Genomic DNA, 115,343 nt, shown 5'->3' with positions numbered 1-115,343 from the left:
AAAATCGCCAGGCTGCACAGACACTTTGAGATACATGACTTCGCTCAAACTATCCTCCGGTCACCGGCGGGAAAAACGCCACCTCATCGCCCTCATCAAACGTCGCCATGTCATCAACCAGTTCATGGTTAATCGCGGCACGTACCACACCGCTGCCATCAAACAGTTTCTGCCAGGTCGCGCCACGGCCAGATAACCATGACTTAAGCGCGATGATGGTCTCCACCTCTTCTGGCAACACGACATCCTCAGATGAGTAATTCACAACCTCTTTGATGCGGGCGAAATATAAAATGGTGATCTTCATGGGTTGTTCTTTCCGGCCTCGTCTAATTCATCCAGCATGTCCAGCGGCTCCAGGCCGGCGGTCTGCGCCAATTCCACTTTTTCAATCTGGGCAAAACGCCTGGATATTTTCTGGCTGCTGATATGCACGTCCTGCGCGTTTTCATGCGCCTGGCGGATATTATCGGCCAGTTTCTTCATGCGGGTATCGAAACGGTCAAAATCTTTACTCAGTTTGCCCAGTTCGTCTTTAATAATATGCACTTGCTTGCGCATCTCAACATCTTTGAGCACGGCGCGAGCCGTATTGAGCACGGCCATCAAAGTCGTCGGCGACACCAGCCATACGCGCTTTTGCATGGCGTAATCCACCACATCGCCATGGTAGGCATGAATCTCGGCAAACACCGCTTCGGCGGGAATAAACATCACGGCACCATCTGACGTTTCGTTGGCGATGATGTATTTGCTGCTGATATCGTCGATATGTTTCTTGATATCGGCCTTAAACAATTTAGAAGCCTGCGCCTGCACCAGTTCGCCAAGACTGCTATCGATCATGCGGTGGTAATTTTCAAGCGGAAACTTGCTATCCACGGCGACGGTGCCGGTGGGTTCAGGCAGGAACAAGGCACAATCGACGCGCGCGCCATTGCTGAGCGTATGCTGCATGGCAAAACTGTTTACTGGTAACACATTGCGCACCAGGCCTTCCAGTTGCACCTCACCATAGGCACCACGACTGCGTTTGTCGCCTAGCAACTCCTGCAAGCTCACCATATTGACACTAAGGCCATCGATTTTCTTTTGCGCCTCATCAATGGTGGCCAGGCGCTCCATCACGCTAACAAAAGTCTCGTTGGTCTTTTTAAAGCCCTCTTCCAGGCGAATAGACACCTTGCCACTCATTTCTTCCAGGCGGCCATCGACCACTTTGGTCAGCGCTTCAATGCTTTGGGTCAGGCTTTGAGTGGTGGTTTGCAAAGCAGTTTTCAGCAGGTTCTGCTGCAACATGCCCTGTTCGGACAAGCCGTTACGCAAACTCAAGCTGAGTTGCTCACTGCTCTGGCTTAAATGGTCGCGCTGCGCCACTTGCAAGGCTTGCATGGCTTCACGCGTCGCCGTCAGTTCTTGCGACAATTGCGCGCGCAAACGGTCTTGCTGATCTGCATTCAGGCTTTGCAAGCGATCGGCCAATTGATTCAGTGACTGATGCATCTCGCTCATCATCAAGCGATGTTTTTCTTCAAGCTGCTGGGAAAGTAATTGCGCCAGTGCCTGTTGTGCAGTGTGTTGCTGTGTGCGCCACTGCCAGACCAGCATGGCAATCACCAGCAGCAAGAGGAGTAACTGAATAATTTGTAGCGTCATGGCGGCATTATAGCCGATGACCGTGTACGCCACATCGGCTCGCAGCAAATTCGGCTGCGAGGATGCGGGTGTATTGAAGCAACAATTAAGCTAAAACATTAATGTTCATGCGCATGTAAACCAGGCGCGCCGTGGGCTTTAGCCAGCCATTGCATTTCCGAAGGATTGTGCTCCATATCGCCCAGGTCGGCATAATCCACATGCTGGTAATTGCTGAGTGCCGTCAGTGACGTACCTGGCGCGATTTCTACGGCCTGCTCAGACTTGGCAGCTGGTTGCAGCGATTGCAACTGGATGCTCACCGTGTGCTGCGGGTAGGTATAAGCGATTTTATAAGGTAATTTTAATGCCGGAATCCACCATACTTCGCTGCGGATGCCATCGCCTAAAGTACCCACATATTTCTCTACCGGGTAGCCATATTGCGTGGCAGACGCTGCGTCTACTTTCTGCAAGCTGGCCAGTTCGCTATCTGTCACCAACTGTGATTTCAGTTGCCAGAACTGTTCATCGGTTTTGATGGACAACAGTTTCAAATCGACATCGGCATAATCAATGGCGCGGCGCTCGTCATGCATCAAATACACATAATTCATTTGCCCGGCTGGTTTTTTCAACCACAGGCTGCTGTGATGTGCGGGCTCACCGTTTTGATACAGATTGCGTATCTCCACCTGATTGGTGTCACGCATCAGCCACCATTGCACATGTTTGGCCTCTTCTGCCTTGCACGGCGAGGCGCACTGCACCGTTTCATAACGCGCATTCACCACGTCATCTGCCATGGCAACAGCACTCATGAATAACAGTGCCAGACATCCAGCGGATTTTTTCAATATCATGTTTTTCCATTCCAACCAAAGGGATCAGGGCAGCTTCAAGCTGCCCTGCCATTACTCACTATTTACCAGCGTACTGCAATTTAGAAGCCAAACGCATCTTTCATCACTTGGTAGATATAGCTCTGCTCTTGCACACCGTGTACCAGGTAGGCTTTAGGGCCAATGGCGTAAATCGCTACCTCTTCACCGGCGTGGGTTTCTGAGCTCAGTGGTACCAATGCTTCCTGATGGAAATCAGGATCTTCAGTGTCCACACCAGACATATCCACGACACGACCTGCAGCGATAGACTCGTTATACACAGCATCGCCTGGAGAGTTAACGTGGTAGCCTGGGCCGTTGGCAAAACTCACAGTAGTGTAAGGCTTGCCATCTGCTGCCAGCGTTGGTGTGGTTTTGCCTGGCTCAACCACTTTACCCAAAATCGGGTTACCACGTTTTGGATAACCGCCAATGGTCAAAGTGTGGCTGTGGTCAGCCGTCACAATGATCAGGGTGTCGTTCAGGTTCACCTTGGACGCTGCTTCACGCACCGCATCAGACAATGCCACCGCATCCTTGAATGTACGATAGGCGTTACCGGCATGCGAAGCATGGTCGATACGACCGCCTTCTACCATCAGGAAATAACCGTTCTGGTTTTTCTTCAGGATATCGATCGCTTTACCCGTCATGTCAGCCAGTGATGGTTCGCCAGCGATGTCATTCGGGCGGTCTTGCTCATACTCCATATGGGATGGATTGAACAGGCCCAGCACTTTGTTCGTGGTCACTGGATTCAAAGCATTAAATGCAGTCTGGTTTTCGATATACACGCCACCAAACTTGCTCACGTACTCTTGTGTCAGGTTACGGCCATCAGTACGGCGGCCTTTGGTGCCTTCGATATCGGTAATGCTGTTAGGCAGGAAGTAGCTACGGCCACCACCAAACACCACGTCAATGCCATCACCGATTTTGCCGTTGCCAAAGTTATCAATCAGTTGCGCAGCGATGTCTTTCACACCATTGCTGGCAGCCGCGGCAGACAGGTTTGCATTCGCTTCCCAGTCACGGTTAGAGATATGCGCGTAAGTGGCTGCTGGTGTGGCGTGTGTGATGCGTGCAGTTGAAACCACACCAGTGGATTTGCCAGCCTGCTCTGCTTGCTCAAGCAATGTCGTCACTTTGTTAGCGTTCAATACTGTTGGGCTAGGCTCATTACGCGCCACAGACTGGTTAAGTGACAAAATACCATCGTTGGTTTTTACACCAGAAATCATGGCCGTCATGGTTGGTGCAGAGTCAGCCGTTTGCTGGTTGGTAGAATATGTTTTAGACAAGGCAACATATGGGAACTCTTCAAAAGACAGCTTATGACGTTCGCCATCAATGCCTTTCAGTTGACCTTCAAAAATACGCGCGCCAGTCACGGTAGAGATACCCATACCGTCACCCACGAACAAAATCACGTTTTTCGCTTTTTTGGCATTTGGTACCAGCTTCTTGCTGTCATTCAGGCTGGCAGCGCCATCGTTCAGCCAGAACTGGGCATCCTCAGCCATCGCCGCGTTAGAAAGCAGTTGTGAGCCCAGCAGCATGGCGACCATGGCCGTGCGTTTCAAGTTAAACAGTTGCATGTTGATTCCTTTATCAGCTTTTAATATTGTATGTTATGAATAACGACGACGCATCACCGCCGCAATGATGCCCAGGCCAGCCAGCATCAAGGCATTGGTATCCGCCTCAGGTACAGATGAAACGGCTTGCAGACTGACGTTATCAACGCCCAGTTGCAATGAACTCTGGTTGGCTACGGTGGCAAAGCGCAACACATAGCTGCCACCAGCAGCCAGGCTGGAAGACAAGTCAAACTGGTAGTTGATATAGTTATTGACTGCCAGGCTGCCGTTAGCACCGCCCACATACAGGGTTTGCAAGATATCTGCGCTATCGGTCGAGAACGGGTCACTGCCAGCCTTTAGCAAGTCCACACGCACATGCTGGTTAGGATGATCGGTCGCATCCACGCTGTAATCCAGGCCAGCGGCATCAATCTCAGTCGTCGCATTCTGGTTATTGACAAACATCTGGAACGACAAGGTCGCCTGACTCACGGCAGCCGTAGTGAAAGATTGGTACAACACATTGCCAGCCAGGCCGTAGTTATCCAGCAAGCCATAATAGCTGCCCTGATAAGCCCCTGCAGTGGCATTGCCTGTCACTTCTGACACATTGCCTGATTGTGACAATACGCTGCCGAAAAAGCCTTGCTCGGCCACTTGCCAGCCAGAAATGTCGTAGCTATCTACGCCCTGCACTTCGAAACCACCGTTTTGAATCAATTCGGCAGCTTGTGCCTGAGTCAGCATGGCTGTGCCCAGCAAACCTGCCATTAGCCAAGATTTAAGTTTCATTCTGAATTCCTCTCTTAAGTACACTTACGATGTCGCTCACTGTTTTTAAACACAGGGCCTGCGCACTGTGTCGCTTTGAGCATTCTTGAGAAACTGTATGTCAGAAAGTTTTCACTGGCATGAAGCTTATATGACGGGCCTGACTACGCCGATTGAGAGTGACCGGAAATAAAAAAGAAAAAACCCCGCATTGGCGGGGCTATAAAGAGACTTTAAACTTGAAAAACACAACACAATGACATAAAGGCATCCTGGATGCTGACAATCAATCAAACAAACATCTAAAACAAATTCAGATTTAAGTAGATGATGATCGCTGCGTCTTTGTGATGTTGCTAGAATACTGACGACGGCTCATGGTCACAATGACCCATTCGGGTCATCTGACATAAAGATCAAGCGAAGCACAAGCAAAGAATAATAAGGGAGCGATATGTTAAAACTCAAATTGATGCTGGGCTTTTGGCTGGCCAGCCTGACCCGCAAGCTAAAGAATAACTTTTACCTCTATCTGGCCCTGTTATTCAGTGTGATGATCTTGCTCGATGCGGCTGTATTTCACGTCGGCCAGAATATGCGCGACAAAGCGTTTGACCTCATGGTCAAAAACCGTATCCTCAAACCGGCAGCTGATCAGAGCATTGTCATTATTGATATCAATGAAGCCAGCCTGGACGCCATGGCCAAGGAATATGGCCGCTGGCCGTGGCCGCGCCAGGTGATCGGCGAACTGGTGGAAAATATCCAGCAGCAACAACCGAAAGCCATCGTCTTTGATATTGTGTTTTCGGATGCCGACGTCTACAACCCGGACAGTGACAGCTACTTTAATGATGTGATTAGCGAATGCCAGCACTGCTTCTTTCCATTGCTGCGCCTGGACGCCAGCCAGGATAGCCAGAGCCAGCTGAAGTATGCGCAAATTCCTGGGCTGGTCGCAGCAACCGATGCGGACAAACAAGCCACGTTTGCCGCAATTCCACCTTATTTCAAAGGTGCCTGGAAGCCAGGTCGCCTGGGCACGCATAATGTGTACCCGGATAACGATGGCGTGGTGCGCCAATACCGCATGCGCCACCAGGATAGAGGCTGGACCTTACCCGCGCTGCCACTGGTGGTTGCCAATGCCCAAGGGGAGATCAGCAATAATACGCCGGACGAAATGCTGCTTAACTGGCGTGGCAAACCGTTCACTTATGCCTACGTAAGCTTTAGCGACGTTTACCGCGACCTCACCAGTGCACAACCCAAGCGAGGCAAGGATGAGTTCAAGGATAAGATTGTCATCATTGGCTCCACCGCCCCCGCCCTGTTTGATATCAAACCCACCGCCATGGACAAGCAGTTTCCAGGTGTTGAAATCCTCGCCACGGCGCTGGATAACAGCCTGCACCAGGATTACCTCAAGGTCTGGCGCGGCAAGCTGCCTTATATCCTGCTGAGCTTTTTACTGGTGTGGCTGACGACGCTGGCGTTTTACTTCAAGATTGACCGCGACCGCTTTAACGGCGTGTTTACTGGTAGCCAGATTGGTTTGCTGGTGTTGTCTTACCTGGCGATCAACCTGTTTCATACCTATTTGGACCTGGCCGCGCCTATCTTCTGGGCCGTGGCTTATTTCGGTGTCGCCAAAATCTATGCGCTGGCCACCGACCGTGCACTGCAACGCTGGCTGGCATTTGGCCTGACCTCCAGCAGCAACGAGCTGGAAGTGCTGCTGATGCCGATTGCCATCGAAAGCCAGGAAACACTGGGCGATGCGGCTATGAAACGCATTCGTCGCGAAATTGAGCAAGCCTGCCGTGCGCCGACGCAGATCGATATCCTCACCGGCACGCAAAGCGGTATCTGGGGCCTGTTTGGCGATATGGTGATGGTCAGCTGGCAATATGCGCCGGAAGCAACTTACCGCGAGGCGGCACAACAAGATGCACAGCAACTATCGGCACAATTACAAGCATTAATTAATCAACTGAGTCTACCTGGCCAGCCCGTCGTGCGTTATGGGTCGCATCAGGGCAAGATTGCCAACAACGCATCACAACTGGCTGCACAGTGGCGCATCTTGTTTGCACAAGCCATGATACAGCTGGAGATGGCCGCTTTAAGTCATTCGGACTTATCTAGCGATCAAAGCACTACACATAACAACAATCAGGAGAACAAGGCATGATCAAAAAAAGCTTATTCTGGCTACTGACGGCATTCGCATGCAGTCAGGCAGTCGCAGCGGAGACCGGGGTCGCCCTCAAAGCAGACCAGTTACGGGCAGATACCTTTAGCGACGCCAAGGTCGTCGGCNNAAACCGGCTGGGTACGCTTGCTCACGGTTAAACGCAACAGCGCGGGCGGCAATAATGTCGCAGGCGTGGTCGGCGTGGCTACCGGCCGCAGTGGCACCGGAAAAGTCGTATCGACCACCGGGATCCGCGGCCTGAGTGCCGAAGACCTGAAAACGGCATCATTCAACGAAGCTGAAACCAAGAAGCTGGAAAGCTACACGGTGAACGCAGAAGACGCCAAGCAATTTGCCAGCAACGGCGGCCTCAGCAGCCATCAATATCCATACTTTACGGGAGGCGCGCAATGAACAAGACCTTAACACAAGCGATGGCACTTGCATTATGTAGCAGCCTGGCATGGGGCACCGCTTCTGCGCTAGACCTTAAAGGCGTACTCAAAGACGCCGTGAATGAGCAACTAGGCACCACCAACAAAACTGAAGCAGCCGCCACGACCACGTCACAAAGCACTCCGTCAGCGCAGGACAAGCTGGCCAATATCAACTGGAAAAATCCTAGCCGCGAAGACGAAATTGCAGTGGGCCGCAATGTCACCGGCACCATTCTCGGCGCTGCGCCCCTGGTCAATGACGCACAGTTACAGCAATATGTGAACAAAGTGGGGCGCTGGGTAGCCAGCCAGTCCGAGCGCGCAGACTTGCCCTGGCATTTTGGTGTCATTGAAAGCACAGATGTCAACGCGTTTGCCGCGCCAGGCGGCTATGTGCTGATTACCAAAGGTTTGTATCAACGCTTAAGCAGTGAAGCGCAACTGGCCGGTGTCCTGGGGCATGAGATCGCCCATGTGGTGCAAAAACACCACCTGAAAGTGATGCAGAAACAGGCCTTGCTGGATGCGGGCACCTCATTCTTAAAAGAGAAAATCAGCAAAAACAAACTGACCCAGCGCGCAGTCTCCACCGGCGCAGAAATCAGCGCCCGCAACCTGGATAAAAGCGCCGAATTTGAAGCGGACAGCATGGGCACAGTACTGGCTGCACGCGCCGGTTACGAAGCCTATGGCCTGGCAGAGGTGCTGCAGGACATGGAAACCATCAATACCAATGATGGCAGTGTCGCCCTGCTGTTCCAGACCCATCCACACCCGGACGACCGGCTGGCACAACTAAGCCAGGTCAGCGGCGACCAGATGGACAACATCAGCGGTGGCAAGACGCTTGAAAACCGCTTGTATAAGCTGAAATAAACACGGCTACAAATGAATAAGGCTCGCCATGGCGAGCCTTATTTTTTGATCAATCACAGCTGATTTTTATACCCAGTCGCGCGCCCTGCACTCACTCTTGATATAGGCATAATACACAGGTGCCGCCACGATGCCGGGCAAACCAAACGTTGCCTCCATCAGCAACATAGCCAGTAGTAACTCCCAGGCATAGGCGCGAATCTGGCCACCGACAATACGCGCATTGAGGAAGTATTCCAGCTTGTGGATCACAATCAAAAACGCCAGCGAGCCCATGGCCACCATAAATGAATGACTGGTGCTGACAATCACAATCACGGTATTGGAAATCAGGTTACCGATCACGGGCAACAAACCGACCAGGAAAGTGATGGCAATCATGGTTTTGGTAAACGGTAAATGGACACCACACAACGGCAAAATCACTGCGAGGTAAATCCCGGTTAGTGTCGCATTCACGGCAGAAATTTTCACCTGTGCAAATACAATATTCTTGAATGCCTGCGCAAACAAGGTGATGCGCTGCAACAGGCTTTGCGCAAACGGTTTATGATTGACCTTGGTTTGCACGTCATGCAGGGCGATCATCGCACCGATGACCATGCCGATGAGGATATGTGCCAAATGATGCCCGGCCTCCTTGCCCAGCAGTTGCCAGTCAGCTGAATGCGCACGCAACCAATCGATGACTGTTTGTTGCAGCGTAATAGCATCATCAGGCAGGCGTTCATTCAGCCACGGCGGTAACACCTTGCGTGAGTCTTCAATAATTTTGGCCAATTGGTCAAACAGCACCGCCAGGCCACCTGCATCACTGCGAATCAAGGTGACGATGCCCATGCCCAATGCGACCAGCAAGCCAATCACCAGCGTGGCAATCAGCACCACAGCCAGCCATTTAGCGTATTTTCCCGGCAATTTTCGTGCAATTAACGGCGAAATGACGTGAATTAACTCAAATACCAACAGACCAACGAGTAATGCTGGCAGCAACTGCACTTGCAACACCAGCCACATCAACACCGCCATCAAGATGTAGGTCGCAATATCAAATCGTTGGGTTTGGGTCACTACAGGCTCCGGTCAATGAGGTTCTGGTAGAAATAAGATTGGTTAAAATTTGGCTTGTATTTGCCTGGCAGCATCCAGCGGTAACTTAAGCAGAAAATGAACGGCTTCATCAAACTTCTTGTCCAGAATCTCGCCATGGCACTTTTGCACTTCACGCGTCAACTCATCCACACGCTTGTAGCTGGTAGATATCTTGAGGTGCACCATTTCCACAAAAGGCATGCTGCCTGCCTGGTCCATCGCCTGTTTGGCAGTGCCGCCATAAGCACGCACCAGACCGCCGGTGCCCAGGTTAATACCGCCATAATAGCGCACGACCGCCACACAGCAATTGACATAATTCTGGCCATCCAGCATTTGCATGATGGGCTTACCCGCAGTGCCAGCAGGCTCACCTGCATCAGAAAAGCGCGCCACGATGCCTTCTGCCGTTTTCATCCTGAACGCATATGCCAGGTGCCCGGCCGTTTGATGATCACTGGCAAACTGGCGCAAAAACAAAGCAAGCTCGCGCTCATCTTCACAACGCTTGGCGCGGGCAATAAAACGGGATTTATTAATGGTGTGATCGGCCTGGCCGAGCTGGCTAAAGGTTTGCATGGCAAGTACTTCAGGAAAGTCCCACTATTCTACCATTGGCATCCACGCTGATGCGCGCACTGGCAGGCTGTTTAGGCAAGCCCGGCATGGTCATGATGTCACCACAAATCGCCACCACAAAACCAGCACCGCGCGACAAACGCAACTCGCGCACATGCAGGACATGATGTTGCGGCACATTGCGCAGCTTGGCATCGCAGGACAAGGAATACTGTGTTTTAGCGATACACACAGGCAGCCCCTGGCTGGCATCCTTGATATGTTCCAATTGCTGCTGGGCCAACTCACTATAAGTGACACCGCTGGCACCATACATTTTCTGCGCAATAGTGGTCAGTTTTTCCGCTAGCGAAAGATCATCTGCATACAGCAAGTGCGGCGTGGCAGCCTGTTGCACCTGTGCAGCCACCGCATGCGCCAGATCCAGCGCGCCTGCGCCGCCTTGCGCCCAATGCCAACACACATGCAGACTGGCACCCAGCGCCTCAACGGCAGCTTGTACCAAAGCGACTTCTGCGGCAGTATCGGCCGTAAAATGATTCAGCGCCACCAGCACCGGCAAGCCAAAATGCTGGCGCAAGTTGCTAATATGCTTTTCCAGATTGGCAACACCAATAGCCAACGCTGACAAGTTTTCGGTATTCAAATCAGCGACCTCCACGCCGCCGTTATATTTCAAGGCACGCACAGTGGCCACAATCACCGCCACATCCGGCCGCAAGCCAGACTGGCGGCATTTGATATCCATGAATTTTTCCGCGCCCAGGTCAGCGCCAAAGCCGGCCTCGGTCACCACGTAATCGGCCAGGCGTAAAGCGGTTTTCGTCGCTACCAGTGAGTTACAACCATGCGCAATATTGGCAAACGGGCCACCATGCAACAACGCAGGCGAACCTTCCAGCGTTTGCACCAGGTTAGGCTGAAAAGCATCTTTGAGTAAGGCCGTCATCGCCCCTTCGGCTTGCAAATCACTGGCCAGAATTGGGGTTCCTTGCTGATTTGACCCCACTTGCACCCTGCCCAGCCTGCGCGTTAAATCCGCCAAGTCGGTCGCCAGGCAGAAAATAGCCATCACTTCACTGGCGACCGTAATATCAAAGCCGGTATGCACGGTACTTTCCAGCGTGATTCGGCGCAAGGCGCGGTCGTTCATGTCCATGCAACGGCGCCAAGTCACCTGATCGAAACCCAATGCATTGCCATGGTAAATATGATTATCAATCAGCGCTGCCAGCAGATTATTGGCGGCACTGATGGCGTGAAAGTCGCCGGTAAAATGCAGATTGATATTCTCCATCGGCACCACCTGCGCATACCCGCCGCCGGTCGCCCCGCCCTTCATGCCAAACACCGGCCCTAGCGAAGGCTCGCGCAAACAGGCCAGCGCGTGATAACCGGCCTGATTCAAGGCATCGGTGAGGCCAACGGTCGTGGTGGTTTTACCCTCTCCGGCAGGCGTCGGATTGATCGCCGTCACCAGGATCAGCTTGGCTTTGGCTGGCTGCGCATGTAAGCGGTTCACCGTGGCTTGCGTCAGTTTGGCCATATACTGGCCATATGCATGCAAATCGTCTGCCGACAATCCTAACTTGCCAGCCACCGCCACAATCGGTTCCAGCGTCGCAGCCTGGGCGATGTCGATATCACTTAACATGCAGGGTTCCTGACTTCATTCACTTATCAAAGCTGATGATCAACGCCATGGTTAACGCTTGGTCTTGCTACCCCCAAGAATCGAGCCCAGTACACCGCGGATAATCGCCCGGCCCAATTGCGAGCCGATCGCGCGCGCAGCTGATTTGGCAGCAGACTCCAGCACCGAGTCCGAGCGACTGGTTTTTCCACCTAAAATGCCACCGAGGTCAAAACCAGAGCCCTCTTCCTCTTTTTGCGTTTGTGCCTGCGTGGCTGATGCTGCCTGATCTGCACGTTGTTTGAGAATTTCGTAAGCCGATTCGCGATCGACCAGCTTATCGTATACGCCAGCGACCAGCGATTGCGCCATCACCTGCTTGCGCTCCGCGTCCGTGGCCGGGCCGACACGGCTTTCTGGTGGACAGACAAACACACGTTCAACCGGGGTCGGCGCGCCTTTTTCATCAAGGAAAGAAACCAGCGCCTCGCCCACCCCCAACTCGGTAATCGCAGTCGCCACGTTTAATTTGGGATTAGCGCGGAAGGTTTGCGCCGCTACTTGCACGGCTTTCTGGTCGCGCGGCGTAAACGCACGCAGCGCGTGCTGCACGCGGTTACCTAATTGGCCCAACACGACATCTGGAATATCCAACGGGTTTTGCGACACAAAATACACCCCAACACCTTTGGAACGCACCAGACGCACCACTTGCTCAATTTTTTGCATCAGGATAGCGGGCGCGTCGTTAAATAACAGGTGCGCCTCATCAAAGAAAAATACCAGTTTTGGTTTTTCCATATCGCCGACTTCAGGCAATTTTTCAAATAACTCCGACAATATCCACAGCAACAATGTCGCATATACGCGTGGCGAATTCAGCAATTTATCCGCTGCCAGGATATTGATAAACCCTAATCCTTTGGCATCGGTTTGCATCATATCTTCCAGATTCAAGGCCGGCTCACCAAACAGTACATCACCGCCCTCGGTTTCCAGTTGCAGCAACGCGCGCTGGATGGCGCCGACGCTGGCCGTGGAAATATTGCCGTATTGCGTCTGGTAAGTGGCCGAATTTTCAGCACAATGCTGCGCCATTGCACGCAGGTCTTTCATATCAAGCAACAGCATGCCATTGTCATCGGCGATCTTGAAAATCGCATTCAGCACACCACCCTGCACATCATTCAGGTTGAGCATGCGGGCCAATAACAGCGGGCCCATTTCACTTAAGGTGGTGCGTACCGGATGGCCTTTTTCACCGAACATATCCCAGAACATTGCCGGATAGGCTTTATTGGTATAGTCAGTCAGCCCTAATTGCTGCACCCTGGCCTCGACTTTGGCATTGCCACCGCCGACCTGGCTCATGCCAGACAAGTCACCTTTGACGTCTGCCATGAATACCGGCACACCGATGCGTGAAAACTGCTCAGCCAGGCTTTGCAAGGTCACCGTTTTACCAGTACCGGTTGCACCGGCAATCAGGCCATGACGGTTAGCCATTTTTGGCAGCATGACGCTGTCGACGTCATTATTTTTTGCGATGAGCATAGGTTGCACCATGGAATGTACTCTTAACAATGAAAGTTAAGTTGAGTATAGGGGATGGCTCTAAAAAGGGGAAGATTGTTGTTTTGCGGAAGCGCGAAATCGTTTAAAAAAACCTTTAGCCACAGAGGACACAGAGTGCACAGAGAAAAGCTATTGGTGCGCTACAGCGGTAGACATTTTCTCCGTGTCCTCTGTGGCTAAAAAATGTCTTTATAATAAATACTAAAAATCCCCTCGACGGGCTTTTTCCATCAGTTCGATCAAGGCATCTTCAAGCTGCTGTGCCGAGGCTTGTGCGCGGGCAGTCGGCTGTTTGATATTTTTCAAATCATGCGTGGGCCGGTCCAGGCCAAGATATAGTTGGCGTTTGCCGCTGGCGTCGGGTTTTTCGTAAATAGCCAGGCGGCAAGGTGCAAACACCAGAAACTCAGGATGGTCGAGAATAATCTCTGTGCCCATACTTAAATTACAAAAAGTGCGTACCTCTTTCACACCTTGCGGATCCTGGCCACGCAGCTTCATATGCTCACCAATCGGGAAATTGGCCGGATTGACGAAATTCATGCCTTCCGAAATGGATTTCAGGCTATCGATTAAATCCTGATAAGTCACACCGGCCTTGACTGGCACTTCATAAATCGCGTTATCCAGGTCTACATCCGGCATGCCATGACCAATGACACGCATATGCGCCGGTGCGGCACAGGCTGGCAAGCTCATGATCAAACCCAGGCAACACAATACCTTCAATATGGATAAACGCATGACAAACCTCTTAATGTCTCACACAGATAAAGGCATTACAGCATGTCACCATGCACATCGGTGTGACTGCGATCACAGGTCCTGATGAAATGCACGTTGCACGGTGCGCTTGTCATATTGCGGCGACAACATGGTAATGAAATTCAACATGTAATCACGCAGGAAAGCATCACGGCGCACGCCCAGATAAGTCGTGCTATTCGGGAACAGATGGCTGCAATCCAGGCTCTTGAGTGGCGCGTCACGCGTTTCTTCATATGCCATATTGGCGATCAGGCCAATGCCCAGGCCCAGATTGACGTACGTTTTAATCACGTCGGCATCAATCGCAGTAAACACGACATTCGGCTGCAAGCCAGCGTCGTGAAACACCTTAGACACCAACGTGCCGCCCGTGAAGGCAAAGTCATAGGTAATTAAAGGATAATCGGCCAGGTCTTTTAGCGTCAGCACCGCTTTAGCCAGCAGCGGATGCTGTGGCGGCACGACCAGGCAACGGTTCCACTCATAGCAGGACAAGCAGGACAAACGCTCATCGTTACTAATATTTTCTGTCGCAATGCCGACATCCGCTTCACCGGAAGCAACCAGCTCGGTCACTTGCGCCGGGTTACCCTGGTGGATGGTCAATTTCACATTGGGATATTGCGCAATAAACTGCTTGACCGCAGACGGCAAGCGGTAACGCGCCTGGGTGTGGGTGGTGGCAATCGTCAATTCACCGCTATCTTCACGGCTATATTCATCGCCGACCCGCTTGATATTTTGCATATCCAGCATGACACGCGCTGACAACTCAACGATTTTACGGCCTGGCTCGGTGACGCCGATCAGGCGTTTGCCATTGCGCTGAAAAATCTGCAAGCCCAGCTCTTCTTCTAACAGCTGAATCTGCTTGCTGACACCAGGCTGTGAGGTGTGCAATACTTCAGATGCCGCAGAAATGTTTAATTGCTGCCGCACAACTTCATGCACATAGCGCAACTGGTGGAATTTCATCACCCGACCTCATATAACCAAATGCTATATCATAGAACATCTGATTATTAAATCAATCATTAAAAACTTGATACTATTCCGCGGTTTATAGTTTTACAAGATACTCCTCATGGAATTCGGATACATACTGGCAGGTTTTGTGGTTGGCTTTTTGGTTGGACTCACCGGTGTAGGTGGCGGCTCGTTAATGACGCCTATCCTGCTATTGATTTACAACATCAAACCGGCTGTGGCCGTGGGCACAGATTTACTTTACGCCTCCATCACCAAGTCCGTTGGCATTTTTGCCCATGGCAAACTTGGCAACATTGACTGGGTAATCGTAAAACGTCTGGCCACGGGCAGCGTCCCCGCCTCCATGCTGACCTTATGGGCCCTGCATAGTATGGATCTGCAATCAGGCAATGTCGTGTCTACCATCAAATTCTGGCTAGGCGTGGCCCTGATTGTGACGTCAGTCGCCGTGCTATTGCGCAACAAGCTGATGTCTCTGGTCGCAAAAGAGGAGTGGATTCCAACACGCTACGTGCCAGGTGCGACCGTCGTACTGGGCACAGTGCTAGGCGCACTGGTCACGCTGACTTCGGTGGGTGCTGGCGCGCTGGGTGTCACCGCGCTGATTCTGCTTTATCCTAAAGAAAAAATCACCACCATTGTAGGGAGTGATATTGCGCATGCCGTGCCGCTGACCCTGGTCGCTGGCCTGGGTCATGCCTCTTTGGGTACCATAGACTATCACTTGCTGGGCACTTTGCTGATAGGCTCCATTCCTGGCATCTATCTCGGCAGCCACTTGAGTTCACGCGTGGCAGAGCACTGGGTACGCATTGCGCTGGCTATGATATTGATTTTTGTAGGCTTTAAGCTGATTTTCCATTAAAATATTGCCTCTTCGCTTTTTGCGAACAAAGTGACTCAAGCATGTACAAATACGACCCTATAGATCAACAAATTGTCAACGAACGCGTCGCCCAATACCGCGACCAAACGCGCCGCTATCTGGCTGGCGAGTTAACGGATGAAGAATATCGCCCGCTGCGCTTGCAAAACGGCCTGTATATTCAGCGCCATGCGCCCATGTTGCGTATTGCCGTGCCTTACGGCCTGATATCGAGCAAGCAATTGCGCAAACTTGGTGATATTACCAAGCAGTATGACCGTGGCTACGGCCACTTCAGTACGCGTCAGAACCTGCAATTAAACTGGCCTAAACTGGAAGACACGCCAGACATTCTGGCCGAGCTGGCGACGGTTGAAATGCACGCCATTCAAACCTCTGGCAACTGCATCCGCAACATCACCACTGACCAGTTTGCGGGTATTGCGCCGGACGAAATTATTGATCCACGTGCCGTGGCCGAGATCATGCGCCAATGGAGCACCTTCCACCCTGAATTCGCATTGCTGCCACGCAAATTTAAAATTGCGGTGTCAGGCACAGAAAAAGACCGCGCAATTGTGCAAGCGCACGATATCGGCCTGGAGTTCTACAAAGACGATCAAGGCCAGATGGCGATTAAAGTCTGGGTAGGCGGCGGTTTGGGTCGTACACCGATTCTGGGCACCGTGATTCGCGAGCATCTGGAATGGCAACACGTGCTGTCCTACTGCGAAGCCGTGATTCGCGTCTATAACATTCATGGCCGTCGTGACAATGCGTACAAAGCGCGTATCAAGATTTTGGTCAAAGCCCTGGGCATTGAAGAGTTCAAGCGCCAGGTAGAAGAAGAATGGGCACACTTTAAAGATGGCCCATTGACCATCACGCAAAACGAACTGGATCGCGTTGCCAAGTATTTTGAACCGATGCCATACAAGGACTTGCCTGCGCACGATGCTTCTTTCGACGCGGCAGTGGCCAGCAACCCGGCCTTTGCAGCATGGGTAAAACGTTGCGTACAACCGCACCGCGTGCCTGGTTACCGTGCTGTCACGCTGTCGCTTAAACCACACGGCAAAGCGCCTGGTGATATCACCAGCGAGCAAATGCATGTGGTCGCAGACCTGGCAGACGCCTACAGCTTTGGCGAATTGCGTTCCTCGCACGAGCAAAATCTGATTCTGGCCGATGTGCAATTGTCTGACCTGTTTGCTGTATGGCAAAAAGCCCATGCAGCCGGTTTGGCAACGCCTAACATTGGTTTGTTGACAGATATTATCTGCTGCCCGGGCGGCGACTTCTGCAGCCTGGCCAACGCCAAGTCGATCCCGATTGCCGAAGCGATTCAAATGCAATTCGACAACCTGGATTACCTGCATGAAATCGGTGACCTTGAACTCAATATTTCAGGCTGCATGAACGCTTGCGGCCATCATCACGTCGGCCATATTGGTATTCTTGGCGTCGATAAGGATGGCTCCGAGTGGTATCAGGTCACCGTCGGCGGTAAACAAGGTAATGACGCCAGCATCGGCAGCGTGATTGGCCCTTCATTCTCGGCAGAAGAAATGCCGGGCGTGGTACAGCGCCTGATTGAGGTCTATGTACGCGAACGCCAGGATGAAGAGCGTTTTATTGATACCGTGCGTCGCTTGGGCGTCGCGCCATTCAAAGCCCATGTCTACGCTGAAAAGGAAACTGCATAATGAGTCAACTGATTCAATTGGCCGCCAATGGCCAAGCCAGCATCGTAGCCGATACATGGACCCGCGTGGTGCCGCCTGCAGCCGGTGAAGAGTCTGTGCGTAAACAAGCCGGTAAAGTGGTGCTGTTCAAACTGACAGGCGAGCAAACCTACACTGCTGAGCAAATTGCCAACACCGAAATCCCTGCCACCGGCAAGATTCTGGTACCACTGACCATCTGGCAGGCACGCAAAGCAGAGTTGCAATCGCGCCTGGCAACTGGCGAACTGGGCATTATCCTGGCGACCAATGAAACCGCTGAAGCTTTGCAGGCAGAATTTGCCGACCTCAACAGCCTGCCCCTGATTGCAGTGTTTGTAGAGCGTTTTGCCGATGGCCGTATTTTTACCCTGGGCAACTGGCTGCGTACCCGCTTCGGCTTTAAAAATGAACTGCGCGCGATTGGTGACGTATTACGTGACCAATTGTTTTTCCACAAACGCGCCGGTTTCAACAGCTTCCTGATCCGTGCCGACCGCTCAGCGGAAGATGCGCTGGCCAGCCTGAATGACTTTAGCCAGCCTTACCAAGGCGGTGTGGCAGATGTGCCGGTATGGCGCAGGATCAGCCGCGCATGAGTTTCGGCGTCAGCATGCTCAAACCGGCCGCCAACAACCCGGCCATCCGTCCACAGCTGACAGATGCGCTGATTGCCAGCGTCCACACCAAGCGTGCGCAAGCATTGGCTTTGCTGCAATCTGCAGCGGCCGAATTTCCTGCGATCACCTTTGCCAACAGCTATGGTGCTGAAGACATGGTCTTGACTGACCTGATCAGCAAGGAAAACCTGCCCATAGAGATATTCTCACTGGACACCGGCCGCCTGCCTGCTGAAACCTATACGCTGATGGGCGAGGTTGAGCAAACCTACGTGATCAAACCGCTGGTGTTTTTTCCAAAACACGAAGCCGTTGAAAATTATGTGCGTACGCAAGGCATCAATGCCTTCTACGAAAGCATAGACCTGCGCAAGGCCTGCTGCCATATGCGCAAAGTGGAGCCATTGCAACGTGCGCTAGCGAATAAGCAGGCCTGGATTACCGGCATGCGTGCTGAACAGGCGGCGACGCGTGCCAGTTTGCCTGTACGCGAGTTTGACGCAGGCAACAAACTGGAAAAATTCAATCCGCTGAGTGACTGGACAGAAAAAGAAGTCTGGGCCTACATTCGCCTGTTTGAAGTCCCTTATAACGCCCTGCATGAGCAATTTTACCCAAGCATTGGTTGTGCGCCGTGTACGCGCGCCGTCGCCATGGGTGAAGATATCCGTGCTGGACGCTGGTGGTGGGAAAATCCCGACAGCAAAGAGTGCGGATTGCACGTTAAGAAATAGTGATCCGTCGATAAACGCGGATGAACGCCGATCAAAAGAAAAATATTTCTTTTGTGCCTCAGGCCATTTAGTGCTGTAAAAATGACCAAGGCCTCATCGGCATCAATCTGTGTTTATCGGCGGTTTAAAAATTTGATTGGTTTTTTAAAGATGACAATGAAACAACCTTTATCTCATCTCGACTGGCTGGAAGCAGAAGCCATTCATATTCTGCGTGAAGTTGCAGGCCAGTGCGCCAACCCGGTATTGCTGTTTTCCGGCGGTAAAGATTCGCTGTGCATTTTGCGCCTGGCTGAAAAAGCATTCCGTCCTGGCCGCTTTCCGTTCCCGTTGTTGCATATCGACACCGGGCACAACTACCAGGAGGTGGTTAACTTCCGTGACCAGCGCGCGGCAGAATTAGGCGAGCGCCTGATTGTGCGTTCAGTGGAAGACTCCATGAAACGCGGTACCGTGGTACTGAAATCAGCAGATGAGCCACGTAATAAACACCAGTCGGTGACCTTGCTCGAAGCGATTGAAGAGTTCGGTTTTGACTGCTGCATTGGCGGCGCCCGCAGGGATGAAGAAAAAGCCCGCGCCAAAGAACGTATCATGAGTTTCCGTGATGAATTCGGCCAATGGGATCCGAAAAACCAGCGTCCGGAACTGTGGAACCTGTATAACGCCCGCGTGCACAAGGGTGAAAACATCCGCGCCTTCCCGATCTCTAACTGGACCGAGATGGACGTTTGGCAATATATCGAACGTGAAAAGCTGGAATTACCTAGCATTTACTTTGCACACCAGCGCGATATCGTCATGCGTCATGGCGCCATTTTCCCAATTAATGTGCCGCTATCTAATGGCGACTTCATTAATCAGCCTAAAGCCGGTGAAGAAGTGATCAATATGCAAGTGCGCTTCCGCACGGTGGGCGATATCACCTGCACGGCGCCAGTGATTTCAGATGCTGATGACGTCAGCAAAATTGTACTGGAAACAGCGACCACCACCATTACCGAGCGCGGCGCAACCCGTCTGGATGACCAGACGTCAGATGCATCGATGGAACAGCGCAAAAAAGAAGGTTACTTTTAATTTCTGCCACAGAGTGACCTGCGTGTTCTCTGTGGCTTAATAAAGACATGACAATCATGACGACACACAACGATTCATTACTCCGTTTTATGACCTGCGGCTCTGTCGATGATGGCAAAAGCACGCTGATCGGCCGTCTGCTATACGACACCAAAACCATTCTGGCAGACACGCTGAACAATATTGAACGCACTTCACAAAAGCGCGGCATGGAAGCGGTCGACCTGTCCCTGCTGACAGATGGCCTGCAAGCCGAGCGTGAGCAAGGCATCACCATCGACGTTGCTTATCGCTATTTCAGTACCGGCACGCGTAAATACATCATTGCCGATGCGCCTGGTCATGAACAATATACACGCAACATGGTGACTGCTGCGTCTACGGCTAATCTGGCGATTATCCTGATTGATGCGCGTAAAGGCGTGCTGACGCAAACACGTCGCCACAGCTACCTGGCGCACCTGGTGGGTATTCCACATATCGTCGTAGCGGTGAACAAAATGGACCTGGTAAATTACGATCAGGCCGTCTATGAAAAAATCAAGGCAGACTATATTGCTTTTGCCACCGAAATTGGCCTGGCACAAGCGCGCGATATCAAGTTCATGCCGATGTCTGCCCTCAATGGCGACATGCTGGTAGACCGTTTGGACAATATGAACTGGTACCAGGGTGAGACTTTGATCGACATTCTCGAAGCGGCGCCAGCGGCACATAGCGAACAGAACGAAGCCTTCCGTTTCCCGGTGCAGTTTGTCTGCCGTCCGCATGATTCCGCCAATCCTGAACTACATGACTTCCGTGGTTTTATGGGCCGCGTGGAATCTGGCGCGATTACCGTCGGTGATGCCGTGACTGTGTTGCCAAACGGTTACCAATCAAAAGTAAAAGCCATTCAACTGGGTAATGAGCAACTGCAAAGTGCACAAACTGAGCAAAGCATCACCCTGTTGCTGGAAGACGAAATTGACACCTCACGCGGCGACATGATCGTTAAAACCAGCGAAACAACAGAAGCTGTCAAACAAATTGAAGCACATGTATGCTGGCTGTCTGAAACACCGCTATCCCCTGCCCGTACTTACATCGTGCGTCATACCACACGTGAATCTAAAGCCAAAATTGGCAGTATTCAATACAAGGTGGATGTGAACACATTGGAGCAGCAAACTGCGACAGACCTCAAAATGAATGATATCGCCCGTGTCAGCTTTAAACTGGCACAGCCACTGATGGTCGACAGCTACGACAAAAACCGCGCCACGGGTGCCTTTATTATTATTGACGAAAGCAGCAACAACACCGTTGGCGCTGGCATGATTGTCTAATCCACCACTGTCTGATCCACCACCAGGGTGAGGAAAGACAAGCCAACACATCGTCAAGTTGGCTAAATTGCAATAAAATATCGTTTTGGCTGACATAGCCGGCAAAGGATTTAAAACATGACTTATGTAGTAACCGAAAATTGTATTCAGTGCAAATATACCGACTGCGTAGATGTTTGCCCGGTAGATTGCTTTGTTGAAGGCCCGAACTTCCTGGCGATTAACCCGGATGAATGCATTGACTGCACCCTGTGCGTCGCTGAGTGCCCGGCAGAAGCCATTTTCTCTGAAGATGACGTGCCTGCAGACCAGCAGCACTTTATTGAACTCAATGCGCGCCTCTCTACCGTTTGGCCAACAATTACGGCACGTAAAGAGCCGCTGCCAGATGCAGATGCCATGAATGGTAAAGCAGGCAAAACAGCACAGTTGATTGAATAAGCCGTTAGCATTCAAGCCAAACAGGTAAAAGCCGCTCATTGAGCGGCTTTTTGTTTGATTGCCTGGCCCCGCCAGACAATTACCGTCAATGAGGGTTACCTTAAGCAGAAACCAATGGCCGTTGGCTGGAATTGATGCCCGCCCCCCGTGTAATACGCGGTACCACTGGCGTAGCCAATCAGGGCGCGATCTGAACTGGTCAACTGCACGACGTAACCACACTTGGTCATGCCGGTGGTTTCTAAACGCCAGGTGCCAGACTCATTGCTTGATGTGAGAACAACGGGTATTTTAGTTAACACTCCACCCGGATTACCAAGAATCGCAATCGAAACGCTCCCCAGAAAATCGTCTGCCGCGCTATAGCTACCCGTAATGGCATCACCGACTTTAATATCAGAACAAGGCCCTTGATCCATGGTAATGCTGGCGGTCGGGGCGGCGTTATCCACCCGAACCTTAATCGTATTCGATAAATAAGTGGTCGCCGGATTTAAAGGATCCACGACTTCCATCTGCAGCCAGCGGTAAGGGCTGGCATCGCCTGCCGTGTGCAAAACGCCTAGAATATCCAGATTGACAAAGGTTTGTAGCGGCGCAACCAAGTCCTCCTGGTACTCAATATAGCCATCTGCCAGCGGTGCTTGCGTGACGGGTGCCGGGAAGGTCCAGGTACCACCACTTAACTGCTCCAACGCCAGTTTGAATGCGTTAGCAACCGGTTTAAAGGTAATACCATCCGTGCTGTAGTTCAAGCGGTACTTGAGCTTGGCTACCCCACTACTCGCATCTGGGGCATTCCCGATATGGCCGCTAATCCAGAGACTGTTGCCAAACGGTGCATCGCTGAATGCGGCGTTGGTCAATGTCCCCGTCGTCGGATGAATGTCGGCAATACTTTGCCCACAAACCGCCGTAATCATCGGGGCCGGCTTCCAGCTTTGGTCAATCATGCCCGGTGTTAACATGACGGTGGTGTTTTCAGTATTGCCCCACACAGGCTTATAGTCTGGTGTATTGGCGGGTGGCGGTGAGCTCCAGGAAAGGATCGCGCGCATTTTGGCGTAAACGGGCCCCTGCTTGCAGGGTTTTTTATATTGACTCAAATCGACAGGTAGAAACACCGCATAGTTAAAGCCATCTTTCGGCAAGCTATTGATATCATGCACCTGCACCGAAGTGAGGCCCATGTCTTGCCAGCCCGCGCCAAAATCGAGGTAAAAACGCACATACTCCTGGCTGCCCTTGGTACACAAGTTGCCTGAATAGCCCTGTGATTTCTTGACTTTTAACACGCCAACCAAATGGTCCAGCGTTGCTCTGGGTTGCAGGCCAATACAATTAAGCTCTTCAAAATCGATATTGCCATCGGTATTAGCAATGCTCTCTACGACTTTAGACCAATCAAACTTCAACGGACCAAACGAGTGTTTTACCTGCGCCTGCAAAGCACTGAGTTGGGCAGGCTGCGCCATCAATGTTTGCACTAAAGGATAAGCCAACCGATGTGGGGCTAACTGCGCCTCTTGATAGCTTTGCTCCAGGGCAACATAATTGACAGGCAATACGGCGGTGGGAATTTTCAGATCCAGATCGATCAATTCACTCACGTCTTTCAAGATTGCACTATCAATCACATCTTTAAGCAGCAGGCTTTGCACAGGCTGGGCCAGGATATGTGCATTCACCACATTGCCCCACACTGGTGTGTAATGTGGGGTATTGGCAGGCGGCGCAACCCCCCAGGACAAAATGGCGCGTGCCAGGAGCTGATTTGCTTTTTTGCATGAATAGCGCTTGATATCCACCGGCATCTCTACCGCATACTCCAAGCGACCTTCATGCTTCACATCATGGACATTTAAGCTGGTCAGCCCCTGATCAACCCAGGTGGACCCATCGTCAAATGATAAATAAAACCTGATATATTCTTGTGAGCCTGCCGAACACAAACTGCCTGAGTAACCACTGTCCTGGTTGATATAAACAATGGCTTTGAGTAGGTTAAATTGCGGCTGCAATCCCAGACAACCCAGATTCTCATAGTGGGTATTGCCTTGTATTTTTTGCACCGCTTTGGGAAAGCCAGCGCCCGGCAAATGACCAAAGTAATTAGCATTGCCTACAATCAGGGTTTGAAAATGACTCCGCAATTTGCTTAGTTCAGCGGAAACGACTTGGCGTTTAAATGGTTGATTTTGCATGGTGCTTTATCCTCAGTCAGGTTGTCATTGAATACATTTGAAGCATTCAAATTACGCAACTGAACGAAAGAAGACCATACTGCAATTGCATACATTTTCTAAGAAAATAGATGCAATTAAAATGATTTAATGCTTTTTTGACGATACTTCCAGCCAACCATTTTCCTCAGCAGTTTTAAGTGCTGCATAGCGTGAGTTGACGTTCATCAGTGCCATGGCGCGCTGAAACTCGGTGCGCACGGTGGCCGGTGACTTGTTTAAATGGACGGCCAACACCTTGGATTCTGTGGTTTTAAATTTCTGGCAGGCTTTCATTAAATCAGATAGCGCCGGTGTCAATGGATTGTCATACATAATCAGGCTCTCTCAATCAGGTTAAAGTAATATATCCACACTCAAAATATGATGCTGATAAATACAATAACATAATATTATTAACTTTTATTAACATTTAAAAGTCAATGGGCATAAAGAGCGTGCTCGCACAATGCGCGCGATCATCGCCAGAGAAATTTAAACACTGGATTACCGACGAGAATACGCCAGAACAAGCGCGTGAATCAGTTGATGCAGGAACCTGGGCAAAACCGCCCAAGTTACGCTAGGAGTTTTTTAACCGGACCGTAGCTACGCCTATGTTCCGGCGTGATGCCATGTTGCGCCAATCGCGCCAGATGCAAGGCCGTGGGATAACCCTTATGTTGCGCAAAACCGTATTGTGGATACTGGGCATCCAGCACCAGCAAGGAAGCATCCCTGGCCGTTTTAGCGAGGATAGAGGCGGCAGAAATTTCAGCGACTTTACTATCGCCTTTGACAATCGCTTCACAAGGTAACTCAAATTTCGGGCTGCGATTACCGTCAACCTGAATGAGTGTTGCATGCACCCCGAACTGCGCCACCATCGCCTGATAGGCGCGCTGCATGGCCAGCAGGCTGGCTTGCAGAATATTGATCTCATCAATTTCCTGCGCACTGACGCTGGCAATGCCCCAGGCCAGTGCATGTGCCTTAATCTCAATCGCCAACGCATCACGCTTGGCTTCAGACAGTTTTTTTGAATCTGCCAGGCCAGCAATCGGCCGTTCCGGGTTGAGGATCACCGCCGCCGCATACACCGCACCGGCCAACGGCCCCCTACCAGCTTCATCAATGCCACACAATCGTTGCATCAGCATCAAGCCTGTAAAAATTGTTTGACGACAGCGGCAGCTTTCTGCGCACTGTTTTGTTTGAGTTGTGCATGAATATGGCGGTATTTTTCCTGCAACACAGCGAGACCGGTTTTATCTGCCAGTAAATTGTAGAGTGTCTGTGCGACACCTTCTGGCGTCGCTTCTTTTTGCAACAACTCAGGTACGATAAATTCGCCAGCTAAAATATTGGGCAGGCCAACATAAGGCTGCAAGCGCATGCGTTTAAGCAACTGCCAGCTCATATTAGACATTTTGTAGGTGATCACCATGGGCTTTTTCAGCAAAGCCGCTTCCAGCGTGGCCGTGCCTGAGGCCACTAACACGGCATCTGCCGCGGTCATCGCATCATGCGCATGGCCAAACATAATTTGCAGGTCTATGGCAGTATCAGGTTTTTGCGTTAATAGCTGGTGCCAGGCACTAGTAAAAATGTCACGCGTTTCGCGCGTCACCAGCGGCACCAGAAACTGAACCTGCTGCCCGTTCTCACGCATTAAGCGATCAAACACAATGGCGGTTTCCAGCAATAACTCAGCATGAAAATTCACCTCAGACTGGCGACTGCCTGGCAACATGGCAATCACCACGTGATTTTTCTTCAATTTGAGCTTTTCCCTGGCCTGGCCAACATCTGGCTCCATGGGCAAAGCATCCGCCAAAGGGTGGCCGATATACGTCACAGGCACACCAACCTGCTGATACAGCGCAGGCTCAAACGGGAACAGCGCCAGCATGTGTGAAACAGCGCGTTTGATTTTATGGATGCGGTTTTGGCGCCAGGCCCAGATCGAAGGGCTGACGTAATGGATGGTCGCGATGCCTTTGGCTTTGAGCTTACGCTCTAACCAGAAATTGAAGTCCGGCGCATCAATGCCAATAAACACATCCGGCCGCTCTTTCAGGATATGCTTGTACAACTGCTTGCGCAGCTTTAACAAGCCCCACAGATGCCTGAGCACCTCGAGATAACCACGTACTGACAGGCGTTCTATCGGAAATAATGATTTGGCACCCAGGCCCATCATTTTAGGACCAGCAATGCCAAAAATCTCAACCTCAGGATGCAGTGATTTCAGCTCCTGAATGAGGTGATAGCCCAGCAAGTCTCCGGAGGCCTCTCCCGCCACCATTGCAATCTTAGCCATAGTTTCTTTGAATTAACGTACAATGCCGCGCGTTGTTTGCGCGAGAAATCGAGTCATGAGGCCGATTTCAGGGCAGGATTTTTCCATCTCAGCCAATGCAATCTTGGCCTCTTCAAATGACAGTCCCTGACGGTATAGCACCTTATAGGCGCGTTTGATTTGCTGAATGCTCTCAGCACTGAAGCCACGACGTTTGAGGCCTTCTGCATTGATACCATGCGGCGCGGCATCATAACCAGCGGCAGTCACGTAAGGCGGAATGTCTTTAAACACCACAGAACCAACCGCAGTAATAATATGTTCGCCGATCTGGCAGAACTGGTGAATCAGCGTGAAGCCACCCAATATCGCGTGATCGTAAATGGTCACGTGCCCGGCCAGCGATGAGTTATTGGCCAAAATAGTATGGTTACCGACGATACAATCATGGGCGATGTGCACATAGGCCATAATCCAGTTATGGCTGCCAACTTTGGTGGTGCCTTTGTCCTGCACCGTGCCACGGTTAAAGGTACAAAACTCACGGATGGTATTGTGGTCGCCGATTTCCAGCAAGGTTGGCTCGTCTTTGAATTTCTTATCCTGAGGCTTCGCGCCTAGTGAAGAAAACTGGAAAATTTCATTATGTTTGCCGATGGTGGTTGGCCCTTCAATCACCACATGCCCGGCAATCTTGGTGCCTGCATCAATGCGGACACCCGCACCAATCGTGGTATAGGGACCCACCTCTACTGAGCTATCCAGCTCAGCTTTAGGGTCAATCAATGCGGTAGGATGAATCAGGCTTTGCATGTTTACGTGTATGGCCCGCCTTTAAGGGCAGGCGCATCTATGGTTATTTTTCAATGGCTTTCAGGATACACATCATATTGGCTTCAGCGACCACTTCGTCACCAACCTTGGCAACGGCGCTATATTTCCAAATACCTTTTAAGATACGATCAATTTTGACGTTCAAAATAATCTGATCTCCAGGGGAAACCGGTTTTTTAAAGCGAGCACTATCAATACCAGCAAAATAGTACACAGAATCACTGGTAGGCTTGGTGCCCATTGTTTTAAAAGAGAGTAAAGCAGCGGCTTGTGCCATGGCTTCAACAATCAACACGCCTGGCATCACTGGGTGATATGGGAAATGACCAGGGAAATATGGTTCGTTGACCGAAACGTTTTTAACAGCAGTAATCTCTTTACCCAGCTCCATCGACAATACACGGTCAACCAGCACAAATGGATAGCGGTGCGGCAGGTGTTCCAAAATCTCATGAATATCCATGCTATTCATTGTGTTTTCAGCCATAAATTCTCTCAATCTTCCGAATGTTTTTGTATGTTGCTTATTGCTTGCTCAAGCTGCTTGAGCTTGAGGTTGTGTTGTTCCAAATGGCGGATGTTTGCGGCCGTCCGTAGCCAGTCTTCATGCTTCTGAAATGGCATCAGCGCCGTATAAGTGCCGGCCTGCTGTATCGAGCGCATAATCATGGAGCCGGGTGAGATAGTCACACCATCAACGATGTGCAAATGACCCAGTATCATGGCCGCCCCGCCAATTTTGCAATATGCGCCGATCACGGCACTACCCGCAATACCAACGCAGCCCGCAATCACAGTATGCGCGCCAATACGAACATTATGGGCGACCTGTATCAAATTGTCCAACTTCACACCGTCTTCGATCACCGTATCATCCAGTGCACCACGATCCACCGTCGTATTAGCACCGATATCGACATGATCGCCGATGACCACGCGACCAATTTGCGGTATTTTAACCCATTGGCCCTGCTCTTCCGCATAACCAAAACCATCATTACCAATGACGCAGCCGGAAAACAAATGGCAATGGCTGCCAATAACAGTGCCATGTTTGACAACAACACGTGGCTCGAGCACGGTATGTGCACCAATGGTGACATCATCTTCAATCACGCAACCGGCGCCAATGCGCACATCACGCCCTAACTTCACGCGATCGCCGATGCTCGCCATGGCATCTACCGTCAACTCTGACGGCAAATGGGTATCAAAACCAATCGCAGCGCTGGCATGCACATGATTCACATACTGCCGCGGAGGATTCATCAATGCGGATAGCTTGGCAAAGTATGCATACGGATTATCAGTGAGGATACATGGCAACATCGTCAAGTGACGATGCTCTGGCCGCAGGATCACCGCCGCTGCTTGCGTGGCCTGCAATGATTGCGTGTATTTGGTGTCATTAAAAAACGCAATCGCACCAGACTGCGCTTGCGCCAGAGAGGCCAGGCGAGACACCTTTAACGTTGCTGCATCGGTATGCGTGCCGATATCAACCTGTCCACCCAGAGACGCAACAATCTCTTGTAATGTAAAGTGTTGCGCCATAGTGAAGTACTACCCTTGAGAATAACTTGAGAACGATGATCGCTGGTTATTTTTTACCCAGCAATTTAAGGACTTTATCTGTAATATCGATGCGTTTGCTGGCATATGCCACGCCGCTGTAAGCGACCAGGTCATAGCCTTCGCTTTCGGAAACCGTTTGCACCGCCTTGTTAATACGTTCCTGCAATAAAGCCAGCTCTTCATTTTTGCGCAGGTTAATATCCTCACGCAATTCACGCTGCTTGCTCTGAAATTCAAGACGCAGGTTATTTAACTGTCGCTCTTTTTGACGACGGTCAGACTCAACGATATTGGCCCGGTCATGATCCAACTGGGATTCCAGGTCGCGAATTTGCTTTTGCAACTTGTCCAGCTCCAGTGAGCGCGGGCTAAACTCTTTTTCCAGCTTTTTGCCAGTTTCAGCTGTTTGCGGCGCTTCCTGCAACAGTTTATCTACCTGTACATAACCAACCTTGAAATCAGCAGCCATCGCCTGGCCGCAGCACAGCAAGAGGCCCAGCAACCCTACCAGAATCCTTCTCATGCGATCACTCCCTTCCGAGCCTGCCTTGTCACAACCTGATGCTGTTCAAACATTAGAATTGCTGACCGAACTGGAATTGCAACATTTGTGTGTCATCACCACTCTTATCGTTCAACGGTTTGGCCAGTACCAGCTTCAATGGTCCGAATGGAGACACCCAGGTCACGCCCACACCGGTCGAGAATCTCAAGTATTCAGAATTAATTGAATCATCTTTACCATAAACACCACCGCCATCGACAAATGCACTCAGCCTGAACTGGTTGGATTGCGACACAAATGGCACCGGCATAAACAACTCAACGTTACCAACGAAGCGCTTGGTACCACCCACGGCAAAGTCTGAACCTGTGCTTGGGTTGATTTGACGCGGACCCAAGGAGGAGTTCAGGAAGCCGCGTACGCTGTTCACGCCGCCGGCATAGAAGTTCTTGAAGAACGGATAGTTCTTGCCACCATAACTGTCAGCATAACCCGCTTCACCGTTCAGCATCAGCGTGAAGTCTTTACCTAAGTCTTTGTACCAACTATGTTGATAGCTGACTTTGTAATATTGCAAATCCAACCCTGGAATAGACACATCTCCGGACAGACGTTGCAAAACACCACGACGCGGGAACAGGATATTGTCACGCGAGTCATACGTCCAGCCTGCGTTAAACACGATGGAGTTACTGCTACAACCATTGTTATTACCGCAGAAGTTCAGGTATTGAATTGGGCTGCTGGCAGACAGCTCAACATCGGTAAAGTCCAGCGTTAAGCCCGCACTGATAAAGTCCATTTCGGACATTGGCATACCAAAACGTACACCAACCCCGTAAGACTGGCTGTTATAGGTACCCACATTCAATGTACTGGAGTTTCTGCGGCTGGTATCGACGTCACGGCGATAAATATCGAAGCCACGGCTGATACCATCTGGCGTGTAATAAGGGTCAGTATAAGACAGTGAATAAACCGTATTGTAGCTGCTGGTATTCACTTGCAAGGCCACGCGATTACCCGTGCCCAGGAAGTTAGGCTGGTTAATGTTAAAACCAAGCACCACGCCATCACTACTCGATAAACCGGCACCAAACTGCACGCTACCAGTGGCTTTTTCGGCCACGGTCACATTCATGTCCACCTGATCATTGATGCCTGGAACGCCCGGCGTTTCCAGCTCAACCGTATCAAAGAAGTTCAAGCGCTGAATACGCTCTTTAGAACGTTTGATCTTATCGCCAGCATACCAGGCCGACTCCAATTGACGCATTTCGCGGCGGACCACGGCATCTCGTGTACGCGTATTACCTTGCACGTTAATCCGTCTGACATAGACTTTACGGCCTGGGTCAACGAAGAAAGTAAATGCAACCGTATGCTCCAGCTTGTTGATTTCAGGCACTGCGTTCACGTTAGCAAAGGCGTAACCCTCTTCACCCAGCTTGTCATTCATGTTTTTGCTGGCATCTGTCACCTTCTGGCGACTAAACACTTCGCCATCCTGGATATTGATCAGCTTGCGCAAGTCCTCTTCCGGCAGCAACATATCGCCAGCCAATTTGGTTTTGCTGATATTGTATTTTTCACCTTCTGTGAGGTTTATATTGATATACACATCACGTTTATCAGGCGAGATTGACACTTGTGTCGAATCAATCGAAAACTCCAGATAGCCCTGATTCATATAAAACGAGCGTAAAGCTTCCAGGTCAGCCGTCAGTTTTTGCTTGGAATACTGGTCATCTTTATTCCACCAGCTCATCCAGTTCGGTGTGGTCAGCAAAAAGTTGGCGCGCAAATCTTCTGTTTTAAACAAATGGTTACCGACAATATTGATGTCACGGATCTTGGCGGCCGGACCTTCGGTAATTTCAAAGCGAATCGCCACACGGTTACGCTCTAACGGACTTGCCGTTGCTTTTACTTCCGCGCTGTATTTACCTTGTGACAGGTATTGGCGCTTGATTTCCTGCTCGGCTCTGTCAAGTTGGGATTTATCGAAAATCTGGCCTTCTGCGATACCGATTTGCTTCAGGCCGTCCTTGATTTTGTCTGTCTGGAAGGATTTATTACCACTAAAGTCAATTTGCGTGACAGAAGGACGCTCCTGCACGGTCACGACCAGCACATCGCCTTCATTTTCGATACGCACATCTTTAAAAAAACCAGTCGCATACAGGGATTTAATCGCCTGCGCGGCTTTTTCGTCACTCATGACATCGCCTACCTGCATGGGTAGGTAATTAAATACGGTCCCGGGTTCGGTGCGCTGCAGGCCTTCGACACGGATATCGGTAATCACAAAAGGCTCTGCGGCATACGCGCTGACGTGCATCACCCCCGCCAATAAACACAACCACAATTTGGAACTGGATTTTATTCTCATTAACTATGCTTTCAACCTATCAGGTAACGATTGATGTCATTAAAAAATGCAATCACCATCAATGCCCCTAAAATACCTAAACCCAGACGCTGCCCAATCGCCAACACCTTGTCAGGTAATGGTTCTCCTCGTATCAATTCCGCCATATGATACAACAAATGACCGCCATCCAATACTGGAATCGGTAGCAGATTCATGACGGCAATACTGATACTCAGTAAAGCAATAAATCCTATATAGGGCTTGAGCCCCATCCCGGCCGACTCGCCCGCGGCATCGGCGATGCTCACCGGCCCGCTAATGGCTTTGAGTGACGCCTGACCAGTGACCATTTTGCCCAGCATTTTCAAGGTAAATGCGATGGTTTCCTGCATTTTGTCCAGTGCGCGCATGGCTGCTTGTGAGGCACTGTACTGGCGAATCACCTGATAAGGCGTCAAATCAACGGCATCCATATTGACGGCAGCCCCCAGACGGCCGATTTTTTGCCCGCCTTGCTGTATAGCCTCGGGTAATAACTTCACCTGCAACAGGCTATCCCCACGCTGATACTCGACCTTCAACGGCTGCGCCGGGCTGGCGCGTACCAGTTTTACAAATTGTTGCCAGTCTGCAATCGGTTTCTGATTGACTTTGAGGATACGATCACCAGCTTGCAAGCCACTTTGCTCGGCAACTGAGTCTGCCATAATGTCGCCAATCACCGCTGGCACCACTGGCATTAATACTGCTAGCCCGGCTTTTTGCATCACGTCACCATCCGGCTCGCCAGCGAGCTGGTTCAGCGGCAATACCTGCTGATGCACTTCACCTTGTGGCGTTCTGGTGACTACCGCCACCGGTTTATGCACCATCCAGCTTTCCAGCAACTGCCATTGTGCCTCCTGCCAGGTGGCGACTGGCTTACCATCCAGCGCGACGATGAGGTCGCCTTGGCGCAATTTGGCAACTGCCGCTAATGAGCCCTGCTCTACCGGGCCAATATAGGGTTTGAGTCCAATTTCCCCCTGGGCAATCAAGCCCCAATAGCAGACAAATGCCAGCAAAAGGTTGGCTAACGGGCCAGCAAATACGATCCACATTTTCGCGGCGATCGACTGCTTGTCAAACGCTTGCGACCAGTCAGTGCCAGGCACATGTTCCACATCCGTCTCGCGACTATCCAGCATTTTGACGTAGCCGCCCAGTGGAATCCACGACAATACCCACTCGGTGGCTTGCGCATGTGCCTGATATTTGAAGATAGGCTTGCCAAAGCCAATAGAAAATTTAAGCACTCGCACGCCACAGCTGCGTGCTGCCAGGTAATGGCCAAACTCATGAATGGTGACTAACACACCAATGGCAACGATAAACGCCCAGATGGAGGTCATACGCTGACGGCCTTGCGCACTGGGGCAGTAGTCATATTGGCAATCGCTTGTGTCACAAACGCTCTGGCTTCTGCATCAATGGCCAGCAATTGCTCAATCGATTGCACCTGCTCAGCAGGCAATTGCTGCAAAGTCATTTCCAGCAAACGTGGAATGTCCAGATATTGAATCTGCTCACGCAAGAAGGCAGCCACCGCCACTTCGTTGGCCGCGTTGAGGATAGCGGGCGCCGTGCCGCCTGCGGCCAATGCGTCATAGGCTAATCGCAGACATGGAAAACGCTGGGTATCAGGCGCCTCAAACTCCAGCTTGGCCACTTCTATCAAACTCAGCGGTTTCACACCGGAGGCAATGCGCTCAGGATATGCCAGACCATAGGCAATCGGCGTACGCATATCAGGGTTACCCAATTGCGCCAGAATGCTGCCATCGACATAAGACACCATGGAGTGAATCACACTTTGCGGATGCACCACGACTTCGATCTGCTCGGGACGCGCATCAAACAGCCAGTGCGCCTCAATCACTTCCAGCCCTTTGTTCATCAGCGTAGATGAATCTACGGTGATTTTTGCCCCCATCACCCAATTCGGATGTTTAAGCGCCAAGGCAGGTGTCACGCCCTGCAGTTGCGCCTGCGTGTAGCCACGGAAAGGGCCACCGGATGCCGTAAGGATAATCCGGTTAACGCCGACATCACGCAAGTCGCTGTAAGCTTGCCTTGGCATGACCTGAAAGATGGCATTATGCTCGCTATCAATCGGCAACAAGGTGGCTTGCCCTTGTTTGACCGCATCCATAAACAATTGGCCAGCCATCACCAGGGTTTCTTTATTCGCCAGCAAAATCTTTTTGCCCGCTTTCGCCGCGGCTAGCGCAGGCAACAAGCCTGCGGCACCAACAATCGCCGCCATCACAATGCCCACCTCGGCATGTGCAGCCACTGCTGTCAGGCCTTCTACCCCGGCCAACACTTCTATGTTGAGCTGCTCGGCCTGCACTCGTTGCTGTAACAAACGGGCAGCTTCGGAATCCTGCATCACGGCATAACGCGGCTGATATTGCGCACATTGCTGCAGCATGGCCTCCACATTGCTATGGGCCGTAAGCGCAAACACGCCATAGCGGCCAGGATGTTGTGAAATCACATCCAGTGTCTGCTGACCGATGGTACCGGTGCTGCCGAGTATGGTGACGTATTGCAAAATAACCTCTTAAAACGAATAAGACTGTTGCCAGTAATGAAACCAGAACAGCAGGCACATGCCAATAGGCAACGCCGGAATCACGCCATCGACGCGATCAAGCAAGCCACCATGTCCGGGCAAGAATTGGCCACTATCCTTAAGATTGGCGCGACGTTTAAAAAAGGATTCAAACAGGTCGCCATAAATACCGGCGATGGTCACCACCCACAACCCTGGCAACACCCACCAGGTCGCAACGGCACCGGTGATTTTCAAGCCAGCGGCATAGGCAGCCACAGCCAGCAATGCGCCAGCCACACCCTCCCAGGTCTTGCCGGGGCTAATGGCAGGTGCCAATTTGTGTCGCCCGAACTGCTTACCGGCAAAATAAGCCGCACTGTCTGCGAGCCAGATGGTGGAAATAATCACCAGCAACACATAGGGATTCACTTCCTTGGCGGTGACCAAGGCCATCCACAATGACATCATCAAACCCCAGCCCAACAACAGGTTGAGCGCTTTGTGTTTGAAAAAGTCATTAAAAAACAGCGCAACAGGCACGACCAATAGCCAAAACACACTGGCCGCAACAAACACTTGCAACGCGCGATAAAAAAACCAGTGAAAGCCAAATTGGTGTAATAAATATAGCAACCCTACGCCAGTCACAGCAGACACAACCAGGAAAACACGCGTTTGTGCCACACTGAGTTGCAAGAAGCCCGCCCATTCACGCAAGCAAACCAGCGTCAGCGCCAGCATCACCGCTGCCCATCCCATGAGTGGCAAGCAAAACAGCGCTGGCAAAAACAAGCCCAGCAATACAATTGCGGTAATGATTCTGGTTTTTAACATAGTTTATTAAGGGGTACCGCTATCGGAAGTCAGCTGTTCACTGGTGCGGCCAAAACGTCTTTCGCGTTGATGGTACGAAGTCAATGCAGCCTCAAATGCCGCATCGTCAAAGTCCGGCCACAAGGTAGGGGTAAAATACAGTTCGGTATAAGCCAGTTGCCACAGCAGAAAGTTACTGATGCGAGTTTCGCCGCCGGTACGGATAAACAAATCAGGTTCAGGGGCATAAGGCATGGATAAATAAGGCGCCAGGTCTGCTTCGCTGATGGCAGTCACGTTACCCTTGTCAGCCAGCAACTGATTCACCGCATGCACCACATCCCAACGGCCGCCGTAGTTGACGGCAATCGTCAGTGTCAGACCGGTATTGCTGGCCGTTTGCTGCTCAGCCTCCAGCATTTTTTGCTGCAGAGCATGATTAAACGGGCTGCGGTCGCCAATGAGCTTTAAAATCACATTGGCCTCATGCAATTTCCTGACTTCCCTATCCAGCGCCTCCAGAAACAGGCTCATCAAAAAAGTCACTTCATCCGGCGGTCGACGCCAGTTTTCACTACTGAAAGCAAACAGGGTCAGGTATTTGATATCGAGACGGACACAGGCTTTCACCAGCGCACGTACAGACTCCAGGCCACGCTGATGACCAGCCACGCGGGGTAAAAAACGCTTTTTTGCCCAACGTCCGTTGCCATCCATAATCACCGCAACATGTTGCGGCACTTCCTGAATAGGCGGAACTTGCTTGGTAGAACTGGAAAATAAACCCAAATCGATCCCTGATTCCCTGATCGCGGTTAAACCGCCATCAAATCTGTTTCTTTTTGCTGCAAAATTTTGTCGACTTCGGCCACGGCCTTGTCGGTCATTTTCTGAACTTCGTCTTGTGCACGACGCTCATCATCTTCAGAAATCGCTTTATCCTTGATCAACTTTTTCAAGGCATCGTTAGCATCGCGACGCACGTTACGGATCGCCACCTTTGCACCCTCACCTTCGGAGCGCACAATTTTGGTCAAATCACGGCGGCGCTCTTCAGTCAGTATTGGCATAGGCACGCGGATCAAATCACCATTGGTGGCTGGGTTCAAACCCAGGTCACAGTCACGGATTGCTTTCTCAACTTTGGCAATCATGTTTTTTTCGTAAGGCTGCACGTTCAGTGTACGCGCATCGCCCAGATTGATGTTGGCCACCTGGCTAACGGTCACCATAGAGCCGTAATATTCCACCATCACGTGATCCAGCAAACCGGTATGGGCACGGCCTGTACGGATTTTCGCCAGATCGGTTTTCAATGCTTCCAGTGATCTATGCATTTTCTGCTCAGCAGATTTTTTAATTTCTTCAACCATCGTTACTCTCCAATCTTCATGCCAGGCTTAAGCCATGACACGCGTTCCTTCATTTTCGCCCAAAATCACGCGTTTCAATGCACCTTCTTTAAAGATGCTGAACACCGCAATCGGCATTTTCTGGTCACGGCACAGCGTAAATGCCGTGGCATCCATGACTTTTAAGTTCTTGTTGATCGCCTCATCATAAGAGACGATATCATAGCGTGTCGCCGTCGGGTCTTTTTTCGGGTCCGCCGTGTAAATACCGTCTACCTTGGTCGCTTTCAATACGATTTCCGCATCAATTTCTACACCGCGCAAAGCTGCCGCAGTATCGGTAGTAAAAAACGGGTTACCGGTGCCGGCACCAAAAATCACCACTTTACCCTCTTCCAGGTAACGAATCGCTTTGCCACGGATATAAGGCTCAGCCACGGCTTCAATATTCAACGCACTTTGTACGCGCGCAGCCACACCAGCGTGCTTCATGGCATCTTGCAAAGCCATGGCGTTCATCACCGTGGCCAGCATGCCCATGTAATCGGCAGTTGCCCTGTCCATACCTTCAGCTGCGGGGGCCACACCACGGAAAATATTGCCGCCACCGATGACGATGCCTACTTGCACGCCCATGCTGACGACTTCTTTGACTTGCGCCACGATGGCCGTCACTGTTTCGCGATTAATGCCATAGGCATCATCACCCATCAGCGCCTCACCAGACAACTTGAGCAATATGCGCTTGAAAGCAGGTTGTGCCATGATTATTTTCCCAAACTCAAAATGTGCTTATTTAATCACAAAACGCGCTTTCTTTGGCGTCTTGCGCCCGTTTTGGGCATAAAAAAAGTGGAATCCTGGGATTCCACTTTTTGGGATACCGCTTTAAAAAGTCAATTAGACTTTAGCAGCAGCAGCCACTTCAGCAGCGTAATCAACCACTGCTTTTTCAATGCCTTCACCGACCACGTACATGCTGAACGAAGCCACGCTTGCACCTTTGGATTTCAGCAATTGCTCGATGCTCAGTTTGTCATCCTTAACAAAAGCCTGGCTCAACAAAGTCACTTCTTTCAGGAACTTCTGCACAGTACCTTCAGCGATTTTTTCCAGCATAGCTTCTGGCTTGCCTGCTTCTTTGGCTTTTTCAATCGCAACACGGCGCTCAGCGTCGATCAGCGCAGCATCCACACCAGTGGCATCCAGTGATTTTGGTTTAGCTGCAGCAATGTGCATAGCGATATCTTTACCTAATGCTTCATCGCCACCAACCAGGTCCAGCAACACACCGATTTTGCTACCGTGTACATAGCTAAACAACTGGCCTTGTGCTGGCGTGCGAACAAAACGGCGTGGCGTGATGTTTTCGCCGATTTTACCAACCAGTTGAGCGCGAACAGCTTCAGCAGTCTCGCCACGCAGTGGCAGTGCACCTACGGCTTCAATATCAGCCGGGTTATTTTCGTTCACAGTTTGTGCCAGATCGCCTACAAACTTCAGGAATTCTTCGTTCTTGGCACAGAAGTCAGTTTCAGAGTTGACTTCAATCAATGTACCCAGTTTGCCATCAGCAGAAATGCTGATGCCTACAGTACCTTCAGCTGCAACGCGACCAGCAGCTTTGCTGGCTTTGTTACCAAAACGCACACGCAGAATTTCTTCTGCACGGGCCATGTCGCCTTCAGCTTCGGTCAACGCTTTTTTACAGTCCATCATCGGGGCATCGGTGCGCTCACGTAAGTCTTTCACCATGCTTGCGGTAATTTCAGCCATTTATTGCTCCTTTTATTCAACGACTCTGTTATTCAACGACGCGCTTGTTTACGCACAAGGCCGTCGCAGTCAATATTCTTTTCAGTGTATCAAGACTGTGTGACAGACAGATTGCGACATCACACACTCAACACCAATAAACTCAGCACAATAGAAAAAGGGGCGATGCGCCCCCCTTTTCAAGCCATCCGAAATTACTCGGCAACAGCCTCAGCTGCTGGTGCAGTTTCTTCCTGAGCAGCTTTTACGATTTCAGAAATCGCGTTTGCGCGACCTTCCAATACCGCATCTGCCATGCCACGTGCATACAAACGAATCGCACGTGAGGAGTCATCGTTACCAGGGATCACGTAAGTGATGCCGTCTGGAGAGTTGTTAGTATCCACGATACCGATCACTGGAATACCCAGTTTGCGTGCTTCAGTAATCGCGCCGCTTTCATGACCAACGTCGATCACGAAAATCGCATCTGGCAAGCCGCCCATTTCCTGGATACCGCCGATAGAACGCTCCAGCTTTTCGATTTCGCGCTTGATGCCCAAGGCTTCTTTTTTACCGAACTTGTCGATGCTGCCGTCTTGGATCATGGCTTCGAAGTCGTTCAGGCGCTTGATAGACTGTTTTACTGTTTTGAAGTTAGTCAGCATACCACCCAACCAGCGGTGGTTAACGTAAGCACAACCAGCGCGCTGCGCTTCTTCTTTGACGATGTCACGGGCTTGACGCTTGGTGCCCACGAACAGAATACGACCCTTGTTTGCTGCCAGTGTGCGCACGTATTTTTGTGCTTCTTCAAACAGTGGCAGTGTTTTTTCCAGGTTTACGATATGAATTTTGTTACGATCACCGAAGATGAACTCAGCCATTTTCGGGTTCCAGTAACGAGTTTGGTGGCCAAAGTGAACACCGGCCTCCAGCATTTGACGCATAGTCACAGACATGATTTTAGTCTTTCCATTCAAAGGGTTATTCATTAACATGCAATCAAAAACACCCGATTAAAGGCACCCAATGTGATTGCATGCAAGTTAATTGACATGAAAGTCAATCCAAAATTATAGCGCTTAAATCAATTGCTTTCAAGCACTTAACTGTTTTATCAGCATCGCTGGCGTCCCCGTCAGGACTCGAACCTGAAACTAGCCCTTAGGAGGGGCTGGTGATATCCTGTTTCACCACGAGGACCGCGGCGCTATTTTAAACGCAAGCGACCAAAACGCCTACCCTGAAAACAACAAAATCAGACTTGCCGACGCAGCAGGCTTGTGAGTAACATGCGGTTTTCAGTCTCTTTAAGCTGCCGACAATGCACAGTTCAGTCATCAACCGTTATGCCGCCGCCATCCGTGATGCCATTCTGGCCCACGAAGCCGATATTGAATGCCTGGACCGCGAGATTGGCGATGGCGACCATTACATCAATATGAAGCGTGGCTGTGAAGCGATTGCTGGCCTGGCAGATGAACTCAACACCCTAAGCGCCGCTGATGCGCTGAACAAGATCGGCATGAAGTTACTCAGCACCATTGGTGGCGCCTCCGGTCCCTTATTTGCCAGCTTTTTTATGAGCATGAGCAAATCACTTAAATCCAGTGACACCATCACCACATTACAAATCGCACTGGCGTTTGAAGCAGGCGTGCAGGCGATTATGCAACGCGGCAAGGCTCAAGCCGGTGAAAAAACCATGCTGGATGTCTTGATCCCGGTGGCCACCACATTCAAGCAACTGGCAGAACAAGGCCAGTCTGACAAAGACATCGCCGCAGCCTTGAAGCCCATCGCCAGCGACGGCCTGGAATCTACCCGCAACATGCTGGCGACGAAAGGCCGCGCCTCAGGCTTGGGCGAGCGAGTGATCGGTCATCTGGATGCTGGCGCGAAAAGTTGTCAGGTGATGATAGATACCATCTGTGACCTTGTGCTATCGGGACAATAAAACAAGGCAGTCACAAGCAAACCATTACCAGCCGGGCGTTACGCCATCCGCTTACAAAAAAACAGGGGCATCGATATGAAAAAGTTCGCCAACAACGTTGATCACATGCTGATTGAAAGCCTGACTGGCTTTGCCACTGCGCATAGCGATCTGGTCGAAGTGCAATTCGACCCCACTTTCGTCAGCCGCAAACACAAATCAGATAACAAAGTTGCCATCATTTCTGGCGGCGGCGCTGGCCACGAACCACTACATGCAGGCTATGTGGGCAAAGGGATGCTGGATGCGGCTTGCCCCGGCCAGGTATTCACCTCCCCTACACCTGACCAGATGCTGGCAGCCGCAGAAGCGGTGCATGCCGACAAAGGCGTGCTGTTTATAGTTAAAAACTATGCCGGTGATGTGATGAATTTTGAAATGGCGACTGAAATGTTGTCGTTTGAACATGCAACAGTGCTCACTTCAGATGATTGCGCCGTCGTCAACAGCACGTATACCACTGGCCGCCGCGGCGTGGCAGGCACAGTGATTATCGAAAAATGTGTCGGCAGCCTGGCAGAAACCGGCGCTGACCTCGCCAGTTGCAAGGCGCTGGGCGATAAAATCAACCTGCATACCTCCAGCATAGGCGCAGCGCTCACTAGCTGTACTGTGCCTGCCGCCGGTCGACCAACATTCGACATCAGCGACAGCGAAATCGAAATGGGTGTCGGCATCCATGGCGAACCCGGCCGCCGCCGCGAAGCGATGCGTGCAGCGGATGCCATTGTCGCCGACATGGTAAATGCCATCGTGCACGACTTCGAAGCCAAACAACTACCGACCCAAGGCGACATTTTGCTGCTGGTCAATGGCCTGGGCGCCACGCCACTCATGGAGTTATACCTGATTTACAACACGGCGGCTAAATTGCTCACAGAGAAAGGATTCAGCATTGCCCGCAGCCTGGTCGGTAACTACATTACCGCCATCGACATGGCAGGCGCTTCACTCACTGTTTGCCTGCTGGATAACGAGATCAAACAACACTGGGATAGCCCGGTACACACGGCCGGTTTACGCTGGGGCTGCTAAAAGCATCTACCCTCTCTCTCCGAACCGGCCTACCAAGGCCGGTCTGCCAAACTCGGCCTATTGCAAACTCAACCTACCGTAAGTGCAGTATTTTCATTTTCAGGCCGTCACTGTCAACCATCGACGCTTATGCCCGTTTTCAACAAAATCAGCATAATTGCAGCAATCTGCAACACGCGACGTCATTAGGCCTATTTAGTCATTGCGTCTCCGTGAACGCAGGAGTATGTTGATTCTCAGGGCTGCGAAACAATCCTTGCCACAGGCGGATTGATATAAAACAAAACAACATAAATATAAGATTTGAGCGTGTATGTCTGCAACAACCATCTGCTATTCCTCCTGAATTCACATTCAGCACGATTTCCACTGTCTCCAGAAATATAGCTTTCCCGGAATGATTATGCGTTTCCCGAACTACAAACAATCGTTAACCATGGATGTGATGTTGCAGATGGCCGTCAGGGTCAGCATCGTCATTATTGTCGTCAGTGCACTCACCTACTGGCATATTTATAAAACCCTGGTCAGTTCGACCATAGACGGCCTGGAGCATTACATTCAGGAGCGCGGGCAACGCGAGAGCGGAATTTTTAAACTGGCGGAGTCAAATCACCAGATTTTCAGGGCCACCTATCTGGCGCACTGGCAGCAGGACTTTTTCTATAACGACGCGTTCTTTTGGCACGTGTTTGAAAGAAGGTCAGACCAGACCATACGCTTGCAGAAAAAAGCCTACGACGGTTACTTCAACCATTCCGGCCTGATCAGCAAAGATGTCACTGCCTATATTGGCGCCAATGCCCCGATTGAAAACAATGCCTTCAGAAAAAAACTGCTGCTTGCCTACACCATGGTCGATCACTTTGGTGTGGCCTGGACACGGCAGTTTGCCAATCTCTACGTCTCCATGCCGGAGAACGTCAACATTGTGTATTGGCCAGGGGTGAGATGGGCGGATAACGCCACCAGTAAATTGAATGTGCTAAGTGAGGAATGGGTCTATATCACCACGCGGCAAAACAACCCCGAGCGCAAAAGCGTGTGGACTGGCCTTTACTATGACCCCACCGCGCTGGAATGGATGGTGTCACTGGAAACGCCGATTGATATCACGCCAACCAACACACTGAATATCGGCCATGACATTTTGCTGAATGCCTTGTTTGAACGCGTGTTTAATGACCATTTATCAGGCACTTATAATTTTATTTTCAGGGAAGACGGCCGCCTGATTGCGCATCCGGCCAAAATCAAGGAAATGAACCGTACGCGCGGCATGCTGATGATTTCACAGCTGAAAGACACACAACTGCATCACTACTTTCAAACGCTGCAATCCAATATCAAGAAAAAGCAAAAGGATTACTTTATTGTCGAGTCGGATGACGAATTTCTCGCCGTGACAAAAATTGATGGCCCGGGCTGGTGGTTTGTGACCGTGTATCCAAAATCTCTGCTCTCCTCCCCCTCTCTCAAGGCAGCCAAATTCATCCTGATTGTCAGCCTGTTTGCGCTGGTAATTGAACTCATCATGCTGTATCTGGTGATGATGAAAAAAGTGGTTGGCCCGCTGGAAACATTTATGGACGCGTCTAGCGCCATTGAAGGACAACGTTATGAAAAAATCACCGGCAATGTGCTGCCACTGCCTGACCATCTGGATAATGAAATTGGCAAACTGGCCAAACTGTTTAAAAGCATGTCTGGCAGTTTGCAGCACTTCCGCAGCGACATGCAGCGCCTGACCCACTCCCTGGAGGATCAAGTCAAGGTGAGGACGCGTGAGTTACAACGGGCAAAAGACAAAGCCGAAAAAGAAGCCACCATCGATAGCCTGACGCAAATCCCCAACCGACACTCCTTTTACAATCGGGCCAAAGCGATGGTGCAACAGGCAGATCATGCTGGCGAGCCGCTGTGTTTCCTGATGCTGGATATCGATTTCTTCAAAATCATCAATGATACTTACGGCCACCCACAAGGCGACCAAGTGCTGGTCGCTTGTGCACGCACCATAGAAAACACCATCCGTGAAAAAGACCTGCTGGGCAGATTGGGCGGCGAAGAATTCGCCGTGGTATTACCCAACACCAGCCTGGAAGAGGCGCGCGTGATTGCCGAGCGCATACGTGTCAGGATTGCCGAATTGTCGTTTTATACCACGCAACGTACGCAAAGCTTCCACACCACAATCAGCATTGGTATTTCGTGCGCAGCAGAGACGATTTATGCCTACGAATTGCTGTATAAACATGCCGATCTGGCGCTTTATGAAGCCAAGCAGTCCGGCCGTAACCTGGTGATTACTTATAGCGGAAATGCAACGCCACAAGAGGATGTGGCGGACAGTTAGAGCAATCAGCCGACGCCACGCTCAATCGTCAGCGAGCAGCGCCTGCCACAATTGCACCACAGCCGCCCGCTCGGACTGCAACTGGTCGTCGGCCACCAGCGCATCCAGACCTTGCAATTTGGCATGGTGTATCAAGGTGCGATATTCACGGTAAGCATCAGCGACTTTTTCAGCCAGCGCGCTTGATTCAATCAAACCCAGCTTGGCACAACGCTGTAATAAGGCAATATTGCCAATATTGTCAGTCAGCTCAGGATAATGCGCTGCCTGTGCCAGCACCAGATATTGCACCATAAACTCAACATCAATAATACCGCCTACCCCTTGCTTGACGTCAAAGCGATCGGCTTTGGGTTTATGCGCCTCGCGCATTTTTTCGCGCATGTGGGCAATCTCTTGTTTGAGTGCAGCAGTATCGCGCGGCTGGCACATAATCTGACGACGAACCTGCTCAAATGTTTCACCAATCGCAGTTTCGCCTGCCACAAAACGTGCGCGGGTAATAGCCTGATGCTCCCACACCCAGGCTTTGTGTTGCTGGTATTCGGCAAAGGCCTGCACCGTACTCACCAGCAAGCCGCTATTGCCATCTGGCCGTAATTGCAAATCGGTTTCATATAACAGGCCGGCATTGGTCAAGGTGTTAAACCAGGTATTCAGGCGCTGCGCAAAACGCGCATAAATCTCCTGCGCCCTGTCGGCCTCATCTTCAAACAGGAAAATAATATCCAGGTCAGACAAATAACCCAGCTCTTTGCCGCCCAGCTTGCCGTAGCCAATCACCGCAAACTTCGGGATTTCAAGATGCTTAAACGGCAGATTTTGCCAAACAGTCTGCACACTGACCTGCAGAATCACATCAGCCAGCGCGCTCAAGTCATCTGAAATCGCCTCCAGCGGCAAAGCCGTCATCAAATCCTGGGCGGCGATCTTGAGCACATTGGCATGCTTGAAATGGCGCATGGCGTCCATCTGCGCCTCCACATCGCCCGCCAGTTGCTGCATATGGCGCGTGAGCTCAATCTTTAATTGCGCCGCATCCAGCCGTTTGAACAGCGTCTGCTTATTCAGCAACTCATCGAGCAAAATCGGGTGGGCAGAGACATATTGCGCAATCCACGGGCTGGCGGCGCAGAGTTTAACAATCAAAGCCAACGCATCCGGAAACTCAGCCAGCAAGGCCAAATAGCTGGCGCGGCGGCAGATGCTCTCCAGCAAATCCAGCGTCCGTATCAAGGCGGTATCCGGCGTGGTGCTTTGCTGCTGGCTCGCTTCACGCAACAACAAAGGCATGAGTTGATCCAGGCGGCGGCGACTCTGCTCAGGCAACTGCTGAATACGCTGGCTGTTACGCGTTTGTTGCAGCAAATGCACAATATCACTGGCACGTGTATAGCCGTGTTCCTCCAGCCATTGCCCGGCTTCGTTGCCGCTCACGGTGCCTTGCCACAGTGCGGTTTCCTGCTGCAAGTCATTGCTTTGCTCGTCTTTAAACGTATCGTCAAAAAAACGCTGTACGCGGTCGCGGTGAATATTCAGCTCAGCGATGAAACTGGCCCAATCCGGCTGCTTCAGCATTTGCAATAAATAGCCGCGGTAAGTCTCAGAATCTGGCAAATCCTGTGTTTGCTGGTCATCGATATACATCAGCCGATGTTCCAGGTTGCGCAGATAAATATAACTTTCCTTTAACGCAGAGACATCGTCAGCAGGCAGCATGCCACGCGTTGCCAGACAATCCAGCACCGCCAATGTCGGCTTGATTTGCAAATCCGGGACTTGCCCACCGCGAATCAGCTGGAACACCTGCGCAATAAACTCGACTTCGCGAATACCGCCACGCCCCAGCTTGATATTATCAGACAGGCGGCGCTGCACCACATCGCGCTGAATCTGCACTTTCAGGTCACGCATGGACGCATAGGCGTTAAAATCCAGGTATTTGCGGAACACGAAAGGCTTCATCACCTTAGTCAGCGCCGTGTCCGGCCCGCACACGGCGCGGCCTTTAATCCAGGCATAGCGCTCCCACTCGCGGCCATAATTCTGGTAATAATCTTCCAGCGCATCCAGATTGCACACCAGCGCGCCCTCTGAGCCAAATGGCCGCAAACGCATATCGACGCGAAACACAAAACCATCTGCCGTGACATCATCCAGCGCAGCAATGACCTTTTTGCCTAATCTGGTAAAAAAGTCCTGGTTGCTGACCGACTTTGCACCATCCGTATCACCTTCTTGCTCGTAGGCAAAAATCAGGTCTATGTCAGACGACACATTCAGTTCGCGACCACCCAGCTTGCCCATGCCGACGACAATCATGCGTTGCGCCTGACCCTGTGCATCGCGTGGGTTGCCATAGGTTTCTGCCAAACGGGCGTGATAAAAATCCACCGCCGCAGTAATGGCTGATTCTGCCAGGGCACTGGTGATTTCTGCCACTTCGGCAAAGTCTGCCAGACCATTCAGGTCACGCACGATCATATGCGCCATTAAACGCTGCCGGTTCAGCCTGATTTGTTGCAAAAAAACAGATTCTTCAATATCTTTTTCATATAAAAACAAAGTGTTAACATCTTCAGTCTTATATGTCTTATATAAGTTATCTAACAAATCAGTTATAAAATCTGTATGTTTCGTAACGAATCTGGCAAAAAATGGGCTGCAGGCTGCTGCATGTAGTAAATAGGCGGCCTCTGTAGACGCGACCTGCTTTTCTGTTAGAATTTGGGCAAGCTGTTGCATGAGTTTTTGCTCTTGTAATGAGTTGTGTGCTCGGAGAGTTTGTCAATCAGAACCAGAATAATAATACCTGAGGTTCGCTCACACTTTCATTTTTTGACATTGATTTTTGGGGGTCGCTATGTCTATCGAATCAGTACTTCATGAACACCGCGTATTTGCGCCAGGCAAGGCATTTGCCAGCCAGGCAGCGGTGGGCAGCATGGAGGAATACCAGCGCCTGCATGCAGAAGCATTGCAGGATTACGAAGGATTTTGGGCCAAACTGGCACGCGAGTTATTGATTTGGCACAAGCCATTCACCAAAACGCTGAACCAGGATAATGCGCCATTCTATAAATGGTTTGAAGATGGCGAGTTGAACGTCTCCGCCAACTGCCTGGACAAGCACCTGCAAACCATCCCGAATAAAACCGCCATTATTTTTGAAGCAGATAACGGCGATGTAAAAAATATCACTTATAAAGAGTTGTATCACCAGGTTTGCCAGTTCGCCAACGGCTTGAAGTCGCTCAAGCTGGCCAAAGGTGACCGCGTCATTATCTATCTGCCGATGGGCATTGAAGCCATCGTCGCCATGCAGGCCTGTGCACGCCTGGGTATTATCCACTCCGTCGTGTTTGGCGGCTTTTCGGCCAAGAGCCTGAACGAACGTATTATCGACGCCGGTGCAGTCGCCGTCATCACCTCTGACGGCCAATACCGTGGCGGCAAAACCTTGCCACTGAAACAAGCGGTAGATGAAGGCATTGCCATGGGTGGCTGTGACAGCATTCGCCACATGGTGGTATTCAAGAAAACTGGCCAGGACGTGGCCTGGGATAATAAATGTACCTGGTGGCACGACCTGATTGCCGACAAGGCCGACACCTGTGAACCCGTAATGGTCGATGCCGAACATCCCTTATTCCTGCTCTATACCTCAGGCTCTACTGGCAAACCCAAAGGCGTACAACATAGTTCAGCAGGTTATTTGCTGCATGCCATGAACACCATGCGTTGGACGTTCGATATCAAGCCGGATGATATTTACTGGTGTACGGCCGATGTGGGCTGGATTACCGGCCACAGCTATGTGACCTACGGCCCACTGGCCATGGGCGCAACACAAATCGTGTTTGAAGGTATCCCTACTTTCCCTAACGCTGGCCGTTTCTGGGAAATGATCCAGCGCCACAAAGTCAGCGTGTTTTACACCGCGCCGACAGCGATCCGTTCATTGATTAAAGCCGGTGAAACTGACTTCACTACCCACCCCAACCATTTCGACTTATCCAGCCTGCGCCTGCTGGGCACCGTGGGTGAACCGATCAACCCGGAAGCCTGGATGTGGTACTACGAACAGGTCGGCGGCAACCGTTGCCCGATTGTCGACACTTTCTGGCAAACCGAAACCGGCGGCCATGTGATCACACCATTACCTGGCGCCACACCACTGGTACCAGGTTCCTGCACCCTGCCCTTTCCTGGCATTGATATTGATGTCGTGGATGAAACAGGCAAAGACATTCCCTGGGGCAGCGGCGGCCTGTTGGTGATTAAGAAACCCTGGCCATCCATGATACGCACCATTTATAACGACCCTGAGCGTTATAAAACCAGCTACTTTCCGGCTGAGCTGGGTGGCAATCTTTACCTGGCGGGCGATGGCGCGGTACGTGATGTCAACACCGGCAACTTCACTATCATGGGCCGCATTGACGATGTGTTGAACGTGTCTGGTCATCGCTTGGGCACCATGGAAATTGAATCAGCCCTAGTCGCCAATCATTTAGTGGCTGAATCTGCCGTGGTGGGTAAACCGCACCCGATCAAAGGTGAGTCTGTAGTGGCCTATGTCGTGCTCAAAGGCAAGCGCCCGGAAGGTGAAGAAGCGAAAAAAATCGTTGCTGAACTGCGCGAATGGGTAGGTAAGGAAATTGGCCCGATTGCCAAACCCGACGAAATCCGCTTTGGCGATAACCTGCCCAAAACCCGCTCAGGCAAAATCATGCGCCGCTTGCTGCGTAGTCTGGCTAAAGGCGAGGAAATCACTTCCGATATTTCCACCTTGGACAATCCCGCCATTCTGGAACAATTGAAACAGCCAATCAATTAAGACCGGACTGAATGTGGAAGGCCTGATTATCCTGATTGTGTTCGCGGCAGTAGCCATCTTCCTGATGCGAAAATAATCCGGCCAGGTGCATGATGCGGCCCAATGTAAAATCTGGGTTAAAATAGCGCTTTTTCCCAAAGCGCTATTTTTTCATGTCCAGTTTGCAGCAAGAAGTTGAACGCCGCCGTACCTTTGCCATCATTTCGCACCCGGATGCGGGTAAAACCACGCTCACCGAAAAACTGCTGTGGTTTGGTGGTGCGATTCAGGTCGCCGGTGAAGTGCGTGGCCGTAAAGCGGCGCGTCATGCCACCTCAGACTGGATGGAACTGGAAAAGCAACGCGGCATTTCCGTCACCTCCTCTGTGATGCAGTTTCCGTATCGCGAACATATGGTCAACCTGCTGGACACACCAGGCCACGATGACTTCTCGGAGGACACCTATCGCACCCTGACCGCCGTAGACTCGGCGGTGATGGTGATCGACTCTGTAAACGGCGTCGAAGCGCAAACCATTAAACTGCTTAACGTCTGCCGCATGCGCGACACGCCAATTATTACTTTCATCAACAAGCTAGACCGCGAAAGCCGCGCGCCTATTGAGTTGCTGGATGAAATCGAAACGACATTGGGCATGGAATGCGCGCCCATGACCTGGCCAATCGGCATGGGTAAAACCTTCCGTGGCGTGTATAGCCTGGTCAATGACTCCATTTTATTCTTTGATCCGCGCGCTGAAAAAGGCACTTCAGAGACCATTCAAGGTCTGGATAATCCAAGACTGGATGAATTGATTGGCTACCAGGCGCAAGAGCTGCGCGTAGATATTGAGCTGGTACGTGGCGCTTCTAACGAATTTAATAAAGAACGTTATTTAAGCGGTAAACAAACGCCGGTATTTTTTGGCTCAGCCGTGAATAACTTCGGCGTGCAATCGCTGCTGGATGCGGTAGTCGACTTATCACCTCCGCCACAAGCCCGCAAAACAGCCACCCGTGCTGTGGCGGCTAACGAAGAAAAATTCGCTGGCTTTGTGTTTAAAATCCAGGCCAATATGGATCCCAAACACCGTGACCGCATTGCATTCTTACGTGTGTGCTCGGGCCGTTTCGAGCGTGGCATGAAGATCAAGCAGGTCGCCTCCGGCAAGATGCTCAACGTCAATAACGCCATCACTTTTATGGCACAAGACCGCACCATTATGGATGAAGCCTACTCCGGTGACATCATCGGCATCCCCAACCACGGGACGATTAAATTGGGCGACACGTTTACCGAAAACGAAGCACTCAAATTCATTGGCATCCCGTCGTTTGCGCCAGAGTTTTTCCGTCGCGCACGCATTAAAAACCCGATGAAAATGAAGCAGCTGCAAATCGGCCTCAAACAGTTATCCGAAGAAGGCGCGGCGCAGCTATTCCGCCCCTTATTATCGAACGACCTGATTTTGGGCGCAGTGGGTATGTTGCAATTTGACGTAGTCGCGCACCGCCTGGAACATGAGTATGGCGTCGATATGGTGTTTGAGCCCTACGACTGTTACACCGCACGCTGGCTCAAAGGCTCTGATGCCGACCTGAAAGCGATTGCGGATAAATACGGCTTTAACGTCGGCCTCGATAGTGCCGATGATTACGTTTACCTGGCCCCTAACCGCGTTAACCTGCAAATGGCACAAGAACGTTATCCGGATATCCAGTTTATGGAAACACGGGAAATCGCCTAAGCGCGGGCAATTAAGCTGTCGGGTAGTCAGACCATGTCCACTTTAGTGCCGTCCGGCGTGCTTAAGGCATTGTCTCTCAAGCAACCATTTGCATGGCTGATTGCCAACGGTTACTTACTGGTAGACGACCGCAGCTGGGGCACGCAATATCGCGGCCCCATCCTCATTCATGCCAGTAAAGGCCTGTATGAGGAATATTATCAGTACATTAAACGCCACACTGACGTTCCCATCCCTGACCGAGATAAACTGGAATATGGCGGCGTCGTTGGTATTGCCAAACTGGTTTTGTGCAGCAAGCCTGGTGAGTTACCTGCTGGCATTAGTCGCGAACAGCGCGCGCATTTTGGCGGCGTACATCAAGAATATTATGGTTTTCTATTTGAGCAAGCCACGCCATTACCGTTGATGCCCTGCGCTGGGAAGCTGGGTATTTTTGAGCTGGATATAGATAAGCTGTTGGCAGCACCGCCGGCGGCCCAGTCCGAATTATTTTAATCTGTGACCAGAGCTTATCACTCAGGTAACAACCTAGTGATAAATAGCGTGTTTTTGAGAGTTGGAGTCATATGAAAAACCCTTGCCCATGCTATAGCGGCCAGCCTTATTCCGCTTGTTGCCAGCCTTTACATGAAGGGCAAGCAGCGCCGGATGCAGAGCGCTTAATGCGTTCGCGCTACAGTGCTTATGTGATGAAACTGCCGGACTATATTCTAGCGACCTGGCATCCGGACACCAGGCCAGAAACATTGACCTTGGATGACCTGAATGGCATTAAATGGATGAAGTTACTGGTGAAAATACATCAACAGTCAGATGCCACACATGCCGAAGTTGAATTTAGCGCAACGTATCAGAGTGGGAACCAGAAAAAAACGCAACTTACCGAGCATAGCCGGTTTGTAAAAGAGAATGATCGCTGGTTATATGTCGGCGAGAACCAGAAGCCGCCTGTAGATTAACCTCGTCATCCAGTCCATAAAGGACAATCAGACTGGCAAATGAAGTCGAAATCGGGAGAGTGCTCGATTCACTGAGCCAATCCAGGATGGCAAGATGAAGCGCATGCGGATAGATGCGCTGATGGCCATCCTGATCCAGCGCTAGCAAAAGTTGCTTGATCTCATATTGACTAAGGCCGACTAAGGCGCGCTCCAGCGTACTCTGATCCAGATAACCATATTGATGCTTATCTAAGCGTAAAAAGATGTTCTGGGTAAACTGTGCGCTCACCTTGCAAATAATACTCGCCATAAATTTCGTTCTCCTGCACTCATCATGTGATGTCAGGTTTATTCTAGGCGCATCAATATCTCAACGGTGTATCGCTGTGTAACGCTTTGTATCACAACAAGTAATAAAAAACCCGCCTGTCGATCAACAAACAGACGGGTTTAATATTCACACAAAAATTACATGCCCTGCTTCAGACTCTCCATAATAAATGGATCAAGATCACCATCCAGCACCCCTTGCGTATTGCCGATCTCGACATTGGTACGCAAATCCTTAATACGGCCCTGGTCCAGTACATAGCTACGGATCTGGTGACCCCAGCCAATATCGGTTTTGGCATCTTCCAGCGCCTGCTTCTCTTCGTTACGTTTGTTCAGTTCCAGGTTATACAACGCGCCTTTCAACATATTCATCGCTTCCTCGCGGTTGCGATGTTGTGAACGGTCATTCTGGCATTGCACCACCACATTGGTCGGCAAGTGGGTAATCCGCACCGCAGAATCGGTTTTGTTAATATGTTGACCACCGGCACCACTGGCGCGGTAGGTATCAATGCGTAAATCGGCCGGGTTGATTTCAATTTCAATCGAATCATCGACTTCGGGAAAAATCTGCACACTGGCAAAACTGGTGTGACGCTTGGAGTTGGCATCAAATGGTGACTTGCGTACCAGCCTATGCACGCCACTTTCCGTGCGTAGCGTGCCAAATGCATAATCGCCACTGACTTTGATGGACGCGCCTTTAATCCCGGCGATATCACCCTCAGACTCTTCCAGCACCTCTACCGTAAAACCCTTGCGCTCGACATAACGCAGATACATGCGCAGCAACATGCCCGCCCAGTCTTGCGCCTCAGTGCCGCCACTGCCAGACTGAAACTCAATAAAGCAGTTATTGGCGTCCATGGGCTGCGAGAACATGCGTTTAAACTCCATCTCGGCGATGGTTTTTTCGACTTTCTTTACGTCATCACTGACGCTGAGCAGCGTATCGTCATCGTTTTCTTCGCGCGCCATGTCGAATAGCTCCTGGCTATCCGTCAGCGATTGTGCGACGGCATCCAGCGTGGTGACCACAGTTTCCAGCATGCGTTTTTCCTTGCCGAGCTTTTGCGCTTTTTCGGCATCATCCCAGACTTTGGGGTCTTCAAGCAGGCCGTTGACCTCGGCTAAACGTTGCTCTTTGTTTTCGTAGTCAAAGATACCCCCGAAGGGCATGGTGACGTTGGGTCAAATCGCTCAACGCATTGGCGATGGCATTTAGTTGTTCTGCTTCCATGTGATTGATTTTAAATTGTGTAAAAACCACTATTATACCGCAGCTAAAACGCTGATTCAGCGCCAAAACATGCCTTGTATTCCATATCAGATACAGATTTTTGTCACAAACATTGTCACAAAATAGTAAAATCCCTGTCACAAAACTTTGAAACCACTAGGGAGTACCCAATGGCGAATGCCACTTTTGGCCGCATCATGGCTGCAATCAGCCCCAGAAACGATAACTATTTTGTACTGTTTAACCGTCTGGCCGATTGTGCGGTGCGTGGTTCCAAAGTGCTGGCCCTGATGGCTGCGGAAGTCGATCAGGCAAGTTTCCAGAAACATTTCTCTGATATTCGCGATATTGAATCCGAGGCAGATGAGTACACCAAGGAAATCCTGCTGTCCTTGCACAAAACCTTTATCACCCCGTTTGACCGCCGCGAAATTCGTGAGCTGGCGATGGCGCTGGATGACATCATCGACTATATGGAAGCCATTCCGCAAAGCGTGGAAATTTACGGCCATAGCAAATTCACCCCTGAGATGGTCGCCCTGGCGCAAATCCTGTTGCGTGCCGCTGAAAAAGTCCAGGACGCCGTACACATGTTGTCTGACATGAAAAATGCCGAGCGCATTTTGCGTACCTGTGAAGAGATCAGCAAGATTGAAGGCGAAGCCGACCATATCATGCGCTCCGGCATGCACAGGCTGTTTGAAGAAGACCATGATGCCCGCACCTTAATCCGCTCAAAACAATTATATGACCTGTTTGAAGAGGCCGTAGACAGCTGTGAAGACGTGGCTGACGTCATCCATGGCGTTGTGCTTGAACGCATCTAACACCGTCACCAGGAACTCAACATGGATCATGTGATTTTAGTCATGGCGGTGCTAGTCTTCGTCGCCCTGATTTTTGACTTTATGAACGGTTTTCACGATGCGGCCAACTCGATTGCGCTCATGGTGTCCACCCGTTTATTGACTCCGCAGGCGGCAGTAATCTGGGCCGCTTTTTTCAACTTTGTCGCGTTTATGTTTTTTGGCCTGCATGTGGCCGATACGGTGGGCAAAGGCATTATTGACCCGAACATCGTCAATAACACCGTCATTTTTGGTGCGCTGTTTGGCGCCATTGCCTGGAATGTGATCACCTGGTGGTTTGGCATTCCCTCTTCTTCATCTCACGCACTGATTGGCGGCCTGATTGGCGCAGGCATGGCACATTCTGGCACCAAAGGCGTGATTATCGGCAGCAAGCTGATCAGCACCGGCATTGCCATTATCCTGTCGCCACTGTTTGGCATGATACTCGCGTTGCTGTTATCGATTGGCATTATGTGGGTGTTTCAAAAGTCGTCACCTTACAAAATCGAAAGCCGGTTTAACAAACTGCAATTTATTTCATCTTCATTGTTCAGTCTTGGCCACGGCGCTAATGACGCGCAGAAAACCATGGGCATCATCACCGTATTACTGTTTGCCAATGGCTATTTGCACGGTGACTTCCACGTCCCGTTCTGGGTCGTCATTGCCTGTCAGCTAGCGATGGGCCTGGGCACGCTGTTTGGTGGCTGGCGCATTGTGCGTACGATGGGTATGGGCATCACCAAGATCCGCCCGACCGGTGGCTTCGCTGCGCAAACCTCAGGCTCGATTGCCTTATTCCTGGCGACAAGTTTAGGGATTCCGGTCTCGACCACCCATACGATTACCGGTGCGATCGTCGGCGTCGGCTTATCACGCCGCATGACGGCCGTACGCTGGGGCCTGGCGTCACGCATTGTCTGGGCATGGGTGCTCACCATTCCTTGTGCCGCGATCATGGCGGCGATTGCCTATCATATTGGTGAAAGCTTGCTGTAAGGAAAATCAGTGATAAAAAGGGGCGCAGACTGCGCCTTTTTTATTTTTTGTCACATTTCTGTCATATTAAGTTTTTATGATTTCGTGCATCACAACAGACAACACCAAACACAGGAGTGTATAGATGAAAACCCGTTTGTTCCGCAATACTTTAATGGCCGGTCTGATCGTTCAGGCATTTAGCTTCACGCACTCAGCAACGGCTGCGGACAAAATCATCAAGATTGATGGTTCCAGTACGGTTTACCCGATTACCGAAGCCGTCGCTGAAGAATTCCAACGCGCCAAAGGCGTGAAGGTCACTGTCGGCGAATCTGGCACTGGCGGCGGTTTTAAGAAGTTCTGCCGTGGCGAAACCGATATTTCAGATGCGTCCCGCCCTATTTCACAAAAAGAAATTGATGCGTGTAAAGAAGGCGGCGTACAGTTTATTGAATTGCCTATCGCTTACGATGCATTGACCGTGGTCGTGAACGGTAAAAACGACTGGGTGAAACAAATCACCGTCGCAGAACTGAAAAAAATCTGGGAGCCAGGCTCTAAAGTGAAAAGCTGGAAAGAAGTGAACGCCACTTACCCAGACAAAGCCATTAATCTGTATGGCCCAGGCACCGCCTCTGGTACCTTTGATTACTTTACAGAAGCAATCAATGGCAAAGCCAAAGCCAGCCGTACTGACTACACACCGTCTGAAGATGACAACGTATTGGTACAAGGCGTAGCCGGTAACGCAGGTGGCATGGCCTACTTCGGCCTGGCTTACTACCTGGAAAACACGGACAAGCTGAAAGCGGTACCTGTGGTGGCTAAAGAAGGTGGTAAACCAGTACTGCCATCCGAAGCTACTGTGATGGATGGTACATACCAGCCATTATCCCGCCCGCTGTTTATTTATGTGAACGCCACCTCAGCGGCCTTCAGACCAGAAGTGAAAGCCTTCGTTAACTATTACCTGGAAAACGCGCCAGAACTGGTGAAAGAAGTGAAATATGTGCCACTGCCAAAAGCAGATTACACTGCCGTGAAAGAACACTTCAAGGCAATGAAACCAGGCACTGGCTTCAACGGCACCTCTGAAGTCGGTATCAAGATTACTGACTTGTTATCCCGCATCAAGTAATCATAAAAAAGGGGCTGCAATGCCCCTTTTTTAGTGATGACTCGGCCTGAACCGCGGATTATCCGCTAAAATTCTTCCCTGGCAGATCAATACTCTTGATCATTAGTAAAAGATCAACACACTATGGCGACCCAAGCAATGCAAGCTCCCGTGCAACTGACCATCAGCCCCAGACTGGCGAAAAATATCCGCCGCAATGTCAAAGAGCGGATTATTGAACTGATCCTGATGATGGCAGCCCTGGTCGCTGTCGCCACCACATTTGCGATTGTCGGCGTGTTGCTGTACGAATCGCTGAGTTTTTTCAAAACAGTGTCCGTCATCGAGTTTTTTACCGATACGCAATGGACACCCTTATTTGAAGATGCGCACTACGGCATTATGCCGCTGGTATCCGGCACCCTGACTACCTCAGCCATTGCACTGGCCGTTGCCGTGCCGATTGGTACCATTTCAGCGATTTTCCTGTCTGAATTTGCTTCACACAAAACGCGCGAAATCATCAAGCCTATCCTGGAATTATTAGTCGGCGTGCCTACGGTCGTATTTGGCTATTTCGCGCTGTTTTTTGTGACCCCTTTACTACAAAGCATCTACCCTGACCTGCCGAGCTTCAACATGCTGGGTGCGGGTATGGTGATGGGCATCATGATTATTCCGTACATTGCCTCCATGTCTGAAGATGCCATGCGCGCCGTACCGATGAGTATGCGTGAAGGCTCTTATGCCATGGGTGCGACACGTTTCCAGACAGCAATTAAAGTGGTCACACCGGCGGCAATTTCCGGCATTGTGGCAGCGTATATTCTGGCGATTTCACGCGCGGTGGGCGAAACCATGGTAGTCGCGATTGCCGCTGGCCAGCAACCTAACCTGACCTTTAACCCGCTGGATAGTGCAGCGACCATTACCGCTTATATCGTACAGGTGGCCATGGGTGACTTGCCACATGGCAGTATCGGTTATCAAAGTATTTTTGCAGCAGGCCTGGTATTGATGGCCATGACTCTGTCATTCAACATTTTTGGCCACTGGGTACGCAAAAAATACCGCGAAAGCTACTAATAAACTGTCTCATTGCTGACATATAACCACCATACACTGCCAGTAGCCAGACTACTGGCCAATGCGGAAATAAAAAATCATGGAACATAAAGCTTCTGTCCTCGAAAATCTGGCCGACGTCCGCGCCATGATTAAACGCCACAAGCGCAATGACACACTGTTTGCCACCCTGGGCCTGATTTGCCTGATGCTGGGTTTAATGACACTGATGTTGCTGTTCTGGCAACTGATTGCCGATGGGCATCCAAAATTTAACCTGGATTTTTTAACTGAATTCCCTTCGCGCCGTGCTGGCCGTGCCGGTCTACTTTCAGCTTGGGTTGGCTCGTTACTGGTGATGTCTGTCACGTTTCTGACCGCCGTACCCATTGGTGTCGCTGCTGGCTTATACCTGGAAGAATACGCACCAAAAAACTGGTTTACCGACCTGATTGAAATCAACGTGTCTAACCTGGCAGGCGTGCCTTCTATCATTTACGGCTTGCTGGCACTGGGCTTGTTTGTCTACATGCTGGACTTCGGCCAAAGCATTCTGACCGCCGGTTTAACCTTGGGCTTGCTCATTCTGCCGATTGTCATTGTCTCGACCCGTGAGGCCATCCGCGCTATTCCGGTGTCTATCCGCGAAGCTGCTTATGGCGTCGGCGCGACCAAATGGCAAGTCGTTTACGATCATGTATTCAAATACTCTTACGGCGGTATCCTGACCGGTATTATTATCGGCATGGCGCGTGCCCTGGGTGAAACTGCGCCGATTATTACCATTGGTGCACTGACGTTTATCGCCTTCTTGCCACCAAGCCCGATCACGACTGAACCCCCATTCCTTAATTTTGAATGGTTGTCTTCAGGCTTTACCGTGATGCCGATTCAAATGTTTAACTGGCTGTCGCGCCCTGACCATGCATTTCATGTCAATGCGGCTGCCACCGGTGCACTGATTATCGTTGTCACGCTGTTAATGAACGGTGCAGCTATCTGGTTGCGCTACAAAATTCGTAAAAATATTAAATGGTAATGCCACATAAGATTTAGGAAACTCCATGGCCACTGTCACAACTGCAATAAAAGCCGAAGCACGCGATTTAAACTTTTTTTATAGCAACGGCGCACGCGCACTCAAAGGCATCTCCATGCCTTTATATGAAAATAAAATCACGGCGCTGATTGGCCCATCCGGTTGCGGAAAATCTACCTTCCTGCGCTGTTTTAACCGCATGCACGATTTATATCCTGGTAATAAATACCAGGGCGAGATTGTGATGCACCCGGACAACACGAATGTGCTGGATTCAGGCGTAGACCCGATTGAAGTGCGCATGCGTATCAGCATGGTGTTCCAGAAACCTAATCCGTTTCCGAAATCCATCTACGAAAACGTGGCTTACGGCCTGCGCGTGCGTGGTGAAAACAACAAACGCATCATGGACGACAAAGTAGAAGAAGCGCTCAAAGGCGCGGCTTTATGGAACGAGGTCAAAGACCGTTTGCACGACCTGGCATTCAACCTGTCCGGCGGCCAGCAACAACGCTTGTGTATCGCCCGTGCCTTGGCCACCGACCCGGAAATCATGCTGTTTGACGAGCCCACTTCAGCACTGGACCCGATTGCGACCGCTAACATTGAAGAACTGATGGTAGAACTGCGTAGCAAGCTGACGATCTTGGTGGTGACGCATAATATGCAACAGGCAGCGCGCGTATCCGACTACACCGCGTATATGTACCTGGGTGAGTTGATCGAGTATGACGATACCGACAAAATCTTTACTAACCCTGGCCGTAAAGAAACCGAAGACTACATTACCGGCAAGTTTGGCTAATTTAAAAGATCGAATAAAAAACGCCACACTATGTGGCGTTTTTTTATTGGTGGCGTTTTTTATTGCTATGCAGCCATATTTATTGGCGGCGGATGCCTGCTTCCAGTACAAAAAACTGTGGGCTCAATGCGGCTAAAGGTGCTTTGAGCTTTTCCACTTCTGTCGCCGGTGCGTGCACTTCCAGGCGAATCAACTTCGCCAGTTTGAGCGCTTCCCCCAGTGGCTCAGCCACGTTGTCCAAATGCGCAAGAATGCCCTCTGCACTGGCATAGCCTTCGCGGCAATGCGCAATATTGCCACTGAATGAAAATGCATAGTGCATACAGTCGGCTTCGTTACGGGTCTTGTCTAAAAACTGGGCACCTAGTGCCTTAAATGCGGCGAGGTTCTCGGTAGGCACTTCAAAATAAGGAACCAGCGTGCAGCAGGTGTCTGGGGTAAACATGGTTGATTTCTCCTGATAGGTTACGCTTGCATCAATACAAGTCTGTCCATATCTTGGCGGGCAGGCGGCTGACCGTCAAGCCTCCCCGCACAAAATCAGGATTTTAATGAGGCCGCTATGCTTAGGCAGCGGCAGACGCAGCCATGGGCATATGCGTCAGCATCAGGCGCTCATAGCACTCAAGCAGTTTGTTTGCTTGTGCGTCGCTGGACCACACTTGCTCCACATAGCGCTTACCCTGTTTACCAACGCGCTCACGCAATTGATGATCTATGAGCAAGGTTTGTACTTGTTCGGCAAAGTGCAACTCATCATCTTTCGCAATCAAGGCACCCTGCTCCTGACGTAAAATGGAGGCTGTACCCAGTTCGGCAATTGCCACCACAGGGGTAGACTGCGCCATGGCTTCTAGCAATACCAAGCCTTGTGTTTCGCTCTTGGAAGCAAACACAAAAATATCTGCCGCCTGATAGGCTGCGTTCAGGCCAACGGCGCGATCCAGGTAGCCGAGGAACATCACGTGCGACTGCAGCCCATTATCACGCGCCATTTTCTTCAACATCGCCTCGGCCGGGCCTTCACCGGTAATCACCAGCAACACCTCGGGGTGATCCTGAATCACCAGCGATAGCATTTCGAGCAAGAACTGTATGTTTTTTTCATAAGCCACACGGCCAACAAACATCAATAAAGGACGTTGTGCCGGGATACCATACTTCTCCCTGAACGCGGCACCATCACCGGGAATAAAGCGCGAAGCATCCAAGCCAGTCGGGATGACCGTGATAGGTGTGGTAACACCATATTGCTGCAAGACCTCCCGCATCTGCGCTGAAGGAGATACCACGGTATCCACCTGCTGGCATTGCTTGCGTGACACCAATTGCGCAATGCGCACCGCCCATTGGCGTGGCACCCAAGGCAAATAATGATGCATATAATCTTCAAAAAAGGTGTGGTAGGTTTCCACCACGGGCACTTGCAAACGCTTACCAATCTTGAGCCCGGCATAATGTGCAATAAAAGGCGTATGGATATGTACCAGGTCATAATCACCTGGATGCAGGCTGTTGATGTAAGTCACCAAGGCTGACCATTTCATTAAATAGTCTTCTGGATCGAACACGATTTTGCGGGCGTCTATGCGGGTAATCCAGGCCTCGTCTGCCGACAGTGGCTGGCCCGGCTGAGCAGGATACTGCGGTGCAATCAGATGGACGACATGACCCTGCTCGCGCAAGCTCTCGGCAAAGGTACGGATGCTGGTAGACACCCCATTCACGCGCGGGAAGTACACATCTGAAATCATCAATATTTTCATGCAGGATTCCGAGTTAACAAATCTCACATAGCTTAACAAGAGCTCATGATGCTTTTATGACAAAAACTGCTTTCATATCAACGTCATACAGATTTCATCTAACTGTCATTTAGCAGGCGCAAAGTGCGCGCATGTCACTCCGCACCCTGACCATTATTTTGCTACTGTTACTGGCCCTGCCAAGTGAAGCACATGCCTGGGGCTTGTATTCGCATGTTGCCTATACACACCAGTGGCTGCAGGCCTTGCCGCTGTTGCCACTGCCCTGGCTGGGCGTCATGCGGCGTTACCCGACACTGGTAATGGCTGGCGCCTGCCTGCCCGACCTGGCCGTGGTATCGCGCACGTTTAACCATAGCCATGGCTGGGGCATCGGCCAACAACTATTGCATACCAAAAACGATAGGCAACTGGCACTGGGCATCGGCTACAACCTGCATCTGCTGACAGACGTGGTTGCCCACCAGCACTTTGTGCCGACCTTTGAGGCCAAATGGCAGCACCATAGCCTGCTCACCCATGCGGCTGCCGAGTGGGCCATGGATGCCTACCTGCATATGCCAGACCTGCCTACCCCTGGCAAACTGCTGCGTATACACCGCAAGACCATTGTAGACACGCTGACACAATCATTGCAATGCGAAGCCGACACGGTGAATAAAGCAGTCTCTCGCCTGGCCAGTGCAGACCAGGCCTTGCGCCTGTCACGTATTCCACAATACCTGCTGCGCCGTTACTGCAGGCTGGATAACGAGTTTGAACACAAACTTGGGTACTACCGTGACCAGGTCACATTGGCGTTGCAGGACCTGCCGCAACTGCTTAACGGCCACTTTCCATCACTGCATGCCGAGCATATCAACCTGGGCATGGAGCAACTCGATGACTGGCGCCGTAAATGCCTGCAAGATGCCCGCCTGCGCCCTACGCGCGCCATTAGTGCCTTTGAGCACTATCAGCATCAATGGTCTAACCAGCCAGATTGTTAGCGAAATAGCCGCTGGACTTGAATCTATTGGCATTGGCGCCATCTAAAGACTAGCTCGCCTTCGACGTTTCTCTGGATTCATACGCATGCCGCCACTCCGCTTTCTGATCGTCACCACCACGCTGGTGGGTCTTTTACACTATTACATTGGTTCGCGCCTGTTAGGGCAACTCTCATGGCCAAGTATTGTTCTCTGGCTCGGCTGGGCGGGATTAGCCGCCTCTGCGTTATTACAACCCTTGGCATTTCTGGCACGCGGCTTCATCAACCAGTCCTTGCGTGATGGCGTAAGCTGGGTGGCAATGACCGTGATGGGGCTATTCTCGTCCCTGCTGGTATTCACGGTCTTGCGTGATGTATTACTGCTGGTGATGGCAGGCTTGCACGCATTACATGTGGTGCAAATTGATTTCACTGCCCTTGAAAAACAGTCAGCCTTACTGGCAGTCACGGCAGCCTTTGTCATCAGCATCATTGGCTTCTTTAATGCGCGCAAACTGGCGCGCGTGGTCAATGTCACCGTGCCACTACGCGATTTGCCAGTGAGCTTGCAGGGATTCCGTATTGTGCAGATCAGCGATATTCATGTTGGCCCAACCATCAAGCAAGGCTATCTTTCCCGCATTGTGCAACAGGTGAACTCCTTAGAAGCAGACCTGATTGCGATCACCGGCGACCTGGTCGATGGCCGCGTGCATGAACTCGCAGAGCATACGCGCCCATTGGCAACGCTTGAAGCACGCCATGGCAGTTTTTTTGTCACAGGCAACCATGAGTATTATTCAGGCGCGCTAGCCTGGATCAATGAACTGGAACGCCTCGGTGTACGTGTGTTACTCAATGAACACGTAAAACTGTCGCATGAAGGCGCCACCCTGGTATTGGCTGGCGTGACTGACTATACGGCAGGCAGTTTCTATGACGACCATCACAGTGATCCGCAAGCCGCCATTGCCGGCGCGCCCGCAGATGCGCCCAAGATATTACTGGCGCACCAGCCACGCAGCGCAGAGGCTGCCGAGGCGGCGGGCTTTGATTTGCAACTCTCTGGCCATACCCACGGCGGACAATTCTGGCCATGGAAATACTTTGTACCGCTACAACAACCTTATGTGGCAGGCCTGCACCGCCTGCAAGACCTGTGGATTTACGTCAACCGTGGTACCGGCTATTGGGGCCCGCCTAACCGCTTTGGCTCACCGTCGGAAATCACCTGCTTAACGCTGGTAGCCGCTGGCGATTAAGTCTAATATTTAAATGGCCGCTGCCTGGCGCCGGAAGCGTAAGTCAGGCAGATAAGTGGCCAATATCAACAATAAGGCCAGCAACAGATAAATAGCGCGCAACGGGTAGTCCGTCACAAAGCTGGCGGTGGCTGGCTTACCTGCCAATGCACGGTAAAACGCCTCGTTATCGGCACCTTTCAGATAACTGCCCTTAAACTCATCGGCCAGCGACTTCAGATAATCTTCTTCCAGCTGCGATAGCATGCGGTCATACTCGGCATAGGCCACGGGCGGGTCCGGTTCATCCTGGCTCGGGTCAGCATACGTCACACCCACCGCCCCGGCGTTGTTATTGTCACTCACTGGCCAATCCCCTACCCGTTTATTGGCCGAGTTATAGCGTGGAATCGCCACCTTTTGCGGGCCGCCAACGCCAATAAAAGTAAAAAACTCACCAATCTGCACGCCACTCAAGTCCTGCTTAATCGTCACATTCACGCGCGGCGCTTCATCGCCATCAGTAAAAAATAACATTTGGGCTGGCTGATTGAGCGCATCATACACATGCGTCGCCGCATGCACGGCAAAACTGAGACGGCTATTGCCCTTCCAGGCCATGCGCCATTCCAGGTGGTCTATGCCGTCACTGATCACATCCAGGTTCTTGCACACTTCGAGCGGCGTTTGCAGCATGGCAATATTGTCCGAGGCAAAAATGCCCAGGCTGAAATAAGTGCCACAGGGTGACTTATGTACCAGTTGCTTCATCAAGTGCTGGCTATAGGCCAGGCGGCTCACGGCCTGTTGCTTCAGCGTTTCGTCCTCGGCATTCATGCTTTGCGAAATATCAGCAATCAACAAATAGTGCTGTACCTGTTGCCGCAGCTGAATTTCAGGTTTAACCAGCGCCAACAGCACTAACACCAGGGCCAGCCCATACAACACCGGCTCATAATGTTGTTTTAACCAGGCAAAGTACTTCATTATGGCAATCCTATCGGCAGGTTACTCAGTTCCATATGCGATTGCTCTTTGCTCGCGCCCTGCATACCGCGCGCCATGACAGAGTGCAACAAGGCCAGGTTGAACTTGGCCGCTTTGTCATCTGGCTGCAAGCGTAATGATTGCTCATAAGCAATTTTGGCCTGGGTGAAGGCGTAACGTGCTTCATCCTGAAACGTGCCATCTTCATTCACCGTGCGCACCAGGCCGGACAAAAACAGGTTATTGCCGATATTAAAGTGGATATGCGGCAACTCACTGGCAGGCGGAGACAACTCCAGCGCCTGGCCATAGGTTTGTACCGCGTGTTTGTAGTCACCATGCAAACCTTGATCATACGCAGCAGTAAATTTCTGCAAGGCAGGTGAACCGCCCTGCTTGATCACAACACCGCTTTGAATCTGCTGGTTAAGCGCGCGCAACTGATGCAATTGCCAGCCAAAATACAACACGCCTAACAGGCCAAGTGTGGTTAAGCCAGCCCATAACCAATTGGCATTTTTTCGATAGATTGTCATTAATACACCTTTATCTGTTTAATCAACACCAGGCCCAGGCCCAAAATGAACGCGATAATCATCAAGTCTTTGGCATAATCATGGCCAGGAATAATGACTTCGTACTGAATCACATTTTTTTCTTTGGCATCAATTTCGCGCAATGCAGATTCCAGTGCCGTCGCGTTATCCGCCTCAAATGCTTTGTATTTCACATTCAATGACTGGAAAAAACGATCCAGTGCAATCGCTTCCGGCAGATGGTCATCATCGTAAGTATTTTGGGTAAAAATACTGATGTCATCCGGTTCGCGCAGCACAATCCAGTACAAATTAAGTTTCTTACCGACCAATTGCTTGCGGATCTGGTATTTCACACGCGGGCTCAACTTACCTGCACCATCCGACAACAGCACAATCGCGCGTGAACCAGTGCTGGCGATATTTTCAAACAGGGTCACGGCATTGGTAATGCCCGCACCAATATTGGTCTGGTTAAGCGCAGGCCCGGTCGCGGCCTGAATCGCAGCGTGTATACCGTCACGGTTGGTGGTGATTTTCATGCCATACAACGCGGAGTTGGTAAAACCGACCACGCCCATCATATCGTCCGGTCGTGAATCAATAAACGCCGTAATCAGGCGCCTGGCCGCAGCCGACTTGATTTCTGCCGCATGGCCGCCGGTGGCCTGCCCGGCAAACGGGTGATCCATACTTACGCTGCGGTCAATCACAAACACACTTTGCGCACCCTTACCGATTTTTTGCTCCTGATGGCTATCGCCTTGTGGCCCGGCCAAGGCCAGTACCAGGCATAGCAATAACAGGCTGGTGGCCGCCTTTACCAACAGATTGATGCGGTCAGAAAACGCATCTGCTGGCACCATCTCCAGCCAGGAATAAGTTTGTGCATGCCGGCTTTTGAGCAGGAACGGTACCGCCGCTACTGGCAACAACAGCAAAAACCACGGGTGTAAACAATGCATCACACCCTCCGTTCACAATCGCGTAACTGACGCGTCAGCGTTTTGCATTGCTGCAGGTATTCGGCCGCAGCAGGCAGTTGCCCGCCATACAGCACCGCATTCGCCTGTGTAAAAAACGTCTGTATCTGCGTTTCTAGCGATTGGAACACCGGTTGCTGCTGTACAAATGCACTCACCTGGCTGCCCAGCATTTGCTGACCATAATGCTGGTTAAACGCATGCTGCACAATCAGTGCTGCCTGCTTTTGTCCTTCTGCCGTTGCAGGCAAACGTTTCAAACGGTGATACGCCTTGGCAAAGTGTCCATTCATCATTGGCAACCAGGTCCAATCGGCATTACGGTAAAGCAATACCAAGCCGCCAACCACTACCAGCAAGACACTGACACGCAACCAGCACTGTATGGCTTGTGTATCCAGCACACTGGCGCGATATTGGGCAATCACAGTCGGTTTGGCCGGTTGCAAACGGTCAGGCAATTGTGCCATCAGCCAAAAACGCCAGGCGGGTAACTCTGCCGCGGCACCGCTGTTAAAGCTAATGCGTTCAGCCGGTAGCTGTAACTGAGTAGGTTTACCGCTACTGGCAAATACCTGGTAATCAAATACCAGCGTGTATATCTTTTTGTCCGCCTGTGACTCACTGCTGACTTGCAACTGGCGCAACTCGATGCCATTGCGCTGCAAGCCTTTCAGCGGCAAGCTGCTGTCGTTGAGCTGGTCCTGCGCAGCGACTGCCAGTTGTATGCGACGTTGCAACACATCGCCCAGCTGTATGCCCGCATATTGTGCAGGGTTATGCACACTGACGACTTTCACTGCTGGCAATGATTTAGCGGGGGCTTCTGTGTCGGCCCAAGCTGGTGTTGCCATCAGGCAAGTCGCCAGCCATCCTAATAAAATCTGTTTCATCACGATACTTTCTGTTTCAGCATGGTTTTTTCTCACTTCGGTTTTGCTTCACGCCGGCACCTTCTGTTTCACTCTGGTACCTTCTCTTTAACCATGGCACGCTAATGAATAAGTTGTTCAAAATAGTCCGACAGCAAGCTGGCTTCAAATTGTCCGGCGACATAGAGCGGACGAATATCAAAACGTGCGAACAGTTGATCCAGCGCCTGCTTGCGCTGCTCAAACTGCTCGGCAAACTGGGCACGAATGGCCTGGCGGAAAAAAATGGTTTTTTGCAGGCCGGTTTCCGGGTCTTGTAAATTACCAAAGCCAAAGCGTGGCAAACGCTCATACTCTTGCGGGTCCCATAACACCACCGGAATCACCTGGTGGCTGGACATGCCATTAAGGCCACGCTCAATCAGGGCCAGTGGCAAGTGAAAGTCTGAAATCCAGAACACCAAGCCTTTTTGCTGACCCAGCCAGCCGGTCGCTTCCACAATGCCCTGGCCATCCTTGCGTGAATTATGAAATCCGGCCAGTTGGTCTATGGTGGCAAATGACTGGTGCGCATGATGACCGGGGGCCAGGCTTAGTTGCGGAATCACTGTCTGGTCATAGCTCACCATGCCAAACAAATCGCTGTTTTCATGTGCCGAGCAGGCGATCGAAGCGGCAACGGCTTGCACCGTCGCCAACTTGCTTACCTGGCCCTGAAACTGCATCGAGCTAGACATATCGCAGATCGCATACAAGGGCGTCGACGCTTCCTGCTTGAATACCCGCACCTGCACCTGCTCGTAGGGATCACGCAAGGTTTGGCGTAAATCTAGCCGCCTGGCATCCGGGTAATCAACCAGGGAGACGTGCTTGCTGAACTCGTCACCAGGCCCACGCTGTATGCCTAAATGCTCACCAGCATGCACACTGGCAGAGCGCCATGGCACCTGGTAAAAAAACGGCTGCGCGTTGGCCGGAATCATGCTGCTTTGGCCCGTGCTGGCACGCTGACATTGGCCAGAATCTGGTTGGTAAGTTCACGTGAAAGCTGGGTACGGCGGCTCTCAAACATCGGGTTCAATACCAGGCGATGCGCGATAATCTCGTGGAATACCGCATGAATATCTTCCGGATACAGGCTATCGCGTTGCATCAGCCAGGCATGTACACGCGCTGCTTTCAGCAACATGCCCATACCGCGCGGGCTGGCACCGGTATGAATCAAACGGCTCACATCCACACTATCGAGCTGGATGCCAAATGCCGCCGGAGACTGCGTCGCTTGCCATAAGTCCAATGCATAATCTTCCAGCACATCACTGGCACGAATATGGCTTTGCAGCACATCAGAAAACGCATTCAGCTGGTCATAGGCCAATACCCCGCCTTGCACTTGCTGGGTCAGGCGTTCAGCATGCTGAAACTTGACGTCAAACATCAATGCCTTGCGCAAATCACGGTCTTCCGGAATCTCAATCGGGATTTCCATCATAAAACGGTCACGCGCCGCAGAAGGAATTTCAAAGGTTTCGTTCTTTTCGACCTGGTTGCGGTCAGCAAACACCAGCATGTGCGGCAAGCGGTATTCTTTTTTGAACGCATGTACATGGCGCTCGGCCATCACACGTAGCATCAAGGCATGCACTTGCGGCCGTGCGCGGTTGATCTCGTTAAAGAAAAATACCGATAACTGTTCACCGGCACGCAACAAAGGGCCTTCCTCTACTTTTGGGCGGCCATCTTCCCCTAAAAAGGTGTGGTAAATCAGGTCATTTGGCATTAAATCCACCGTGCCCTCAATACGCTCATAAGCACCACCCAAACCGCGTGCAATCGATTGCAGCAAGGTGGTTTTACCCACGCCAACACCGCCTTCCAGCAGCACGTGGCCACGGGCAAAGATGGCAATATTAATGGCGCGGATGGCTTTATCCTGGCCAACAACGACTTTTTTCACTTCATTTTCAAGCGTGAGCGCATGATCGCGCCATTCCGCCAATTGTGTTGCAATAGAGACAGATGTCATGATGATCCCTTGTTTACAAATTCAGCCAGCGCTATGATGGCAAAGTAGCCTCTGGAATAGAGTGTGTTGACAACCAGTTGCATTTTGCGTGTGACCGCGATAATATGCAGACAGGTCTGTTCACTTCTTTTCTAGTCTACTGCAGCCATCGAAAAAAAAGCAAGCGGATTTTTAGGGGTTATGGTGAATTTACTAACAATAGGGAATCAGACCAGGCAGCGATACGGGCGCACTTGCAAAACCTATGCAACGCATGGGTTATGGGCACTCGGATTAAAGCAATGGGGCAGGCATGCGCCGTTTTACAGGCTACGTGATGAACTGACGCGCTGGAACCGGCAGCGCCTGGCAGAAGGTGGTGCAAGCAATGTACTGAATGTGCAGGATATTGCCACGATCCGCCAGATGGTAGACCAGGCACAGCAGCAATCGGTGGCGAGCTTGTCACCTACCCTGCTCGACCAATGGTTTTTCCTGGCGGTGGGGGCGATACAGGTGCAATCACAGACAGGTAGCCCGCAGGCCTGGCATTTATTTGACCAGTCTGTGCATAGCCAGTTAGCGCAGCCAGCGTTTCAGCGCTCGCTGTCGTTTGGCTTGTTAGTGAGTGCATGTGTGGTTTGGATGGCGTTCGCGCCACTCAAGCAAAAACAGCTAGAACCAGCGATGTCACCGCTGGAAATGGCCGCCGATCAGCCACATGGCGGCACCGTAGATCCGGTGACACTGAGCTTGCTCAACCTGGCTTATCAGAAAATGCAAAATGGCAGCTGCCAACTGCCGCAGGCGGCGATGCTGCCAGACGCACAACGTCAGGCCTTCATCTTATTTGTGACTGAGGGCAAAGTGGATGTTGATCAGGTAGAACACTTGCGGCAGGCGCTTGGATACGTCAGTTGCCTGTATCCGCAAGAATTGATGCGGCCACAGGGGCGCGATCGTTTACCAAGAGAATAAGCGTAAAAGCACAAGCGAAAGATCGGGAACCCTGAAAATCGGGATAAAAGGATAAGTGATGAACATGCGAGAGAAAATACTGAATATAGCCAGCAGCCTGTTTGACAGCAGAGGGATACAGGCCTCCGGCGTCGATACCATCATACTGGAAGCAGGCGTGGCCAAAGCCACGTTGTATAAACACTTCCCCAGCAAAAATCAGCTGATTACCGCCTACCTGCGTGACAAGTCCGACAGGTTTTATAGCTGGCTGAATACGCAACTGTCCTCTAAAAAGGCTGAGTCCTTAGAGTTACTGTTATTGCTGTGCGAACTGATGGAGCAATGGATCAGCCAACCGGAATTCCGTGGCCTGCCCTTTCATATTGCCGCAGTTGAATTTCCGGAAGCAGAGCACCCAATTAACCAGTACTCAGTCGTACTGTCTGCCGAATTACAAGGTTATTTGTGCAAAATTGCCCGCCATGCCGGTGCCAAAGACCCTGAGGCACTTGGCCAGCAACTGACCATCCTGTTTGAAGGTGCAGCGCTGGTTGAGCGCCTGGCGCCTAATAGTGGTGCGGCATCGCGTGCCAAACTCGCCGCCATGACACTGGTTCGTAACGCGGTTTAATCTCCACGGCTGCTATCTGCAAACAGATGGCAGCCGACTCACTTTACTTGCCCCGTCGTGTACCCCTGCGCGACTAACTGCGTGGCCATCGCAGCCACGTTAAACAGTTCTGCCTGTGTTGCACCACCCACAGCCTGTACCACCATCCCTTGATGCACCGTCATCACCAGCTTGGCCAATATCACCGGGTCTGTCGTCGCCAATAAGTCCTGTTCGCTGACCGCGCGCGTGAAACGCTGCGCCAGTTGTTGCTCAAGTGTCTGGCGATACCCGCCTAATAATGCCTTGATTTCAGCCGATTCCGCACTGCACGCCAACGCACCTTGCGTCACCAGGCAGCCGACAGGATGCAACTGATCAGCGAGCATCTGTGCCGCCTGCGATAGCATTAACTGCACCACGGCTAACGCTGTCGGCTGTGCCAGCGACGCTGCCAGAAAACTTGCGGGCCCTTGCACATAACGCTCAAGTGCTTTTTTAAATAAAGCCTCTTTGCTGCCATAAGCGGCGTAGATACTGGCCTTATTCATGCCCATCACCGCCATCAATGTGCTCATAGAAGTCCCTTCATAGCCATGTTGCCAAAAGGCATGCATGGCATTCTGCAAGGCGGTCTCGTAATCAAAGGCCACTGGCCTACCGCGTTTTTTCGCAAGTATTTCTACAGTCATGATCATTCACCTGTGTGTATTTTTAATTATTATACCACTTGGTAAAAAATATATTGACAACTTTATCATCCGTGATTATTATTTATTTACCGATTGGTATTTAATATTTAACGCATCACTGACAAGGAGTTAGAAAAATGAGCACTTCACAACAACGTATTGCATTGATTACAGGTGGCAACCGCGGTATCGGCTTTGAAACTGCCAAAAAACTGGGAGAACAAGGGATTAAAGTCATCATCGGCGCCAGAGATCCCCACAAAGGTGAGCAAGCCGTGGCTGAACTGAAAGCGTTGGGCGTAGATGCTGAATATGTGCACTATGACGCAACGCAGGCTAACGCATCACAAGCAGTCGCCACCGCGCTGGAGTCACGTTTCGGCAAACTGGATATTCTGGTCAATAACGCAGGCATTCTTAAAGAGGAGCTCATCGGCCAAAACAACACCCTGAGCGTGGATCAAGACACCTTGAAAACAACATTCGAAGCCAACTTCTTTGCTGTCGTGGCGTTAACCCAGGCATTACTGCCTTTGCTGCAGCGCTCCCCTGCCGCGCGCATTGTTAACTTATCCAGCATTTTGGGCTCACAGACCTTGCACAGCACACCCAATTCACCGATTGAAGTCGCCAAAGGCTTAGCTTATAACGCCTCTAAATCTGCATTGAATATGTTTACCATCCATCTGGCACACGCGTTAAAAGACAGTCATATCAAGGTGAACTCTGCGCATCCTGGCTGGGTGAAAACTGATCTGGGCGGTCCTAATGCACCGATGGAAATCAGCGATAGCTGGAAAACCTCGGTCAGACTGGCTACGTTGGATGAACAAGGCCCGACTGGCGGTTATTTCCACGAAGATCAGCCTTTGCCATGGTAAACAGCAGCAACAAGCGCGTGGCGTTGAAACGCAAANNTTCTGTTTGCACTATTGATGTCACTGGTGACAGTGAATATTGTCAGCTTATCTATCTTGCTGATTAATCATGTGCCGACGGCAGTGTTTTTTGAGAAATGGCTCACTAGCATTAGCGTCGCCTGGCCGATTGTGTTTATCAGCATCCTGCTCATTGCACCGTGGTTATTGCGGCTGACGGAATGGATAGTGCAAGAGACCCCGTCACAGACATGATACCGGGCATGGGCAATAGTGCCCTGCCCTTTAAGGCGTTTCAATGTAACAGGTATGACCATTAGGCCTTGCAAAGCGAGTTGCAAGCCATTGGTCAGAGTGAGTCTAGAGGGCTCAGAGATTAGAACGGCTTGCGTGGCTCTAAGTGACGGAAAATAATACGGCCTTTATCCATGTCATAAGGCGACATTTCGATGGTGATTTTATCACCGGCCAGAATGCGAATTTTGTGTTTGCGCATTTTACCGCCTGTATAAGCGATCAACTCATGTCCATTGTCCAGCTTGACGCGGTAACGCGCGTCCGGCAGGATCTCAGTCACTGCACCTTGCATTTCGATTAACTCTTCTTTTGCCATTAAGCATCCTTTTAACAATAAAAAAGCCCGGGGACTCCGGGCTTTTTCCGGTGAGTCACTTGAGTAACTCAGCGGACAGGCTTTGAATTATTCAATGATTTGAATATTTGCAGCTTGTTTGCCTTTAGGGCCAGTTGCCACTTCAAAGCTTACGCGTTGGTTTTCTTTCAAAGTTTTGAAACCAGCAGATTGAATTGCAGAGAAATGTGCAAACAAATCTTCGCCGCCGTTGTCCGGAGTGATGAAGCCAAAACCTTTTGAATCGTTAAACCACTTAACAGAACCTGTTACCATAATAAATCCTTGGATAAAAAATAAAAAAACGGGTAAATACCCATAAAAACGAGGATCAAGATGGCGAGAAGTAACGATAGAACCAAAAGATAGAACCGGAGAACAACAACACTACTTGAACTTCGTGAGGGTGTACTATGCACGCAATATTGAATATTAGCAACAAGTATTTTACAAAAAATAAGCAATCCAAGTGATCCGTTGCTGATAAGCGACAAAAACTGCGCCAAACAGCCATAGAACACTGTATTTACCATGCATCCGACATCTCTTTGACCAGATAATCCATAAAGGCCCGCACTTTATTGGTCATGGCGTGCTGATCACGGTAACAGGCATAAAATGACAAAGGCATGCTGGCAGATTGCGCATCTTCATGCGATGCAGCAGCAGATTGAAACAATGCGACTAAAGTACCTCGCCGAATGTCCTCATTTGCCACAAAAGCCGCCAGGCGCGCGATACCAGCGCCTTCAACAGCCAGACGATGTAAAGAGTCGATATCGTTACAAATAATGCTAGGATTGATTTCAGGTTCGTAGTGCATGCCATTGCGATCAAATACCCAGCTCAGCAGCCGCCCATCAACCGGCACTCGAAACATCAGGCAATCGTGCTGGAATAGCGCCTCCGGACTGCTCGGCGTGCCTTTTCTTTGCAGATAGTCTGGCGAGGCACAAAATAGTACAGGCACACTGGCAATCTTGCGTGCAACCAGGCCTGGTTCCAGCTGTTGGTTGAAGCGTATGCTGATATCAATATCCTCTGTGACATGATCCAGGCTATGGTCAGACAGCACTAACTCAATCGAGACTTTAGGAAAATGCCGGGTAAAGGCCGGAATGAGCGGCATTAGTACATGCCGGCCAAAGGCCACAGATGAACCTATCTTTAAGCGGCCTTGTGGTTGGCCATGAAACTCCGTGATCACAGCTTGCGCCCTGCTGAGTGCGGCGATGATAGGCTGTACTTCTGCATAGTAAAGTTCACCACTTTCCGTCATCGACAGCTTGCGTGTAGTGCGCGTCAGCAAGCGCGCGCCCAATGATTTTTCCAGCCGCTGGATATTCTGGCTGGCTGCGGCAGCCGTGATGCCTTGTAAGCGCGCGCCAGCGGCAATACTGCCTGCCTGTACGGCTTTCACAAAACTCTCGATGCTTCTTAAAGTATCCATTTACTATCGACTCAATAAATTTATTCGATAGTTTATCTTTATATTGATTCAATATCCAAGCGTCTACACAATCGTGAACAGTGTCGATATAGTGCAAAAACACCTATGGAGCACATAATGAATTTCCGCAAAAACACTTTCCGCAAGATTCCCAAAAAATTCACACCTTATGTGTTTGCATTCTTCATGGCGGGCATCATGGCCTTTTTAATGTGCATGGTGATCGTTGCCGCGAATAGTGGCATACAGACCGGTTATCTATGGCGTGTGGTGCACGCCTATGCGCTGGCGATGCCGATAGCATTCTTTTGCGTATTAATTGTCAGGCCTGTTGTGATGCACCTGGTTGCCCGATTAGTAGAGGCACATTAATCCGCAAGCCAGTTAAACAAAGGAGTCCATCCAGAAAACAAAAACGGATGCCATGGCATCCGTTTTTCATTCATGCGCAAAACTTTAAAACACCAGCGAATACAAGGCGACCAGCAAATACCCTATGCCAGCCCCAGCCAGCACATCACTCGGATAATGCAGGCCTAACACCACACGCGAGATACCGACCAACACGACAAACGGATAAACTATCGGGAACAATTGCGGATAATGCTGTACTGCCACCATACCAAAAGCCACCGCATGTAAGGTATGCCCGGACGGAAAACTGAAATAATCCAGCGGCGTGCCGCTTAACAACACATCTTGACGCACCTGAAATGGTCTTGGGCGGCTAGTGCGATGTTTGAGCCATTTATAGACCAAGGTGCCGGTGAGGCCTGCGGTGAGCATATGCAAGCAGGCATAATAACCTTCATGACCTTGCGTGATGGCAATCACCAGCATGAGTAAATACCAGAACATGCCATCGCCCATACGTGAAATGGCGCGGAACGAGTTGCGGATAAGACGGTACTGTCCGGTATGGCTGACTTTGACACACAACCGGCTGTCTACCGACTGCACCCATCCCAGGGTTTGTTGTAGTTTCAGCATCTCAAGTCCTTTCCGGGGCTCACCCCGACTATGCTTCTTGGGTAAGCATAGTCTGACTATAATGCTTGAAACTATCGTGAAGAATTGATGAAATTAATGTGACGTGCGATTACTTCCACAGCACGCGGTAGATAAACCCCGGGAAGGACAGCACCAGGAAGACGCACAAGGTAATGCTGTAAAACTCCCAGCCTTGTGGCCACACCTGGCCCATAACAAAGCGCTCAACCAGGTAGGCAATCACCAGTGTGATGAAGTAGGCAGGCAGCAATACGGCAAAGCGCTGCCACAATTGGCTAATCGTCCCGACCAAGCCCAGCCATTTATCTGAGACCCAGCCCAGATTGGCCATAAACAACATCAGTAATAAGAAAATAAGTTTTGCGGCCATGATTATTGCAGACTGATTAACAAGCTATGACCACAGACACCCAGCAGGACTTCCGGGAACAAACCCAAGCCTAGTAAAGCCAGTGAATGCACACTGAGGATAAAACGCATATCAAGCGGTGCGCTCAGTGGCGTGTGGTCTTCAGGCGCATCAAAGTACATTTTGCGCACAATATTGAGGTAATAGAACGCGCCGATGGTGGCCATCAACACGGCCAGCACCACTTGCCAGGTAAACCCAGCCTGCCAGGCCGCTTGCAGCACGGTAAACTTGGCGTAGAAACCGATGGTTGGTGGAATCCCCGCCATGCTGAACATAATGATCAGCATGAGGAAAGCAAACCAGGGATGACGCTGGTTCAAGCCTTTGAGGTCATTGATTTCTTCTGCTTCAAAGCCTTGGCGGCTCAACAGCAAGATAATGCCAAAGCCCGCGATAGACATCAGCACATAAGCGCTGATGTAGAAAAAGCTGGAAGCAAAGCCATTGGCATTCGCACTCATCATGCCGAACATGATGAAACCCACATGCGAGATGGTGGAATACGCCAGCATGCGTTTGAGGTTGGTTTGCACAATGGCGCTGAAGTTACCAATGATGATAGACAACACCGCCATCAATACCAGCATGTCCTGCCAGTCTAATGCCAGCGGGTGCAAGCCTTGTACCAGCAAACGCACCGTCATGGCATAGGCCGCCAGTTTAGGCACCGAGCCAATCAGCAAGGTCATTGGCGTTGGTGAGCCTTGATAAACATCCGGCACCCACATCTGGAATGGCACCGCACCAAATTTAAAGGCTAGCCCTGCCACCACAAACACCAGCCCCAGGATCAATACCGGGCTTTTTGGTTGCTGCGCAATACTATTCGCGATGTCACTGACGTCCAGACTGCCAGTCATGCCATATAGCATGCTCATGCCATACAGCAGCATGCCGGAAGCCAGCGCACCCAATACAAAATACTTCATGGCTGCTTCTGACGCTCTAGGATTATCGCGGTCAAACGCCACCAGTGAATACAGGCACAGTGACAGTAGCTCCAGGCCAATGTAAATGGTCAGCATGTTATGGCCGGAGACCATAATCATCATGCCTAGCAAGCCAAACAGAACCATGGCATAAAACTCGCCACGATACAGGTTGCGGTCTTGCAGGTATTTACGCGTATACACCAGGATCAACGAAGTGCCGAGATACATCATCAACTTGATCACGTCGGACAAAGTATCGTCGATAAACATGTGCGAAAAGGCAAAGCCAACCGCAGGCGTATGGGTTTTAAAAGTAAAAAACGCTGCAGCTAACAGGGTGAACTGGCTCAGGCCATAAATCATGAAACGATTTTGTGGCAGGATGAATAAATCCAACAACAAAATAAACATGGCCATACCCATGACAACCAGTTCCGGCAACAGGGCGAGCAAATCGAATTGCATATTATCCATTTTCTAAAATCCTGCCTTAATAGCCTGTGACGGGCAATTTGGAAATCGCCATGTGTTTCAGGAACTCTGTACTGGTGGCCTGCATCACCTCAGTGATCGGCTGCGGATAGACACCAAAACCAATCACCAGCAACGCCAAAGTACCTAAAATCAGGAATTCTCGCTTATTCAGGTCGCTTAGTTCAGCAACATGATGATTTGTCACGTTGCCAAAGAACACGCGCTTGGTCATCCACAAAGTATAAGCCGCGCCAAAGATCAGCGTGGTCGCCGCCAAAAAGCCAACCCAGAAGTTAAACTTGACCGCGGCCAGAATCACCATAAATTCACCGACGAAGCCCGAAGTGCCTGGCAGGCCACTGTTTGCCATGGCAAACAGCACGGCAAATGCAGCAAATACCGGCATTTTATTGACCACGCCACCATAGGCCGAGATTTCGCGGCTATGTACGCGGTCATACAACACACCTACGCTGAGGAACATGGCGGAGGAAATAAAACCATGCGAGATCATCTGCACTACTGCGCCCTCCAGCCCTAACTGGCTGAACATAAAGAAGCCCAGCGTGACAAAGCCCATGTGCGAGATCGATGAATAGGCAATCAGCTTCTTCATGTCTTTTTGCACCAGGGCGACCAGCGCAATATAGACCACTGCGATCAGTGACAGCACAATCATGGCGGTACTGAAATAATGCGCCGCATCCGGTGCAATCGGCATGGCAAACCGCAAGAAGCTATAACCACCAAGCTTCAGCGCAATCGCCGCCAGTACCACAGAACCACCGGTCGGTGCTTCAACGTGCGCATCTGGCAACCAGGTATGCACCGGCCACATGGGGATTTTGACGGCAAATGCCATAAAGAAGGCAATAAAGATATAAATCTGCGCTTGCATGCTCAACGGCAACAGATAGTAATCCGCCAGCTCAAAGCTACCGGTTTGATGATAGAGGTAGATAAAAGCCACCAGCATCAGTAATGAGCCGAGCAAGGTATACAGGAAAAACTTGATCGTTGCGTACACACGATTTGGCCCGCCCCAGATACCAATGACCAGGAACATCGGGATCAACATCGCTTCCCAAAACACGTAGTACAAAATAGCATCGAGTGATGTAAACACGCCTATCATGATGCCGCTCATGATGAGGAAAGCCGCCATATACTGGGCAATATGCTTGGTAATCACCTCCCAGCCAGCCAGCACCACAATCACCGTCGTAAAACTGGTCAGCAACACCAGTGGCATGGAGAAGCCATCAATACCCAGGTGGTAATGCATATTAAATGCTGGCACCCAGGGTAATAACTCTTCAAACTGGAAAAAGCCATCCTGCACATCAAACAAGGTGTACAGTGGCAGCGTCACCAGAAAGCTGACCAGGCTACTAGCCAATGCCAGCCATCGTGTCAGGGTAGCCTTGTGGTCACCCCCCAGCAGCAATACCAGCACGCCGGAGAGCACCGGTAGCCAGATGGCCAGACTTAACCAGGAAATACTTGTGAGGTCGGCTTGCATCATTAGTTTATTTTGATAAAGAAAGTCATGAGAAGGAATACGCCGATAATCATGGCAAAGGCGTAGTGATAGATTAAACCGGACTGCAGGTTGCGCATTTTGGCTGCGATTTTACCCATGGTGTTGGCGGTACCATTGACCATGGCGCCATCAATCAGCGTGATGTCGCCATATTTCCACAACAGGCTACCCAAGTAGCGCGAACCACCGGCAAAGAACTTCTCGTTAAAGCTGTCAAAGCCGTATTTGTTTTCCAGAATATCGTAGATCACGATAAAACGCGCTTTGATGGCTGCCGGGATATCCGGGCGCTTCATATAGAAGAACCATGACAACAATACGCCAGAGGCCGCCAGGAAAAATGGCAAACTGGTAAACCCGTGAATCGCCATGCCCGCCGGGCTATGCATCAATTCATGGTAGTGATGCGCCAGATGCGCCATGGCCGGATGTGCTTCAGGATTGACAAAAATGACGTTTTTGAAGAAATCGCCATACAACATAGGTTCTAAGGCGATATAACCAATCACCAACGATGGAATCGCCAGCAATACCAATGGCAAGGTCACCACCCAGCCTGGCTCATGCGGGTTGTCATTCGGGCCCAGGCCATGATGATGCTCTTCTTCATCGTGTGCGTGGTCATCATCGTGATGCGCGTCGTCATGGTGTGCATCTGCATGTCCATCGCTATGTGCTGCATGTGCATGATCATCATGCTTGGCATGGCGCCATTTTTCTTCACCGTGGAATACCAGGAAATACAGACGGAATGAATAGAAAGCCGTCACAAATACGCCGACAATCACTGCAAAGTAAGCAAAGCCACTGCCTGGGATATGCGACAACTCCACCGCCTCGATAATGCTATCCTTGGAGTAGAAACCAGCGAAGAATGGCGTGCCGATCAAGGCCAGTGAGCCGATCAATGAGGTAATCCAGGTAATCGGCAGGTATTTTTTCAGGTTACCCATATTGCGGATATCCTGATCGTGGTGCATGCCCATAATCACTGAACCAGCGCCGAGGAACAGCAGCGCTTTAAAGAAGGCATGCGTCATCAGGTGGAAAATGGCAACAGAATAAGCAGACGCGCCCAATGCAACCGTCATATACCCCAGCTGTGACAAGGTGGAATACGCGACCACACGTTTGATATCGTTCTGGATAATGCCAAGGAAACCCATAAACAAGGCGGTAATCGCACCGATCACCATCACCGTCGACAAGGCAGTCGTCGACAACTCATACAGTGGTGACATACGCGCCACCATAAAAATACCGGCAGTCACCATGGTCGCCGCATGAATCAACGCAGAAATCGGCGTTGGACCTTCCATCGAATCTGGCAACCACACGTGCAGCGGCACTTGTGCTGATTTACCCATCGCGCCAACAAACAGTAACAGGCAAGTGACTGTCATTAACGACCAGTTGCAGCTACCCAGCAAATTCACCTGGGTATTCGCCAGTTCTGGTGCGTGCTGGAACACCGTGGCGTAATCCAGGCTGCCAAAGTAGTACAGCACCATGCCGATACCCAGCAAAAAGCCAAAGTCCCCTACCCGGTTGACCAGGAACGCCTTCAGGTTGGCGTAAATCGCCGTTGGGCGCGTAAACCAGAAACCAATCAGCAAGTAAGATACCAGGCCTACCGCTTCCCAGCCAAAGAACAACTGCATAAAGTTGTTGCTCATAACCAGCATCAGCATGGAGAAAGTAAACAGTGAAATATAGCTGAAGAAGCGGCTATAGCCTGGATCTTCCGCCATATAACCAATGGTATAGATATGCACCATGAGTGAGACAAATGTCACAACTACCATCATCATGGCGCTCAGGTTGTCGATGAGGAAGCCGACTTCAAAATGCACGTCACCAGAATCGAGCCAGGTATAAATCGCTTCATTCAAGGTAAAGCCATTTAAGGTCTGGTTAAAAATATAGGCAGACAGAACGAACGCAGCACCTACACCAGCAATGGTCAGTACATGACCAGCCCAGCGCGGCAGGAAGTTGCGGAAAATGCCGACGACAGCGGCTGCCAATAATGGCAACACTGGGATCAACATCAGGATTTGTTTGATAGTCATTATGCTTAACCTTTTAACTGATCCAGATCGTCGACGTTGATGGTGCGCAAGTTACGGAACAACACCACCAGAATCGCCAGGCCAATGGCAGACTCTGCGGCGGCCACGGTCAGGATAAAGAACACAAATACCTGGCCAGCGATATCGTTCAGGTAGTGTGAAAAGGCGATAAAGTTCAGGTTGACGGCCAACAGCATCAACTCGATGGCCATCAGCAAAATAATCACGTTTTTGCGGTTGAGGAAAATACCAATCACACTGATCGCAAACATCAGCGCCCCCAGAATCAGGTAATGAGACAAACCGACCATGATTACTTTTTCTCCTCTGCCGCGGGTGCTGGCGCTTCTTCTACTTCGGCAGGCATAGACACAATGCGAATACGATCGCTGCGCTTCACTTTTACCTGGTCTGCCGGGTTCATGGATTTATTGTCTTTGCGTTCACGCAAGGTCAGCACAATGGCCGCGATCATCGCTACCAGCAACACCACGGCAGCCAACTCAAACGGCAGCAGATAGTCGGTATACAGCACTTTACCCAAGGCAGCGGTATTGCTGTAATTGGCTGGCAGTTCAACCGCCTCGCTAGGATGCAGGTTCTTCTCGGCCAGCACCATGGTCATCTCGACCACCATGAGTACACCGATCAGGCCCGCCATGGGCAGGTACTCCCAGAAACCCTCACGCAATTTGTCGAGGTTGATATCCAGCATCATCACCACAAACAGGAACAGCACCATCACCGCCCCGACGTAGACCAGAATCAGCGCAATGGCCAGGAACTCAGCTTCAAGCAACAGCCAGATACCCGCGGCAGTAAAAAAAGCCAATACCAGGAACAGCGCTGCATGTACCGGGTTACGCGTGGTGATCACGCGGATGCCGGAAAACAGCAAAATAGCTGACAGTACGTAAAAAACAATATCGGTAAATAACATGATTATCCTGTCTCGCCTAGCGATAGACCTTGTCCTGGGCGCGGTCTTCTGCAATTTGCGCCTCATACTTGTCGCCGACTTCCAGCAACATTTGTTTGGTATAGATCAGGTCACCACGCTGCTCGCCGTGGTAATCAAAAATACGGGTTTCCACAATGCTGTCTACCGGGCAGGATTCTTCACAAAAACCACAGAAAATACACTTGGTCAGGTCGATATCGTAACGCGTGGTACGGCGGGTGCCGTCGTCACGCTGGTCCGATTCAATCGTGATAGCCATCGCCGGGCAAACGGCTTCACACAATTTGCAGGCAATGCATCGCTCTTCGCCGTTCGGGTAGCGGCGCAAGGCATGCAAGCCACGGAAACGGTTAGATTGTGGCGTCCGTTCTTCCGGATACTGAATCGTAATCTTCTTGGCAAAGAAATAGCGTCCGGTCAGGGCCATGCCTTTCAGCATTTCCACCAACATCAAACTGCCCAATGTATTTTTAATCGAATTCAACATGGTAAGGTTTCCAAAATCCCTGTTTGTGCATCGCCCGGTTTAGTGGAACAAATAAGCCCATTGTGTTTGCATCATCGCCCCAACCACAACAATCCAGACCAGCGTGATGGGAATAAATACTTTCCAGCCCAAACGCATGATCTGGTCATAGCGATAGCGCGGAAAGGTGGCGCGGAACCATAAAAACAGGAACAGCAGGAAAGCAACTTTTGCCAGCAACCACAAAATGCTGTCTGGCAGGAAAGGGACCGGCGACAACCAGCCACCAAGGAACATCAGCGCAGCCAGCATGGAAACCAGCATCATGTTGGCGTATTCAGCCAGGAAGAAGACGGCAAACGCCATGCCGGAATACTCGACGTGGAAACCAGCCACAATCTCGGATTCACCTTCGGCCACATCAAACGGCGCGCGGTTAGTTTCGGCCACGGCACTGATGAAATACACGACAAACAGCGGGAACAACGGCAGGAAATACCAGTGCCAGAAACCGCCCTCCTGACCCATCACGATATTACCCAGGTTCAAAGAGTTGGCACACATGAGTACGCCCACCAGGGTAAAGCCCATGGCGATTTCGTAAGACACGATCTGTGCTGCTGAACGCAACGCACCCAAAAAAGCATACTTGGAGTTGGATGCCCAACCGGCAATGATCACGCCATACACCGCGACCGAGGTCATGGCCAGAATATACAACAAACCAGCATCCACATTCGCCAGCACCAGGGTTGCATCAAACGGGATCACAGCCCAGGCAGCAAACGCTGGCGCAATCGCTAATACGGGCCCGATAAAGAACAATGCCTTGTTAGAAGCCGTAGGCAGGATGATTTCTTTAAATAACAGCTTAAGACCATCCGCCAAAGGCTGCAGCAGGCCCCAATAACCCACGCGGTTAGGGCCAATACGCACTTGCATATAGCCGATGACCTTACGCTCGGCCAAGGTCAGGTAAGCCACCCCAATCATCAGTGGCAACACAATGGCCACGATTTTAATCAGCGTCCACACCACTAGTTGCACGTCTGCCCAGTAGGAGCCAAATAATTCAGCAAAGAATTGCATGTTATGCCATCTCGGTCAGTTGTTTTTCGTAAATCGCCACTTGATCGGCCGACGCTTTTTCAATGGTGATATCGCCCATCAGGTCACCCAGGCCAGCCGTCAACGGATGCGCCGCGGCAACACGCACGCAGCCTTTGGCCACATGGTTATCCACACGTACTTTAAGTACGGCGCTGCCTTTATCCTGACGCGCAACCACAATATCGCCATCCTGCAAGCCCAAGTCGGCCAATTGTTCGGCACGCATGCGCGCCATGGGGCGAATGTTGTATTTGGTTTTTTGCAACGGGGCTGAACGACGCACAATCGGGTCAAACTCGTATTGCGGCACTTCGCCAATGCGTTGCAAACCTTCTTTTTTGATATTGACCTGAATTTCTACTAACTCTTTCAAGTTGTTATTCAGACTACGCCATACCACTGCAGACGGTTTTTCACCATTAAAGATGGCATTTTTCACGTCTTCTGAACTATTGAAATCAAAGCCCGGCAGCCCTAATGTATTGGCCAGCACGCGCAGCACTTTCCAGCCTGGACGCGCTTCGCCTAGCGGCCGGGTCACCGCCTGGAAGCTTTGTACACGGCCTTCCATACTCATAAACGTGCCTGAGGTTTCGGTAAATGGCGCAATCGGCAACAGAATATCTGCGTTATCAAGTGCAGCAGATTTATACGCCGTCAATGCAATCACACATTCCGCTTTTGCCATGGCATCGCTGGCCAGGGCCGCATGCTGGCAATCCAGCTCAGGTTCGATATTCAGCAGCAGATAAGCCTTGCGTGGCACCTCAATCATGGCACGCGCATGCATGCCCGTGGCTGAAGGCATCACGCCCATCAGGTGCATACCGGTACTGTTGGCAGCTGGCGGCAAAATACCACCTTTAGCGCCTGTGATACCACCGATAGCTTCGGCCATACTATACATTTCGGTAAAACGGGGATCACTCAAGGCCATATTGCCGAGGAAAATACCGACTTTAGGCGCAATCAGGATCAGCTCTTCGCTGATACCGGCCAGGCATTCGGCAATTTGCTGTGTATTTGGTCTTACCTGGATTTCTTCCAGTAGTTTATTCAGGGTTGGCGGCAAGCACAGTGACAGTTTTTGCAAGCCTGACATGGCTTTTAACACTTGACCCAGCACATTCACCATATCGTTAGGACGCACAATGACCTTGTGTGCGATATCCATCAATGGATCATTATCCAGTGGGCTGACGATACATAACTCGGCACCGTTAGCGACTGCCTTGCGAATACGCTGTGCCAGCAATGGATGCTCATTGCGCAGATTGGAACCGATCAGCAGGATACGGTCAAGCTCTTCGATTTCCTGAATATTGCAGCCCATCCATGGTGTACCGGTACGTTTACCATCCAGACGGAAGTCCGTCTGGCGCAGACGGTAATCCACATTACCGCTACCCAGACCTTCGGCCAGTTGCTTGATCAGGTAACCCTCTTCCATGGTGCTGTTTGGTGAAACCAACACACCCAGTGCCTCACCACCATACTCCTTGGTGATATCTTTGAGTTGCCCTGCGGCAAACTCCAGTGCGGTTTTCCAGTCAGTTTCTTGCCACTGGCCGTTGTGCTTGATCATCGGCACTTTGAGGCGGTCAGGACTGTTCAGGCCTTCGTAAGAGAAACGGTCGCGGTCAGATAACCAGCATTCGTTAATCGACTCTTTTTCACGCGGCAATACACGCATGACTTTATTGTCTTTAACATGCACTTCAATATGCGAGCCCAGGCCATCATGCGGCGCAATAGAAGGCCTGCGTACCAGCTCCCAGCTACGGGCAGAGTAGCGGAACGGCTTGCTGGTCAACGCACCAACCGGGCACAAATCAATAATATTACCGCTCAGTTCGGAGTTGACGGATTGATCTACATAGGCAGTAATTTCAGCGTGCTCGCCACGATTGACCAGGCCTAGCTCCTGCATGCCGCCGACTTCCTTGAGGAAGCGTACGCAGCGTGTACACTGGATACAACGCGTCATATCGGTACTGACTAAAGGGCCGATATTTTTATTGAACACCACCCGTTTTTCTTCGGTATAACGAGAGCCGGAGGCGCCGTAAGCCACAGCAATATCCTGTAAATCACACTCACCGCCCTGATCGCAAATCGGGCAATCCAGCGGGTGGTTAATCAACAAAAACTCCATCACGCTTTGCTGGGCTTCTACCGCAGATTTACTACGAGTATAGATCTTCATGCCATCAGCCACTGGCGTCGCACAGGCAGGCAAAGGCTTGTTGAATTTCTCTACCTGCACCAGGCACATACGACAGTTGGCGGCCACCGACAGCTTTTTGTGGTAACAAAAACGCGGGATCGCGATACCTACCGCGTCCGCAGCATCAATAATGGTGCTGCCGTGTTCGACTTCTAGTGGTTTGCCGTCAATTTCGATGTTTAGCATGTGATTACCGTTAAGCTTGATAGCGTTTATTTACCATCGACCATGGACTTGCCATGCTGGATGTAATATTCAAATTCAGGGCGGAAATGTTTGATAAAGCTCAACACGGGTGTCGCCGCAGCATCGCCCAACGCACAAATGGTTCGGCCGGAAATGTTGTTGCTTAAATCCGTCAGCAGGTCGAGATCTTCCATCTTGCCTTTGCCGTCGACGATGCGCTCAATAATGCGATAGACCCAGCCGGTGCCTTCGCGGCACGGCGTACATTGACCGCAGCTTTCTTCATAAAAGAAGTAGCTCAGGCGTTTAAGCGTTTTAACCATACACGTGGTTTCGTCCATGACGATCATGGAGCCCGCACCAAGGCTGGAACCCGCTTTGCTCAGACCGTCATAATCCATAGTGGCATTTTCAATAGCACTCGCTGGCATGACGGCGGTAGATGGGCCACCTGGTATCACGGCCTTTAACTTACGGCCTTTCCAGATACCACCCGCCATATCGAGCAAGTCTTTAAAAGGAGTGCCCATTTTGATTTCATAGTTGCCAGGTTTTTCAACATGACCAGACACCGAAAATAATTTGCTACCGCCAGAATTAGGCACACCCAGATCAGAAAATGCCTGGCCACCATGCTGCATGATCCAGGGGATAGACGCGTAGCTTTCGGTGTTATTGACGTTGGTTGGTTTGCCAAACACGCCATAACTGGCCGGAAATGGCGGTTTAAAACGTGGCTGGCCTTTTTTGCCTTCGATCGACTCAATCAGTGCCGTTTCTTCACCGCAGATATAAGCGCCATAGCCATGCACGGCATATAGATCAAAGCTGAACTCGGAACCAAACAGGTTTTCACCCAGATAACCGGCCTCACGCGCTTCTGCCAGCGCCGCTTCAAAAATTTCGTAGTCTTGCCAGATTTCACCGTGAATGTAGTTATAACCGACGCGTGCACCCAAGGTATAGGCGGCAATGGCCATGCCTTCAATCAGTTGGTGCGGGTTATAGCGGATAATATCGCGGTCTTTAAACGTACCCGGCTCGCCTTCATCGGTGTTACACACCAGATACTTAGTGCCATCGTAATAACGTGGCATAAAGCTCCACTTGAGGCCAGTTGGGAAACCAGCACCCCCGCGGCCACGTAAGTTAGACACTTTGACCTGGCTGATAATGTCAGGCGCTTTTACTTTCTCTGCCACCAGTCGTTTGAGCTGCACATAGCCGCCCAATTTTTCATAGGTCGCCAGTGAAGAAGGATTATCTTCTGCCAGCGTTCGCAGGGTGACCAGGGTCTGCCCGGCCAGATCCGTCTTGACCACAGGTTTACTATCCAATGTCGCGTTTGAAGTTTTTGCCATGTTCAGCGCCCTAGCCCTTATTTAACTCGTTAATGAGGGCATCCACTTTTTCAGTGGTCAAAAATTCGTGCATATCGCTGTTATTCACATGCAATAACGGCGCACCACCACAACAGCCCATGCACTCACCCTCTTTCAGGCAGAACTTGCCATCAGGCGTCACTTCGTTAAACCCAACACCGAGCTTGTGTTGCAAATGCTCCACAATCTCGTCCGAGCCTCGCAGCATGCAAGAGATATTGGTACAGATCGTAATCTTGTGCTGACCCACCGGCGTCAGATCGTACATATTGTAGAAAGTCGCGACTTCCAGCGCAGCGATTTCCGGGATACGCAAATACTTGGCAACCTCGGAAATACTTTCCTTGGATAACCAGCCACGTTCCATTTGGACAATCCTCAAGGCCGACATCACTGCCGCCTGACGCCTGTCTTTTGGATATTTCGACAGTTCGTATTCAATCTTTTCAATTGATTCTGCACTGAGCATGCTTGACCCTTACTATCTTTCCGATCCGTGCTATCACGTCGTTCCGGTTATCTGTCAATTTCACCGAACACAATATCTTGTGTACCAATAATTGCGACCAAGTCAGCAATCATATGACCTCGCGTCATCTCATCCAGCGCGGCCAGATGCGGAAAGCCCGGTGCCCGAATTTTCAAACGATAAGGCTTATTGGCGCCATCAGACACCATATAAATCCCAAACTCACCTTTAGGATGCTCTACCGCTGCATATGCTTCACCGGCAGGCACATGGAAGCCTTCGGTAAACAACTTGAAGTGGTGAATCAAGTCTTCCATATTGGTTTTCATGCCTTCGCGGTTAGGCGGCGCAATCTTGTTGTCATCAGTGATGACCGCGCCCGGATTTTTGCGCAACCAGTCGATACACTGTTTGATGATGCGGTTGGACTGGCGCATCTCTTCCACGCGCACCAGGTAACGGTCATAGCAATCACCGTTCACACCAATTGGAATATCAAAATCCATTTTGTCGTAGACTTCATACGGCTGCTTTTTGCGCAAATCCCAGGCAATGCCAGAGCCACGCAACATGGCGCCCGTCAAGCCCAATGCCAGTGCACGTTCTGGCGTCACCACGCCGATGCCCACGGTACGCTGCTTCCAGATACGGTTATCAGTCAACAGGGTTTCATACTCATCGACATAAGTAGGAAAGCGATTGGTAAAGTCTTCGATGAAGTCCAGCATGGAACCCTGGCGGTTCTCATTGAGTTTTTTGATTTCGTCGGCACTGCGGAATTTGGTGGTTTCGTGTTGCGGCATTTTTTCCGGCAGGTCACGATAAACACCGCCTGGACGATAATAAGCCGCATGCATACGCGCGCCAGATACCGCCTCATAGACGTCGAACAAGTCTTCACGCTCGCGGAATGCATACAAAAATACCGTCATGGCGCCCACGTCCAGCGCATGCGCACCCAACCACAGCAGGTGATTGAGGATACGCGTGATTTCATCAAACATGACACGGATATATTGCGCACGTACCGGCACATCAATACCCAGCATTTTTTCAATCGCCATCACATAAGCATGCTCATTGGCCATCATGGACACATAGTCCAAGCGGTCCATATAAGGCACACTTTGCAGATAAGTGCGGTTTTCAGCCAGTTTTTCCGTGCCGCGATGCAGCAAGCCAATATGCGGATCGGCACGTTGAATGACTTCACCGTCGAGCTCCAGCACCAGACGCAATACCCCGTGTGCCGCAGGGTGCTGCGGACCGAAGTTCATCGTATAGTTTTTAATCTCAGCCATGGTGCGCACCTTCGTCACGAATCACGCGCGGCACATTGTTACGCTGCTCTATAGACACTGGCTGATAAATCACGCGCTGCTGCACCGGGTCATAACGCATTTCAACATTACCAATCATAGGGAAATCTTTGCGGAAAGGATGACCAACAAACCCGTAATCCGTCAGCAAACGACGCAAATCAGGGTGGTTCTCAAACATAATGCCGTAGAGGTCAAACGCTTCGCGCTCAAACCAGTTAGCTACCGGCCAGATATCCACCAAGGTCGGAAATACCGGAAAATCATCATCGGCGGCAAAGGCACGGATACGCACACGCTGATTCAAGCTCACAGAAAGCAAATGCAATACCACGGCGTAGCGCTGACCTTCCCAGCGGCCATCACCGTAATCAGAATAATCCACGCCACATAAGTCAATCAGCTGTTCAAATTTAAGCTCGGCATGTGTTTTCAATCGTTCAGTCACAGCCAGCAGGTGTTTCACATGGACTTCCACTGTGATTTCACCCAGCTTTTGCTCCAGCCTGACCACACCGTCACCCAAGGCCAACTTGAGCTGCGCGGACAAATGTTCGAGTTTTGCGGACATAGTTTAATTTCTTGGGCTTAAGTATTTGGACAATCGGTCAGTATCAGGTTCTGGCGATGGTGTTGGTGCGTCTGATTTTCTTTTGCAACTGGATAATGCCGTATAACAAGGCTTCAGCTGTAGGCGGGCAACCAGGCACATAAACATCCACGGGCACGATGCGGTCACAGCCACGCACCACCGCATAAGAATAATGATAATAGCCACCACCGTTGGCACAGCTCCCCATGGAGATTACCCAGCGCGGCTCAGCCATCTGATCGTAAACCTTGCGCAAGGCCGGTGCCATTTTGTTCACCAGCGTACCGGCGACAATCATCACGTCAGACTGGCGCGGACTCGGACGGAACACAATGCCAAAGCGGTCCAGATCGTAACGCGAAGCACCGGCATGCATCATTTCCACTGCACAACAGGCCAGACCAAACGTCATCGGCCATAAAGAGCCCGTGCGAGTGTAGTTAATCACCGTGTCTAGCGTGGTAGTGACAAACCCTTTTTCCAATACGCCTTCAATGCTCATTTTGCATTAATCCCATTCAAGGGCGCCCTTCATCCATTCAAAGATGAAGCCGACCACCAATACAAACAAAAAGACCATCATTGCCCAGAAGCCGGCAGACCCAATTTCCTGAATCACCACCGCCCACGGGAAAAGAAATGCAATTTCGAGATCAAACAGAATAAACAGAATGGCGACCAGATAATAACGTACATCGAACTTCATACGCGCATCTTCAAACGCTTCAAAGCCGCACTCATAAGGGGAGTTTTTTTCCGCATCAGGTTTGTGCGGAGAGAGAATTTTACCTGCAATCAACGGCCCCAAGCCTACGCCCAGGCCGACCAGGATAAACATCAGAATTGGGAAATAGTTTTCTAACACTGATTTGCCTTAATCGATCATGTTAACAAGTGATTTCAATGCATCATGCCCAACAGCACATTGAAATACTCCCAAATAACCAATTCCCATCCAGCCACGTCGCAAAACAACATGGGACTGGTGCCGTCGGCGAGACTCGAACTCGCACGACTTTCGTCACTACCCCCTCAAGATAGCGTGTCTACCAATTCCACCACGACGGCTAAGTATTAATTAGGAATATCTTTGGGTGTATTTTCAACCGGCTTAACTGCTTCCGCAGCCTCACCTTTGGCCGGAGCCTGTTGTGTCAACGCAGATTTAACCACGCTGCCAGAACTTGCTTTATGACTGGACATAAACGCCNNCGTCAAGCTAGTTGCAAAAAACACTGTAATAAAAATCGATGTCAGCTTGCTGAGCAAGTTAGAAGAGCCGGACACCCCGAACAAACTGCCGGAGGCACCACTTCCAAAGGCGGCACCCATATCGGCGCCCTTGCCATGCTGTAATAAGACCAAGCCAATCACGGCAGCGGCTGCCAGCACATGAATGACGAGAATGACATTTTCCATATTTCTTTTAATCCATAATTAAATAACGATTAAGCTTTTGGCATCTTCGCTATCTAGATGACGCTATTTTCAGGAACGGCCTGACATATTTTTATAAATTGCTCAACATCTAGAGAGCAACGGCCGACCAGCGCGCCATCTATTTCCTTCTGATTTAATAATTGTACCGCATTTTGCGGGTTTACGCTGCCCCCGTAGAGGATTTTTAAGCTATCCGCCGCGGTTTTATCTGCAGCGGCGACGGTGTCACGAATAAACTGGTGCATGGCCACGGCTTGCTCAGCAGAGGCCGCCAGGCCGGTGCCGATAGCCCAGATCGGCTCATAAGACACGATAGTGTGCGCAAACGCCTCACCGCCAAACAACCGGATAATGGTTTCAAGCTGCTTGCCAACCACACGCTCCATCACGCCAGCTTCACGCTCCAGCAAAGTTTCACCAACACACAAGATCGGGATTAAGCCATGGCGCTTGGCCATCATGAATTTTTCGGCAATATTTTCATCCGACTCGCAATAGGCAGTACTACGCTCGGAGTGGCCGATAATGACATGGTGTGCACCAAAGTCACGCAGCATCTCCGCGCTCACTTCGCCGGTATAAGCACCCTCTTCATACTTGGCAATATTTTGCGCCCCCCAGGCGACGGAGGTGCCGGCCAGCACAGATTGCACTTGTGCCAGATAAGGGTAAGGCACGCACACCACCACATCGGTTTGCGGTAAGGATTGCAAGCCTTGCAGATAGCCATCAAGCAGCGCCTGGTTGCGGACCAGGCTGCCATGCATTTTCCAATTGGCAACAACAAGTTTGCGTGGGGATAAAGGGGTGATATCAGAGCGGGACATGCAGAAATTAACTCACAATGTGCGGAGCGTTAGCTCGGTTGAATTCGCGTTGCGCGAATTTTACGCCCGCATACAGTGAGCGGCAAGCACAACAGGGCATATTGCAACGAATCAGCAGCATTCGTGCAACATACCCTTTGCGAATCCATTAAGCCGTTAAAAACGGATAGTCAGTATAGCCATGCTCGGTACCACCATAAAAAGTCGCTGAGTCTGCTGCATTGAGAGACGCATTGCTAGCAAAACGCGCCACCAGATCGGGGTTAGCAATAAACGGCACCCCGTAAGCCACTGCATCGGCATGACCGCTGGCAATCGCCGCATCACCGCGCGCCTTGTCATAACTCAGGTTAGCGATATAGCCATTATTAAACAGCTGACGGAATGTCGCAAAGTCAAACGGCTCAGACTCGCCACCACCATGAATGCCGCCTTCCACCGCATGCAGGTAAGCCAGGTTGAATGGATTCAATGCCTGCGCAACATGATTAAACGTCTGCTGCGGATGACTGTCTCGCATGTCATTGAATGGATTCACCGGAGATAAACGTACACCGACTTTATCGGCGCCTATGGTATTGACCACAGCCTGCACCACCTCCAGCAAAAGGCGCGTACGGTTTTCAAGGGAGCCGCCGTATTGATCCTGGCGCTGATTACTACCATCACGCAAAAACTGGTCTAGCAGATAGCCATTCGCCGCATGCACTTCCACGCCATCAAACCCCGCTGCAATGGCACAACGTGTGGCATGCACGTAGTCCTGTACAATGCCAGCCAACTCAGAAACATCCAACGCACGTGGCGTCACGTAATCTTGCAAACCCTGATAAGTAAACGCCTGGCCAGCAGGCTTCAAGGCCGAAGGTGCGACAGGCGTCGCCTGGTTAGGCAGTAAGCTAGGGTGTGAAATACGCCCCACATGCCACAACTGAATCACAATTTTGCCGCCCTTGGCATGCACAGCATCAGTGACTTTTTTCCAGCCCGCGACTTGTGCGTCCGTATAAATGCCTGGCAACGCCGGATAACCATGCGCCATTGGCGAGATCGGTGTAGCCTCAGTAATAATCAGGCCTGCCGTTGCGCGCTGCTCGTAATAGGTGACGTTCATTGCCTGTGGCACACCGCCCTCGCCCGCACGATTGCGCGTCAGTGGCGCCATGACGACGCGGTTTTGCAAGGCAATATTGCCCAACTTGACTGGGGAAAACAAATCCAATGCCATTTACCTGCTCCTTTAAAGGTGAGTAGTCGCGCAGGCACTTCGCCCGCGCAGCCACTTGCTTAATTACGCTTACTTGGCTTTCACGCCTTCAATCAGCAAGGTGATTTCAATATCATCCCCCACAGGCGCGTTCGCACCTGCTGCCCAGCCAAAACCATAATCTGAAGCCTTGATAGTCAAATGACCTTCAAAACCCGCACGTTGGCCGCCCCATGGGTCTGAACCATAACCCAACACTTTGACCGGGATATCCACCACTTTGGTCACGCCATGGATGGTCAATTTGCCTTGCATCACCGCCTGCGTCTGGCTGCTGGCAGTAAACTTGGTGCTTTCAAACAGAATTTGCGTGTACTTGCCCACATCTAGGTATTTGTCCGCCTTGATATGCTCGTCACGCTTGCCGAAACCGGTATTCACACTGCTGACATTAATCGCCGCACGTACAGTTGCCGTATTCAGGTTGGCAGGATCCAGCGTCACCACACCAGTCACATCGTTAAAAGTGCCCGTAGTTTTAGACACCACATGGCGAATGCTGAAGTTAGCAAAGCTATGGGTAGCATCGATGTTGTAGGTATCGGTCGCCGCCCACGCCTGTGAAGCTGTTAACAAACCCAGCGCAAGAATGATTTTTTTCACTTATAGTCTCCTTCGTTTTTAGTTAATCGCTGCGTTATGCAGATTTTGAAAATCGCTTGGTCGTCGTTGCCACACGCTCACCCAAGTGTTCAGCTGTCAGCAAATCACTCTGAATCGGTGCCAAATCCGGGCCTTGATCGGAGTTGGCCTGCGCCATGGCGCCCAAAAAGCTACCCAAACGATTTAAGTCGTTGACCGAACCATTGCTGTGATTGTTCCCCGGCAGCAAACCCAAACTGACCCAAATCATGCCATGCTGGGCTGCGAACACTGACAATTGCGCCAAGGTATTCAACTTATCGCCACTCTGGCTGGCTGAAGTGGTGAAACCTGCAGCAATTTTGTCTTGCCAGTCACGTGTGTACCAGGCTTTAGAACTGGCATCCATAAACGCTTTAAACTGGGCAGAAGCCGAGCCCATATAGGTTGGGCTGCCAAAGATAATCGCATCGCTGGCCTTGAGCAAATCCCATTGCTGCTGCGCTTCATCTACCGTCAGCAGATTCACCGTCACGCCCGCCACTTTTTGTGCGCCACGCGCCACTGCTTTGGCCTGCTCAGCCGTGTGCCCATAACCACTATGATAAACAATTGAAACCTGAGTCATTTTTTAGCTCCTTATCAATAATTCAAAATCAATAATTCAAACGATTATTCGCCAACCTGTGGCAAATCAAACCACAACACTTCACTCTCATTGACAGCGCGCATACTCAACTCACTCGCCGCATCCACCGTCAGCGCATCCCCCGCTTGCAGGCGCTGGCCATCTACCTCCACTTCGCCACGGGCAATATGCAAATAAGCAGAGCGGCCCGCCATGACATGTACAGGCAAAGCCGCATCGGCCATCAGCACAGTGGCATACAGTGACACATCCTGATGTACTTTTAATGACCCTGCCTGCGCACCGGGCGAAGCAATCAGCGCCCAGCGATTTTGCTTGTCCGCCAAAGGAATGGTTTTGTCTTCATAGCCAGGCGTCAGCCCCAAGGTGTCAGGCGTAATCCATATCTGTAACAAATGGGCAGTGGTTTGCGCGGAAGCATTCATTTCACTGTGGCGCACACCGGTGCCCGCCGTCATGCGCTGCACATCTCCGGCACGTATCACTTCACTATGGCCCATGCTGTCGGTATGCCGCAGTTCACCTGCCAGCATATAGGTAATAATCTCCATGTCCTGATGGCCATGCATACCAAAACCGGTCGTTGGCGCAACTTTGTCATCATTGATCACGCGCAACACCGAATATCCCATATGCTCAGGGTCGTAATAACTGGCGAATGAAAAGCTGTGAAAGCTTTCCAGCCAGCCATGGTTAGCGTAACCACGTGTATTGGAAGGGCGAACATGTAACATTTATTCACTCCATTTGAAAGATTAACTGTATGATAAAAAAACACTTAATCTTTTGATAGCAAAACATTTTGCATCTCTTGTTCAGTTTTTTTGATTAACCTCACATGACAATCAAACTCAGTCTCGAAGCCCTGGAAGTCATTGATGCTATCGACCGCAAAGGTAGTTTTGCCGCCGCAGCCGAATCCCTTTATCGCGTGCCCTCTGCGCTCACCTACACCATTCGCAGGCTGGAAGAAGATCTGGGGCTGGAATTATTTGACCGTAGCGGTCATCGCGCCACACTCACACAAGCAGGCCTCGAACTGCTGAAAGAAGGCCGCTACTTGCTGGACGCGGCACACACACTGGAACGACGCGTGCAGCGTATTGCCACGGGCGTGGAAACCGACATTACGATTGCCGTCAGCGACCTGTTCGACTTCAAGCCCATCCTGCATATCCTGCAGGACTTTTACCAGCAAGAATTCGGCACCCGCGTCAAATTGCTGCGTGAAGTCTACGGCGGCAGCTGGGACGCATTACAATCCGGCCGGGCTGATATTTCAATCGGCGCGCCCGGTGATGCGCCACCCGGTGGGGTATTCTCCACCCATTTGCTCGGCCAACTGGAATTTGTATTTGCAGTTGCCCCGCATCATCCACTGGCCGCCCTGCCGGAACCCTTAAGTGCCAGCGATATTGTGCAACATCGCGTGGTAGCCGCGGCCGACAGCTCACGTAACCTGCCACCACGCACCTCAGGCATTCTCTCCGGCCAGGATATTTTGACCGTCCCGGACATGCAAACCAAATTGCAGGCACAAATTTCCGGCATTGCCATTGGCTACCTGCCAAAATCCCTGGCCCAGGCCGCCGCAGAAAACGGGCAACTCATAATTAAACAGGTATCTGAGCCCAAGCCGGTTGGCCCCACATTTATTGCCTGGCGCCAGCAACGTCCATCTGAGATGGGCAAAGCCATGCAGTGGCTGCTAAAACAATGTTCGCAACTGCCATTGGAGCAATTGCTGAGCAAATGATTTATCATCATCGATGTATGATGAAATGGACGCAATATGTCACAAGAACAACTGCCTGAAGAATTCGAACCGCTTAACCGTATTGCCATTAAAGCCATGCTTTGGCTAAATGGACTGGCGCATATCATTATTGGATTGGCGCTGGCGACTTCAGTCATCATGTTCACCTGGCTGTTTTTTCTCGACGTCAAAGAAGCCGCCTACGCCCACAACCTAGTACATGGCTTTTTGCGCGCGCTAGGCACGCTGATGTTGCTATGGTCGATCTCGGCCCTGATTTCTGCTGAAATCCGCTATCTGCGTGGCCACAAACTGCTGGTAGAAACTTTTATTGAAGTCGTACTGGTCATGTTTTTGCGCAAACTGATCGTGCTACCGGTACAAGATGCCACACCCACCTATGAGGAAATCGGCATCTGGCTGGCAGGTGCTTTTATTATGGGGCTGGTGTACATCCTAATTCGCCTGGCCGATAAAAGCAGCAGCAGGTAACCAGCACATGCAAGATGAAGACTTTATGCGCCAGGCCATGATGCTGGCAGCCGAAGCTGCTGCTCTGGGAGAGGTCCCGGTCGGTGCTATCGTCGTCAAAGATGGCATCATCATTGGCAAAGGCCGTAACGCCCCGATCAGCCTCAACGACCCGACTGCACATGCCGAAATCCAGGCTATGCGCGAGGCCGCCCAACACCTGAGCAATTACCGCCTGGTAGACTGCACACTCTACGTCACACTGGAGCCCTGTGCCATGTGCAGCGGCGCCATCCAGCATGCCCGTATCGCACGGTTAGTGTATGGCGCCAGCGATCCTAAAACCGGCTGCTGCGGCAGTGTGGTGAATCTCATGGCTGAACAGAAACTGAATCACCATTGCCAAGTGAGCAGTGATGTACTGGCCGCAGAATGTGGCGCGCTGTTGAGTGATTTTTTCAGGCAACGCAGACTGGAAAAATCAAAAGTTTGATCCATTACCGAACACAGCATCTTTACAAACAACAAACCCGCCATTGGCGGGTTTGTTTTCACTACTTAATTAAACGCAATTAAGCAGATTTACGACGGCGAACAACCGCGCCCATCAAACCCAAACCAGCCATGAACATAGCATAGGTTTCAGCTTCTGGCACTTGAGTCACGGTGTAACCTGACAGCCACATTTCAGCAAACTGACGACCACCTTCATTAGCTGAAGCACCCTGAACGATACGCACAGCATTATCTGTCCACTGATAGGTCAGGCCTTCGGCACTAAACTTCAACAAATACAAACCGGAGTTTGGATTGTTTTCACCAATGCTGACGTCAGTGCGGATAGCCACTTTATCCAAATCCTGATAGGCACCAGTCTGAGCGGTACCGGCAACATAAGATGCAACGTAGTCAGAACGTGCCGGATCGCGCAAGCGATAGCCAGTTGTACCGGAACCATAAACTGCTGAGCCGGAAGTCCATGCGGCAGACAGTGTATCTACATCAGACAGGCCAGTACGCACAACAGAATTGATCTCAGTAATGCCATTGGTGTTATTCAACAGTTTGAAGTAAGAACCAATGATGTAGGAGTTGGTATCGCTCTCGTACCATACTGTATCAATAAACGAACCCACCACATTACCGTTAATTGGAGAAAGTACGCTTGATGTGGTTGATGCCAGCTGTGTCCATGTCGTTGGCAAGCTGCTAATGTAAAAAGCATCGGTCAATGTATTGGAGGTGCTACCAGCTGTACGCTCGCCTGTATTCACGACTGTTGTAAAATTGCCCGCATAAGCGCTATTCGCAGCGAAAGTAACGGCGGCGATCGCCAAAGTTTGTTTCCAAATTGCTGTTTTCATATTAAGATTCCCTCACAAAAGTTGTTTTTAAGTGGCGGGGTAGCGCAAGCTCCCCGCTCTTTTTTCATGGCACTTATAATCATTGACTGCTATTTAGCGGCCTTTGAATGACGGCGACGTGAAACGATGCCCGCAACACCCAAGCCAGCCAGCAACATGGCATAGCTCTCTGGCTCTGGTACTGGCGTGGTGATTGCTGTTGGGATAAACCCAGTAATAAATCCACCTGCTGGACTTTGACCCTCTTCGCCAGACTGATAAAAACCAATTGCTTTACCCAAGGTGTAAGAAGTGGCATCGGTCTTCACCAGGTATAAACCAGACCACGGATTGTCCTCTGCCACACTAAAGTCACCTTGCTGACGAACCACATCTGCATCGTAATCAAACGGGCCTTCACCTGCTGTTGAGTCTGTTTTTACAGCCGTGTATTGGCGCAAGTCGGAATCAGTCAGAAATGTCCATGCCACAGAGGTGCTGTAACCGGTAAAGCCATAGCGATACAAGAAGTTAGCTTCATCACCATTGTTTTCGCGATTCAGGTAACGCGTACCAAATACCAGGCTGTTGTCAGCACTGTCTCTGAACACGAAGTCATAAATGTCAGCCTGTGCAGAACCTGGCGCCAAATCCACACCAGTGGTTACTCGCCAGTCGATCAGCGTCAAGGTACCCGTTGCCAGCTCAGTATCAATATCAAACGCCGGAAACGCGCGATAGGTTAAAGACGTTGGTACAACGTTGCCACTGCCACCACTTTGAAAGTCAGTGGTATCACCATAGCCTGACTGGTAACTGACATTCGTTGCCAAAATAAACATGGAATCAACGAACGCATCGTTATCCCCTTCAACCACATTATTGGTTAAAGACTGAAAATTACCAGCACTGGCGGTATTCGCTGCAATCGCGAACACACTTGCCAATAAAACACTCTTTAGCTTCATTGCATTCTCCTCAAGATTTATTTTATAAACATATATTCATGGCAATGCGCTGTGCCATGCGACACAGCGTTGCTTTATTGTTTTTTACGGCGGGAAGCGAATGAAATCACACCCAAGCCTAGTGCCAGCAAAACATAACTCTCTGGCTCTGGCACTGGAATGACTGTCAACACACCGCTAGCTGCGTCATAGGTATAACCAAAGCCATATCCCAGTGGACTTAAAACCGCAATACTGGAAAACGCACCGGTTGAACTTGTGAAATCAAACAAGTCAAAAGTATCGCCCGCATTACCGGTGTAACCATTGATAAATGAAAGTTTTAATACGCCACCAAAGGTGAGATTGCCATTAACAGTCAGATGGTCATACTGTGTGCCTTGAAGTAATCCGCCGATCTCAAACAGGGCTTCGTTGCTCGCGCCAAATACCACATCGCCATTCACGGTCACTGAGCCAGGGCTATTACCCGCAGAATAACCGCCGTTGAACACAAAAGTGCCACCACCACCTAACAGTGCGCCCACTTGCTGGTTAAATGCGCCATTGAAAGTCGCGGTTGTACCAGTGTTCGCATTAATGTGTGAGCCGTTGGTCGCAACCACTGAACCACCAAATTGCGCATTACCGTATTCAACAGTGGCCGTCCCGCTGACATTCATATTGCTTGTATAGCTACCACCATACATTTTGACGGTCTCACCAGCCGCAACACCACTTTCCAATTTGGTTGGGGCATAGCCTGACAGGGATACCGACAGAACTGATTGGCCTTCTTCACCGCCCTGACGAATCTTGATCGCGTTATCAATTACCTTGAAAGCCGTCGCATCCGTGCGAATCAAATACAAACCAGATTGCGCATTGCCTTCAGAAGCATTCACGTCTGTACGGAAATCCACCACATTTGAGTTATACACATCGGCACCCTGCTTCAGGCCAACATTACTCATTGCCGCGCTATAGGCCCTCAAATCACTACTGGATAAGCGGGTCCAGCCTGCTTCCACTTTAAAACCCTCGTAGCCATAACGAAAAATGTCATTGGCCTCAGACAAGTTTCTCTGGCCATTAATCGGGCCAAAATAAAGACGGGAGCCAATCACCACAGAATTGGTGGTAGTGTCCATAAACACGTAATCACTAAATGTACCGGCATACAATGCGTCTGTCGTACTTGCAAAATTAGTGTCTACCTTACTGATCAGTGACAGTGTGGAAGGAAAACTGTACACGCCACTCTGAACCACTGGCGCGATGTAGAGCTTGTCAGACAAGACATTTGCCGCACCGGAACAACGAATGGTTGTCGCACTGGCAACACCGCAGCCTGGCTGTCCAGCCGCACTTGGCAGCGTCACAAATGCAGCGTTTGCATTCATGGAAAACAAGCCAGCGGTCAACAGTGCAGAAACCACGCCCGAAATATATTTAATCTCCATAACCTACCCTCGAATTAAAAATGAATTATTTTTTAAACATCATTGCAAATGCCATACCAACTTCACCAACCACCTCAATTACAGATAAAACAGTCTCACAAAGCATTTATTTTTCAACCACTTATAAAAAAATCACCTACCATTCAATCCATGCAAGCATCTGTATCAAGCCACACGCATTACAATTAAAACCACTGAATTCAGGTTTTAATAAACCACCCATACAACCACATGGTTACTTACAACCAGGCTTAATCCAGTTTCATTTTTCGCTGCTTCCAATCCAGGTCATAACTCAAACCGAACCATGCTGCGCGCGGCGCGCCCGGTCCAATAAAGGTGGTGTTCTTCCACTGGTCAGAGTTGTAGTTAAAGCCCGCAGCATCACTCGCTGCACCACCGCTCGTAGGGGTAAATGGTGTCCGTCCAAGGTTGCCCGCCGTGGCATATTCACGGTCAAACACGTTGTCCAGGCGTGCAAATAAGGTAAAACCGTTATCAAACTTGTAATTGGCACGAAGATTAAAGATCGCGTAGCCTGGGATACTGCCATCGCCGATAAAGTCATACGGGTCGGTAAATGGATCAGTTGCATCTCGTTTTTTATGCTTATTATTTTCATTGCCACGCACAAAAGAGGACGAATGCATCACCATATTGAGTGTGACGTCGAACCTCTTATTCGCCGCGTAATTCCAGCTTGCTTGCACAATGTGATTAGGCATGCCGGGCAACTGGTCGCCCGGCCTGATATAGACGTAATTCTGGTTTTGTACGCTGTCTAAGACGTTACTACTGTTATTCGGGTTAATAATGGTGGAAGGTGACTCAAACGTCGCCCGCATCCAGGTGTAATTAAGGCTCAGCCGGTGATCGCCCCATTTGCCTGCAATGCTACTTTCAATGCCCTGCCGCAAAGTCTGGCCAAAGTTATCAAACACACCACGGTTTTTACGGCCAAGTGGCACAAACAAAATGTCATTGGTGAGCTCTGTGCGGAAGAAACTTAAATTCCAGTTTAAATTTTCGCTACCAAGAAAACTGGTCGAGATGCCTCGAGTACCCGCCTCATAAGAGGTGGAGCGGACTTGCTTGAGATAAGGGTCAGCCGTGAGGGAAGTCGGTATCGCGCAACCAAATTGATAATTTCGATTGTTTTCAATCTGCGTCCTGTCAATCGCACATCCCAACTCAATGACGGAAGGTGTACGGGAGCCGCGACTCACATTGCCATAAGCCACCAGATTAGGCTTAATCTCCCAGGTGAGGCCAAACGAAGGATTGAAACTACGGTACATATAATCCCCTTTGGAACATATGTATTTTCCGTTGTCAGAGGTGTCTGTTAAGTCGACCACACAACGCTCTCGAGTCGGATCGAAATAGGTACCTGACCCATTATCCTCAAATTGATATAGGCTCAAGCCGCGCTCTGAGCGCAAATCATTTTTCACACGGGTATGGTTAAACCTGGCCCCTAGCGTGATATGCAAGTCATCTCTGGGTGACCAGGTATCACTGACAAACATGCTTTTGGTCGTACTACTGCCGGTCAGTTTATTTCGAATGATTGGATACTTCGCAGCTACCAACCCAAGATCCGTGTAATAACTGGGGTTCTGAACCAGCTCACGATCAGCGCCGATATCAGCAAACATTTCCGCCTGCATGAAATTGACATCATTGGTGTCATAGGTGATGCCTGCGGTCAACTCGTGCTTGTCAGTCACAAAATTCATCTGAAAAGCTAATCCCTCGCCACCCTGCTTCAGGTCAGACAAGCTGAAGACACCATTCGGGATGAGCCCCGCACATCCGGAGCCAGGCGAGGATGAGGTTGTAGATGAACCATCAGGCAGACTGCCGTCAGGACAATTCACACCGGCACGTTCTGATAATTGAGGAAAGTCGTCATAAAAATCTCCCCCAATTGCTTTTTGCTTAACGCTACGTTTATACGCCAAACCAGAAAAACTCAGGTTATCGTTCAGGTCAAAGCGACCAGTGAGGTTGTAGTGTTCCAACCCATTCTTGTTTTCATCCGGTGAGGTGAATACGGCTTTTCTATCCTGCTCATACATTTCGTATGGCACCACACCATTGCCAGTCAAGGCCGTGTCCACATTCAAGGCAGTAAAATTGAGCTCGCCATAATCACTACGCATCGTGGCACTGGTAAATAGTTGGCGAACATTAGAAGGCGAGTTATCACGCCAGCCATCCTCCTTGAAATGGTTATAGGCCACAAACAGGCCAAGCCTGCCATTATTAAAACCATTGGAGAATTGCATTTGTTCACGCCCCCAGGCGCCACCCATCACCTCAGCGTGCGCCTGGTTGTGCGTAAACCCGTTCTTGGTAGTAAGCGCCAAGGCACCACCTAGCGTATTAAGGCCAAACATCGGATTAGAGCCAGGAATCATATCAAGGCTGGCGATAGCGTTCATGGGAATAAAATCCCAATTCACAACTTCACCAAAGGCCTCGTTGACACGCACACCATCCAGGTAAACAGAAATCCCTTGCGGGGTGCCGATCTGTGGCGAGGCGGTAAAACCACGAAAGTTCAGATCCTGCTGAAATGGATTCCCGGCATAATCATTGATGGTGACCGATTGCATTGAGTTATTCATTAAGTCAGTGATATTGATTGACTTTGAATCCGCGATTTCTTTACCACTAATGCTTTGCACATTGGTGGTCATTTTTTCTTTATCAATCACCAGACCAGGCAATGGCGTAATGACACTACGCCGCTTCGCTTTAACCACGACTTCATCAAGCTGTATCGCACGTTGAGAATCTGCGCTCTTCTGCTCGTTACTGGCAGCATCATCGCCACCATCTGCCGCCATTGATACACAAGAATAGGTTGCAAGAAACAACACTGATTTTATTTTTTTATTTAACATACTTCCCCTCCACAGGGGAAGACTGCAAAAATCAAACCATCTCAATCAAGATAATTAGATCAATATAATCAACCAGTTACGATTTAATCAATCTTTACAACCACTTTTAACGGTTGCAGGCAGCCGCTTTGGCTGCAATAAACCATACAGAGCAAACCATTTGCTACGCAATAAACATCGCGCAAATAAAAAAAAGCCCGCATTAAGCGGGCTTTTGTTTCATAACAACCAGTTTATTGCTTAAGTAGATTTTCTGCGGCGCACAATAGAACCCATAATGCCTAAACCAGCGAGCATCATGGCAGCCGTTTCGGCTTCAGGCACTGAGGCGACTGAGACATTCAATAGCAATGCCCCCATGTTGTCACCACCACCATTTTTAAATACGACCGAGGCTAATGAGTTAGAAGCAAAGTTCACAGTACGTGTATAAATAGTGACTGGCGCATCAGAAGTCAGGTTAAAGGTTTCGTTATAGCTACCAAAACTGACGTCTACTGTATTTGACTCACCACGTGTACTGCCGGACAAGACGAACTCCAGTGTATACGTCCCGGCAGCCACATTCAGGGCTTTGGAGCTAAAGTCACCGGCGTCACTTGTACTGCCGTCCAAATCGATATATAAGCCGTTACCAGGGTAGAAATCAAAATAGCCATTACCAATTACATCGACTGTGCCGTTGGTCACGGTCCAGTTACCAGCAAAATCAGTCACATTTAAACCAGCGGTATAACTATCAAAATTATCTGAAAAAATCACTGCGGACTGAGCAGGTGCTGATAATGCGCCACACACAGCAACCGCACACAAAGTTTTTGTTACTACTGACATACATCCCCCTTCTCAACCGTTGTAAAAATTAGAACGACAACTGTATGCCTGATATGTATTTAATGCAATACCCCAAATGGGCTAATAAAAAACCCGCCAACTGGCGGGTTTTTTATTTGAATCTGAATCTATGCTTAATCGCGGTTGCCCAGCAAAGCCAGTAGAATATTCAACAAGTTAACAAACAGGTTGTAGATATCCAGATACAGATTCAGGGTTGCCATCACATAGTTGGTTTGGCCGCCACGTACGATCTGGTTGACGTCATACAAAATGTAGCCTGAGAAAATCAGTACGGATACACCAGAAATAGCCAGTGACAAAGCAGGAATCTGGAAGAACATATTAGCCAAACCAGCCACAATCGCCAGGATCAGGCCGATCATGAGGAACTTGCCCATGCCGCTGAAATCACGCGCAGGTGAAGAACCGATGGCAGCCAGACTCAGGAAAGTAATCCCCGTACCGGCAGCAGCCAAACCAACGATCTCGGCACCGTTACGCAAATGCAGTGCAAATTGCAGAATCGGGCCTAACATCACGCCGAAAACAAAGGTCATGGCCAACAACAACCAGACGCCTACACCACTGTTCTGGTTCACAGCGATCAGTTTGAACATACCAAACATCACGGCCATAAAACCAATGGCAAACATGAACGGATGCGCGGCCATAAAGCCAAAATTCATTTGCATGCCGACATAAGCACCAATCACCGTCGGCACCATGCTCAAGCCGAGCAAAGCATATGTATTACGCAGCACGCGATTTTGCGCCGCGGATACATTACTCTCACGACCTAAAACTTGCATATCTGACATAGTGTTTTTTCCTCTCAATAAAACTTTTTTAAAACTTACTTAGGATTAAGATAATGGCAAACGCACAAAGTTTCAAGTTTTAATCATGACATTTGTGTGAAGATATCTGTTAGCTACAGCTTCCAGATCGCGTAACAAACCAATGCAATCAAAATGATACGTGTGATTTGATAGACATTTTTATTCCACTTTTTAAAACGACGGCGATATTGCCCAACGACCCAGGCATAGTGGAACAAACGGTTAATCACGCCAGTTTGGTCCCCTGCTTCGTTCGGTGAACTAGCGGCAGTGACAATAGTATTCGCCAGGAAACGATTGATTGCCTGTGCCCAGCCATAGCGCATGGGGCGCTCAATATCGCAGAACAGAATCACACGCGTTTCGTCGGTCTTGTTATACGCTTCATGGATATAGGTTTCGTCAAACATCACCGCCTGGCCATCGCGCCAGCTATAGTCTTCACCATCGACACGGATAAAACACTGGTCATCATTAGGCGTCGCCAAGCCCAAATGAAAACGCAAAGAACCCGCATATGGGTCGCGATGCGGGCGTAAGTGCGCGCCCGGCGGCAACTCGGCAAACATGGCCGCTTTCACGCTGGGAATACTTTGCAACAAAGCCACTGTTTTCGGGCAATAAATGCTGGCAGAAGGATGATGTGCGTCATACCATTTAAGGTAGAAACGCTTCCAGCCGGTTTTAAAAAACGAGTTAAAACCGGCGTCGTTATTGGTTTGTGCTGCCGCAATGCGCTCTTGTTCACGCACGTGCAAAGCTTCTTCACGAATTTCCTGCCAGCGGTCGGTGATTAACTTCAACTCAGGGAATTCATTCACCGACAAATAAGGCGTGGTCGGTGCTTTTGAGAACAGGTATAAAAACACATTAAACGGTGACACGATGCCTGAGTGGTCAAACACCTGGCGGTAAAAACGATGCCGCACTTTACCGCGAAAGTGAACATAACTGACCGAGGATAAGAATATCCCGAGAATAATCCATTTCATAATCGATACCGTTGCTTACACAGTTATTAAATTGCTATCAATAATAGACTAGCTTAGCGCATCACCGTTGATTCAGGCAAACAAATCAGACTCTTTTTGACCAACCATAGCCACCCTTTTTATCGCATCCACATAATAAGCAGATTCACGCAACCCAACCATGTCCTGCGGATGGTGCCCGCCATGCATGCGCGCCAGGCGTGCAATACTTTGTGCCGAGATTTTCCAGTCCAGGTTTGCCAGTAATTCATCTGCCAAATCAGGGCGGTTACATAGCAAGACCATGTCGCAACCTGCACTCAACGCCGCCAAGGTGCGCGCAGTTACATCACCGGCGACGGTCGCGCCTTCCATGCTCAGGTCATCACTGAAAATCACCCCATTAAAACCCAGGCGCTCACGTAATACTTTCTGTAACCAGCGCGGTGAAAATCCGGCAGGTTTCTCGTCCACTTTAGGGTAGATCACGTGCGCAGGCATTACTGCGTGCAAGCCTTCGTCTATCATGCGTACAAAGGGTTGCATGTCGTTTTGCGCAATCTGGTCAAACTCGCGCTCATCGACCGGGATGCTCACATGCGAATCGGCCACCACAAAGCCATGACCGGGAAAATGCTTGCCCACTGCAGCCATACCGGCTTTTTTCAAGCCTTGCATCAAACTGAACGCCAACTCGTTGATCGCTTGCGGGTCGCGGTGAAACGCACGGTCGCCGATGACCAGGCTGTCACCATAATCCATGTCCAGCACCGGCGTAAAACTGAAATCCACACCATGCGCACGCAACTCGGCGCCCAGCACATAGCCAGCCTCCACCGCCAGCTCTTTGGCCTTACGTGGATTTTTGTCCCAGATATGGCCAAATTCACGCATGGGCGGAATCTTGCTAAAGCCTTCCCGGAAGCGCTGTACCCGGCCACCTTCATGATCGACTGCAATTAACAACGGCGGCTGACGCACGGCATGGATGCTTGCCGTCAGCGCCTTGAGTTGCTCGCAACTCTCAAAGTTGCGCGCAAACAAAATCACCCCGCCTACCAGCGGATGTTGCAAACGGCGGATGTCATCGGCAGTGAGCTCTTTGCCAACCACATCCAGCATGACGGGACCTAAAGACATAACATATTCCTATTGTTCAAATTTCAAGCACATTTTAATCGATAAAGACTGGTGATTTCTTTGGCACGCGCCTCATACAAAGGGTCGGACTGATCACTGGCTTTGGCATGTTTAGGCGCAATATCCAGTTTTTCAACAACCTGCAAACCCGCCTCATTGATCCACGTGGCCAATGCCTCAGGCTGACGCAAGCCAATATGCTCGGCTAAATCCGACATCACCAGCCATGCTTCACCATTGGCGGTTAAATGCGTTTTCAAACCACTTAAAAACCCTTTCAGCATACGACTATCCGGGTCATACACCGCATGCTCAATCGGCGCATTGGCTTTCGCGGGCAACCAGGGTGGGTTACAGACGATCAGATCGGCTTGCCCTTCCGGGAACAAATCTGCTGGCAGGACCTGAATATTGGTTTGCATATTCAAGCGTTGCACATTCTCTGCAGCACACGCTAATGCGCGTGGATTATTGTCTGTGGCAAGCACCTGTTTCACACCGCGTGCCACCAAAATGGCCGCAATCACCCCGGTGCCAGTACCGATATCCCAGGCCACTTGCGGGCTGTTAAGAGGGGCCTGATCTATGAGATCAAGATACTCACCACGCACAGGGGAATACACCCCGTAATAAGCGTGGATACTGGCATTGAGCGCATGAATCTGCACGCCTTTTTTACGCCATTCATGCGCGCCCACCATGCCCAGCAACTCACGCAATGAAAGCACCAGCCTTGCGGGCAGTTTGTCGGTTTTTTCGTCCACAATCAACGCGCCTTGCACTGCAGCTTTCACATCAGGGGCGCGAGGTAAATCGCAAACCCCATACTTGAGTTCAATCAATACTTTGTTGGTGATATTGGCACGGCCAATCTGGCGCGCGCGATGCTGGTGAAAGGCTTCGAGCATGGTCGCCGCAGGTTTAACCGGTTTGCGGTCGACGCGGCGCGTAATGGCCTGCAACAATTGTTTGGCATTTTGAAAGTCACCGCGATAGAGCAATGCAGTGCCCTCACAAGCCAGGCGGTACGCCTCATCCGCCTTAGTGGTATCGTCCGCGATCACCACCGCTTTCGGCGGCGGGTTCCCTGCTTCAGATTGCCAGTCGGCGGCTTGCGTCTTTTTTTGTTCGTACCAGTTAATCAGGTTCAATGGGGTTCCGATAATGAGAAGTTATTAAATGTGGCCAGTTTAAAGCTTAAACGGACTAAAGTCGGTATGGGTATCGTAATAATCTTCATTTTCTGCGCGTTTGAGAAATGCGACTATTTTGTAGGTGACTGGCGTAAACGCGACTTCTACCAGCACTTTGGCCGTGAATTGTGCCAGCACGATTTGCGGCATCATGGCATCGGGGAATTCGCCAGAACCATAAAACGCCAGCGGGAAAAACAGGATAGTGTCGACTGCTTCACCGAAGATGGTCGAGCCTATGGTGCGGCTCCATAGCCAGCGGCCCTGGGTCAGGATTTTCATTTTGGCCAGCACAAACGAATTGACGAACTCGCCAGCCACAAACGATACCAGCGAGGCAATGGCAATGCGCGCCGTGGAGCCGAACACCGATTGATAGGCCGCCTGGTCGTGCCATTCTGGCGCCGGTGGCAGCGCTACGATCACCCATGCCATGAGGCTGGCAAAGGCCAGGCAGATAAACCCGGTCCAGATTACGCGGCGCGAGGCAGCATAACCGTATACTTCGGTCAGGATGTCACCAAAAATAAAACTGATCGGGAAAAACATAATGCCGGCGCCAAACGTCAGCGCCCCCAGTAAGGGCACATGAACCTCGGTAATTTTGCCAGGGCCGATGAGATTGGAACAGACCAGCACCACGGCAAACGCCGCCATGATCAGGTCATAGTAACGATACTGTTTTCTCATGAATGACCTTTTCCAATCATCTAGCCCTCGCTGCGCACATCCAGTTTGTCACGCAATACATCGCCGCCCAGGTTAATGGCCAGGATCAGGCTCATCATGCACACGCCGACAGTGAGCACATAGTGTGGTGCCACCAGCATAAAACGCACGGCATCACGCAGCATGGCGCCCCAGGAGGCATTGGGCGCCTGTATTCCCAAGCCAAGAAACGACAATGACGCCTCGGCAATCATCACGCTAGCCATACTGTAAGCGGCCTCTACCAGCAAGATTGATATCAGTAGCGGAAAAATATGTAATGACATCACCCGCAAGCTGCTGGCGCCTAAGGACTCTGCCGCCAATACATGCAAGCGCTGACGCAATGCCAGTGACTGGCCGCGCGATAACCTGGCGTAGGTCACCCAGCCGGTCAGGCACAGCGCAAGAATCAGGTTGTTAATCCCCGCGCCCAGCACCGCCGCAAACGCAATCGCCAGTAACATTCCTGGGAACGCCAGAAAAATATTGGTCAATTGCATCAGTACGGCATCCATCCTGCCGCCTTTATACCCGGCCACCAGGCCGATGCTCAGGCCAACCGTCATCGTCACGGCAGTGACAACCACAGTAACCAGAAAAGAAACCTCTACCCCGCGAATAACGCGCGCCAGAATATCGCGCCCCAAATCGTCTGTGCCTAGCCAATGTTGCAGACTCGGCCATTGCAGAATGGCGTTAAGGTCAATCTGGTTGGGATTCAAACCAATCGCATGCCCCAGCAGCACGGCAAGTAGCCAAAAGCTCAAAGTCAGCAACGAAAAGGCTTTCATGCTGCGCCTCGCGTGCGCGGATCCAGCCAGCGATAAACCACATCTGTCAGCTGATTGATCAGCACATAACTAAACGCCACCACCAGCACACAGGCCTGCGTGACCGGGTAATCGCGTTTTTCTATGCTATCTACCAGCAAGCGGCCGATGCCGTTCCAGCTAAAAATGGTTTCGGTAATCACGGCGCCGGCCAGTAAGCTACCCATTTGCAAACCAACAATGGTGACCAATGGCAACAAGGCTGCACGTAAAGCGTGTTTCAATAACACCTGCCGCTCACTCAAGCCTTTGGCACGGGCAGTACGGATGTAATCCTCATTCAATACTTCGAGCAAGCTGGTACGGGTCATGCGCGTCAAAATGGCGCTTAAGCCCAGTCCCAGTGTCATCGCTGGCAACACAATGCTGGCAGTGTTCGCCATGCCACTCACAGGCAACCAGCCTAGCCAAACCGCAAATACCAGCATCAACACTGGCCCCAGCCAGAACGCAGGCATCGCCGCCAGGCGGATACTCAACATGGTGATCATCACATCCTGCCACTGCCCGGCCTTGAGCGCAGACCAGATGCCCAATGGAATACCGATAGACAGCCCTATCGCTAATGCAACCACGGCCAGTAATAACGTGGCTGGATAGGCTTGCCATAATAGTTGCGAGATCGGGGTTTGTGTATGGATAGAGGCACCAAAATCCCCTTGCAGCAGATGCATCACATACTGGCCGAATTGCACCAGCACAGGCTGATCCAGCCCCAGTTGCGCTTTAAGTGCGGTGCGGTCAGCAGCACTGGCAGACTCACCCAGCATGACATCCACCGGGTCGCCCGGCACCAGATGCAGCAAGGCGAAGGTCAGGCATAGCACCCCGAAGACCACCGGCAATAGTGTGGCAAAGCGCTTAATCATCCGCCTCGCAAATGTTAACGGTGGTACCGACGGGCACCTGCTCGAACAATTCGATCAGGTCCGCATTGCGCATGCGTACGCAGCCATGAGAACCGGGCACACCCAGCACAGTCGCATCCGGCGTGCCGTGGATATAGATATAGCGTTGCATGGTATCGACATTACCCAAGCGGTTTTTGCCCGGCTCAGTACCGCTCAACCAAAGAATGCGGGTTAAAATCCAGTCGCGGTCAGGAAATTGCTCTTTTAGTGCCGGGGTAAATATTTCCCCGGTCGGGCGGCGCCCAACAAACACGGTATTTTCAGCTGCCCCGCCACCGATTTTGGCACGAATAATATGCGCTCCCAGCGGTGTACAACCACTGTTTTTGACGCAACCTACGCCATTGGCCGCCGTAGACACGGCATAACGCGTCACTTGTCCGCCATTGTCGTCAAACACCGTCAGCGTTTGCGCCGGGATAGAAATTTCAATATGCATAACCATTATTCTAAGCGATTTGCCCGTGATAGACGGAGATTTGATGCAACACGGTCTCTGGCAATAAAAATTCCATTAAAATCCGATTCACTCGCTTAATTATTTTATTCATCGCTAGACTCAGGGCAATCGCATGGCACATCACGAATTACACTTTTTACAACGCAGCGGCTGGCTGCGCGCGGCTGTGCTGGGCGCCAACGATGGCATTATTTCTACCGCCAGCCTGTTGATGGGCGTAGCCGCCGCCGGTGCCACGCACCAGGCCTTGCTCATGACCGGTGTCGCCGGGCTGGTGGCAGGTGCGCTTTCCATGGCTGCAGGCGAATATGTATCAGTGAGTTCACAAACGGATATCGAACAGGCAGACCTCGCCCGTGAAGCCGAAGAGCTCAAGGAAAACCCGGAAAGCGAATTACGTGAGCTGACTGGTATTTATATCCAGCGCGGCTTATCTCCCGAGCTGGCTAAACAAGTGGCACAAGCGCTATCAACACATGACTCACTGGCCGCGCATGCACGTGATGAGCTGGGCTTGCATGACATCAACCAGGCGCAGCCATTGCAGGCCGCGCTAGCCTCGGCGCTGGCCTTTGCCAGTGGCGCCATCTTGCCACTCATCACCGCCTGGCTGGCACCGCATACGCAAGCACAAACCTGGTTAACGGTAAGCACCCTGCCATTTTTAGCCTTGCTGGGGATTGTCGCTGCGCGCACTGGCGGCGCCAGCATCGTGAAAAGTGTCAGTCGTGTCGTCGTTTGGGGTGCACTCGCCATGGCGGCCACGGCGCTGATCGGTCACTGGTTTGGCGTCAATCCGTGATCCGTCACCCCAATAAGCACTAGTCTTTAGCCGCTTTAAAAACCACGTGTGCCAGACCGTCCAGATTGCCGTCTGGCATGGGCTGGTAAGCCGCAATGGTATTGCGGTAGGCGACAAACTGCCCTTCATACCATAGCGGGATCACTGGCAATTGACTATGAATGCGCTGCGTCACCGCTGGCCAATCCTCTTTTTCCAACAATTGATCCAGCACGCCATCCTGATAGCGGCCACGGTTGAAGCCCTGTGGCGGCAAGCTATTAGAAGCAAATACCTGACTGTAAATCTCCGGTGTTTTAATGCCAACCCAGGTCAGGCCATACAGCTGAAAATTACCTTTTTGCACATCGGCAAAAAAAGTGCCCCAATCCAGGCTCTTGATTTGCAGGTCTATGCCCGCCTCCTGCATTTGCGCCTGCAAAATCGTCGCTAGCCGCACACGCTGCGGATCGGTGCTGGTTTTATAAGTCAGCGTCAGTGGCAACTTAATACCTGCAGATTGCAATAATTGCCTGGCCAGTGCCGGTTGATAAGGATAAGGCTGCAAGGCCACATTGCCAGCATAATGCTCGGGCGGCAAGATGGCACTGGCCTGGCGGCTATGGCTGACCATGACTTTATCAATAATCGCCTGGGTATCAATCGCGTAGGCAATCGCGCGCCTGACGCGTGCATCGCGCAGAAAATCGGCCTGTACATTCAAACCTAGATAAGAATAATTGGCACCTACCCCGGTTTTCACCGTGATATTAGGCTGTTTTTGCAGATATTTAACCAGTTCAGGCGGCAAATCTCCCTGAATCAAATCAGCTTCACCGCGTTTGAGTTTAAGTACCCGCACATTGGGGTCTTTCACTTCGTCAAAACGCACTTTGAGGCCATCACTTAACCGCTGCAACTGCAATGCTGACTGCCACTGATCCAGTTTAAACGGCCCGCTCCCTACCGGCGCATGGCCAAAGTCATGTCCGGCCGCAATCAGCCGTGCGGGCAAAATACCAACCATCAAACGCGCAGCAAAGTGCGGATCCGGGCGGCTAAGTTCAAAATCGATGGTGTTAGCATCCAGCGTTGTAATCTGCTGGATATGCTTGAATTCCGCCGTGTGCGGTGAGTCCTTGAGTTGCAACAGGCTATCGTAAGTCGCTTTCACATCCGCAGCCGTCAGCGGCTGGCCATCGTGGAATGTGGCAGGCTGAGATAACTGGAAGCGGTAATGCGTCGCATCGCGCATTTGCCAGGTCGCCAGCCCAGGCACTTCGCGCGAGCGGCTATCAAACTCTACCAGGCGCTGGTAAAGCAAGCGATTGATACGCTCGGAAGCTGCGTCTGTCGCATAACGCGGATCAAGGTTCACCGGCGCCTGCGCCACGGCAAACACCAGCGAACGCGGTTCGTCAGAGGGCTGGCAGCCACTCAACGCCCACGCTAGCAGCACTCCCGGCAATAACCGGCCTAACATGCTGCCCATCACCTTAAATCTTCTCAAAAATCGCGATAGATTCAACATGCGCCGTATGCGGGAACATGTTCATCACGCCAGCGGCTTCCAGGCGATAGCCTTTAGACTGCGTCAGGATTGCCGCATCACGCGCCAGCGTCGCCGGGTTGCACGACACGTAGACAATACGTGATGGTGCATGGTCAGCGTTGGCATCTTCTGCATCCGGCAGGGACTTGATCAACTCAATCGCACCATCCCGCGGCGGGTCTACAAGCCACTTATCAAACGCGCCCAGCGACTGCAATGATTCAGGTGTCATATCGAACAAATCAGATTCAGCAAATTCAACATTGCTGACGCCATTGAGCTGTGCATTTTCCACCGCGCGTTTTACCAATGCTTGTGATCCCTCGACGCCATAGACGCTGGCACCACTGCGCGCAATCGGCAGCGTAAAATTGCCCAAGCCGCAGAAAAAGTCAGCAATGCGCTCACCGGCTTGTGGCTGCAACAATTGCAGCGCACGACGAATCATGACACGGTTAATCGCCGGGTTGACCTGGGTAAACTCAATTGGGCTAAACGGATATTGCAGGTTAAACTCAGGCAAACTGTAATGCAGCATATCACCATGCGTGAACAATGGCTTGACGGTGTCCGGACCCTTGGTTTGCGTCCACACCTGGGCGCCGTGCGTTTCTTCAAAGGTTTGCAGCAAGGCGATATCGGCCTCGGTCAGCGCTTCCATAATGCGGAACACCAATACAGTCGCATCTTCACCAACCGCCAACTCAATTTGCGGCACTGCCTGCTTGATAGACAGTTGGCCGATCAAGGCTTTCAACGGTACGATCAGATCAGACACTGGTTGCGTCAGCACTTCACAGCTATCCATAGAAGTCACATAGCTGGTGCCTTTTTCATTAAAGCCGACCAGCACGCCGCCCTTTTTCTCGACATAGCGCACGCGCAAGCGAGCCTTGTGGCGATAATGCCATGGCGTGCCCTGAATCGGCGGCAGGACTTTCTCAGCGCGCACGCGGCCGATATGCCATAAATCAGCCTCCAGCATGCGCTGCTTGGCTGCCACCTGCGCGGAAAACTCCAGATGCTGCATGGCGCAGCCACCGCAAGTGCCAAAATAGGCACAGCCGGGCGTCACACGCTGGCTGGACTGTTTCAACACCTCGACCGTCGTCGCCAACTCATAGGTCGCCTTGACATGATGCGAGACAAACTTCACCTCTTCAAATGGCAATGCGCCTTCAATAAAAATGACCTTGCCATCGACATGGGTGACACCGCGACCTTCCTGGTCGAGGGATTCAATGGTGGCAATGCGGGGAGTCTGCGCTGCCCTGGCGGCAGACGACAGGTTGGAGGATCTTTGACGGTTGTTTCTCATAACCTGTTATTTTACCTGAATTGGGCATACAATCATCCAGCAAACCAATCAAAATAAGGAGTCTGTGATGCTTAAACAATGGCGCTTAACCACGACACTGGTGGTAGCACTTTTTTCATCGTCTTTCTGCTTCGCTGACGAAGTGGCTATTCAGCAAGAGGTCCACGGCGTGGACTATGTCACCGGTGGCATAGGCTCAGAAGAAGTCGACGCCATGGAGTCCTTTAAAAAGCAATTCAATCTGTATTTCCTGTTTTCCGAAGGCAAAGTCGGCCGCGTGATTGATGATATCAACATCAGCATCGTCGACAGCAAAAATCAGACCGTATTTGCGCTGGAGCACGCTGCACCCAGGTTGTTGTTAAACCTGCCCAGCGGCAAATATCAGGCTATTGCCAGTTACCTTGGCAGTGAACAGCGTTACCGCTTTACGCATGACGCCAAAAAGCACCAACGCGTGATCCTGAACTGGAAAAACAAGATTGATGAAGATACTGTAGAACCAACAGTAGAAGATACTGCAGCACCAGAAGTGCCTGCCACTGAGACGCCTTAAAAACCTTAACCGCCGCTAAACGCCGTCAAGGGTTTATCGGCGGTAATATTAAGATGTTAGATATCGCCAAACCAGACGTTTAACCTCAAGCCCAGGCAGCCATAAACTGTTGCCAGTGCTCACCGCCGTAACCGAATAAGGTTTCGCGCACCAACTGGATTTCAGCCGCATAGTTGGCCTCATTCAAGTGACCGCGCATTTTGAGAAAGCGTAAATACACCAGGTGCGTGTTGGCGACATCGGTTTCGCAATAATCACGGATCGCTTTTACTTCACCATTCAGGTAAGCCTGCCACACCTTGCTGCCATCCATGCCCAATTTACCGGGGAAGCCGCATAACTGTGCCATCTGGTCCAGCGGTGCGTTAGCGCGTCCGCTATACATAGCCAGCACATCCATTAAATCCAGATGACGCATGTGATAGCGACTGATGTAGTTATTCCACTTAAAGTCTTTGTCGTCTTCACCCAGGTCCCAATAGCGCGGCGCGGCGATACCATGCACCATGGCACGGTAGTGCAGCACGGGCAAGTCAAAACCACCGCCATTCCAGCTCACCAGGTTAGGTGTGTATTTTTCAATGCCGTCGAAAAAGCGCTGGATAATTTCTGCTTCGGTCGACTGCTCATCGCCCAGGGTCCATACGCGAAACTGGCTGCCCTCGCGCAAAGCGCAAGATATTGCACAAACGCGCTGCAAATGGTGTGGCAAAAAGTCAGTGCCATTCTGCTGGCGGCGTTGGTGAAAAGCGATATTAGCCACGTCAGCATCACTTAAACTGGCAGGCAGGTCATGTAACTGACGAATCCCGTCCACATCCGGAATGGTTTCAATATCAAACACCAAACTTAGCATGACTATACTCGTGAAAAAATTGCTTTTTAAAATAACACAGCGCCCAGGCTTACACCAGAAAACCTTATTTTCACGCGTCGTTTGTACAAAAAATGGGGCAATTGTATCAATTGATACAATCCACGGCCATTTGTATCAATTGATACAATTAAATAACTGATTTATAAATACTTTTTGTGTTTTTTCAAGCAATCAAAAAACCATGTTCCGCTTTAATCTGGCCATGTTCAGTTAACACGATGTATTGCCAGGGAGCAATCACATCAGCCCTGAACCTTTGACACTTACGGATTAAAATTTACGGAGCTCTCATCATGACATCTATCAGTTCATTAGGCAGTAACAATAGTATTCAATCTTTGTCGCAGGTCAGTCAGCGTAGCGGCATGCAACCTCCACCACCGCCACCCGACGGCGAAGGTCAAGGCAAGGATGGTGGCGGCTTGCTGGGTGCCATTGATTCTGCACTGAAAAGCGCAGGCATTGAAGGTGGCCTGGAATCCATTTTTGGTCAGTCCG

General features: G+C 50.8%; 116 protein-coding genes, 2 tRNA genes and 1 pseudogene (2 of these 119 running past the window's edge). 36 read left to right on the top strand and 83 right to left on the bottom strand.

Annotated elements, in window-relative coordinates; all coding sequences use genetic code 11:
- The 6 genes from B3355_RS02425 to B3355_RS02400 form a co-directional block, all read right to left on the bottom strand.
- Positions 1–36: the start of a molybdenum cofactor biosynthesis protein MoaE gene (locus tag B3355_RS02425; protein ID WP_292779900.1), read on the bottom strand. 429 nt of this gene lie to the left of the window's left edge; the window shows 36 of its 465 coding nt (coding positions 1–36); its start codon is at positions 34–36; the stop codon falls past the left edge of the window.
- 13 nt (positions 37–49) lie between these two features.
- Complete coding sequence (gene moaD, locus B3355_RS02420) at positions 50–307, bottom strand: molybdopterin converting factor subunit 1 (protein ID WP_019881910.1); 258 nt, start codon at positions 305–307, stop codon at positions 50–52.
- Positions 304–1,656 (bottom strand): DNA recombination protein RmuC, encoded by a 1,353-nt coding sequence (locus tag B3355_RS02415; RefSeq protein WP_292779898.1) that lies wholly within the window; start codon positions 1,654–1,656, stop codon positions 304–306. Before B3355_RS02415 ends, moaD begins: the two co-directional genes overlap by 4 nt.
- A gap of 98 nt (positions 1,657–1,754) precedes the next feature.
- A complete protein-coding gene (locus B3355_RS02410) occupies positions 1,755–2,498 on the bottom strand; it encodes a hypothetical protein (protein WP_292779833.1) in 744 nt (247 codons plus the stop codon).
- Between the two features lie 80 nt (positions 2,499–2,578).
- Positions 2,579–4,117 (bottom strand): alkaline phosphatase, encoded by a 1,539-nt coding sequence (locus B3355_RS02405; protein ID WP_019881907.1) that lies wholly within the window; start codon positions 4,115–4,117, stop codon positions 2,579–2,581.
- Positions 4,118–4,150: 33 nt separating this feature from the next.
- Positions 4,151–4,894 carry a PEP-CTERM sorting domain-containing protein gene (locus B3355_RS02400; RefSeq protein ID WP_292779831.1) on the bottom strand — a complete coding sequence of 248 codons (744 nt, stop codon included), beginning with the start codon at positions 4,892–4,894 and terminating at the stop codon, positions 4,151–4,153.
- 433 nt (positions 4,895–5,327) lie between these two features.
- On the opposite strand from B3355_RS02400, the gene B3355_RS02395 reads away from it, so the two are divergent.
- The 3 genes from B3355_RS02395 (at position 5,328) to B3355_RS02385 (ending at position 8,383) form a co-directional block, all read left to right on the top strand.
- Positions 5,328–7,067: a CHASE2 domain-containing protein gene (locus tag B3355_RS02395; protein ID WP_292779829.1), complete on the top strand. Its 1,740-nt coding sequence runs from the start codon at positions 5,328–5,330 to the stop codon at positions 7,065–7,067.
- A 147-nt stretch (positions 7,068–7,214) separates the two neighbouring features.
- The gene (locus tag B3355_RS02390; RefSeq protein WP_292779827.1) at positions 7,215–7,484 is read left to right on the top strand and encodes a hypothetical protein; all 270 of its coding nucleotides are present in this window, start codon (positions 7,215–7,217) and stop codon (positions 7,482–7,484) included.
- Positions 7,481–8,383, top strand: coding sequence for a M48 family metalloprotease (locus B3355_RS02385; RefSeq protein WP_292779825.1), 903 nt, complete (start codon positions 7,481–7,483; stop codon positions 8,381–8,383). The genes B3355_RS02390 and B3355_RS02385 overlap by 4 nt, the downstream gene beginning before the upstream one ends.
- Positions 8,384–8,449: 66 nt before the next feature.
- Here B3355_RS02385 and B3355_RS02380 read toward each other — a convergent pair whose 3' ends face one another.
- The 6 genes from B3355_RS02380 to B3355_RS02355 form a co-directional block, all read right to left on the bottom strand.
- The gene (locus B3355_RS02380; protein ID WP_024929824.1) at positions 8,450–9,454 is read right to left on the bottom strand and encodes an AI-2E family transporter; all 1,005 of its coding nucleotides are present in this window, start codon (positions 9,452–9,454) and stop codon (positions 8,450–8,452) included.
- 42 nt (positions 9,455–9,496) lie between these two features.
- Complete coding sequence (locus tag B3355_RS02375; RefSeq protein ID WP_047518423.1) at positions 9,497–10,054, bottom strand: IMPACT family protein; 558 nt, start codon at positions 10,052–10,054, stop codon at positions 9,497–9,499.
- Positions 10,055–10,064: 10 nt separating this feature from the next.
- Positions 10,065–11,708 carry a formate--tetrahydrofolate ligase gene (locus B3355_RS02370; RefSeq protein WP_292779818.1) on the bottom strand — a complete coding sequence of 548 codons (1,644 nt, stop codon included), beginning with the start codon at positions 11,706–11,708 and terminating at the stop codon, positions 10,065–10,067.
- Positions 11,709–11,759: 51 nt separating this feature from the next.
- Positions 11,760–13,253 carry a helicase HerA-like C-terminal domain-containing protein gene (locus B3355_RS02365; RefSeq protein ID WP_024929821.1) on the bottom strand — a complete coding sequence of 498 codons (1,494 nt, stop codon included), beginning with the start codon at positions 13,251–13,253 and terminating at the stop codon, positions 11,760–11,762.
- A gap of 210 nt (positions 13,254–13,463) precedes the next feature.
- The gene (locus B3355_RS02360) at positions 13,464–13,961 is read right to left on the bottom strand and encodes a DUF302 domain-containing protein (protein ID WP_292779896.1); all 498 of its coding nucleotides are present in this window, start codon (positions 13,959–13,961) and stop codon (positions 13,464–13,466) included.
- Between the two features lie 117 nt (positions 13,962–14,078).
- Complete coding sequence (locus B3355_RS02355) at positions 14,079–15,005, bottom strand: CysB family HTH-type transcriptional regulator (RefSeq protein ID WP_019881895.1); 927 nt, start codon at positions 15,003–15,005, stop codon at positions 14,079–14,081.
- Between the two features lie 109 nt (positions 15,006–15,114).
- Here B3355_RS02355 and B3355_RS02350 point away from each other — a divergent pair, with 109 nt between their 5' ends.
- The 7 genes from B3355_RS02350 (at position 15,115) to fdxA (ending at position 21,812) form a co-directional block, all read left to right on the top strand.
- Entirely contained in the window at positions 15,115–15,885 is a 771-nt protein-coding gene (locus B3355_RS02350; RefSeq protein WP_292779815.1) for a sulfite exporter TauE/SafE family protein, read from the top strand.
- A gap of 41 nt (positions 15,886–15,926) precedes the next feature.
- The gene (locus B3355_RS02345; protein WP_047513988.1) at positions 15,927–17,591 is read left to right on the top strand and encodes a nitrite/sulfite reductase; all 1,665 of its coding nucleotides are present in this window, start codon (positions 15,927–15,929) and stop codon (positions 17,589–17,591) included.
- Positions 17,591–18,208 (top strand): DUF934 domain-containing protein, encoded by a 618-nt coding sequence (locus B3355_RS02340; protein WP_024929817.1) that lies wholly within the window; start codon positions 17,591–17,593, stop codon positions 18,206–18,208. Before B3355_RS02345 ends, B3355_RS02340 begins: the two co-directional genes overlap by 1 nt.
- The gene (locus tag B3355_RS02335) at positions 18,205–18,963 is read left to right on the top strand and encodes a phosphoadenylyl-sulfate reductase (protein ID WP_292779811.1); all 759 of its coding nucleotides are present in this window, start codon (positions 18,205–18,207) and stop codon (positions 18,961–18,963) included. Before B3355_RS02340 ends, B3355_RS02335 begins: the two co-directional genes overlap by 4 nt.
- Before the next feature lie 156 nt (positions 18,964–19,119).
- Positions 19,120–20,043 (top strand): sulfate adenylyltransferase subunit CysD, encoded by a 924-nt coding sequence (gene cysD / locus B3355_RS02330; protein WP_019881890.1) that lies wholly within the window; start codon positions 19,120–19,122, stop codon positions 20,041–20,043.
- A 47-nt stretch (positions 20,044–20,090) separates the two neighbouring features.
- A complete protein-coding gene (gene cysN / locus B3355_RS02325) occupies positions 20,091–21,371 on the top strand; it encodes a sulfate adenylyltransferase subunit CysN (protein WP_051089055.1) in 1,281 nt (426 codons plus the stop codon).
- Positions 21,372–21,488: 117 nt separating this feature from the next.
- Positions 21,489–21,812: a ferredoxin FdxA gene (gene fdxA / locus B3355_RS02320; RefSeq protein WP_019881888.1), complete on the top strand. Its 324-nt coding sequence runs from the start codon at positions 21,489–21,491 to the stop codon at positions 21,810–21,812.
- 95 nt (positions 21,813–21,907) lie between these two features.
- On the opposite strand, the gene B3355_RS02315 is transcribed toward fdxA, so the two are convergent.
- The 18 genes from B3355_RS02315 to B3355_RS02230 all read right to left on the bottom strand — a co-directional run bounded on the left by B3355_RS02315 (position 21,908) and on the right by B3355_RS02230 (position 39,349).
- Positions 21,908–24,016 carry a hypothetical protein gene (locus tag B3355_RS02315; protein WP_292779807.1) on the bottom strand — a complete coding sequence of 703 codons (2,109 nt, stop codon included), beginning with the start codon at positions 24,014–24,016 and terminating at the stop codon, positions 21,908–21,910.
- 126 nt (positions 24,017–24,142) lie between these two features.
- Positions 24,143–24,370: a response regulator transcription factor gene (locus tag B3355_RS02310; protein ID WP_019881886.1), complete on the bottom strand. Its 228-nt coding sequence runs from the start codon at positions 24,368–24,370 to the stop codon at positions 24,143–24,145.
- 242 nt (positions 24,371–24,612) lie between these two features.
- Positions 24,613–25,194, bottom strand: a complete 582-nt coding sequence (gene rnhB / locus B3355_RS02305) for a ribonuclease HII (protein WP_292779805.1) — start codon at positions 25,192–25,194, stop codon at positions 24,613–24,615.
- Positions 25,194–26,357, bottom strand: a complete 1,164-nt coding sequence (gene lpxB, locus B3355_RS02300) for a lipid-A-disaccharide synthase (RefSeq protein WP_292779803.1) — start codon at positions 26,355–26,357, stop codon at positions 25,194–25,196. Before lpxB ends, rnhB begins: the two co-directional genes overlap by 1 nt.
- 12 nt (positions 26,358–26,369) lie before the next feature.
- Entirely contained in the window at positions 26,370–27,149 is a 780-nt protein-coding gene (lpxA, locus tag B3355_RS02295; RefSeq protein WP_019881882.1) for an acyl-ACP--UDP-N-acetylglucosamine O-acyltransferase, read from the bottom strand.
- A 43-nt stretch (positions 27,150–27,192) separates the two neighbouring features.
- On the bottom strand, positions 27,193–27,657 hold the full coding sequence (gene fabZ / locus B3355_RS02290) for a 3-hydroxyacyl-ACP dehydratase FabZ (protein ID WP_019881880.1): 465 nt from the start codon (positions 27,655–27,657) through the stop codon (positions 27,193–27,195).
- Between the two features lie 8 nt (positions 27,658–27,665).
- Positions 27,666–28,724: a UDP-3-O-(3-hydroxymyristoyl)glucosamine N-acyltransferase gene (gene lpxD / locus B3355_RS02285; protein ID WP_292779800.1), complete on the bottom strand. Its 1,059-nt coding sequence runs from the start codon at positions 28,722–28,724 to the stop codon at positions 27,666–27,668.
- Between the two features lie 46 nt (positions 28,725–28,770).
- Entirely contained in the window at positions 28,771–29,268 is a 498-nt protein-coding gene (locus tag B3355_RS02280) for an OmpH family outer membrane protein (protein ID WP_024929810.1), read from the bottom strand.
- 52 nt (positions 29,269–29,320) lie between these two features.
- On the bottom strand, positions 29,321–31,591 hold the full coding sequence (gene bamA / locus B3355_RS02275) for an outer membrane protein assembly factor BamA (RefSeq protein WP_019881877.1): 2,271 nt from the start codon (positions 31,589–31,591) through the stop codon (positions 29,321–29,323).
- A 62-nt stretch (positions 31,592–31,653) separates the two neighbouring features.
- Positions 31,654–33,015: an RIP metalloprotease RseP gene (gene rseP / locus B3355_RS02270; protein ID WP_292779797.1), complete on the bottom strand. Its 1,362-nt coding sequence runs from the start codon at positions 33,013–33,015 to the stop codon at positions 31,654–31,656.
- Positions 33,012–34,220: a 1-deoxy-D-xylulose-5-phosphate reductoisomerase gene (gene ispC, locus B3355_RS02265; protein ID WP_292779795.1), complete on the bottom strand. Its 1,209-nt coding sequence runs from the start codon at positions 34,218–34,220 to the stop codon at positions 33,012–33,014. Before ispC ends, rseP begins: the two co-directional genes overlap by 4 nt.
- Before the next feature lie 9 nt (positions 34,221–34,229).
- A complete protein-coding gene (locus B3355_RS02260) occupies positions 34,230–35,057 on the bottom strand; it encodes a phosphatidate cytidylyltransferase (RefSeq protein WP_292779793.1) in 828 nt (275 codons plus the stop codon).
- A gap of 6 nt (positions 35,058–35,063) precedes the next feature.
- Positions 35,064–35,825 (bottom strand): isoprenyl transferase, encoded by a 762-nt coding sequence (locus B3355_RS02255; protein WP_292779791.1) that lies wholly within the window; start codon positions 35,823–35,825, stop codon positions 35,064–35,066.
- Between the two features lie 26 nt (positions 35,826–35,851).
- On the bottom strand, positions 35,852–36,409 hold the full coding sequence (gene frr, locus B3355_RS02250) for a ribosome recycling factor (RefSeq protein ID WP_292779789.1): 558 nt from the start codon (positions 36,407–36,409) through the stop codon (positions 35,852–35,854).
- A 27-nt stretch (positions 36,410–36,436) separates the two neighbouring features.
- Entirely contained in the window at positions 36,437–37,153 is a 717-nt protein-coding gene (gene pyrH / locus B3355_RS02245; RefSeq protein ID WP_019881871.1) for a UMP kinase, read from the bottom strand.
- 135 nt (positions 37,154–37,288) lie between these two features.
- Positions 37,289–38,164 carry a translation elongation factor Ts gene (gene tsf / locus B3355_RS02240; protein WP_292779786.1) on the bottom strand — a complete coding sequence of 292 codons (876 nt, stop codon included), beginning with the start codon at positions 38,162–38,164 and terminating at the stop codon, positions 37,289–37,291.
- A gap of 194 nt (positions 38,165–38,358) precedes the next feature.
- Positions 38,359–39,105 (bottom strand): 30S ribosomal protein S2, encoded by a 747-nt coding sequence (rpsB, locus tag B3355_RS02235; protein ID WP_019881869.1) that lies wholly within the window; start codon positions 39,103–39,105, stop codon positions 38,359–38,361.
- 168 nt (positions 39,106–39,273) lie between these two features.
- Positions 39,274–39,349, bottom strand: a tRNA-Arg gene (locus B3355_RS02230).
- Positions 39,350–39,470: 121 nt separating this feature from the next.
- On the opposite strand from B3355_RS02230, the gene dhaL reads away from it, so the two are divergent.
- The 3 genes from dhaL to B3355_RS02215 all read left to right on the top strand — a co-directional run bounded on the left by dhaL (position 39,471) and on the right by B3355_RS02215 (position 43,533).
- Positions 39,471–40,103, top strand: coding sequence for a dihydroxyacetone kinase subunit DhaL (dhaL, locus tag B3355_RS02225; protein ID WP_292779783.1), 633 nt, complete (start codon positions 39,471–39,473; stop codon positions 40,101–40,103).
- Between the two features lie 75 nt (positions 40,104–40,178).
- The gene (dhaK, locus tag B3355_RS02220) at positions 40,179–41,177 is read left to right on the top strand and encodes a dihydroxyacetone kinase subunit DhaK (protein WP_292779781.1); all 999 of its coding nucleotides are present in this window, start codon (positions 40,179–40,181) and stop codon (positions 41,175–41,177) included.
- A 403-nt stretch (positions 41,178–41,580) separates the two neighbouring features.
- Positions 41,581–43,533 carry a sensor domain-containing diguanylate cyclase gene (locus B3355_RS02215; RefSeq protein WP_292779780.1) on the top strand — a complete coding sequence of 651 codons (1,953 nt, stop codon included), beginning with the start codon at positions 41,581–41,583 and terminating at the stop codon, positions 43,531–43,533.
- A gap of 21 nt (positions 43,534–43,554) precedes the next feature.
- Here B3355_RS02215 and glnE read toward each other — a convergent pair.
- Positions 43,555–46,287: pseudogene (gene glnE / locus B3355_RS02210) on the bottom strand (bifunctional [glutamate--ammonia ligase]-adenylyl-L-tyrosine phosphorylase/[glutamate--ammonia-ligase] adenylyltransferase); the annotation flags it as partial.
- A gap of 109 nt (positions 46,288–46,396) precedes the next feature.
- Here glnE and acs point away from each other — a divergent pair.
- The 4 genes from acs to B3355_RS02190 all read left to right on the top strand — a co-directional run bounded on the left by acs (position 46,397) and on the right by B3355_RS02190 (position 51,062).
- The gene (acs, locus tag B3355_RS02205) at positions 46,397–48,373 is read left to right on the top strand and encodes an acetate--CoA ligase (RefSeq protein ID WP_292779778.1); all 1,977 of its coding nucleotides are present in this window, start codon (positions 46,397–46,399) and stop codon (positions 48,371–48,373) included.
- A gap of 152 nt (positions 48,374–48,525) precedes the next feature.
- Positions 48,526–50,100, top strand: a complete 1,575-nt coding sequence (locus tag B3355_RS02200) for a peptide chain release factor 3 (RefSeq protein WP_024929798.1) — start codon at positions 48,526–48,528, stop codon at positions 50,098–50,100.
- 33 nt (positions 50,101–50,133) lie between these two features.
- Positions 50,134–50,598, top strand: coding sequence for a hypothetical protein (locus B3355_RS02195; RefSeq protein WP_019881859.1), 465 nt, complete (start codon positions 50,134–50,136; stop codon positions 50,596–50,598).
- Positions 50,599–50,669: 71 nt separating this feature from the next.
- Positions 50,670–51,062 carry a YchJ family protein gene (locus B3355_RS02190; protein ID WP_292779775.1) on the top strand — a complete coding sequence of 131 codons (393 nt, stop codon included), beginning with the start codon at positions 50,670–50,672 and terminating at the stop codon, positions 51,060–51,062.
- Positions 51,063–51,512: 450 nt separating this feature from the next.
- Here the strand turns inward: B3355_RS02190 and prfB are convergent.
- Positions 51,513–52,617, bottom strand: a protein-coding gene (gene prfB, locus B3355_RS02185) for a peptide chain release factor 2 (protein WP_292779773.1) whose coding sequence is annotated in 2 segments (ribosomal slippage) — positions 51,513–52,535 and positions 52,537–52,617 — 1,104 coding nt in all. Because the reading frame shifts where the segments join, the coding sequence is not laid out codon by codon here.
- 170 nt (positions 52,618–52,787) lie between these two features.
- On the opposite strand from prfB, the gene B3355_RS02180 reads away from it, so the two are divergent.
- The 6 genes from B3355_RS02180 to pstB all read left to right on the top strand — a co-directional run bounded on the left by B3355_RS02180 (position 52,788) and on the right by pstB (position 58,475).
- Positions 52,788–53,444: a DUF47 domain-containing protein gene (locus tag B3355_RS02180; protein WP_019881855.1), complete on the top strand. Its 657-nt coding sequence runs from the start codon at positions 52,788–52,790 to the stop codon at positions 53,442–53,444.
- 21 nt (positions 53,445–53,465) lie between these two features.
- Positions 53,466–54,467: an inorganic phosphate transporter gene (locus B3355_RS02175; RefSeq protein WP_019881854.1), complete on the top strand. Its 1,002-nt coding sequence runs from the start codon at positions 53,466–53,468 to the stop codon at positions 54,465–54,467.
- Between the two features lie 124 nt (positions 54,468–54,591).
- Positions 54,592–55,587 (top strand): PstS family phosphate ABC transporter substrate-binding protein, encoded by a 996-nt coding sequence (locus B3355_RS02170; protein WP_019881853.1) that lies wholly within the window; start codon positions 54,592–54,594, stop codon positions 55,585–55,587.
- Positions 55,588–55,725: 138 nt separating this feature from the next.
- Positions 55,726–56,652 (top strand): phosphate ABC transporter permease subunit PstC, encoded by a 927-nt coding sequence (gene pstC / locus B3355_RS02165; protein ID WP_292779894.1) that lies wholly within the window; start codon positions 55,726–55,728, stop codon positions 56,650–56,652.
- Between the two features lie 79 nt (positions 56,653–56,731).
- Complete coding sequence (pstA, locus tag B3355_RS02160) at positions 56,732–57,670, top strand: phosphate ABC transporter permease PstA (protein WP_019881851.1); 939 nt, start codon at positions 56,732–56,734, stop codon at positions 57,668–57,670.
- A 25-nt stretch (positions 57,671–57,695) separates the two neighbouring features.
- Positions 57,696–58,475, top strand: a complete 780-nt coding sequence (gene pstB / locus B3355_RS02155) for a phosphate ABC transporter ATP-binding protein PstB (RefSeq protein ID WP_019881850.1) — start codon at positions 57,696–57,698, stop codon at positions 58,473–58,475.
- 79 nt (positions 58,476–58,554) lie between these two features.
- Here pstB and B3355_RS02150 read toward each other — a convergent pair whose 3' ends face one another.
- The gene (locus B3355_RS02150) at positions 58,555–58,920 is read right to left on the bottom strand and encodes a putative quinol monooxygenase (RefSeq protein WP_292779769.1); all 366 of its coding nucleotides are present in this window, start codon (positions 58,918–58,920) and stop codon (positions 58,555–58,557) included.
- A 121-nt stretch (positions 58,921–59,041) separates the two neighbouring features.
- Complete coding sequence (locus B3355_RS02145; RefSeq protein WP_292779767.1) at positions 59,042–60,241, bottom strand: glycosyltransferase; 1,200 nt, start codon at positions 60,239–60,241, stop codon at positions 59,042–59,044.
- A 131-nt stretch (positions 60,242–60,372) separates the two neighbouring features.
- On the opposite strand from B3355_RS02145, the gene B3355_RS02140 reads away from it, so the two are divergent.
- Positions 60,373–61,230 (top strand): zinc dependent phospholipase C family protein, encoded by an 858-nt coding sequence (locus B3355_RS02140; protein WP_292779765.1) that lies wholly within the window; start codon positions 60,373–60,375, stop codon positions 61,228–61,230.
- Between the two features lie 85 nt (positions 61,231–61,315).
- Positions 61,316–62,473 carry a metallophosphoesterase gene (locus B3355_RS02135; RefSeq protein WP_292779763.1) on the top strand — a complete coding sequence of 386 codons (1,158 nt, stop codon included), beginning with the start codon at positions 61,316–61,318 and terminating at the stop codon, positions 62,471–62,473.
- A 9-nt stretch (positions 62,474–62,482) separates the two neighbouring features.
- Here the strand turns inward: B3355_RS02135 and B3355_RS02130 are convergent, their stop codons facing one another.
- The 6 genes from B3355_RS02130 to B3355_RS02105 all read right to left on the bottom strand — a co-directional run bounded on the left by B3355_RS02130 (position 62,483) and on the right by B3355_RS02105 (position 67,856).
- The gene (locus tag B3355_RS02130) at positions 62,483–63,439 is read right to left on the bottom strand and encodes a vWA domain-containing protein (RefSeq protein ID WP_292779761.1); all 957 of its coding nucleotides are present in this window, start codon (positions 63,437–63,439) and stop codon (positions 62,483–62,485) included.
- Positions 63,439–63,975 (bottom strand): hypothetical protein, encoded by a 537-nt coding sequence (locus B3355_RS02125; protein WP_292779759.1) that lies wholly within the window; start codon positions 63,973–63,975, stop codon positions 63,439–63,441. Before B3355_RS02125 ends, B3355_RS02130 begins: the two co-directional genes overlap by 1 nt.
- Positions 63,975–64,940: a vWA domain-containing protein gene (locus B3355_RS02120; protein WP_292779758.1), complete on the bottom strand. Its 966-nt coding sequence runs from the start codon at positions 64,938–64,940 to the stop codon at positions 63,975–63,977. Before B3355_RS02120 ends, B3355_RS02125 begins: the two co-directional genes overlap by 1 nt.
- A complete protein-coding gene (locus B3355_RS02115) occupies positions 64,940–65,851 on the bottom strand; it encodes a hypothetical protein (RefSeq protein ID WP_292779757.1) in 912 nt (303 codons plus the stop codon). The genes B3355_RS02120 and B3355_RS02115 overlap by 1 nt, the downstream gene beginning before the upstream one ends.
- A gap of 101 nt (positions 65,852–65,952) precedes the next feature.
- Entirely contained in the window at positions 65,953–66,813 is an 861-nt protein-coding gene (locus tag B3355_RS02110; RefSeq protein WP_019881839.1) for a DUF58 domain-containing protein, read from the bottom strand.
- Positions 66,810–67,856, bottom strand: a complete 1,047-nt coding sequence (locus B3355_RS02105; RefSeq protein ID WP_292779754.1) for an AAA family ATPase — start codon at positions 67,854–67,856, stop codon at positions 66,810–66,812. Before B3355_RS02105 ends, B3355_RS02110 begins: the two co-directional genes overlap by 4 nt.
- Before the next feature lie 180 nt (positions 67,857–68,036).
- On the opposite strand from B3355_RS02105, the gene B3355_RS02100 reads away from it, so the two are divergent.
- Together B3355_RS02100 and B3355_RS02095 are read left to right on the top strand one after the other, a co-directional pair.
- The gene (locus B3355_RS02100) at positions 68,037–68,813 is read left to right on the top strand and encodes a hypothetical protein (protein WP_292779752.1); all 777 of its coding nucleotides are present in this window, start codon (positions 68,037–68,039) and stop codon (positions 68,811–68,813) included.
- Between the two features lie 58 nt (positions 68,814–68,871).
- The gene (locus B3355_RS02095) at positions 68,872–69,426 is read left to right on the top strand and encodes a TetR/AcrR family transcriptional regulator (RefSeq protein ID WP_019881836.1); all 555 of its coding nucleotides are present in this window, start codon (positions 68,872–68,874) and stop codon (positions 69,424–69,426) included.
- A gap of 38 nt (positions 69,427–69,464) precedes the next feature.
- Here B3355_RS02095 and B3355_RS02090 read toward each other — a convergent pair whose 3' ends face one another.
- Positions 69,465–70,097, bottom strand: coding sequence for a TetR/AcrR family transcriptional regulator (locus B3355_RS02090; protein ID WP_292779749.1), 633 nt, complete (start codon positions 70,095–70,097; stop codon positions 69,465–69,467).
- 137 nt (positions 70,098–70,234) lie between these two features.
- Here B3355_RS02090 and B3355_RS02085 point away from each other — a divergent pair, with 137 nt between their 5' ends.
- Positions 70,235–70,978: an SDR family oxidoreductase gene (locus tag B3355_RS02085; protein ID WP_292779747.1), complete on the top strand. Its 744-nt coding sequence runs from the start codon at positions 70,235–70,237 to the stop codon at positions 70,976–70,978.
- A gap of 54 nt (positions 70,979–71,032) precedes the next feature.
- Entirely contained in the window at positions 71,033–71,230 is a 198-nt protein-coding gene (locus B3355_RS02080; protein ID WP_292779745.1) for a DUF2798 domain-containing protein, read from the top strand.
- 121 nt (positions 71,231–71,351) lie between these two features.
- On the opposite strand, the gene infA is transcribed toward B3355_RS02080, so the two are convergent.
- From infA to B3355_RS02065, 3 genes are all read right to left on the bottom strand, one after another.
- A complete protein-coding gene (infA, locus tag B3355_RS02075) occupies positions 71,352–71,588 on the bottom strand; it encodes a translation initiation factor IF-1 (RefSeq protein ID WP_018985695.1) in 237 nt (78 codons plus the stop codon).
- A gap of 87 nt (positions 71,589–71,675) precedes the next feature.
- On the bottom strand, positions 71,676–71,882 hold the full coding sequence (locus tag B3355_RS02070) for a cold-shock protein (RefSeq protein ID WP_018985697.1): 207 nt from the start codon (positions 71,880–71,882) through the stop codon (positions 71,676–71,678).
- Between the two features lie 250 nt (positions 71,883–72,132).
- On the bottom strand, positions 72,133–73,056 hold the full coding sequence (locus B3355_RS02065) for a LysR family transcriptional regulator (protein WP_292779739.1): 924 nt from the start codon (positions 73,054–73,056) through the stop codon (positions 72,133–72,135).
- 117 nt (positions 73,057–73,173) lie between these two features.
- Here B3355_RS02065 and B3355_RS02060 point away from each other — a divergent pair, with 117 nt between their 5' ends.
- Complete coding sequence (locus tag B3355_RS02060; protein ID WP_292779737.1) at positions 73,174–73,428, top strand: DUF2798 domain-containing protein; 255 nt, start codon at positions 73,174–73,176, stop codon at positions 73,426–73,428.
- 84 nt (positions 73,429–73,512) lie between these two features.
- Here the strand turns inward: B3355_RS02060 and B3355_RS02055 are convergent, their stop codons facing one another.
- From B3355_RS02055 to B3355_RS01945, 23 genes are all read right to left on the bottom strand, one after another.
- Positions 73,513–74,046: a phosphatase PAP2 family protein gene (locus B3355_RS02055; protein WP_292779735.1), complete on the bottom strand. Its 534-nt coding sequence runs from the start codon at positions 74,044–74,046 to the stop codon at positions 73,513–73,515.
- 109 nt (positions 74,047–74,155) lie between these two features.
- The gene (locus B3355_RS02050; RefSeq protein ID WP_019881827.1) at positions 74,156–74,437 is read right to left on the bottom strand and encodes a DUF2818 family protein; all 282 of its coding nucleotides are present in this window, start codon (positions 74,435–74,437) and stop codon (positions 74,156–74,158) included.
- A gap of 2 nt (positions 74,438–74,439) precedes the next feature.
- Positions 74,440–75,885 (bottom strand): NADH-quinone oxidoreductase subunit NuoN, encoded by a 1,446-nt coding sequence (nuoN, locus tag B3355_RS02045; RefSeq protein ID WP_019881826.1) that lies wholly within the window; start codon positions 75,883–75,885, stop codon positions 74,440–74,442.
- Positions 75,886–75,901: 16 nt separating this feature from the next.
- Complete coding sequence (locus B3355_RS02040; protein WP_292779731.1) at positions 75,902–77,410, bottom strand: NADH-quinone oxidoreductase subunit M; 1,509 nt, start codon at positions 77,408–77,410, stop codon at positions 75,902–75,904.
- Entirely contained in the window at positions 77,410–79,500 is a 2,091-nt protein-coding gene (gene nuoL / locus B3355_RS02035) for an NADH-quinone oxidoreductase subunit L (RefSeq protein WP_047514112.1), read from the bottom strand. Before nuoL ends, B3355_RS02040 begins: the two co-directional genes overlap by 1 nt.
- A gap of 5 nt (positions 79,501–79,505) precedes the next feature.
- A complete protein-coding gene (gene nuoK, locus B3355_RS02030) occupies positions 79,506–79,811 on the bottom strand; it encodes an NADH-quinone oxidoreductase subunit NuoK (RefSeq protein ID WP_019881823.1) in 306 nt (101 codons plus the stop codon).
- A gap of 2 nt (positions 79,812–79,813) precedes the next feature.
- On the bottom strand, positions 79,814–80,440 hold the full coding sequence (locus tag B3355_RS02025) for an NADH-quinone oxidoreductase subunit J (RefSeq protein ID WP_292779726.1): 627 nt from the start codon (positions 80,438–80,440) through the stop codon (positions 79,814–79,816).
- A 16-nt stretch (positions 80,441–80,456) separates the two neighbouring features.
- Positions 80,457–80,948: an NADH-quinone oxidoreductase subunit NuoI gene (gene nuoI, locus B3355_RS02020; protein WP_019881820.1), complete on the bottom strand. Its 492-nt coding sequence runs from the start codon at positions 80,946–80,948 to the stop codon at positions 80,457–80,459.
- Between the two features lie 39 nt (positions 80,949–80,987).
- Complete coding sequence (nuoH, locus tag B3355_RS02015) at positions 80,988–82,016, bottom strand: NADH-quinone oxidoreductase subunit NuoH (RefSeq protein WP_019881819.1); 1,029 nt, start codon at positions 82,014–82,016, stop codon at positions 80,988–80,990.
- A gap of 1 nt (position 82,017) precedes the next feature.
- Positions 82,018–84,450, bottom strand: coding sequence for an NADH-quinone oxidoreductase subunit NuoG (gene nuoG / locus B3355_RS02010; protein ID WP_024929774.1), 2,433 nt, complete (start codon positions 84,448–84,450; stop codon positions 82,018–82,020).
- A gap of 26 nt (positions 84,451–84,476) precedes the next feature.
- Positions 84,477–85,811: an NADH-quinone oxidoreductase subunit NuoF gene (nuoF, locus tag B3355_RS02005; RefSeq protein WP_292779722.1), complete on the bottom strand. Its 1,335-nt coding sequence runs from the start codon at positions 85,809–85,811 to the stop codon at positions 84,477–84,479.
- 10 nt (positions 85,812–85,821) lie between these two features.
- Positions 85,822–86,301, bottom strand: coding sequence for an NADH-quinone oxidoreductase subunit NuoE (gene nuoE / locus B3355_RS02000; RefSeq protein WP_019881815.1), 480 nt, complete (start codon positions 86,299–86,301; stop codon positions 85,822–85,824).
- A 47-nt stretch (positions 86,302–86,348) separates the two neighbouring features.
- On the bottom strand, positions 86,349–87,602 hold the full coding sequence (locus tag B3355_RS01995) for an NADH-quinone oxidoreductase subunit D (RefSeq protein WP_024929771.1): 1,254 nt from the start codon (positions 87,600–87,602) through the stop codon (positions 86,349–86,351).
- Entirely contained in the window at positions 87,595–88,191 is a 597-nt protein-coding gene (locus B3355_RS01990) for an NADH-quinone oxidoreductase subunit C (RefSeq protein ID WP_019881813.1), read from the bottom strand. The genes B3355_RS01995 and B3355_RS01990 overlap by 8 nt, the downstream gene beginning before the upstream one ends.
- Positions 88,192–88,234: 43 nt before the next feature.
- Complete coding sequence (locus B3355_RS01985; protein ID WP_019881812.1) at positions 88,235–88,714, bottom strand: NuoB/complex I 20 kDa subunit family protein; 480 nt, start codon at positions 88,712–88,714, stop codon at positions 88,235–88,237.
- A gap of 6 nt (positions 88,715–88,720) precedes the next feature.
- Positions 88,721–89,050: an NADH-quinone oxidoreductase subunit A gene (locus B3355_RS01980; RefSeq protein WP_019881811.1), complete on the bottom strand. Its 330-nt coding sequence runs from the start codon at positions 89,048–89,050 to the stop codon at positions 88,721–88,723.
- 145 nt (positions 89,051–89,195) lie between these two features.
- Positions 89,196–89,280, bottom strand: a tRNA-Leu gene (locus B3355_RS01975).
- A gap of 6 nt (positions 89,281–89,286) precedes the next feature.
- Positions 89,287–89,631: a preprotein translocase subunit SecG gene (gene secG / locus B3355_RS01970; RefSeq protein ID WP_292779715.1), complete on the bottom strand. Its 345-nt coding sequence runs from the start codon at positions 89,629–89,631 to the stop codon at positions 89,287–89,289.
- 53 nt (positions 89,632–89,684) lie between these two features.
- On the bottom strand, positions 89,685–90,479 hold the full coding sequence (gene tpiA / locus B3355_RS01965) for a triose-phosphate isomerase (RefSeq protein WP_292779713.1): 795 nt from the start codon (positions 90,477–90,479) through the stop codon (positions 89,685–89,687).
- A 148-nt stretch (positions 90,480–90,627) separates the two neighbouring features.
- A complete protein-coding gene (locus B3355_RS01960) occupies positions 90,628–91,707 on the bottom strand; it encodes an alkene reductase (RefSeq protein WP_292779711.1) in 1,080 nt (359 codons plus the stop codon).
- A gap of 69 nt (positions 91,708–91,776) precedes the next feature.
- Positions 91,777–92,349 (bottom strand): YceI family protein, encoded by a 573-nt coding sequence (locus B3355_RS01955; protein ID WP_292779709.1) that lies wholly within the window; start codon positions 92,347–92,349, stop codon positions 91,777–91,779.
- A 34-nt stretch (positions 92,350–92,383) separates the two neighbouring features.
- Positions 92,384–92,956 carry a flavodoxin family protein gene (locus B3355_RS01950; protein WP_292779707.1) on the bottom strand — a complete coding sequence of 191 codons (573 nt, stop codon included), beginning with the start codon at positions 92,954–92,956 and terminating at the stop codon, positions 92,384–92,386.
- A 44-nt stretch (positions 92,957–93,000) separates the two neighbouring features.
- Positions 93,001–93,711 (bottom strand): pirin family protein, encoded by a 711-nt coding sequence (locus B3355_RS01945; RefSeq protein WP_292779705.1) that lies wholly within the window; start codon positions 93,709–93,711, stop codon positions 93,001–93,003.
- Between the two features lie 104 nt (positions 93,712–93,815).
- On the opposite strand from B3355_RS01945, the gene B3355_RS01940 reads away from it, so the two are divergent.
- The 3 genes from B3355_RS01940 to tadA are packed head-to-tail and all read left to right on the top strand — an operon-like array spanning position 93,816 to position 95,697.
- Entirely contained in the window at positions 93,816–94,733 is a 918-nt protein-coding gene (locus B3355_RS01940; RefSeq protein WP_292779703.1) for a LysR family transcriptional regulator, read from the top strand.
- A gap of 36 nt (positions 94,734–94,769) precedes the next feature.
- Positions 94,770–95,225, top strand: coding sequence for a phosphate-starvation-inducible PsiE family protein (locus B3355_RS01935; protein ID WP_019881802.1), 456 nt, complete (start codon positions 94,770–94,772; stop codon positions 95,223–95,225).
- Positions 95,226–95,232: 7 nt separating this feature from the next.
- Positions 95,233–95,697 carry a tRNA adenosine(34) deaminase TadA gene (tadA, locus tag B3355_RS01930; protein WP_292779700.1) on the top strand — a complete coding sequence of 155 codons (465 nt, stop codon included), beginning with the start codon at positions 95,233–95,235 and terminating at the stop codon, positions 95,695–95,697.
- A gap of 79 nt (positions 95,698–95,776) precedes the next feature.
- Here tadA and B3355_RS01925 read toward each other — a convergent pair whose 3' ends face one another.
- The 13 genes from B3355_RS01925 to B3355_RS01865 all read right to left on the bottom strand — a co-directional run bounded on the left by B3355_RS01925 (position 95,777) and on the right by B3355_RS01865 (position 109,740).
- The gene (locus B3355_RS01925) at positions 95,777–96,568 is read right to left on the bottom strand and encodes a PEP-CTERM sorting domain-containing protein (RefSeq protein ID WP_292779698.1); all 792 of its coding nucleotides are present in this window, start codon (positions 96,566–96,568) and stop codon (positions 95,777–95,779) included.
- A gap of 89 nt (positions 96,569–96,657) precedes the next feature.
- Complete coding sequence (locus tag B3355_RS01920; RefSeq protein ID WP_235273406.1) at positions 96,658–97,485, bottom strand: PEP-CTERM sorting domain-containing protein; 828 nt, start codon at positions 97,483–97,485, stop codon at positions 96,658–96,660.
- Between the two features lie 104 nt (positions 97,486–97,589).
- Positions 97,590–98,957 (bottom strand): PEP-CTERM sorting domain-containing protein, encoded by a 1,368-nt coding sequence (locus tag B3355_RS01915; RefSeq protein ID WP_292779696.1) that lies wholly within the window; start codon positions 98,955–98,957, stop codon positions 97,590–97,592.
- A gap of 251 nt (positions 98,958–99,208) precedes the next feature.
- Positions 99,209–101,812, bottom strand: a complete 2,604-nt coding sequence (locus B3355_RS01910; protein ID WP_292779694.1) for a TonB-dependent receptor — start codon at positions 101,810–101,812, stop codon at positions 99,209–99,211.
- A 297-nt stretch (positions 101,813–102,109) separates the two neighbouring features.
- Positions 102,110–102,703: a PEP-CTERM sorting domain-containing protein gene (locus B3355_RS01905; RefSeq protein ID WP_019881797.1), complete on the bottom strand. Its 594-nt coding sequence runs from the start codon at positions 102,701–102,703 to the stop codon at positions 102,110–102,112.
- A 134-nt stretch (positions 102,704–102,837) separates the two neighbouring features.
- Positions 102,838–103,524 (bottom strand): Bax inhibitor-1 family protein, encoded by a 687-nt coding sequence (locus tag B3355_RS01900; protein WP_292779691.1) that lies wholly within the window; start codon positions 103,522–103,524, stop codon positions 102,838–102,840.
- A gap of 113 nt (positions 103,525–103,637) precedes the next feature.
- On the bottom strand, positions 103,638–104,537 hold the full coding sequence (lpxO, locus tag B3355_RS01895; protein ID WP_292779689.1) for a lipid A hydroxylase LpxO: 900 nt from the start codon (positions 104,535–104,537) through the stop codon (positions 103,638–103,640).
- A gap of 72 nt (positions 104,538–104,609) precedes the next feature.
- Entirely contained in the window at positions 104,610–105,656 is a 1,047-nt protein-coding gene (nagZ, locus tag B3355_RS01890) for a beta-N-acetylhexosaminidase (RefSeq protein WP_292779687.1), read from the bottom strand.
- A gap of 23 nt (positions 105,657–105,679) precedes the next feature.
- Positions 105,680–106,807 (bottom strand): class I SAM-dependent methyltransferase, encoded by a 1,128-nt coding sequence (locus B3355_RS01885; protein ID WP_292779685.1) that lies wholly within the window; start codon positions 106,805–106,807, stop codon positions 105,680–105,682.
- 39 nt (positions 106,808–106,846) lie between these two features.
- On the bottom strand, positions 106,847–107,539 hold the full coding sequence (locus B3355_RS01880) for a queuosine precursor transporter (protein ID WP_024929757.1): 693 nt from the start codon (positions 107,537–107,539) through the stop codon (positions 106,847–106,849).
- Positions 107,540–107,559: 20 nt separating this feature from the next.
- Positions 107,560–108,351: an ABC transporter permease gene (locus B3355_RS01875; RefSeq protein ID WP_019881789.1), complete on the bottom strand. Its 792-nt coding sequence runs from the start codon at positions 108,349–108,351 to the stop codon at positions 107,560–107,562.
- A complete protein-coding gene (gene nikB / locus B3355_RS01870; protein WP_292779682.1) occupies positions 108,348–109,259 on the bottom strand; it encodes a nickel ABC transporter permease in 912 nt (303 codons plus the stop codon). Before nikB ends, B3355_RS01875 begins: the two co-directional genes overlap by 4 nt.
- The gene (locus B3355_RS01865) at positions 109,252–109,740 is read right to left on the bottom strand and encodes a L,D-transpeptidase (RefSeq protein ID WP_292779680.1); all 489 of its coding nucleotides are present in this window, start codon (positions 109,738–109,740) and stop codon (positions 109,252–109,254) included. The genes nikB and B3355_RS01865 overlap by 8 nt, the downstream gene beginning before the upstream one ends.
- Before the next feature lie 133 nt (positions 109,741–109,873).
- On the opposite strand from B3355_RS01865, the gene B3355_RS01860 reads away from it, so the two are divergent.
- Positions 109,874–110,563: a VIT1/CCC1 transporter family protein gene (locus B3355_RS01860; protein WP_292779678.1), complete on the top strand. Its 690-nt coding sequence runs from the start codon at positions 109,874–109,876 to the stop codon at positions 110,561–110,563.
- Positions 110,564–110,582: 19 nt separating this feature from the next.
- Here B3355_RS01860 and B3355_RS01855 read toward each other — a convergent pair whose 3' ends face one another.
- Positions 110,583–112,025: an ABC transporter substrate-binding protein gene (locus B3355_RS01855; protein WP_292779676.1), complete on the bottom strand. Its 1,443-nt coding sequence runs from the start codon at positions 112,023–112,025 to the stop codon at positions 110,583–110,585.
- Positions 112,026–112,038: 13 nt separating this feature from the next.
- A complete protein-coding gene (gene rlmD, locus B3355_RS01850) occupies positions 112,039–113,412 on the bottom strand; it encodes a 23S rRNA (uracil(1939)-C(5))-methyltransferase RlmD (protein WP_292779674.1) in 1,374 nt (457 codons plus the stop codon).
- A 67-nt stretch (positions 113,413–113,479) separates the two neighbouring features.
- Here rlmD and B3355_RS01845 point away from each other — a divergent pair, with 67 nt between their 5' ends.
- Positions 113,480–113,968 (top strand): hypothetical protein, encoded by a 489-nt coding sequence (locus B3355_RS01845; RefSeq protein ID WP_019881783.1) that lies wholly within the window; start codon positions 113,480–113,482, stop codon positions 113,966–113,968.
- An 85-nt stretch (positions 113,969–114,053) separates the two neighbouring features.
- Here the strand turns inward: B3355_RS01845 and B3355_RS01840 are convergent, their stop codons facing one another.
- The gene (locus tag B3355_RS01840) at positions 114,054–114,824 is read right to left on the bottom strand and encodes a 3'-5' exonuclease (protein ID WP_292779672.1); all 771 of its coding nucleotides are present in this window, start codon (positions 114,822–114,824) and stop codon (positions 114,054–114,056) included.
- A 314-nt stretch (positions 114,825–115,138) separates the two neighbouring features.
- On the opposite strand from B3355_RS01840, the gene B3355_RS01835 reads away from it, so the two are divergent.
- Positions 115,139–115,343: the beginning of a hypothetical protein gene (locus B3355_RS01835; RefSeq protein WP_292779670.1), read on the top strand. Its footprint extends 473 nt past the window's final position; the window shows 205 of its 678 coding nt (coding positions 1–205); its start codon is at positions 115,139–115,141; its stop codon lies off the right edge, out of view.

The organism is Methylophilus sp. UBA6697, from assembly GCF_002454655.1.
Classification (GTDB): Bacteria; Pseudomonadota; Gammaproteobacteria; order Burkholderiales; family Methylophilaceae; genus Methylophilus.
Note: the sequence above shows the minus strand (reverse complement) of the source record. Positions and strands in the feature narration are given on the sequence as shown.

Bases quoted from the DNA above. Each gene is read 5' to 3' on its own strand.
- pstB (WP_019881850.1), top strand. From the start codon at position 57,696: ATGGCCACTGTCACAACTGCAATAAAAGCCGAAGCACGCGATTTAAAC.
- tpiA (WP_292779713.1), bottom strand. From the start codon at position 90,479: ATGTCCCGCTCTGATATCACCCCTTTATCCCCACGCAAACTTGTTGTT.
- B3355_RS02315 (WP_292779807.1), bottom strand. From the start codon at position 24,016: ATGCAAAATCAACCATTTAAACGCCAAGTCGTTTCCGCTGAACTAAGC.
- lpxD (WP_292779800.1), bottom strand. From the start codon at position 28,724: ATGGCGCAACACTTTACATTACAAGAGATTGTTGCGTCTCTGGGTGGA.
- B3355_RS02115 (WP_292779757.1), bottom strand. From the start codon at position 65,851: ATGAAACAGATTTTATTAGGATGGCTGGCGACTTGCCTGATGGCAACA.
- B3355_RS02130 (WP_292779761.1), bottom strand. From the start codon at position 63,439: ATGAAGTACTTTGCCTGGTTAAAACAACATTATGAGCCGGTGTTGTAT.
- B3355_RS01845 (WP_019881783.1), top strand. From the start codon at position 113,480: ATGCTTAAACAATGGCGCTTAACCACGACACTGGTGGTAGCACTTTTT.
- B3355_RS01985 (WP_019881812.1), bottom strand. From the start codon at position 88,714: ATGAGCATTGAAGGCGTATTGGAAAAAGGGTTTGTCACTACCACGCTA.
- B3355_RS02055 (WP_292779735.1), bottom strand. From the start codon at position 74,046: ATGCTGAAACTACAACAAACCCTGGGATGGGTGCAGTCGGTAGACAGC.
- lpxO (WP_292779689.1), bottom strand. From the start codon at position 104,537: ATGAAATGGATTATTCTCGGGATATTCTTATCCTCGGTCAGTTATGTT.
- B3355_RS02090 (WP_292779749.1), bottom strand. From the start codon at position 70,097: ATGACTGTAGAAATACTTGCGAAAAAACGCGGTAGGCCAGTGGCCTTT.
- B3355_RS02170 (WP_019881853.1), top strand. From the start codon at position 54,592: ATGAAAACCCGTTTGTTCCGCAATACTTTAATGGCCGGTCTGATCGTT.
- dhaL (WP_292779783.1), top strand. From the start codon at position 39,471: ATGCACAGTTCAGTCATCAACCGTTATGCCGCCGCCATCCGTGATGCC.
- B3355_RS02175 (WP_019881854.1), top strand. From the start codon at position 53,466: ATGGATCATGTGATTTTAGTCATGGCGGTGCTAGTCTTCGTCGCCCTG.
- B3355_RS01980 (WP_019881811.1), bottom strand. From the start codon at position 89,050: ATGTTTATCCTGGTCGGCCTGGGCGTAGGCTTGGGGCCGTTGATTGCA.
- B3355_RS02215 (WP_292779780.1), top strand. From the start codon at position 41,581: ATGCGTTTCCCGAACTACAAACAATCGTTAACCATGGATGTGATGTTG.
- B3355_RS02125 (WP_292779759.1), bottom strand. From the start codon at position 63,975: ATGACAATCTATCGAAAAAATGCCAATTGGTTATGGGCTGGCTTAACC.
- lpxA (WP_019881882.1), bottom strand. From the start codon at position 27,149: ATGCAAAGCCTGATTCATCCTACCGCATTGATTGACCCTAAAGCTGAG.
- B3355_RS01880 (WP_024929757.1), bottom strand. From the start codon at position 107,539: ATGAGAAAACAGTATCGTTACTATGACCTGATCATGGCGGCGTTTGCC.
- rnhB (WP_292779805.1), bottom strand. From the start codon at position 25,194: ATGCTGATGCAACGATTGTGTGGCATTGATGAAGCTGGTAGGGGGCCG.
- B3355_RS02360 (WP_292779896.1), bottom strand. From the start codon at position 13,961: ATGAGCTTGCCAGCCTGTGCCGCACCGGCGCATATGCGTGTCATTGGT.
- fdxA (WP_019881888.1), top strand. From the start codon at position 21,489: ATGACTTATGTAGTAACCGAAAATTGTATTCAGTGCAAATATACCGAC.
- pstC (WP_292779894.1), top strand. From the start codon at position 55,726: ATGCAAGCTCCCGTGCAACTGACCATCAGCCCCAGACTGGCGAAAAAT.
- B3355_RS01935 (WP_019881802.1), top strand. From the start codon at position 94,770: ATGTCACAAGAACAACTGCCTGAAGAATTCGAACCGCTTAACCGTATT.
- B3355_RS02280 (WP_024929810.1), bottom strand. From the start codon at position 29,268: ATGAGAAGGATTCTGGTAGGGTTGCTGGGCCTCTTGCTGTGCTGCGGC.
- B3355_RS02410 (WP_292779833.1), bottom strand. From the start codon at position 2,498: ATGATATTGAAAAAATCCGCTGGATGTCTGGCACTGTTATTCATGAGT.
- B3355_RS02050 (WP_019881827.1), bottom strand. From the start codon at position 74,437: ATGGCCGCAAAACTTATTTTCTTATTACTGATGTTGTTTATGGCCAAT.
- B3355_RS02395 (WP_292779829.1), top strand. From the start codon at position 5,328: ATGTTAAAACTCAAATTGATGCTGGGCTTTTGGCTGGCCAGCCTGACC.
- B3355_RS01865 (WP_292779680.1), bottom strand. From the start codon at position 109,740: ATGCATATTGAAATTTCTATCCCGGCGCAAACGCTGACGGTGTTTGAC.
- B3355_RS02180 (WP_019881855.1), top strand. From the start codon at position 52,788: ATGGCGAATGCCACTTTTGGCCGCATCATGGCTGCAATCAGCCCCAGA.
- B3355_RS02370 (WP_292779818.1), bottom strand. From the start codon at position 11,708: ATGTTAAGTGATATCGACATCGCCCAGGCTGCGACGCTGGAACCGATT.
- B3355_RS02310 (WP_019881886.1), bottom strand. From the start codon at position 24,370: ATGTATGACAATCCATTGACACCGGCGCTATCTGATTTAATGAAAGCC.
- nuoH (WP_019881819.1), bottom strand. From the start codon at position 82,016: ATGCAATTCTTTGCTGAATTATTTGGCTCCTACTGGGCAGACGTGCAA.
- tadA (WP_292779700.1), top strand. From the start codon at position 95,233: ATGCAAGATGAAGACTTTATGCGCCAGGCCATGATGCTGGCAGCCGAA.
- B3355_RS02190 (WP_292779775.1), top strand. From the start codon at position 50,670: ATGAAAAACCCTTGCCCATGCTATAGCGGCCAGCCTTATTCCGCTTGT.
- B3355_RS02405 (WP_019881907.1), bottom strand. From the start codon at position 4,117: ATGCAACTGTTTAACTTGAAACGCACGGCCATGGTCGCCATGCTGCTG.
- B3355_RS02345 (WP_047513988.1), top strand. From the start codon at position 15,927: ATGTACAAATACGACCCTATAGATCAACAAATTGTCAACGAACGCGTC.
- B3355_RS02140 (WP_292779765.1), top strand. From the start codon at position 60,373: ATGTCACTCCGCACCCTGACCATTATTTTGCTACTGTTACTGGCCCTG.
- B3355_RS01910 (WP_292779694.1), bottom strand. From the start codon at position 101,812: ATGGCGGCAGATGGTGGCGATGATGCTGCCAGTAACGAGCAGAAGAGC.
- B3355_RS02195 (WP_019881859.1), top strand. From the start codon at position 50,134: ATGTCCACTTTAGTGCCGTCCGGCGTGCTTAAGGCATTGTCTCTCAAG.
- B3355_RS02150 (WP_292779769.1), bottom strand. From the start codon at position 58,920: ATGTTTACCCCAGACACCTGCTGCACGCTGGTTCCTTATTTTGAAGTG.
- B3355_RS02100 (WP_292779752.1), top strand. From the start codon at position 68,037: ATGGTGAATTTACTAACAATAGGGAATCAGACCAGGCAGCGATACGGG.
- B3355_RS02080 (WP_292779745.1), top strand. From the start codon at position 71,033: ATGTCACTGGTGACAGTGAATATTGTCAGCTTATCTATCTTGCTGATT.
- B3355_RS01915 (WP_292779696.1), bottom strand. From the start codon at position 98,957: ATGGAGATTAAATATATTTCGGGCGTGGTTTCTGCACTGTTGACCGCT.
- nikB (WP_292779682.1), bottom strand. From the start codon at position 109,259: ATGATTAAGCGCTTTGCCACACTATTGCCGGTGGTCTTCGGGGTGCTA.
- moaD (WP_019881910.1), bottom strand. From the start codon at position 307: ATGAAGATCACCATTTTATATTTCGCCCGCATCAAAGAGGTTGTGAAT.
- B3355_RS02260 (WP_292779793.1), bottom strand. From the start codon at position 35,057: ATGTTAAAAACCAGAATCATTACCGCAATTGTATTGCTGGGCTTGTTT.
- B3355_RS02335 (WP_292779811.1), top strand. From the start codon at position 18,205: ATGAGTTTCGGCGTCAGCATGCTCAAACCGGCCGCCAACAACCCGGCC.
- B3355_RS02110 (WP_019881839.1), bottom strand. From the start codon at position 66,813: ATGATTCCGGCCAACGCGCAGCCGTTTTTTTACCAGGTGCCATGGCGC.
- B3355_RS02095 (WP_019881836.1), top strand. From the start codon at position 68,872: ATGAACATGCGAGAGAAAATACTGAATATAGCCAGCAGCCTGTTTGAC.
- B3355_RS01995 (WP_024929771.1), bottom strand. From the start codon at position 87,602: ATGGCTGAGATTAAAAACTATACGATGAACTTCGGTCCGCAGCACCCT.
- nuoN (WP_019881826.1), bottom strand. From the start codon at position 75,885: ATGGATAATATGCAATTCGATTTGCTCGCCCTGTTGCCGGAACTGGTT.
- nuoE (WP_019881815.1), bottom strand. From the start codon at position 86,301: ATGCTCAGTGCAGAATCAATTGAAAAGATTGAATACGAACTGTCGAAA.
- B3355_RS01860 (WP_292779678.1), top strand. From the start codon at position 109,874: ATGGCACATCACGAATTACACTTTTTACAACGCAGCGGCTGGCTGCGC.
- rpsB (WP_019881869.1), bottom strand. From the start codon at position 39,105: ATGTCTGTGACTATGCGTCAAATGCTGGAGGCCGGTGTTCACTTTGGC.
- B3355_RS01925 (WP_292779698.1), bottom strand. From the start codon at position 96,568: ATGAAAACAGCAATTTGGAAACAAACTTTGGCGATCGCCGCCGTTACT.
- B3355_RS02400 (WP_292779831.1), bottom strand. From the start codon at position 4,894: ATGAAACTTAAATCTTGGCTAATGGCAGGTTTGCTGGGCACAGCCATG.
- B3355_RS02120 (WP_292779758.1), bottom strand. From the start codon at position 64,940: ATGCATTGTTTACACCCGTGGTTTTTGCTGTTGTTGCCAGTAGCGGCG.
- B3355_RS02145 (WP_292779767.1), bottom strand. From the start codon at position 60,241: ATGAAAATATTGATGATTTCAGATGTGTACTTCCCGCGCGTGAATGGG.
- B3355_RS01840 (WP_292779672.1), bottom strand. From the start codon at position 114,824: ATGCTAAGTTTGGTGTTTGATATTGAAACCATTCCGGATGTGGACGGG.
- infA (WP_018985695.1), bottom strand. From the start codon at position 71,588: ATGGCAAAAGAAGAGTTAATCGAAATGCAAGGTGCAGTGACTGAGATC.
- fabZ (WP_019881880.1), bottom strand. From the start codon at position 27,657: ATGGCTGAAAACACAATGAATAGCATGGATATTCATGAGATTTTGGAA.
- rlmD (WP_292779674.1), bottom strand. From the start codon at position 113,412: ATGAGAAACAACCGTCAAAGATCCTCCAACCTGTCGTCTGCCGCCAGG.
- B3355_RS01875 (WP_019881789.1), bottom strand. From the start codon at position 108,351: ATGAAAGCCTTTTCGTTGCTGACTTTGAGCTTTTGGCTACTTGCCGTG.
- B3355_RS02200 (WP_024929798.1), top strand. From the start codon at position 48,526: ATGTCCAGTTTGCAGCAAGAAGTTGAACGCCGCCGTACCTTTGCCATC.
- acs (WP_292779778.1), top strand. From the start codon at position 46,397: ATGTCTATCGAATCAGTACTTCATGAACACCGCGTATTTGCGCCAGGC.
- nagZ (WP_292779687.1), bottom strand. From the start codon at position 105,656: ATGTCTTTAGGTCCCGTCATGCTGGATGTGGTTGGCAAAGAGCTCACT.
- B3355_RS02105 (WP_292779754.1), bottom strand. From the start codon at position 67,856: ATGACATCTGTCTCTATTGCAACACAATTGGCGGAATGGCGCGATCAT.
- B3355_RS02365 (WP_024929821.1), bottom strand. From the start codon at position 13,253: ATGGTGCAACCTATGCTCATCGCAAAAAATAATGACGTCGACAGCGTC.
- dhaK (WP_292779781.1), top strand. From the start codon at position 40,179: ATGAAAAAGTTCGCCAACAACGTTGATCACATGCTGATTGAAAGCCTG.
- pyrH (WP_019881871.1), bottom strand. From the start codon at position 37,153: ATGGCACAACCTGCTTTCAAGCGCATATTGCTCAAGTTGTCTGGTGAG.
- B3355_RS02340 (WP_024929817.1), top strand. From the start codon at position 17,591: ATGAGTCAACTGATTCAATTGGCCGCCAATGGCCAAGCCAGCATCGTA.
- B3355_RS02085 (WP_292779747.1), top strand. From the start codon at position 70,235: ATGAGCACTTCACAACAACGTATTGCATTGATTACAGGTGGCAACCGC.
- B3355_RS02415 (WP_292779898.1), bottom strand. From the start codon at position 1,656: ATGACGCTACAAATTATTCAGTTACTCCTCTTGCTGCTGGTGATTGCC.
- B3355_RS02135 (WP_292779763.1), top strand. From the start codon at position 61,316: ATGCCGCCACTCCGCTTTCTGATCGTCACCACCACGCTGGTGGGTCTT.
- B3355_RS02070 (WP_018985697.1), bottom strand. From the start codon at position 71,882: ATGGTAACAGGTTCTGTTAAGTGGTTTAACGATTCAAAAGGTTTTGGC.
- nuoG (WP_024929774.1), bottom strand. From the start codon at position 84,450: ATGCTAAACATCGAAATTGACGGCAAACCACTAGAAGTCGAACACGGC.
- B3355_RS01950 (WP_292779707.1), bottom strand. From the start codon at position 92,956: ATGACTCAGGTTTCAATTGTTTATCATAGTGGTTATGGGCACACGGCT.
- B3355_RS01960 (WP_292779711.1), bottom strand. From the start codon at position 91,707: ATGGCATTGGATTTGTTTTCCCCAGTCAAGTTGGGCAATATTGCCTTG.
- frr (WP_292779789.1), bottom strand. From the start codon at position 36,409: ATGGTTGAAGAAATTAAAAAATCTGCTGAGCAGAAAATGCATAGATCA.
- B3355_RS01990 (WP_019881813.1), bottom strand. From the start codon at position 88,191: ATGTCCGCAAAACTCGAACATTTGTCCGCGCAGCTCAAGTTGGCCTTG.
- nuoL (WP_047514112.1), bottom strand. From the start codon at position 79,500: ATGACTATCAAACAAATCCTGATGTTGATCCCAGTGTTGCCATTATTG.
- B3355_RS01945 (WP_292779705.1), bottom strand. From the start codon at position 93,711: ATGTTACATGTTCGCCCTTCCAATACACGTGGTTACGCTAACCATGGC.
- B3355_RS02375 (WP_047518423.1), bottom strand. From the start codon at position 10,054: ATGCAAACCTTTAGCCAGCTCGGCCAGGCCGATCACACCATTAATAAA.
- B3355_RS02040 (WP_292779731.1), bottom strand. From the start codon at position 77,410: ATGATGCAAGCCGACCTCACAAGTATTTCCTGGTTAAGTCTGGCCATC.
- tsf (WP_292779786.1), bottom strand. From the start codon at position 38,164: ATGGCTGAAATTACCGCAAGCATGGTGAAAGACTTACGTGAGCGCACC.
- B3355_RS01940 (WP_292779703.1), top strand. From the start codon at position 93,816: ATGACAATCAAACTCAGTCTCGAAGCCCTGGAAGTCATTGATGCTATC.
- B3355_RS02060 (WP_292779737.1), top strand. From the start codon at position 73,174: ATGAATTTCCGCAAAAACACTTTCCGCAAGATTCCCAAAAAATTCACA.
- B3355_RS01855 (WP_292779676.1), bottom strand. From the start codon at position 112,025: ATGTTAGGCCGGTTATTGCCGGGAGTGCTGCTAGCGTGGGCGTTGAGT.
- cysN (WP_051089055.1), top strand. From the start codon at position 20,091: ATGACAATCATGACGACACACAACGATTCATTACTCCGTTTTATGACC.
- rseP (WP_292779797.1), bottom strand. From the start codon at position 33,015: ATGACCTCCATCTGGGCGTTTATCGTTGCCATTGGTGTGTTAGTCACC.
- B3355_RS02355 (WP_019881895.1), bottom strand. From the start codon at position 15,005: ATGAAATTCCACCAGTTGCGCTATGTGCATGAAGTTGTGCGGCAGCAA.
- nuoF (WP_292779722.1), bottom strand. From the start codon at position 85,811: ATGGCAAAAACTTCAAACGCGACATTGGATAGTAAACCTGTGGTCAAG.
- nuoI (WP_019881820.1), bottom strand. From the start codon at position 80,948: ATGTTGAATTCGATTAAAAATACATTGGGCAGTTTGATGTTGGTGGAA.
- cysD (WP_019881890.1), top strand. From the start codon at position 19,120: ATGAAACAACCTTTATCTCATCTCGACTGGCTGGAAGCAGAAGCCATT.
- lpxB (WP_292779803.1), bottom strand. From the start codon at position 26,357: ATGGCTAAGATTGCAATGGTGGCGGGAGAGGCCTCCGGAGACTTGCTG.
- bamA (WP_019881877.1), bottom strand. From the start codon at position 31,591: ATGCACGTCAGCGCGTATGCCGCAGAGCCTTTTGTGATTACCGATATC.
- B3355_RS02385 (WP_292779825.1), top strand. From the start codon at position 7,481: ATGAACAAGACCTTAACACAAGCGATGGCACTTGCATTATGTAGCAGC.
- B3355_RS01905 (WP_019881797.1), bottom strand. From the start codon at position 102,703: ATGTCAGTAGTAACAAAAACTTTGTGTGCGGTTGCTGTGTGTGGCGCA.
- B3355_RS02065 (WP_292779739.1), bottom strand. From the start codon at position 73,056: ATGGATACTTTAAGAAGCATCGAGAGTTTTGTGAAAGCCGTACAGGCA.
- pstA (WP_019881851.1), top strand. From the start codon at position 56,732: ATGGAACATAAAGCTTCTGTCCTCGAAAATCTGGCCGACGTCCGCGCC.
- nuoK (WP_019881823.1), bottom strand. From the start codon at position 79,811: ATGGTCGGTTTGTCTCATTACCTGATTCTGGGGGCGCTGATGTTTGCG.
- B3355_RS01900 (WP_292779691.1), bottom strand. From the start codon at position 103,524: ATGTCAGATATGCAAGTTTTAGGTCGTGAGAGTAATGTATCCGCGGCG.
- B3355_RS02350 (WP_292779815.1), top strand. From the start codon at position 15,115: ATGGAATTCGGATACATACTGGCAGGTTTTGTGGTTGGCTTTTTGGTT.
- B3355_RS02025 (WP_292779726.1), bottom strand. From the start codon at position 80,440: ATGTTATTTACCGATATTGTTTTTTACGTACTGTCAGCTATTTTGCTG.